This window comes from Ensifer sp. ZNC0028 (genome assembly GCF_000799055.1).
Classification (GTDB): Bacteria; Pseudomonadota; Alphaproteobacteria; order Rhizobiales; family Rhizobiaceae; genus Ensifer.
In genome coordinates, this window is record NZ_JTLA01000066.1 from 1 (window position 1) to 114,894 (window position 114,894).

Below are 114,894 nucleotides of genomic sequence, written 5' to 3' on the forward strand. Positions count from 1 at the left end.
GTTACAGCCGACCATGCTGATCGCGCGCGACGCGCCTGGCGGCGTTTTGGCAAGGGCCGTCATCCGGCCAGCCTCAACTACGGCGACTGCTTTTCCTATGCTCTTGCCACGCTTTCCGGAGAACCACTCCTCTACAAGGGCAACGATTTTTCGCAAACCGACATCGATGCGGCGTGAGGTTTGTCCATGGCAGCTCAAACCGAGCCAGCAAAAGCGCCCGCTGATGTGTCGGCGACTACACAAGGCGCCAAGCTGAGCCAGAGCGGAGGATCCGCCTCGATCGAAGACGTATGGCTGTGTGCCGCAGAAAGCATCCCGGGTTCGGTGCGCCGCATGACGTCGGCTCACGGCGATCTCTACGATATCAACGGCCTGCCGAAATGAGCGAAGCCTCCTCAGCATCCACCCTAAAACGCGCCGAAGAACTCGACGCGCTCGATTCCATTCTGCCCTTCGATCGGCGTGACCAGCTCGCTTCCCTGCTCACCGACGACGACGTCGCGACGCTCAAGCATCTCGCTGGCGAAGGCATGGGCGACAACACGCTGCGCGCACTTGCCTCCGATCTTGGCTATCTCGGGACCTGGTGTCAGCTTGCCACCGGCAGCCCCCTGCCCTGGCCCGCACCCGAAAGCCTGCTGCTGAAATTTGTCGCCCACCACCTTTGGGATCCCCTCAAGCGCGCCGAGGATGCCGATCATGGCATGCCGGCCGATGTCGAGGCCGGCTTGCGGGAAAGCCGCCTGCTGCGCGCGAAAGGCCCCCATGCGCCGGACACGGTGCGGCGACGCCTGACCACCTGGTCGATCCTCACCCGCTGGCGCGGGCTCACCGGTGCCTTCAACGGCCCTTCGCTCAAATCTGCCTTGCGCCTTGCCGTGCGCGCCAGCGCTCGACCGCGACAGCGCAAAAGCAAGAAGGCCGTCACCGCCGACATTCTGGCAGAACTGCTGCAGGCCTGCGCCGGCGAGCGCCTGGTCGACCTGCGCGACCGGGCGCTGCTTCTAGCAGCGTTTGCCTCCGGCGGGCGGCGGCGATCGGAAGTGGCGGCCCTGCGCGTCGAGGATATTGTCGACGAAGACCCTGTTCGTGCCGATCCGAACGACGCGAACTCCCCTCCCCTGCCCTGCCTGTCGATCCGCCTCGGCCGCACCAAGACGACAACCAGCGACGACGATGAAAACGTCGTTCTGATTGGCCGGCCGGTGGTCGCGCTAAAGCACTGGCTCGAGCAGGCGAACGTCAAAGATGGCCCGGTGTTCCGACGCATTGATCAATGGGGAAATATTGACCGACGGGCGCTGACCCCTCAGTCGGTCAACCTGATCCTGAAGACCCGTTGCAAACAGGCCGGATTCGATCCGGCGCTGTTCTCGGCGCATGGCCTTCGGTCCGGCTACCTGACCGAAGCCGCCAACCGCGGTATCCCCCTGCCCGAAGCCATGCAGCAGTCATTGCATAGGTCGGTGACGCAGGCAGCTCGCTACTACAACGACGCAGAACGCAAGCAAGGACGAGCGGCAAGATTAGTGCTTTGAGGCTGCGCCGACGTTCACTTCCCGCACGCAGAAGCCAGAAACCGCATTCGCCATCATCTTTACCTTGCATTTCTGGAATGGAACTCCATAAATGCAAGGATGATTGAGCGCCAAATAGCTTCCACACTCACAGAACTTATCGATACGAACCCCGCCGTCGCACTCATTGGACCGCGCCAGGCTAGGAAAACGACGCTCGCTCTCGCAACCGCTGAGCAGCGGCAATCAATCTATCTTGATCTCGAATCCGATGCCGATCGGAGAAAGTCTTGCCGGCCGCATCGCCTATCTTGAGATGCATCCGATCGACGGGCCTCCTAAATGCCGCCGAATTCGCCCGCGCGCTTGGGGTCGATGGCAAGACCGTTGCGAGCTATCTAGACCTCCTTGTCGACCTCCTATTGGTTCGGCGGCTAGAACCTTGGCACTCCAATGTGGGAAAGCGCCTGGTAAAATCGCCGCGCGTGTATGTTCGCGACAGTGGCATAGCTCACACCCTTCTGGGTCTGACGAACCAAGAACAAGTCCTCGGGCATCCCGTCGCGGGCGCGAGCTGGGAAGGTTTCGTCATTGAAACCCTCTCCGGAGCCGTGCCGTACGGCACCCAGCTGAACTTCTATCGGACGGCAGCGGGCGCCGAGATTGATCTCCTCGTAACACCGCCCGGCGGGCGACCCTGGGCAATCGAAATCAAACGCAGCCTCACTCCAAAACTCGAAAAAGGGTTCTATCTCGCCTGTGAGGCGATAGATCCCGAACGGCGACTGGTGATCTATCCCGGATCTGAAACCTACCCTCTGAGCGAAACAGTCGAAGCAATGCCGCTTCCCATCGCAGGAAAACTCTTACGAGATCTCGCCGGATCCCTTTGAGTCGAGCGGCTTCGATGAGCGCTAACCCTCTGCGAGGGTCGGCCCCTTCGCCGAAACCGCCCACGGCGATACCCGCATTGCTCAGTTGTCGCTACTGCCCTTTTTATCGATACGAATGAGCGATAGATTCAGTCGCGATACCTCATGTTCTCCGCCAAGAGCGAGCTATAGAAGGACGCCTATCACTCATGAAAGCAATCCATAACGGAGCGGTCATCACCGCTTCAACTGTTCTATCCAACCCGTTTGGCCGTTGCCCCATTGGCTCTCATGTGCGTTATCTGCATCGGCCTAATTGAAAACTCCCCGCGTTCCGCGTCAGGTCGCGCAATTGACCGCCGACCGATACGATTTGCCCTTCCCTCTCGAGAATGCACGCAGCAATGATCTCGCGGGCTCCTAGCAGGCGCTCGGACTACCCCCATCATCGATCGGTCGACCAGCGGTGATGATGAAAACGTGATCCTGATTGGCCGACCAGTAGGTGCGTTGAAGTGCTGGCCCCAGGACGCAGCATCGGCGCTGAACCGGCTTCCAACGCGACCGGCCGGTGCTAACGCCCCCGTCGGCCGATTCGATCCTGATGACAGGTTGCAAGCAGGCGGACCCAGATCCGCTATGTTTTCGGCGCATGGCTTAGGTCCCACAAAGGCAAGGTACCCAGGAAGGCGACACTGAACTATTCGCCGCGGCCGTTCCCCTACTTGCAGGTATCAAACGGTCGAGGCCCCCCTTCGCCCCACGCGGCTGGTATCGGTCGCATCCATTCGAGGGCAGTTGCAGCCTTGGCCGAGCACCAGCAGATCGCCTTCGCCTTCAAGATCGAGCGCGGCCGGAAGACGGAATGCTCGGAGCTCTTCAGGCAGATCGAGTGCCGAAAGCGACTTCGCGATCACTCATACCTCGCGGGCCAAAGCCCGCGCGACCTGCGCGATCTGGGGTGCACTCGGGGCTCACTAAACCTGCCACAGGCAACCAACTTAAGGCCGGTCGTCCTAGTATAATCGCGTTGGCGAAAAGACGTGCGAGGACAGCAGAGCGTCTCGGGCAGCACCGTGGTCAAAGCTTCCCCTGGTTCCTGAAACTGCCCTGCTTTATCACCTCAGTGAGGAGCACGTGTTGTGGGAGGTCGCCGACGCTCAGATTGCCGGACGCCCTCGCCACGGCTTCCACCGATTGTTCCCTCTGAGAACTGGCGCGTCGATTAAAATGTGGCGTGTTCCCGTCACATGCCTCGCCAAGCGGCGCTCTGTTGGCTTGTCGCGCCTATCCTGTTGGGAGCTCCCAACAGGATAGGCGGCGGCTATCCAAATTCTTCCAGGACGCGGAGTTCCGCAATGGCCATCGGGAACAAGGGGAGCCGGCGTATCAAGGCGATCTGAACCGGCGCCACAGTGGCTCTTGGGTCTCGCGTAAACTTGCGCGGGCGAGCGGAAGAACTTCTGTTGGGAGCTCCCAACAAAGCAACCCTGATAACGGTCAGCGCGTCCGTCGAGGGAGGTAGACGTCACCGCCAATCTACCGACTCGTCACGTCGGTGCTACCCGGTTCAGATTCTCCAGTCAGACGAGGACTGTCGCGATCCTGCGTTCCCATTGGCCGCCGCCGCACACATGCTTCAGATCGCAACGGTGTCGTCAACTATGCGGGCAGGGGAGGGGATGTGACAACTTGCGACGGTTGTACCAGCGAAGCAATGCCGACATCCAAGACCCTAGTGGCGCACCGGCGCCGAGTAGGGCGGACTGAACCTCGCAGTCAGGAGGGAGCGGCCGATGCTCCCTCCCTATAACTCATGCGCACAATTGCAGCAGCCGATCACTCGAGCGTCACTTGTGATGACAGCCAATCCGTTCAGCAAGCACTTGAGCCCCGAAGCGTATGCTCCCCGCCGAAGTCAGTCATCCAAATTTCACGAGATTGAGTGCGGGGAGCGGACGGCCGGGGAACTGCACCAGCTTTCCACCGATTGCGACCGGACCGAGATCGATCCCCGCGAAGCCCAGCTTGGCGATCAGTGCGTTTATTTGAGCCTTCGACCTCGCGTCGTCCCCCGAATAGAAGAGGACGCGGCTTCCACCCTCAGCACGCGGATCGCCAGAGAGCAGATGCGGAGGGAGATGGTTGAACGCCTTTACGACACGAGCGCCTTGCACCAGGTCAGCGAACACTTCCGTCGACAGTCGGCCATTGAGTTCGGCCGGCTGGAAGAGCGGACGCTCGATCGGGTTGTTGGCGTCGATAACGATGCGGCCTGCCCAATCAGGAAGACCCGCCAACGCCTTTGGCAACTTCGACCAAGGCACGGCGACCAGGACGTGATCAGCCTTGGCCGCTTCTTCGATCGTGCCTGCCGTAATGTGTGGCGTCAGTTCTTGCGCGAAGTCCCGCAATGTGTCGGGACCGCGGCTGTTGGAGATCGTTGCGGCGATACCGTTCCGGGCAAGCGCGCGGGCGAATGCGGAGCCGATCTCGCCGGCTCCAATGATACCAATAGACATGGGGGGTCTCCGGATTGGATTTATGATCAGGCGGTGAAGCCGCCGTCGGCCACGATGTCAGCACCCGTTACGAAGGCAGCCTCGGGGCTTGCGAGATAAGCCACGACGCTGGCGACCTCGTAGTCCTTGCCGTAGCGGCCGATCGCCATGCCGGGGCTGACGATCTTCGAAACAGGGCCCCCATCGGGATTCATGTCAGTGTCGGTCGGGCCGGGGTGTACGGTGTTCACAGTGATGCCCTTGGGACCGAGGTCTCGCGCGAGGCTGCGGTTGAAGCCGGCGACCGCTCCCTTGGTCAGCGTGTAGAGCGAGGCAGTCGGAAAGGCTGCGTAGCGGACCATGGAAGAGCCGATATGGATGATGCGGCCGCCCGATTTCATGCGGCGTGCAGCCTCCTGCGTGCCGACGAACACACCCGTCACGTTGACCGCGATCATGCGCTCGTAGTCTTCGAACTTGATGTCCTCGATCGGACCGCCGAGCGCGATACCTGCATTGTTGACGAGGATGTCGATCGAACCGAACATTTCCTCGGTCTTGGCCACCGCGGCCCGCACGGAGTCGGGATTTCCGGAGTCGGCATGTATGGCGATGGCACGACCGCCTGCGTTTTCGATTTCCTTCACGACATCGGCTGCCTTTTCGGGCGATGCGCTGTAGGTGATGGCGACTGCGGCTCCGTCTGCCGCAAGGCGCTTTGCGACGGCTGCACCGATAGAGCGCGAACCGCCCGTCACGAGAGCGGTCTTGCCGGAGAGTTTCAGAGAGGTGTTGGTCATTGTGGTCACTCCATTGCTTGGTTTCGATGGAGTGAATATCGCCCTCTTATTCCTCTATGATTAGACGGTATTGACTGTTATTACTTTCAAGCAATCGTTGAAGGGTGGCGCATGGAAACACTGGCAAATCTGGAGTCCTTCGTTCGCAGCGCCGAGCTTGGCAGTTTCTCTTCCGCAGCCCGTAGGATGGGTCTGACGCCAGCCGCGGTGAGCAGGAACGTCGCTACCCTCGAATCCAACCTCAAGCTCAGGCTCTTCCACCGCAGCACGCGAAGTCTGACGCTGACGGAGGCTGGCGAGCGCTTCCTCCATTCGGTCCGTGATCACCTGGAGAGCCTTCAAGGTGCGATTGCCGAGGCATCCAATGAACAGGCCGAACCAGCAGGCGTGCTGAGGCTCAGCATGAGTCCGACATTTGGAGTTGAATACGTTCTTCCGACCTTGCCCGAGTTCATGAGCCGATACCCGCTGATCAGGCCGGAGTGGATGTTCGAGAATCGGCAGGTTGACCTGATCGCCGAGGGATACGACGCGGCGATCGGTGGCGGATTCGAGCTGACACCGGGCATCATCGCAAAAACCCTTGCCTCGGCCCACATCATCGCGGTTGCCTCGCCGTCATACATGAAGGACCGCGTTCCGCCTCACGACCCATCCGGCCTGAATGAGCTAGATGGGATCGTCATGCGTTCGATGCGGACGGGGCGAATTCGACAATGGCAGATGAGAAACTTCCCGGGCGACGAACTGCCAGCGGTGTTGAAGGAAAGGATCGTCGTCAACGACCCGGGCGCAATGCGGTCCGCCGCGGTCCTCGGGCTTGGTGTCGCCATGATCGCGAAGCCTGACGCCCTGCCGTACCTGGAGAACGGCGAGCTTGTCCGGCTGAACCCTGCCTGGTACGCCGATGCCGGTCCGATTTCGATTTACTATGCGAACCGGACCTTGCTACCCGCAAAAACCCGCGTGTTTATCGATTTCATCGTCGAAGTCTTCCAACGCGAGAAGTGGCCAGAACGATTTGCCGGTACGTTGGGCTAATGTCAGCCGACCGCGGCACATTCCGGACAATGCCGCCGCGGCTCTTGCGAAAACGAGCAGCCCCCGCGTCATTTTTCGTCGAGGACTGGGGCTGTCCATTGCGGTTGGTCGACCCTTGATCAGCAGCGGCATTCGCTAGCGGCCGGCTCGATTTCATCTTCGTAGGGAACCTCGCTGCTGATCTGCCACATATACCCTCGGGCGCGGGGGCTGGGACTTCGGCTTTTTCGCTGTGGCTGCCCGTGCTCGGAAGGGCAGGGGTTACGCCGATCTGAGCTGCACTGCGCCCCCCGTTCGCAGAAGCGCCATCAGCATCGGCCCCAGGCTAAATTCTCCCTTTGCCGCGCGCCCGGTAAGGTCCCGGAGATATCCTCCCGCAGAGTTGATGTGTCCAGCTCGCTCAAGAATGCAGGCAATAACGACCGCCGCATTCTCAGGCCCCATGATTTCGCAAGCTTCCTGATAGGCCGACGGCGAAACTCCGAGCATAGACCGTACGACTACCGCGGCACTCATCAAATCGCGCCAGCTCTCAACTCGGCCAGCTTGCCCGTAGTCCGCTATCTGCGGGCAAGCTCTCAGAACCATGCCCAGAGGAAACACCGAGACCGCATCCTTACGACTTAGCGGTTCTTCCCGCAACTTCGCCCCCAGCTCGTTTCGTGAGCTAGGTTCAAGTTCAATTTTAGATTCGGTATTTGAATTCTGTATGTGCTGACGGATTTCGTCGCCATTGATAGCGGTTTTTTCCGAAATAATCTGCACTTCCAACAGGTTGACGATCCCTTCGTGCAAAAGGACGAGCTCGTCGAGGCACCCTGTGAAGTCCGACGCTTCTTTCGCCGTCCGTAGCTTCGCCACTATCGCAATGAACTGTGCTTCGATGCTTTCCCAATCACCCGAGGCCCCCTCATCGATCGCGGCAGATATGAGCTTGCGCACATCGCGCCTGGTAATCGTAACCTTCTCCTTGATCACTCTCAGCCGACGGATTTCGTCATTGACCTGTTGAGCCAAGAGAGCGATCTCTTCCGAGCGCGCAAGCAGGGGCGCCAGGCTGAAACCATAGGCAGCTTCGATCGTGCCATCGCGATCTTTGCGGGCGTAGCGCTTGCCGTTAGGGCTGTCGTGGCGATGAATTAGCCCGGCTTGTACCAGGATCGCCAGGTTCTCCCGCAGGGTCGTACCTGCAATTCCGTTCGCGCGTGCTGTCAGCTGCGCGTTGGAGGGAAACACGATGAGGTTGGAAGCTTCGCTCAGATCGTTCGCGGGGTAAAAGGACAGAAGCGCGCTGAGCACTGCCAGTGCCCGGTCGCGCACGCCCAGAAGGGAACGTGCTGCGCAGGCATCCTGATAAACCTTCCACTTGTCGACTGTTTTGCCTTCCTCGATGTCCGCCGCGGCGAATTGATTTTTCACGAGGGCAAGCGTCATCGGACGCCGCCCAAAAGGCGTCGTCACATATCCACTCTGCATTTTTCTTTCACCTTTCGAGAGGCAACAGAAAAACGCTCACCGAAGACAGTGCCAAAAACTCTTGACGGGGATTCCGGGAAGTGCGATTCTCTCAACCGACCAAAGTGGAGAAGGCTCTTCGGAATTCGTTTCGGGGGGCTTTTTCTTTGCCGTGTGAGTGCGATCCACCAAACCATCACACGCTTATTTCATCGGTTCTCTCCCTCGCCGTTAAGCTGTTGGAATTCCTCGAACAGGATGTCCAGCTTGCCCGATACGAACTGTGCGAACGCCGGGACCGATTTCTCATCGAACGTAATCGTCGTCTTTCCCTCGCGCCCTTCAATTTGAGCTCCGCGCTTTCCATGCGGGGTGCGCCAGTCTTCTCTGTCAGGCTTCGAGTTCTTGGTAGGCTTAAGCATTGCACGAAGCAGAGCGTCTAGACGTGCATCGCTCTCAAGCTGGTTCTGCGCGTATTTCGCGAGGAGTTCGTGCGCAGCGGCCAGCCTCTCGGGGGAGGAGAGATGATCAGCCAGCGCCAGCCAACGCGCGCGCCCAGCTTTTGCCGCCGGACCGATCTTTCTCACCAGGTCCTCAGGTATCTGACGTGCGATTGCTATGTAGCGGCTCACATCTGCCTTATCTGCAGCCAGCGCGGCAATAATCGTCGGGCGATCGCATCCGCCATCTTCTAGGTTCTTCGCGAAGAACGCCTTTTCAATGAACGACAGATCCTTGCGGTCGAGGTTTTCGCGGCCCTGGGCGATGTAGAGCTGGCTATCAGAGAGGTTTCGTACGATTGCGCTGACTGGTCGTCCCAGCTTCTCGGCGGCCTTCAATCGACGACGACCGTAGGCAATCTGGAAGCGGCCGGAATCCTGCGGGTTCGGCCGAACAAGGATCGGGACCTGTTGTCCGTGTTCTGCAATGCTCTCGACAAGTGCGTCGAAGGCTGAATCAACGTCGATGGGAATGCGATCCAAGATCTTGGAGCTATCGACCGATCCCGTCTCGATCGAGATGACAGCTTCGCCTTCAGCCAACTGCTGCTGAAGTCTTGTAGCCTGCTTCGCGTTCTCGGCCATCTCGTGCAGCGAGGTTCCCATTGCTGAGATCGCACCTGTTCGCACGCGGTCGGCAGATTTCGATGCGGAAGACGCTGCCGCAACTGGCTTCTTCAGGAAGAGAGAGTCAATCGAGTCTCGCCTGCTCATGTCGCCTCACCTGTGTTGAAGTCACTTGAACCTGTACGATTGTTGAATGCCTCTGGTGTGCCCACGAGCGAAGCGCGCACACGCATTCTCGAAGGCGCCGCAGGGGGCATTGATCCCGCGCTCGTGATTTCGAGAGGATGCATTACGCTCGGCCCCACGCTTGCTTGATCAAGGTCTCCACCTCGGAATTCACTGCGTCGAGCGCTTCCATTGCACGGTCATAGGTGGACCGCGTCAGATTCTCGCGGCCAATTTCATAAAGCGTCTGCTTCGTCAGTCCGGCGTCCGAAACGGCTGCGGATTTGACCATCGGATTTGTGAGCACGTGATCGTCGAACAGGTTTCGCAGAAGCGCCGCCACCTTCGTCTGGGGCGCATCTTGAGGCTCGAAACGCGTCAGGAGGTAGCGGATGAAGTCATACTTCAGTTCGCCGCCTGCATCCCGGACGACACCCAGAAGATCGCGCGTCATCAAGAGGAACTGGCTCATCGACGAAATATCGAGCATCTGCGGATGCACGGTCACGATCATGGAGGTAGCAGCGCACAAGCCGCTCAATGTGAGAAAACCGAGTTGGGGAGGGCAATCGATCACGACGATATCGTAGTTGTCGGCCACCTCGTCGAGTGCCGCCGCCACGCGAGCAAAGAACAGTGTTTCGCCAGTCGATCCAGCGCTCAGCGCCCTTGGCGTCGTGTGCTCAAACTCCATCAATTCAAGGTTGCCCGGCACGAGATCGAGGCCGTCAAAATAGGTCTTGCGGATCACTTCAGACAACTTCCGACGCTCATCGTCATATCGGATCGCGGCATAAAGGGTCTGGTTGGACGCGACATCGAGCTCGGGAAGAACTCCAAGCAGCGCGGACAAACTGGCTTGGGGATCCAAATCTACAGCGAGAACCCGGTAGCCCTGAAGCGCCAGATACTGTGCCAAGTGCGCCGAAGTGGTTGTCTTGCCCGACCCACCCTTAAAGTTCGTTACAGCCAAAACCTGGAGATGTTCGCCGGCGCGGCGATGAGGAACAAAGTCGATGCTTTCCCGTCCGCGCGTCGATTGCGCCAGGAGATGCCTGATCTGATTGATTTCCGGCAATGTATATAGCCGGCGGCCGTTGCTCGTGGTCTGGGGCTGCGGTCCTTCGCCAGCAAGCGTCATCTTCCGAAGGGTAGAATCAGATACCTTCATCAGACGGGCGGCTTCCCCGGACGTGAACTTCCGCAGAATTTTGTTCGCCGTTGGCGGGAACAGCGCCTCGCTCATCGACCGGAGCTGTGAACTTAGAAGATCGGCCTGCTCGCCAATCGTCTCGTCGACACTGGGCAAAGCTTCAAGGTGTTGGTTTCTCGCCACGCTCACGCTGATATCTCTCGTCACGGTTTTTTTGCCGGTTCGGCATATTTATCGTGACGATACGCAAAAGGCATTTCTTGGCAAGGACTTAATGGTTAATCGATGGTTAACGGCGCGGCAATCTTGCGCAGCTGTCAATCCGAATATTCTCGTTAAATCAGCCCTTTAGGAATCCTTTCGGCTCATTTTGTTCACCATAGGTTTTACTGTGAATCCTGCAAGACGTGCGCCCGAGAGCTGGCTTCGAAACCCCAATCTTTAAGCCTGCCCCAAAGACTCACCATGCGACTCAGTCGGGAACGGCCTTGTTGAATCCTACAACTGCCGCCTCAATGCGATTCGTGCTGACTTCTCTCCGATCGAGGTCGATGGGAGGAGTTCATGCAGATCCGCGCGATTTCAACGCCCCGAAACAAAGACGAGGCAAGACTTCTACACGCCCAACATCAACTGCGGGCTCGTGTGTTTTCTGATCGGATGGGTTGGGATGTCCAAGTTTCCGACGGATGCGAACGGGATCGTTTCGACGAACTTCAACCGACCTACATTCTGGGTATCTCCGACGCTGCACGGATGATTGGTTGCGCCAGGCTTCTTCCGGCGCTCGGCCCAACCATGCTGGCCGATGTTTTCCCTTCGCTTCTCCCTCATGGCCGGCTTGCCGCTCACTCCTCCATGATCGAAAGCTCGCGCTTCTGCGTGGACACCGCTCTCGAGGAGAGAGGAGCAGGGGGCTCGGTCCATGAGGCAACGCTCGCAATGTTTGCCGGCATCATCGAGTGGTCCATCGCGAACAATTTCACCGAAATCGTAACCGTGACAGATCTCCGGTTCGAACGGATCCTCTCTCGTGTCGGATGGCGGCTTCGGCGCCTTGGCGAACCAAGAAACATCGGAAATACCGTGGCAGTCACAGGCATTCTGTCGGCGGATGCGGACACATTTATCAAGCTTCGTCCTCCCAGCTACCACTCTCAGATTTCTGGCCCTTTCGGCCAAGCCGCGTGAGGAAGCGCCGATGACACAGCTTCGATCTCATCCCCGCCTCATTCGAAAACTCCAGGAAGCGCTTGGCGACCAAATCTGCAATGCACTCGACGACAGCACCGTCGTCGAGATTATGCTCAATCCGGATGGAAAGCTGTTCATCGAACGGCTCGGGCAAGGCGTCGCACCCGCCGGCGAAATGTCCACGGCTGCCGCTGAGATGGTTATCGGTACGGTCGCTCATGCCCTGCAGTCGGAGGTGGATGCCACCCAGCCCATCATTTCCGGGGAACTCCCGATCGGCGGCCATCGATTTGAGGGCTTGTTGCCGCCGGTCGTCGCCAGGCCTACGTTCTCCATTCGCCGGCGTGCGTCACGCATGATCCCGCTGGGCGAATATGTGCGTACCGGCGTCATGACGGAAGCACAGGCGACCACCATCAGGAGCGCCATAGGTGCGCGCCTGAACATCATCATTTCCGGTGGAACCGGTTCAGGCAAGACGACACTTGCCAATGCCGTGATCAATGAGATCGTCAAAAGTGCTCCTGAAGATCGTCTCTTAATCCTCGAGGACACCGCCGAAATCCAGTGCTCTGCTGACAACGCGGTTCTCCTCCACACCAGCGACTCAATCGACATGGCTCGGTTGCTGAAAAGCACAATGCGCTTGCGACCCGACCGTATCGTCGTCGGCGAGGTTCGCGACGGAGCGGCACTGACACTGCTTAAGGCGTGGAATACCGGACATCCCGGAGGTGTGGCGACAATCCATTCGAACACCGCGACGTCTGCCTTGCGTCGCCTGGAGCAACTGACGGCAGAAGCCAGCCAGCAGCCCATGCAGGAAGTGATCGGAGAAGCGGTCGACCTCATCATCTCCATCGAACGCACGCCACACAGCCGGCGCGTTCGCGATGTGATCCATGTCGAGCAGTTCGCGAACGGCGAATACGAAATCGAATCCGAAGAACTCACTGAGGAACAGGAGGCGCGGCATGTCGCCTGAGAATAGGGTCCTCTTCGGAGTTGTTGCGACGATAATAGTTCTCTCAGCCACCGCACCAGCGTTCGCCAGTTCTGGTGGCGGTCTTCCATGGGAGGGGCCGCTTGAAAGAATTCAGGAGTCCATCACCGGCCCGGTCGCCGGTTACATCGCTCTTGCAGCCGTCGCGATCGCCGGTGGAATGCTGATCTTCGGCGGCGAACTCAACGATTTCGCGCGACGATTGATGTACGTGGTTCTTGTCGCCGGCGTCTTGCTCGGTGCAACACAAATTGTCGCCCTTTTTGGCGCAACCGGCGCGTCCATTGGATTGCCCGAACCACTCGCAAAACCACGGCCTTCGGTTGAAGGGGAGGGCGCGCGTGGCTGAACATCGGTCTGGTCTTCATCGCAATCGCATTCATCGCGCACTCTCGCGGCCGAACCTTCTGATGGGCGCGGACCGGGAACTGGTCCTGATCACCGGCCTGGCTGCGGTCATATTGATCTTCGTCGTGCTCACTCCCTATTCCGTGCTTTTCGGTATCGGCGTTTGGATCGCCATCGTCGGGTTGCTGCGCCAAATGGCGAAATCCGATCCACTGATGCGGCAGGCGTACCTGCGTCATGTCTCCTACAAGCCCTACTACAGGGCGACCACTTCGCCATGGCGCCGGTACTGAGGGTCAACAATGGTCGCTCTAAAACACTTCCGGTCCACCGGCCCGTCCTTCGCTGACCTCGTTCCTTACGCCGGCCTGGTCGATAATGGCATTCTCCTGCTGAAGGACGGAACCCTGATGGCCGGATGGTATTTCGCGGGGCCAGATTCCGAAAGCGCCACTGACCTTGAGCGTAACGAGCTTTCGCGGCAGATCAACGCGATCCTGTCGCGGCTCGGCAGCGGCTGGATGATCCAGGTCGAAGCCATCCGTATTCCGACGGTGGATTACCCATCAGAAGACCGTTGTCATTTCCCTGATCCCATCACACGTGCGATTGACGCAGAACGTAGGGCTCATTTTGCGCGAGAGCAGGGCCACTTCGAGAGCAAGCACGCCGTCATACTCACCTATCGACCCATTGAGCCCAAGAAAGTGGGACTGAGCAATTACATCTATTCGGACGAAGAAAGCCGGACGAAGACCTATGCCGACACGGTCCTTCTCACTTTCAAGAGCGCCATTCGCGAAATCGAACAGTACCTTGCGAACGCGCTTTCGATCCGACGCATGGAGACGCGGCAGATGGTTGATAGGGGAGGGCAGCGCATCGCGCGCTATGACGAGCTGCTGCAGTTCGTTCGTTTTTGCATAACAGGCGAGAACCACCCGATCCGGCTGCCAGACATCCCGATCTATCTGGACTGGATCGCGACGGCTGAGCTTCAGCATGGGTTGACACCGAAGGTCGAAAACCGGTTCCTCGGCGTCGTGGCTATCGACGGGCTGCCAGCAGAGAGCTGGCCAGGAATTCTCAACAGCCTGGATTTGATGCCGCTCAGCTATCGCTGGTCGTCGCGTTTTATCTTCCTTGATGCGGAAGAGGCGCGTCAGAAGCTCGAGTGGACCCGCAGGAAGTGGCAACAGAAAGTTCGCCCCTTCCTCGATCAATTGTTTCAGACGCAAAGCCGCTCCCTGGATCAGGACGCAATGAGCATGGTGGCCGAGACTGAAGACGCGATTGCCCAGGCGTCATCGCAGTTGGTTGCCTATGGGTACTATACGCCGGTAATCATCCTCTTTGACGATGACCGGGAGGCATTGCAGGAAAAGACCGAGGCGATCCGCCGGTTGGTGCAGGCTGAGGGCTTTGGTGCAAGGGTCGAAACACTCAACGCCACGGATGCCTTCCTCGGCAGTCTTCCAGGCAACTGGTTCTGCAATGTCCGGGAACCGCTGATCAACACCTGTAACCTTGCCGATCTGGTCCCGCTCAATTCAGTCTGGTCGGGAAGCGCGATTGCCCCTTGCCCTTTCTTTCCCGCCAATTCTCCCCCCTTGATGCAGGTGGCGAGTGGCTCGACCCCCTTCAGGTTCAATCTGCACGTCGATGACGTTGGCCATACCCTCATCTTCGGTCCGACCGGTTCGGGGAAGTCGACATTACTGGCGCTCATCGCGGCACAGTTTAGGCGGTACGAGTTCGCGCAGATCTTTGCGTTCGACAAAGGCAATTCTCTCCTTCCGCTCACACTTGCTGCCGGCGGCGATCACTACGAGATCGGCGGGGATCAAGAAGAAGAGGGGAGGGCGCTCGCGTTCTGCCCGTTGTTCGAACTCTCTACCGATGGCGACCGCGCCTGGGCAGCTGAGTGGATCGAGATGCTCGTCGCCTTGCAAGGCGTGACGATCACGCCAGACCACCGGAACGCCATCTCCCGACAAGTTGGTTTGATGGCGACCGCCGCCGGCCGATCGCTTTCGGATTTCGTCAGCGGCGTTCAACTTCGCGAGATCAAGGATGCGCTTCACCACTACACGGTCGATGGCGCATTGGGACAATTGCTCGACGCCGAAGAGGACGGTCTAACGCTCCGATCGTTCCAATGCTTCGAAATCGAGCACCTCATGAACCTTGGCGAGCGCCATCTCGTTCCAGTGCTGACCTACCTGTTTCGACGGATCGAGAAGCGGCTCGACGGGTCGCCAAGCCTGATCGTGCTGGACGAGGCCTGGCTGATGCTGGGGCACCCGGTCTTTCGCGATAAGATCCGCGAATGGCTGAAGGTGTTACGCAAAGCGAACTGCGCGGTAGTGCTAGCGACCCAATCCATTTCCGACGCTGAGCGCTCCGGCATTATAGACGTGCTGAAGGAATCTTGCCCGACCAAGATTTGCCTTCCGAACGGCGCCGCGCGCGAGCCCGGCACGCGGGAATTCTACGAGCGGATCGGCTTTAACGAGCGCCAGATCGAGATCGTTTCGACGGCCATTCCCAAGCGCGAATACTACGTCGCCACTCCCGAGGGCCGCCGGCTTTTCGATATGGCATTGGGTCCGGTTGCGCTGAGCTTCGTGGGAGCGTCCGGCAAAGATGACCTCAAGCGCATCCGCGCGCTCAGATCTAGACATGGCCAGGACTGGCCGGTCCGCTGGCTCGAAACACGAGGAGTTCACGATGCCGCATCGCTACTCAAGTTCGCGTAGGTCAATGGCAGGCCTAATTGTGTGCGCTCTCGCATCAACCTCACCACTCTCGGCACGAGCAGGTTCCGCAACGGGTGTCGCCACCGAATGGACCCAACTCGCCAACAATGCCCAACTCGTCGACCTTCTCAAGAGCAATGGTCTGCAGGTTGACAACCAACTCACTCAAATCAGTCAGTTGGCCGAACAGATCCAGAACCAGCTGAAGATCTACGACAACATGCTCCAGAACACGGCGCAGCTGCCAAAGCACATTTGGGGCGAGGTCGAGCGCGACCTGAACAAGCTCCGTAGCATCGTCGACAAGGGGCAGAGTATCGCGTTCTCTATGGGCAACGCAGATGACGTCCTGCAGCAGCGCTTCAAGAGCTACGCGGACTTGAAGACGAACCTGCCGAACGGAGAGAGCTTTTCCTCAAGCTACCAGTCCTGGTCAGATACGAACCGTGACACCATCGCCGGCACTTTAAGAGCAGCAAGCCTCACGGCCGATCAATTCGATACGGAGGAGGGCACCATGAATGAGCTCCGATCGATGTCGCAATCCGCCGACGGGCAGATGAAGGCGCTACAGATCGGACATCAAATCGCCACCCAGCAGGTCAGCCAGATGCAAAAGCTTCGTGGCCTCGTTTCGCAGCAGATGACGCTGATGGGCACCTGGCTCCAGTCTGAGCAGACGAAGATGGATCTGGCACAGGCACGCCGGGAGAGATTTTTCGACGCAGCCGTCAGCGACATCCCAGAAGGTCAGAAGATGGAACCACGCTGGTGAACCGCGCTCTTACAACTGCGTCCCTGGTTGCCGTGGCAATTGCAGCATGTGCAGTGACGACTACCGTCTTCATTTTGCGAAGCTCCTGCGAGCCCGTCGTGTCCGACGAGCAGAGAGCGACGCAAGACAGATTCTTCGGCTCTAGCAACGAACTACCTCCGATCGAAAAGGGCCAGGAGATGAAACCGCGATGGTGATCAATTCACTCTCCCGGACCCTTGTCCTAAGCGCCGCGATTGTCCTTTTCACTGATGCACCGACCTTGGCTCAAACCGGCCAAGTCCTAACGGAGCTCGAAAACCAGGTCGTCGCAGCAGCCAGGGGATGGGAAACAACCATCATAGATGCGGCGCGATCGCTGTTTTGGATCCTTGCAGCGATCGAGATCGCAATCTGTGCAGTCTGGTTGGCTCTTCAGGCGGCTTCGCTTGACGGTTGGTTCGCCGAACTCGTTCGGCGGATCATGTTCGTGGGCTTTTTTGCGTTTGTCCTCGATCAGGGGCCGACCTTCGCCAAAGCCGTCATCGACAGCCTGTTCCAGATTGGCGCGGGCGGTGGATCAGCGTCGCCAGCCGAAGTCTTTGACGCAGGTATACGCATCGCCTCACAGATGTCGCTGCAAGTAAAATTCGGCGTGTTCGAGGACAATGCTCTTGGCGTCGCCGCGGTTCTCGCCATGGGAGTGGTGGTCATCTGCTTCTCGCTCGTCGCCGCGATTTTCGTTTCCGTCATGATTGAGATGTACATTGGGCTGCTGGCGGGCATGATTATGCTCGGCTTCGGCGGTTCGTCTTTCACCAAGGACTTTGCGGTTCGTTATCTCGTCTACGCGTTCGGCGTTGGCATGAAGCTGATGGCGCTCGTAATGATCGCAAAGATTGGGTCTCAGGTCCTTACGGGCTTGGCAGCTGCTCCAACCGGGTCCTCCGACCGGTTTGTTACGATCCTGGCGATCGCTGGCATCTCTGTGGTCGTCTTTATCATAGCAATGTACGTGCCAAACATTATTCAGGGGGTTGTTCAGGGCGCCTCTGTGACCGGCGGCATGGAGACCATACGGCACGGCAGTCAAACGGCGTCGTTCGCGGCCGGCGCAGCTTCACTGGTCGCCGGCTCCGTTGGCGCCGGCGCTGCTGCGGCCAAATCGGCTAGCGCCGCTGGCTCATCGATCGCCGGCTCAGCGCTTAGTGGGGCTTGGTCAACTCTCACCTCGGGGGCGAAGGCAACCGGTTCTGCCGCCAGGGACAAGTCGATCGGATCGCCTGGAGCCTATGCCGGGTCGTTGCTGGGCCTCGCCAATGCAAAGCTGGATGAGGCGCGCGGCCGTGGAAAGACAAACAAGCCCCTACCTGAACGAAACGAACAATCATAATCCGGAGAGATCCACACATGACCGTGAACCGCGTCCCCGAAAACCCGTACCTTGCCGCGCGGCAGGAATGGTCCGAGCGCTATGGGTCCTACGTGCAGGCCGCTGCCGTCTGGCGGATAGTGGGCATTCTTAGCCTCGGCATGGCCATCATCGGCTTCAGCTATGCCATGTATCTGAGCACTCAGGTCAAGCTGGTGCCCTACATCGTCGAGGTCGACAGGCTCGGCACGCCGATCGCTGCAGGCTTCCCCGAGCAGATCGAATATGCCGACGCGCGCGTTGTGCGCGCGATGCTCGGTAATTTCGTGACCAGCTTTAAGAGCATCTCGCCGGACGCGGTCGTTCAAAAGCAGTATATAGATCGCACCTATGCCCTTGTGCGAACCGCAGATCCATCGACCCAGAAGATCAATTCCTGGTTCCGCGGCAACTCCCCATTCGAGAAAGCCAAAACGTCCACCATTGCAATCGAGGTGAACAACATCGTCGCGCTATCGAACCAGACGTACCAGATCGACTGGACTGAGTATGAGCGAGACCGGAAAGGCAAAGAAACGGGTATGCGCCGGTTCCGCGGGATCGCAACAGTCGTACTGATCGCGCCGCAGGACGAGGCGATAATCCGTCTCAATCCGATTGGTCTTTATGTCCAGGATTTCGACTGGACCGCACAACTCTGAGGGCGGGGACATTCAAATGCACAAAACAGTTCTGAGCGCGGCCGCCGGCTGCATGGCTGGGTTCGTGTTCGCAATGACGGCAAACGCCCAGAGCATGAGCAAGAACGAAGCCAAGGCGACGAGCATCTCCGGGAAATGGCGAGGTTCTTCAGGTCTCGTCACCAAGGGACCTGATGGGAAAGTCATATTTCTGTTTGGCGAGATCCAGCCATCAGTGGTCTGCTCTCCTTTGCAGGTCTGCGACATTGAATTGCAGGGCGGCGAGATTGTTCGTGACGTCCTCGTGGGCGATACGGTCCGCTGGAAGATCGAACCTGCAACGTCAGGTGCTGCTGGCGGGCAAGCAATACATCTGATCGTCAAGCCATCTGAACCGGGCCTGGTGACGTCAATGGTCGTCACGACGTCGCGGCGAACCTATCACATCCAACTCAAATCCCATCCAAGCCAATATATGGCGAGGGTGGGCTTCGAGTACCCGGAAGACACTTCGAATAAGCTGGCGGATATCAATTCCCGCCTGGAGACCGCTAGCCTTGCTGGAGGACCACCGGAAGCACTGAGCTTTGCCTATTCGATCAGCGGTAGCGCGCCATGGAAACCGAAGCGGGTCTTTTCCGACGGGGTCAAAACCTACATCCAGTTCCCACGATCTATCGCAGGTGAGGATGCGCCCGTGCTCTTCGTTGTCAGCGGGGGCCAGAACCGCATCGTCAACTACCGCATGAAGAAGGACATGATGGTCGTCGACTACGCAGTCGAAAAGGCGGTGCTCGTTTCTGGCGTTGGTTGGCGCCGGCAGAAAATTACGATCCGAAGAGGAGGCTGACGATGCGACGTTTGCCGATGGCAATTCTTGCTGCAGCGCTGCTTAACGGTTGCCAGACCGCGAATGAAGCACTTACCACGAGCGCAACTCCGGCTGCGGTTGCCGGAGGCGCCGCCAGTGCAATCGCCGGCGATATGGCAGGCCGGTTTGCCGAACAGATCGGGTCCCCGGCAACCACGACGATCCGGTTCGACAACGACGAAACCGAATACGCGACCGCCCTTGAAGCTGCCTTGAGGGGTTGGGGATATACCGTCACTTCGCAGAAAAAGACGACCAAAAGTCAAAGCTCCATCGCGCTTGTCTATTCGAACGACGCGTTTGAGGGCCAGATTCTCGCGCGCCTGACGACGCCATCGATTTCGATTTCCCGCGCCTATTCGCGCACAGCCGGCGGCGCGATGCCCGCAAGCCCGCTGTCCGTCCTGCGCCATAACTGAGGAGAAGAGGTTGGTTCAATCCCTCCAGCTTGGCGCTTCCGTCAACGATCATCAGCAGGAAATGCGTCGTCTCAATCGCCTTCCGATCATCATCGCGATCGTGGTCATCGTCCTCTTCTTTGGCATCGTTGTTCTCGGTCTTTCATGGCGAGGGCTCGCACTCAACCGAGACAACGAACTTGGGCGCGCGTCGGGTTCTCCCGCGACGAGTTTCGGCGATCAGCTCAAGCGCGGTGTTTCGGATGGCATCATCGGAGAGCCCGACAAGCAGGAGGTCTTTAAGACGACGCCTGTAGTCGTTCAAAGTCAAGCTGACAAGGAACCTGCCGTTGATCGTCGTCCGATCGCGCAGGCTTCGCAGCGCGACAGCGAAAATGATTGGAAGGCACGTCTGAATCGAGAGCAAGACGAACAATATCTTCGTGAGGCGCAGCGCCAGCGAATGGCGCGCCTGCAGGCACGGGCAACTGCTTATGACTCTCCCTTGAAGGTGAACATCGCAGATATCGAAGGCAGTTCCAGCAATTCGAAATCCACGGTTGCACCGGCCCGCCACATTGCAAACGGTGCTTCGGACTTCTACGCGGCAGCACTCAACGCGGGCCTAATGGGCCAAAAAGGCGATCAAAATGGACAGACATCAAAGGAAGACTTCTTCAACCAGGACATCAAGGAGCTTGGCTATCTGCCAAACCAGGTCGTCCCGCCGCTATCGGCATACGAGTTGAAGCGCGGCTCTGTTATCCCTGCCACCCTGATCACGGGCCTGAATTCCGATCTACCGGGCCGGATCACCGCGCAGATCAGCCAGAACGTGTATGACAGCGCGACGGGTCATCGGCTGCTCATTCCACAAGGCGCCAAACTCTTCGGCCGCTACGATTCAAAGATTTCCTTCGGCCAGGAGCGTGTACTCGCCGTCTGGACCGACCTGATTTTTCCGAACGGATCGACGCTCCAGATCGGTGGCATGGCGGGCACCGACGCAGAAGGCTATGGGGGCTTCACCGACAAAACCGACCGGCATCTTCTTAGCACTTTTGGATCGGCGGCGCTGATCGCCCTCATTGGAACCGGAATCGATATGTCGATGCCGGAGAGTTCGACGCGTGCGACACAAGATACGGCCTCGGACGCCGCTCGACGAAACTTCGCTGAAACATTCGGGCGCGTAGCTGAGCAGACCATTTCGAAGAACCTCAATGTCCAGCCAACGATCCGTATCCGGCCCGGCTACAAGTTCAACCTCCTCGTCGACCAGGACATCATCTTCCCATCTGCTTATCGGGAATAGTCTATGGCTCGGCGGATCCGGCGGGCATTGAAATCCTGCTCACAAGCTGAAGTCCTTGCGGCGCCCAACCAGAACGGCACTCTCGCGCCCCTCACAGGGCCCAATTTACGGTTAGCGCCCTTGAAAGATCTCCCTCGATACATAGGAATACAGAACACGGCCAAGAAGAATTGCTCGGCACTCAGCCACCAAAGGTTGCCGTCGATAAATCCCGTGCGCACTCAAGTTCGTGAATTTCGATGAGTACGGCTGACCGTTTCTAAAAGGAAAACTTGCCGGATCAAGGACGATAGGAGAGATAATCGTGACTGACCACCTTCGCTCGTTCATCGACAGGCTGGAAGCCGCTTGCGATGAGCAAATGATAAAGAGTGCGGTCCACCGCTTCGCCCGGTCCCATGGCTTCGAGCGGTTCGCTTATCTTCAAACCGACGGCTACCAGGTAAAGACCTTCAATTCCTATCCAGGACCATGGGAACGCGACTACTTGAAGAGCGGATACTCTACCCTCGACCCTGTCGTCATCGAAGCGCGGCGGATGCGCGAGATGTTTGAGTGGACCGCCGACGACTGGCCGACGCGCGGGAGCTCGTCTCTTCGGCAGTTTCGCGACGAGGCAATCGATCATGGCATTCGATCCGGTGTCACCATTCGCGCAGAAGGCAGTTATGGATCCGCGATGATGCTGACATTTTCATCGCCGGAAAAGAAGGCAGACATCTCGGGCGCACTCGATTCCAATCAGGCGCTTCAATTGCTGATGGCCGTCCACTACCAGCTGAGGGCTGTGGCGGCAAAAGTGGTAATGAATCCGAAGCGACTACTGTCGCCGCGAGAACTGCTCTGCCTCGTCTGGTCCACGAAGGGGAAAAAGGGCGAGGAAATTGCGATGATTACCGGGATCAAGCCGCGGACCGTGCAGCATTATCTCGATCAAGCACGTCACAAGCTGGGCGCTGATTCAGTCCCTCAGCTCGTTGCCATTGCCAAAGATCGACGCCTCGTCTGAGCCCTGATCGTCGTCGAAAGGGACATCGGGCACAAAGCCGAGTGCGTCAAGTATGACCGATAGTTCTTCCTGTTGGGCCGCGGAGTTCTTTTGACGTGTGAGATACTCCTCCTGAAGGGTGGGGAGCATGGATCCGGAAGTCGACGGGTCGTCGCTCGCTCGTAACCAATCCACGTAGACGGCCTGATCTGCTGCGAGGAGTGCGCGGTGTTTACGGATCGCTGAAACCGCCAGCGTCTCCAATTCAGTCTTGCTCATCGCATCGTATCGAGGTTTGCGCTGCGTTTCATTCTCAGAGGATCCGGCCTCTTCCATCCCTCAAAATCCCCAACTCTCTTCCAGCGTGTTATCTCGCCCGTCTGCCATGCTCGGCTCCGTGCCAGAGACGATTACTCTTCCAGATCGTAACAACGGGATGATCGTCAGAGGCGTATTATCACACGCCACGTCGAATCGGAACTATAGTTCCTGGAACGATAGTTCCGATTGAGGTTCCGCTTATGCGATGGATCTCAAGGAGGTCATGGCGGTGAACTTGCGTCGAATACGCCATGGCATGAAACTGACGCAGGAAGAACTCGCCCACCGCACCGGCGTGAGCGTCCGGCATATCGGGAAGATCGAACGGGCCACTGTTTCTGCCAGCGTCACCGTACTTGGACAGCTTTCCGAGGGATTGGGCGTTGACCCGTGCGAGCTGCTTGCAAGACCGCGTTGATCGGGGCGAAGCTTGCAACCCGATTGTGGAGGTGGAGGCCTACCGGAACCACTCCTCCCTGAACCGCCTTTCAATCTGAGTTATACGTTCCTTCGCAAAAGAGTATAACTCGCCGGACAGCAGGACGCCGCCATAGGTCTCTATGGCAGCGCCCGGCTCTCGTCAAATGAACAACAGGAAGATAAACGGTAGCGCATCGAGGACAGCTTCCCCGGTGGCCGCAGCCGTGGTGTCAGCCGCAATCTCCGTCACGACCCCTGTCGTCGTCGCAGTACTTTCTGCGACCTCGCCGCCGGTCGATGCTGAAATGCTCGCTTCCAGCCCGGTTGCGTCCCCTTCAGTCGACGAGACAAGGGACGACGAGTTCGACACGGCCGCGTCGTTGACGCCGTTCTGCGACGCCGCTGCGACCGTCGGCAGTTCCTGCTGGCCGCCGGAATTCGCGCCGAGTTCCGTCTCGCCGATCGCCTCGCTCGTCGACTGACTGCTTGCGACTTGCGGCTCACTGCTGGAGCTCGACCCTTCGCCGGTGTCGACATTGCCGTTGCCGTCGCCGTCACCATCGCCGGATCCCTGGCCGGAGCCATCGTTGCCATCTTCATCGTCGCTGCCTTGCGAAGATGAGCTGCTTGAGGAGGACTCGTCACTGCCGTCCTCGCTGTCGCTGTCGTCGCTAACGTGAATATCGGCGTCCTGATTGCCAGCATTTGGCGGGAGCTGTTGCATCGGGATGCCGTCCTGGCCAAGTCCGTCGTCCGGCAGGCCGCCGTCTTGGCCATCGTCATTCAGGCCGCCCTGGTTTCCACCGTCGTTGCCTCCATTGTTCTGCTGGCCGGCGACCCGCGCGCGGTAGTATTTCAGGCAGGCAGAAGCGCCGGCGCTGGCGGCAAAGATGCCGCCGACCGTCGTCGTCGCGCCGACGCCTGCGGCCGAAAGCTTGTTCTTCTGAAGAGCGCCGTCGATGGTCTGGGAGATGCCTGCGGCCGTTCCGAAAGTGCCGCCGCCAAGACCGATGATGCAGGCCGGCAACCCGTGTCCGCTCGGGTCAAAGCCCCAGGTGGGATTGTTCAGCATGAAGGCATAGCGGTTTGCACTGTCGTGCCGGTAGATGCTGGCCGAATAGAGGGTATCCGGTCTCGTAAACCGCGCAAGCGTCGGCTGATAGTATCGCTGGCTGAAATAGTAGAGACCGGTATCGGCGTCATAGGGTTGTCCCATGAACCCGTAGTCCGGTGATCCGGCCGCACGCCCGAGCGGGAGGCCGTAGGCATTGTAGAGGAACCAGTCGGTCGCAGCGCCCATATTGTCGGTTGTCAGTGTGAGGCTGTGGCGGGCATCTGTGTGAAGGTAGTTCTCGCTTTGCGCACTGCCGCTTGCCCTGTGGCTGTAGGCCGGGCCGAGAGCGCCATGCAACACCAGTTCGGACACCGTCGCGCCATCCGTCGTCACCTGCCGGAATTGCGGCGAGAGATAGAGATAGTCGTTGCCCTCAAGGTCTTTGCGCCAGACGCGGTTGCCGGCGTGATCGTAAGCAAATTGGGCAGCCTCGCCGTTGCCGCCGGATGCAAAGCTCTGCAGGCGGTTTCGACCGTCGTAGGCCGCCGAGAAGGATAGGCTCGGCGCCGATGTCGACAGCAGATTTCCCATTTTGTCGTAGCGGGGTGCGAGCATCTGGCCTGCGATGGTGCTCGACGCATCGAGCAGATAGCCGCTGCTTGAAAGGGAGAGGTCGGCGGACGATTTCAGGTTGCCCGCAGCGTCGTACTGATAGGTCTCGCCGTTCGGCATCCGGCTGTCGGCGACCGCTGTCAGGCGGGCGTTTTCGAAACTCGATGTCTTCGTATAGGTCGACCACTTTGCCGACGAGCCGGTGACGCTCAAGGGATAACCGTAAGGGTCCAGCTGGTAGGTTTCGCTAAGCAGGCTCTGGTTTCCGGCCGTAACGTCGAGTTTTGAGGTGCCGAAGTCCGGCGTGTACTCGAGTGTGGTCGTCACGCCGTTTGCATAGTGGATGGTCTGGGGCTGCCCCATCGCGGTAAAGTCGGAAAGGCTTATCTTCGGCACGCCTCCGATCGATTGGCTCACCATGCGATCCAGGCTGTAGGCCAGGCCGACGACGGTACCATCCGGCATGGTGATCGCCGTGGGTCGCCTTTGCGGGTCGAACTGCGCTGAAAGCGAGACGGTCTGTGCGGGATTTCCGACTTGCAGCGTGCTGTTGGCGGTCGAACCGTAGGCATCATAGGAAAACGCGCGCTGGACATCAACCGCCTGGCCGGTGACGGTTGCGGAGGCAAGCCGGCCAAGGCCGTTCGATCCGCCGTCATAGCTCAACTGGACGGCGATGCCGCCGGGATAGGTGATCCCGGTCTTGCGCCCAGCGTCGTCATAGGCATAGGCGATCGTGCCGTTGCCCTGGGTCCTCTTTGCCAGAAAGCCGTTGGCGCCATATTCGAACGTTGAGGCCCCCAGCGCCGGTAGCGCCTTCGCCGAGACGCGGCCGAGGCTGTCATAGGTGTACGTCGCGGCCGTCGAACCTGCATCCGCCGGCGGCTCGACCGCAATGACGCGACCCGAGACGTCGCGTTGATAGCCCGTCTTGACGCTCTCCAAGCCGGGCGAGCGCAGATCCTGGAACGCTTGTGTCACGGCCCTGGCCCTGTTGGCGAAGTAGGAGCGGTCTTCGACAAGGGTTGCGCCATAGGCGGTGTCGCTTGCCATGTTGTGGGTGACCGTCACGCCGTCGCCCGTCATTTCGTAGTTGGTTTTGGACGTGATCGCCTGGATCTCGTCACCGTTCAGCCACGGAAACGTTGTCTCGGTCGTCCGGTCGAGCGGATCATAGGCGGTCGTTTCAAACAGCACGTCGTCGCCCCCAATATAGGGTAGGGCGCTTTTGAGCGTTTTGTTGGTGGCGCTGAAGGTCAAATCTTCCATGACCCGATCGGTTGCACCGCCTTCACTCGATTGCGTCAGCATCTGGTAGCGGCGTTCAAGTCCGTCATAAAGATAGGTCACAGTCTGCTTGGAAGGCGTGCTGCCTTCCTGCGGCCACTGGGTCAAGTTCGTTTGCGTCACAGCCGGCACGCCATTTAACCAGCCATGGGAGAAGGTCGAAAGCGTTGCAAGCTTTGCCGGCGACACGCCTGCAGGTGTCGTCACCGATGCCGTCAGGCAGGCCGGCATCAAGGCGCTGCTATCGGCGCCTTCTGGAGCCGGGCCTTGAATGAGTTGCCGCCTCCCGAAGCTATCGTAGCATGTGGTGAACTGGTTGCCGTTGGCGTCAATCTTCAATGTCTGCTTGCCGAAACGGGCATCGTATCCGTATTGCGACACCAGAACCGTCGCGTTCGTGCCGGTCGGCTGCGATCGCTTTTGAATGTAGGTATTGAAGGTCGGGTCGATGACATAGGTCGTGGTCGCAAGGCCGGGTCTGGCGACGGTAAGCCGATTTCCGAAGGCGTCATAGGTGTAGGCCGTTTCAAGATAGGCCTGTCGCGCCTGGTCCCAGCCACCACGGGCCGAAACGTTCATTGCATCGTCGTAGGTCCATCTGGTCAACGAGATATCCTGATCCGGCTGGAAGGACTGGATATCGGCAAGCGACGGGTTCTTCGTCGTCTTGGCATATTGCTTGAAGCCGAGGCGCCAGCTCGCCGCGTCGTTCTGATAGGCTGCGCTCAAGTAAAGGTTGTCGGACGCATCAAGGTCGTTGCCCGTCCGGTCGACGAGGTTGAGCTTGGCCGACTGCGTGCGGTTTCCGTAGCCGTCGTGTTCGAACGTCTGGCCGAGCGAATGCTTGTACTGGCCGGCCTGATACTTGTCCGATCGCGTCGACGACGGACGCACGAGCGTCGCCTTGTAGCCATTCTCCTTCGACACCTCCGTGGTCGTCGACGTGTAGGTGAAGGTGTCGACTGAGAGCACGTCTCCCTCGGAGCAAAACCCTGTCTGGGCGGTGGCGCAGGAGACGGTGCGCGACTGCGGTCTGCCGATGAGGGGGAAGGTCTGATTGTATGTCACGCTCGTCGTGCGGCCGATCGAAACATTGGTATGGGAGCTGACCGCAAAGCCCAGCCAGCCGCGACCGGTGTTGCTGACCTGGCCGTCCCTGTAAAAATGGGTGATCGGGTAGCTGTAGGGGCTGGTGCCTGCGGCCGGATTGTTGCTGTCTGTGGTGCTTGCAACCACATAGTATCTGCCCGTGAGGTTCGAGCTTGCCCGATATTGCGGCAATGCTTCGTTCTGGATGAGCGGCGGATAGCGTTGATAGGTCGCAAGCGCGCCTGCCCCCGCGCTTTCCGAGTAGACGGTGGGATCCGAGATCGGCTTATAGGCAATCGCAACGACCCCAAGCGAGGAGCGCTCTATGCCCGTCATGAGATCCGGGAAGTCTCCCCCCGTCAGTCCCACCTCGACCGCTTCCTGAGTGAAGGCGACGACGTCGAGAAGTCCGTCGCCATTGATGTCGACGACCTGTCGGTTGGTCTGGTCCGCAGCGCCCCCTTCATTGAGGCCGAGCCCGTTCAGCGAGCCCTGGTTCCAGGACCCCGCGATGAAGCCAGCCCCCGTGGAAAGGGCGATCGATGTTCCGCCGTCGTTGAATCCGACGATGTCGCCCCGGCCGTCGCCATTCACATCGGTCATCATCCGCGGCGTCTTGCTCGACCAGTTGGGCGCGCCGAACGACGACGACCAGATCGCAGGCGGTTCAAAGCCCGCGCCGTTTGAAAGCCCGACCGAAACTTCAGTGCTGAAGCCGATGAGATCCGCAAGCCCGTCGCCGTTGACGTCCGACATCATGCGCGGGTTGTCGGCGTTCCAGGTGCTGTTGTCAGCGAAATTGGCGTAGTTCTGGTTCCAGCCGGCCTGCGTGAAGCTTGTTCCGGTCGAAAGGGCGACGTTGACCGAGCGCGTCTGCTGGTTCATCGCGATGACGTCGCTCTTGCCATCGCCGTTCACATCGGCCATCAGCAGGTCGTCGCCCTGCCATCCCTGCTTGATGCCGATATCGGCGAACCAGGTTTGCGGGCTTGCAAAGCTGCCGTTCCCGTTGGCCAGCGCGACCTGAACACCGTCGTTGAACCCGACAATATCGGCGGAGCCATCGCCGTTCACATCGGAAAGATAGCGCGGCGCGTCCGCACTCCAGCCGGCATTGGGTGCGAAGTAGGGAAACGTGGCTGAAACTTTGACAAAGGCTGAACTGGCCGCATCCGCCAGAGCCATTTCGACGCCGGTATCGGAAAATCCGACGATGTCGGCAAGCCCGTCGCCATTGATATCGGTCAGGTAGCGCGGTTCGTCGCCGGACCAGTCGTATTCCGGCGAGAAGGCATTGAGCCACGTCGTCGGTTGAGCAAAGCCCGCCGGTTTGGCAAGCGCCACCTGTACACCGTTCTTGAACCCGACGATGTCCACGAGCCCGTCGCCATTCACATCTGCGAGCGTCACGGGGTTATTGGTCGGGTCCCAGCCGTTTGCTGGCGTGAAGGCGCCCTGTAGCCAGGTCTGGCTGCCCGCAAAGGCGTTGGCGCCGGTCTGGTAGGTGAAGCGAGATGGGGAAAGGCCTTTTGCGCTTTCGTCCTCGCTGTCAAAGAGCTGGACGGTTGTAAGACGGGAGACGCCGGTCGAGGGTGACGTCTCGTAGCTCAGGCGATAGCTGCCGACAATGTCGCTGCCAAGGTAGGTGCTTACCGCACTCAGGCGCAGCGTCGTCTCAGCTACCGCGCCGCCCATGTAGTTTCCGATCGGATCCGGGCGTGCCTCGTAGCGTAATCTGACGAAGCGGTTGGCCGGCGTCGTGGGCTTTGTGCCCACATTGCCGCCATAGGCGATTTCGATCGGGTAGGCCTGGCTGCCTGGCTGGCCGGTCCCGGTCGGATCAGTGCTATAGGTAAAGACGACCTGGTTGCCGTTCCTGTCGGTCTGCGACGACAACAGCCACTCGCGAACGGTTTCCTGGCCGGCGGCAACGAGAACGCGGCTGTCGGCGCTTCCGCCGAAGACCAGCGTTTCGCCGTTTGGCTGCTGAACCACGAAGGATTGGGGCCCGGTGCCGCTGGCACCCTTTGCCGTGACCTGGTCGAAATTGTCCAGTTCCGCGCGATAGACACTGCCATCGCCCCCGTAGGCCCCGCTCATGACCAGCAGCCGCTTGCCGTTGAACGCAAAGCGGTCCTCGCTGCTATAGGTGAGGTCGCCATCCACGCCGTCGATCGCGATGATCTTGCGCACCCGGCTTATCTTGGAAAAGCCGCTCAGGTTCCAGCCAACACCGACAAGGCCGTTCTGGCTGGTGCTGTTGTAGCCGAAGGAGAGCACTGGCTCGTAGCCCTGGACGCCTGGCGGGATCTGGACCTTGATCGTGTAGATCGCGCCGCCCGAGGACGTCACGCTGAACCGGCCCTTGTCGGATCCTGCCTCGTCGTCGCCTGCCGCAAGTGCCGTGCGTACGGTGATGTTCGACGGGCCCGATAGGACAAGCGTTGCTGCGAGGATCAATCTGCAGAACTTAGCAAAACGCGTCATGACTTTCCCCTTTGGAAAAACAGGCGTCAAGGTTTCAGGGTTTCATTGATGTGGATGCGGGCCTTCGGCCGGCGCCGGCCGACAAGTCCCGCTGTTCCGGGCCGTCCGGGGTCGCCAGGCCTGGCAATGATATTTTCCGCCATCGCCGGTCCGGCAGGGCCGCCTTGTCCTTCCACTCCGCCTTCTCCCCCACGTCCGCCCAGGCTGTCGGCAGATCTGGCTTCGATGAGATGGGCCTGAGCCGGTGGACAGGAAATGAAGACGTTCGAGGAGATCCCGCCGTTTCCGCCGTTTCCACCTCGTCCGCCATCGCCACCGTTTCCTCCGGCGCCCGCATGTCCAACGTGGCTATCGTTAAGGCTCGCTCCGCCGCGCCCGGCATGTCCGCCGCGGCCGCCGTTTCCGCCGTTCCCGCCCCGGCCGCCCAAGCCGCCTTGCCCGGCCTGACAAAAGATCGAGAGGCGATGGCTGGCCTTTGCAAACGAGCGGATCGTGATTTCCGCTGTCTTCAACATACCGCCCGTGCGGCCGCGGCGCCCGTTCTGTCCGTTCGAGCCGTGCCCGCCATCGCCGCCGTGGCATTCGTCGACCGGAACGGGATCGGCTGCGGCAGGCCCGAATACAGAAGCGCGTACGCTGAGCGACCTGCCGTCGCATCCGGGTTGTCCGTCGCTGCCGTTACTGCCGGACGGACCATCGAGCGGGCCGCTAAGGAGACTATCGACGGGATGGGGCGTGGGCAGAATGCCGATATGGTATTCTTGGGGCCCGGTTTCGCCTGCAAGAACGTTGAGGCATTGAACCACCATCGAAAATACATTGCCCCGGACGACGAGCCGTGCGCCCGCGGCAAGTGTCAGGCTTTCGACGTTCAAGACGGTGTAGAGCTCCTCGCGGGTGCCGACATCCCAGTCGCCCGAGGTTGCGCTGAGGTCGAGCACGGTTCCTTCGCAAAGTTCGATGCTTCGGGCCGACACGACCTTCAGCCGCGCCGGGAAATGTTCGCGCATTCGCTCGACGTCGTGGGGGTCAAGTGCCCGTCCGGCAAAGATGTAAGCCTCGCCGCGGTCATGCACGCCCTGCCAAAGGCGCGTCCGACCGCCGAAGTCGCCGAAACTTTGAAGGCGTCTTCGGCGGGCACTTTCGCCGGCGTGCGACATCCACTGTCTCAGGGCGTGGATGTCGGAAACGCGAAGCCAGGCTGTTTCGATCTGTCCGGCTTCCAGTCCCAGGAGATCGTGGCCGGCAGCGGCCGCGATCGCCTGGAACTCCGTCAAGGGCACCCGCTCGGCGCCCGCTGTAGAAAGGTTGCCGGAATACATCGCTTCAGCCCGTGGTCGTGATGGAAATCGTGCCGGGATTGCCGGTGTAGGTGCCGGTCGTGCCGACCGTACCGTTGGCGCCCGGAGAGCCGGCCGTGCCGGCGGTCCCTGCGGATCGATGCTTGCCACTGCCCGAGCCGCCGGCGCCGCCAGTTCCACCGGTTCCACCGTTGCCGGCCGCCCCTCCGGTGCCTGCGGGCGCCACCAGTCCGCCGTTCTGGAGCATCGACGAGGCAATGCCACTCGCAAGCATCACATTGATCGGATGCCCATCAACGCCGTTGCCTCCCGGGCCGCCATTGCCGCCATTGCCGCCCGCACCGCCGTTGCCGCCGTTGGCGCTTTGCGTTCCCTCGCAACCCGATTGGCATCCGTCGCCGCCGATTCCGCCTATACCGCCTGCACCGCCGCTGCCGCCAGCACCGCCTTGGCCGCCTGCGCCCGACTGGGTGAGAAGGTAGATCGGATTTTGAGACATCGCATTGAAGGTAAAGTTTGCCGTGAGGTTCGGCGTGCCGTCCGCCCCGCGCTGACCGTCCGTTCCGGCCGCGCCATTGGAGCCTGCAGTCCCGGCCGTCGGGTCCTTCGCTCCTGTGCAGACGCCCGGTGAAGGCGTTCCCGAACTGCTGCCGTTTTGACCGTTCTGCGCCTGGGGCTGGTTTGTCCCGGCAGTACCGGCGGCTCCCGGCGCGCCGAAGATGCCAATCGTGTAGTTTGCGCCGCTACTGCCGCCGCTTGCGTTGTTGACGACGGCCTGAGCGACGAAGGTGACGCTCGTTGCGTAGGCGTTGATGTAGCCGCCCTGGTTGATCGTCAACGTGCCGACATTGATCGAAACGGGCGTGCTTTCGTTGCCCAGGGTCCATTCTGACGAAATCGTCTTGTCGAGCGCCGACAGCAGCCTCACGGTCGTCGGAAAGACATGTTTAAGGGCAAGCGCGTCGTCATGGGAAAGCGGTCTGTCGGCATGAACGGCCGCCTCTGCCCGCAGATAAAGAGCTTCCATGCTGCCGTTCGCTTCATCCATGAGCTTTGGATGGTCTTTTTCGTATTGCCGCGCCCGCGCCTGGCGCATCTCCGGGCTTGAGCCGTCATGAAGGAGGTCTCGAAGCTCCTCGATGGAGTGGACTTGGCGCGTGGTCTGGATTTCGTCTCCCGCCTTCAGAGCCTCGAGACTGTGTCCGAACTTCAATGCACGTTCATTGAAAGACAGCATGGCTTTCTCCTTTTGAGCCAGGTTGGGGGCCGAACTGGTCGGTGGATGATTAGGCTTTACGTTTTGACGGCAACGGTTCTTGTGCGGCGCCGAGGGCGACAAGCCCCGGTGCAATGTCGCGACACGACCCGCCGCGCGGCAAAGCCGTGGGCTGAACTCGGTAATTGCGGAAGAGCGATGAAACTCTGAGTAGAGTAGTGCCGGATCGTACGCGGCATCTACCCTCAGATTGCAGGGCTTTTGCGTCGCAATTCTGGGATGGTTTATCGAATGCTAATGCAATTCTGAATTGGGACGATGACGCCGTCTTCGTCGAAAACCGTACCGTGTGCTCGGTGCATGCAAGCCCAGAGGCGCGTGATCGACATGTCGTGGAAGCACACTCCTGCTGGCTCACGATCGGATGTGTAATAGGAGACGATCCGACACTTGTGGCAATGCCGCGCTGTGAACCCATGGGCGCCAGAGGCACCAAGTGATATCGAGCTGGTCGGAATCTATTGCGCCGCTATCACACCGTTGTCCGAGGGCGGGCGCACCCACCGATCGGAACGGGAAACTAGAAGAGACCGGCAAGCTTGCGCTGGGCTGCCAAACCGACAACAGCGCCCAATGCCCAGAAGTTGAGAAGAATCCGAGCCGGACAGGGCGGGATGCCCGACAAGAGGACGCCGACAGCGAAGCCGAGGTGCGTCAACGCGCGCCACCCCTTAAGGATGCCGAAGGCAGGGTTCGCGGACACCGAGAAGGTGCCGTCGTTTGGAGGTCTCATGACGGGCAAGAGCAAGAGGAGGCGCCGCAGAGGCAGTTATCCCGCTCCGTACGCGCTGAACTACCGCATCGAGGTCAATTCCCTCCAATACGGGACAAGTCTATGCGAATTCCCGCATGGCCAACGTCCCCATTCGCCTCGGCCAATTTCTCGGGCGATGCCACGCCTATTCTTTCCTCGTCGACGGCAGGGAATTTGCGTTGCTGCGGTAACTCGATCGCAGCCCCAGGATCTTCTGCTTGGAACACGCGAACTCCTTCGAACTCTCCGGTTTTCCATGCGTAGACCGCATCCTCGAATATCTGAGGGAAGACGTCTTGCGTCTTGGGATTGCCGTACCATTTGGCGACAATCCGCAGCACCTTGGCGAACATGGCCGTCCCCTTGCGGAGGTTTTCGCAAGCATCGACCAGTTCAGGCTTCAGCTCGGACGCATCCTTGATGCCGACACCCGCCGGAAACTGTGTCAGGCCGACACGCACCACGGCCTGGCCGACATACCGCCGGACGATCGCCATCGCCTCGTCCGGCGTCGTCGCTTTCGGGATGAGGATCAATCGGCCACCCGATTTGACAGTGACGGCAAGCGGATCGTTCGAGCCCGTGGCGGACACGAACTGCTCGACGATCGCCGGTTTCAGCGAGGGGTCCGCGCATTGTTGGATCAGGGCAGCATCGAGCATGAGGGGCTCCTTGGCATCACGTGTTGAAGGAAAGGACGAGCGGTTTGGCGAACAGGCGCGCCCAGGCTTCAATGCTGGCGCGCTGGATGGCGACGATGGATGTCCCTTTGGTCCACCAACCGTTGCCCACGGCGACGATGACGTCCGGATCGTGGAGCATGGATTGGAGAACGGGCCAGACGATCAGCTGCTCGTAGCAGATCAGGGGCGCTATCCGGCTGTCGGCAACGGTCGCGATGGGGTTTTCGAAGAAGTGCGCCCGCGCGCCGCCGCTTGCCCCAAGCAAGGAGCGCCAAGGCTGCCACATCGAACCTGGCACCGGCATCCGCTCACGGTAGACGATTTGGGCGCCGGCGCCCGAGATGGCGATCAGCACATTGTCGTATCCGCCTGCATCGACGACCGCAGCACCGGCGATGACGGTGGCGTCAGTTCCCTGTAGTGCTCGCACCCAGAGCCGCTTGACGGTTGGTGTCCAGAAGCTGAGCGTGCTCTCGGGAAGAACAATGGTGCGGGCGCCGCCGGATGCCCGATCCGTCACCATGGCAATCAGATCACGGTGGTGCTCTATGCTGGCGTCGCGCCCCAGCGATGCGCCCATTTCGAGGTCGACCCCCTGCCAGGATTCCGGTAGTTTCGGTTCGTCCCAGGTTGCGGCGGACCCGATCCAAAAGCCTGCCAGGATGATCGCGACAGCTGGCCACATGCGGGTTACGAGGCCCATGAGGCCGGCTGTCGTTGCAGCCAATCCCCACCATCCCCATCCCGGAAACAGCACGCCCGCAGCCGTGATCGGATGCGCCCAGCCAGTAATGCCGAATGGCGGAATGGCCATCAGCAATACTGCCGCCAGATAGCGAAACGGTCGTCTACGCTCGTATCTCGTCCAGAGTAGCGCGTGAACGCCGACAAACCCGAGGGATGCGCTGAGCCAGAGCAGCAGGCCCGGCCACAGATCCGAGGAATAGAAGGTCGCAACGCCTTGCGGCAGACCCCGGGACGCTGCCAGGAAGTAGCCGGCCGAGACAAGCGCGGCGGTCAGTCTCGTTGGCGCGAACGCCCAGAGAACCGGAAACATAAACGCGACCGGAAGAAGGAGCGCGTAGCCACTCCACGCAAGCGTTCCGGCGACGATGGATGTGGCAATCAACAGCGTCGTCCAGACCTTGTCATGGCGCATAGGTAAGAACCTTTTGCGCCAGGCCGAGAATGCCGGATGCGGGCAGGGGACCGAAGTAGCGGGAGTCATAGGAGCCGGCGAATGGTGAGTGGAGGAAGAGGCTTCCCGCCGGCACCACGCCGCCAGGGAACGGTTTCATCGGCCGACCCTTGCCGTCCCGCTGTGCCAGCCTGGAAAAAGGAATATCTCGCCCGTCGACCGTCACGTGGGCGCCGATTTCGACACTCTGGCCGGCGATGGCAATGACCGTTTTGATGAGAGGCGCGACGCCGCCCGGACACGTTCCGGAGTGGAGGTAACCCCGCTCTCTCGCCTCTCGCATTGCCGTTGTTTTCGGCGGGCAGATGAACACGAGATCGCCTGTCGCCGGCGATCGATCAAGCGCGACGATGCGCCAGAGGCCGAGCGGTTCGCTTGGTGTCAGGTTGATGAGGTAGCCGCCTATAGCCGCGACAGCTGCACTGCCGCCAACGATCGATGCCGCCATGAGCGAGAACACGAACGCATTCGTTCTTTGAGCGCGTCCCATCCGACGCTTGGACACCGATATCGTCATTTGAGGGAAAGTCCCTGGCTCTTCGTCTGGCGCAGGGTTTCGGCCTGTTTCAACGCCTCGGTCGTGCGCTCATGCGCGGCCAGCTGCTGCGCGGTCCGCATTAAATTCCATGCGGACTGCACCTCCGCCTTCTGCCCGGGCGTCATCCCCGCGGTGACGGTGCTGAAGGTCTGTCCGTTGGCTTCTTTTGCCGCGAGAGGCAGGAAGGTCCGCTCGCCGAAACGCTCCGCTACCGCCTTGGCGAAACCCTCCAGTTCCGCCTTCACCAATTTGTCGGCGAGCGCATATTCGAGGCCGGCCGGCAGGTCGTTCCGGTCGATCGCATCGCGAACGCGTTCCAATGCTTGTTTTGCGTTTGGCGACAGTGCGGGAATATCGATCGAGACCTTCAAGCGGACGGTACGGTCTTCGACCTCGTATTTGCGTTCCGCTTCAGCCCGCTGGCGCAGATAGCGCTCCAAGTTGCGGGCCAGCGCGGGTGCGTTGGTCAGCGCCTTTTCGCGCTCCTGTTTGTCCGCGCGGCCGGCAAGCATTCCGGTCTTGCCCTTCAGCGCACCGAACTGTTCGGGGTTGGATCCGATCGTGGCCAAGGTCGATTTCGCGACATTCTCGTCCTTCAGCATTGCATCGACATTGATTGTCTTGAACGCGCCTTCCGGCTGGGCATAGATAAGATGGAAGCGGGTCGAAACTTCCTCCCACTGTTTTTTCAAACCGGGATCAGCCGCGATCCTGTCCTCGACCGCCTGGTCGACCGATTTGGCGAAGGTTGTGATACCCGAGACCATCGGCTTTGCCCCTTTGGTGCTGTCTTGGGTTGGGGATTGCGCGGTGCCACGGACGAGACCGAGCTTGCCGGCAATGGCGGCAAGGCGCGCACCAAGATTGGCGAGCTTGTCCTGCTGTCTGACTGTCCATTCCAAGCGATCGCGAATAAGCGTGCGCGCGACGCTGACGATGTGCAGACCGCGCGCTTCGGCAAAGCGAAGTACCTGGCGATGGAAGGCGCCCTTCTCGTAATCGAGCGTCGTTTCCTTCGCGTTCCTCCGCGACAGGATCGGAATCAGCCCACCGTTCTTGGCAAAGGATCGGCGGCCGTAATAGACGGCCAGGTCCTCACGATGGCGGGTCATGGCGACATAGGTGAGATGGCGGTCCAGCGAGAGCGAGGCGAGCACCTTGACCTGGTCGACAGTCGCGCCTTGGCTCTTGTGGATGGTCGTGGCATAGCCGTGATCGAGGTTGTTGTAGAAGCGCTGTTCGACCAGCACCTGGCGGGCATTCTCGCCATCGCCGATCAACGCGGTGATGCGTCCCGGTCCCACCTCGATCACCTTGGCCAGCATGCCGTTCTTGACGCCGAGCGATCCCTCGTTTTTCAGGAACACGATCTGGTCGCCGACGGCGAAACTGCGATCGCCATCGGCCGTCTTGAAGATCACCCCTTCAGCGAGAATCCCGCGTTCGATGAGCTTGATACGCGCCATCTGGTTCAGCATGCGGACATCGCGGCGCAGGTGAGCAAGGATGAGTGACGTCTTCGCCGGATCGTAATCGCGGTCCCAGGCGGCGATCAGGTTGCCAACCGCGTCTGCCTTCAGGTCCGAGCCTATCACCTTGCCATTGGCGCGGTAGGCATCCACCGCCTGGCCGACTTTGCCGCGCGCCAGATCGAGCGAGGCATCGCGCATCCATTGCTGGCGCTGGCGATAGATGGTCTCGAGCTCTGCATATCCGATGCGATCGGCAATCGCTCGAAAAGCGGCACCCGCCTCGATCGGTTGGAGCTGCTCGGGATCGCCGACGAGAACGAGCTTGGCGCCGGCTTTTGTCACCGCTTCGACGAACAGCGCCATCTGTGGCGACGACACCATACCGGCTTCGTCCAGCACGAACACCGTCTTGTTATCGAGCTGATCGCGGCCCTGGTTCCAGCGGAGTTCCCACGACGCAAGCGTCCGAGAGATGATGCCCGCTTCCCGCTCCAGGCCCTCGGCCGCCTTCCCGGCAAGTGCTGCACCGACGACCCGATAGCCGGCCGCTTCCCAGGCCTCGCGCGTCGCCTTCATCATCGTGGTCTTGCCGGCGCCGGCGCGGCCAATCACGGCGGCTATCCGCTCGGGTCCCGCCACACGTTCGATCGCCGTCTTCTGCTCACCTGACAGACGCTCATGGCGCTTGAAGGTCACCGCTAGCACCGCTTCCCGCACGCCATGTGACGACCGCTGGGACAGCCAGACCGCTCGATTGGCCATCTCCGCTTCCAGCCGGATCATGTCCCGCGTCGTGTACTTGGCCGGCACCCGGGTGCCGGTCGCAAGGTCGAACCGCTCGCGCTCGAGGCGGAAGGTTTCGGGGTGGAGGATGATCCGAACCATGAGGCTTTGGAACAGAGCGAGATCGTCGATGTAGCGGTGCAGGATCTTGGCGACGTCACGCTCGTCGAAGACGCTCTTTTCGCGCGTGATCAGGTCCAGGACAAGTTTGGGGCACCGCTCGATCCGTCTCGTATTCTCGGCCCTTCGCGCGTCCTGCAATTCGAGGCGCTCGAGTTCGATCGGCTTTGAAGCAATCTCGGATTTTCGCTCGATCGCCTTCGTCCCGACGCCAAGGTGGATAGTCGGTTCGAGATCGATCCCTTGCCTTTCGAAAGACCGCCCGTCGACGCGAATGTCGAGACCGGCAAGCGCCAGATGCCGGTTCTGGCAGGCAAACCATCCGTCACGAAACGCGTTGAAATCATCGATGCTTCCGGCCCAGAGCTCATAGACTATTCTGCCGGCATCGTTGCGGATCGGATTGCCGTTCGGTCCAAAAACCGCGACCTTCTTTGCGCCGAAACCGTCCTCGGTCAGCGGCCGCAGCGTTGTCATCAGATGCACATGCGGATTGCCCGGCGCATCGTGATAGACCCAGTCCGCCACCATACCCCTCGAGGTGACGTGCCGCTCGACGAAGTCACGCACCAGCGCAATGTTTTGCTTTGGCGTCAGTTCGATCGGCAAGGCGATCGTCACATCCTTGGCGAGCTGCGCGTCCGAGCGCTTCTCGAAATCTTCGACTGTGTTCCAGAAGGCTTCTGACGCACCCGAAACCGAGCGGTCGGCAATCATCGTTCGCAGCCACTCAGGCGCGTCGGCGGGGATGACGAACTCTTCGTGCAGCAATCCCTGCTTGCGCGTGTAGTCGATTGTCCGCGCCTCGCGCTCGAACTCCATCTTTGCGCAGTGACGGTAGGCCGCCGACAGGACGGCGCTGCGGCCGGAGCCGCGGGCGACGACGCTGACGGAGAAATGGGGGACGGCCACGGCAGGTTCTTTCCCGATTGCGAACGAAATCAACAAGTTCGTCGGGAGCGGCAGGCCCGCCAGGGCCTCACGCAAGGGCGTCGCGGCAGCGACGTATAATTGCGCCCTTCGGATCCGCTCCTTCGGAACGGCCGGGATCATCCACCAAAGCTTGCGCCTTGGCGATTGTAGGATTCACAGTAGTGCTTTCCGCGCTCATCTCCGGAAAAACTGGGTTCGAAAGGCAAGCTTTCTCACCCAAGGGAGACTACGGACATGAAGAAGCCATCCTCCAAGATCCGCGACGAAATCGCCAAGCTCCAGGAGCAGCTCAAGATCGCCGAGACCCGTGAGGCCGAACGCATCGGCCGGATCGCGCTCAAGGCGGGCCTCGGCGAGATCGAGATCGACGAGGCGGAGCTGCAGGCTGCTTTCGAGGACCTGGCGAAGCGGTTTCGCGGAGGCGAGGGCCGTTCGAGCGGAGGGAAGAGGGGGGCAAGCGCCGGCGAAAGCGGCGCACCGTCCACGCAGAACGCGTCTGGCTCGGCTGCGGGCGGGGTTGGCGAGGCTTGAGCGCATGAGCCGCACCATGACTTCCGACGCCCGCAAGAAGGACACGCGGGAAAAGATCGAGCTTGGCGGACTGATCGTCAAAGCCGGTCTTCGCTTCGAGAAACGCGCGCTTCTGCTCGGCGCGCTGGTCGATCTGTACCAGCGTCTGAAAGTCGACCAAACAGAACGATCACGACTGATGGCGATTGGCGCGGAGGCCTTCGGGAAAACCGATGAATAGGATCCTGCTGTTCGTCGCGCCCGCCGCACTGATGATCCTCTCCGCCGTCAGTATCACGGGGATCGAACACTGGCTGTCTGCCTTCGGGAAGACGGAGGCAGCGCGGCAGACGCTCAGCCGGGCGGGCATCTCTCTGCCTTATATCACGGCAGCGCTCGTCGGCGTCGTCTTCCTGTTTGCAAGTGCCGGCGCGATCAGGATCAAGTCGGCAGGATGGGGTGTAGTCGTCGGCGATGTGGCGACGATCCTGATTGCCGCGCTTCGCGAAACGATCCGGTTGTCGGGACTCGCGCACCAGGTGCCAGTGGGCAAGTCCATTTTCGCCTATGTCGATCCCGCCATGCTGATCGGAGCGGGCTCTGTGGCGATGGCGACCTGCTTTGCGCTACGCGTCGCGCTGGTCGGCAACGCGGCATTCGCCAAGGCCGAGCCCAAACGGATCCGCGGCAAGAGAGCGCTGCACGGCGAGGCGGATTGGATGAAGCTTGCCGATGCGGAAAAGCTGTTCTCCCAAGCCGGCGGGATCGTGATCGGCGAACGATATCGTGTCGATAGGGACAGCATTGCGGAGCGCTCGTTTCGGGCCGACAATCCCGACACATGGGGGAGCGGCGGCAAGTCCCCACTGCTCTGCTTCGACGGCTCGTTCGGTTCGTCACACGGCATCGTCTTCGCCGGTTCCGGCGGCTTTAAGACGACGTCCGTGACGATCCCGACCGCGTTGAAATGGGGCGGCTCGCTGATCGTTCTTGATCCCTCGAACGAGGTGGCGCCGATGGTCTCGGCACATCGCACCGGCGCGGACCGCGACGTGTTCGTGGTCGATCCGAAAAAGCCGGAAACCGGCTTCAATGCGCTTGATTGGATCGGGCAATTCGGCGGCACCAAGGAAGAGGATATTGCCTCCGTCGCCTCTTGGATCATGAGCGACAGCGGTGGCACCCGCGGCGTCCGCGACGACTTCTTCCGAGCCTCGGCCTTGCAATTGCTCACCGCAATGATCGCCGACGTTTGCCTGTCCGGACATACGGAAAAGGAGAACCAGACGCTTCGCCGGGTGCGCACCAATCTTTCTGAACCGGAGCCGCAGTTGCGCCAACGCCTGCAGGAGATCTACGACAATTCGGACTCAGATTTCGTGAAGGAAAATGTCGCGGCCTTCGTCAATATGACCCCGGAGACGTTCTCCGGCGTCTATGCCAATGCGATCAAGGAAACCCACTGGCTATCGTATCCGAACTATGCCGCACTGGTGTCGGGGAATACGTTTTCGACAAGCGACCTTGCAGCGGAAAACACCGACGTCTTCATAAACATCGATCTCAAGACTTTGGAGACGCATGCGGGCCTGGCTCGCGTCATCATCGGTTCCTTCCTGAACTCGATCTACAATCGCGATGGCTCGGTGAAGGGAAGGGCGCTCTTCCTTCTCGATGAGGTGGCGAGGATTGGTTACATGCGCATCCTGGAGACCGCGCGCGACGCCGGCCGCAAGTATGGCATCACGCTTCTTATGATCTATCAGTCGATCGGCCAGATGCGCGAAACCTATGGCGGACGCGACGCCGCCAGCAAGTGGTTCGAGAGCGCGAGCTGGATCAGTTTCGCGGCGATCAACGATCCGGAAACGGCCGATTACATCTCCCGTCGCTGCGGCACGACGACCGTCGAGATCGACCAGGTCAGCCGCAGTTCCCAGGCGAGAGGATCGTCGCGGACGCGATCGAAGCAACTGACCGCGCGGCCGTTGATCCAGCCGCACGAAGTTCTTCGCATGCGAGCGGACGAGCAGATCGTCTTCACGGCGGGCAACGCGCCGCTCAGGTGCGGTCGCGCGATCTGGTTTCGGCGCGACGATATGAAAGCCTGCGTCGGGACGAACAGGTTTCACAGGCTCGCAAACACGTCTAGCCCCTCTCGGATCGAGCCGGCGCGCAGCGCAGCGAGCAAGGCCGATCCGGAACAATGAAGAGTATCGGAGAAATCAGCGTGAGCGACGACCGAAAGGGCGGGATTTCGGGAATTCTCGTCGTGCGAGGGCGGGAGAGAGCGCAGCCGCAGGAGCCTCAACATAGTGGCCCGAAGGGGAGGCGGGACCGACTGCGCCCCGACGCTCGCACACCGCCTAAAGATCGCCTTGCGCGAGGCAAAGAGGAGAGGACCGAGGGTGACGAAATCGAATGTGGTTCCGTTCAGAAAGCCGTGGCAGTCCGACAGCAGGAACGATCGACATCGCTGGCAAGTCGCCCCGGTGGGGACCGTGCCGCCCGCGCAAAACCCTGACCGCGATCCTCTGCGCCATGGTCTTTGCTGCGGGAGGCTGACTTGCCTTCGGAGGCGTTGATAACTTTCTGGGCTTGTGACAGCTGTCAGGACGCCAACAGCGGATTTATCGTCAGCGGCATTTTCATTCTGCAGCGCCGAGCGCCATGTGAACTGCGTCGTCGACGGCGATACGTTCTGGTCCCGGGGCGAGAAAATCCGCATCGCGGATATCGGCACGCCGGAACTCGAGCCACCGCGGTGTGAGGCGGATCAAGGCGAAGCCGTCAAATCACGTCTGCTCGCGCTGCTGAATGGTGGCAAGTTCTCGCTTTCAGCCGGGTTTGGGCGACGAAGACAAATATGGCCGTGAGCTGCGTACCGTCACGCGGGAAAGGCGCTCGGTCGGAGACGCACTCGTTGACGAGGGTCCGTCAGGCGCCGGGACAGCGCAAGACACGGATGGTGCTGCTGAGAGCCACGAGAAGATATCACCAGATGGCCGAAACCGTGTCGCGGGTTCGGGGTGCGTCAGGGAGTGGAGTAGAGCCGTGCGCCGAAGGTGTCTCGCCCAAGCCTGTCTCGATCTTCCGAAATCATCACCGATGTGAATCGATCCAGGCTGACCGATTCATAACTGTCGTTAGACGGGGTTCCAGAGATCAGCGATTCTTCTCTCATGATCTCGCAGCCCTACCATCTCTACGTCGAGCGCTCGGACTCCTCCAGGAACATGGCACGCTATTACGCCATGTCGATCGAACCGAACCTCTTTGGCGATGTGTGCCTGCTCAGGAAATGGGGCCGCATCGGAAGCAAGGGACAGATGATGGTCCATCATTTCGGACGGGAAGAGGAAGCCGTCCAGCTGTTTCTCGATCTGCTCCGACAAAAGCGGAAACGCGGTTATCGGCCGCGCGCATCGATGCCGAGATGAAAATGACCCGTCGTGGCGTGCCGGAGCGTGCCTTATCGACGTCGGCTCCAGTTGGTCTCGAAGGAGACTTCGTCCTCTACGAAGAACGGGATCTTGATCGCGAGCTTCAGGCCAAGCTTTCCCTTGCGGAGGAATGGCTGAGCCAATGCCGAGAGTGCGGACCCGACGGCCGGTGGTGGCGAGGAATTGAGCGAACTGTTGCATGTCGTTTCTCCTTTCGAATTGCGGTCATCGCGGGGATAGTCGTCGGACCGGAAAGGAGGGACGCACCCCCGGAGTCCCCGTTGCGCGAGCGCAATGGGGTGGCGTGTACGGCCGAAACGAATGTGGAGTCACCCTCGAGCTGATACTCGGCGAACTCGTCGTCTCCGATGAGAACGCTCCGCTATAGCGCCACACTGATCATCCGCGCGCCCAATTGCGGGCCTCCAGTCCTTCGATCAGGCGATCGTGGAGACCTCGCGAGAAGTCTGTCTCGCAGCCGAACTGGTTTGCAAGGACGACGAGGCGGAAGCCGGAAAGCTTGGTGTAGAGCATGAGCTTCTCATCCCTTGCCATAATGTGATCTCCTTGGTTGATGACAGAGATCGGCCACCCTGTTGCAAAGAGGGGTCAAGGACCGCGGAACGCGGAACGCAAGCGGGGGAACCGATTTTTTCGGTAACCGCTGTTTTTCCCCCACATTGCCCTCTGTCGCCTGATCTGTGATCGAGTTTCCATGGACGAGCGGCAAGGAGTTTCTCCATGGACACTACATTGGAGGTTCTCACGAAGCGACGGAGCCGAAGAGAGGCTCACCGCCAATGGCCGGACGAGGTGAAGGCACGGTTCGTTTCGGAGAGCTTGCGTCCGGGCGTGACAGTGAACGAGGTGGCCGAGCGCCACGGGCTGAAGACCGACCACCTATCATCCTTGCGAACACTGGCGCGGCAGGGGAAGTTGGTCTTGCCTCAGCCCGAAGACGCGGTCGAATTCGCGGCCATGGTAGACGCTCGCCTTGCTGGGCGGCAGGAGCGGTCAGCGCCGCTGATCGCCGACATGCAGACCTGGCTCGTCCATCACCGTGCCCGTGTCGCGACCAAGTCCCCGCTCGGCGAGGCATTGGCCTACATCGCCAAATACTGGGACGGCCTAAAGCTCTTCCTAACCGATGGCCGCATCGAGATTGACAATAAGACCGTCGAGCGAGCCATCCGGCCGATTGCTCTCAATCGCAAGAATGCACTCTTTGCCGGACATGACGCCGGGGCCGAGAACTGGGCGACCACCGCCTCGCTTATCGAGACCTGCAAGCTCTACGCCGTCGATCCCTTGGCATATCTGATCAGCACGCTCATCGCCATCGTCAACGGCCACAAGCTGAACCGGATCAATGAGCTTCTGCCGTGGAATTATTCCGCTTGAGTGCCGCGTGCACAAAAACCGCAGTGGGCCGTAGCCGACAAATGCTCATTCAGGGCATCATAGCTTGACCAGTTGCTTGCCGAAGTTCTCTCCCTTCAACATCCGAACGAAAGCGTGGGGTACGGTCTCAATCCCTTCCGCAACATCTTCCCGTGTCTGAAGCAGTCCCTGTTTGTACCATGACAGCAGATCGGCAATCGCCATCTCGTATTCTCCCTCGTGGTCGTCGAGCAGGAACCCTTCTATCCGTGCACGGGTAATCAGTGTCCTTCTGAGATGCCGGAGGCCGATATCGGGCTGATCAAACCGGTCGGCCAAGGCAATGGTCCCGACCACCACCACCCTGCCAAAGGTGTTGAGGTTTAACATGGCTGCATCGTGAATTGGGCCGGCAGTGTTGTCGATAAAGACATCGACGCCTTTGGGGCATGCGGTTGCGACATCTGCCACGAGATCAACTGAGCGTCGATGATTGACCCCGGCCCGATATCCAAGCTCCCTGCACCATTCCAGTTTCTCGTCGGAGCCCGCAACAGCGACTGCGTCGAACCCTTTGATCCGCGCGATCTGTCCCGCAATCTGCCCCACAGCTCCTGACGCGGCCGAGATCAACACCGTTTCCCCCAACTTCGGTTTTGCTGTTCTGAGGAGCGCAAAATAGGCGGTGAGACCGGGCATACCGAGATAGCTAAGCGCGGACTGAATCGGAGCGTCGGTACTCATCACTGATTTCGCTGACGCGGCCGGGATTACACTGAACGGCTGCCAACCAAAATGATCGCTCATCACGACGTCGCCTGCCTTGAAGGCTGGGGACTCAGACGCAATTACCTCGCCAATTCCGCCGCCGCACATCAGATCGCCAATCTTGAAACCAGCAGCATAGTTCTTCGCGGGGCTGATCCGGCCGCGCATATAGGGATCGACGGAAAGCCACAAAGTTTTCACCAGCAGCTCACCATCCGCAGCCTCGGGAATTGGACGGTCCTCCAAGCCCCAGTTCTCAACGGAAGGCATTGCGGAAGGGTAGCTTCGAAGTATCCAGCTAGGATTCGTCAACATGTCCATCTCCTCGAATGAAGCGTTCGCCGCATCGATGCATGAATCCGATTTCCGTGTTAATACATGCAAAGTGAAAGATATTGTTTTGAATTTCGGAAGAATGGCGCATGGATATGATCGAAGCCATGAAGGTGGCAATGGCAGTCGCCAGGCACAACAGCTTTTCTTCCGCGAGCCGGGACCTGCGCCTTTCGGCTGCCTCGGTCAGCCGCATCGTGGCAGACTTGGAAACCGACCTCGGCGTACGTCTGTTCAACCGCACCACCAGGCAGATCAATCTGACGGATGCCGGGATGGAGTTCGTGCAAAAGAGCACCGGCCTCCTGGAGGAGCTTGATCTGATGCGGAGCGCGGTACGCGAGCGCCATGAAGCCCCTCGCGGCCAGCTTCACGTCTCCTGCGTAACCGCCTTTGGCAATGAGTGCCTGGCACCAGCGGTTCCTGAATTCGTGCGACGGTTCCCGCAGCTCGATGTCTCAATCGACCTTGGCAATCGGCTGGTCGATCTCATCGGCGAGCACTTCGATGTCGCCATCCGAGTAGGGCCGTTGAACGATTCATCCCTGATCGCGCAGAGGATTTTCACACAGAGGATCGTGTTCGTCGCGACACCCCAGTTTTGCGAGCAACATGGGACACCCAGAACCTTGGACGAGATCAAAGGTTGTCCATCCGTCATACAGGTCAGCGGAGAATGGGGGCGCGTTCATAGGTTTTCGCATCAAGGAAAGGTCATTGACTTCGAAGTGCCGCAGCATCTGACGCTGAATTCAGCGCGAGCGGTGAGAAACGCCTGCCTGGCGGGAGGTGGCTATTCCCTCTTGGGCGATTTCATGGTCGCCCGGGATATAGCGGAGAACCGCCTCGTGCGGCTGCTGCCGGATTATGAACCCATCGAGCAACCGATCTTTGCCTTCTATGCTCAGCGACGTCACACCCCACGTAAAGTCAAAGTGTTCATTGACTACTTGGTGGAGGTCTTCAGTGGCAAAAGTATCAGGTGAGGCGCAGGACATCTTTTCAGGCCCGCTCCGGTCACAGGGATTCTTGTCTAGGTGCCGATGGCACACCGCTTACTTTTTCCGGGAAGCGCAGTGCAACGCAGCGGCGGAATAATTGGGGGAGACCGCGCCGTCCTTGACGCCGGATTTGCTGGCGTAAATAGGACGTCATAGAGAGAAGAGATCCGCGGCCCCGGAGGCGGCGCGACCGCATCCGGCGTGAGCAGGAGGGGTGAGAGGGGTGAAACCCGTGGCAGCCGGGAGGCTGGTCGATCCGGCGGACCGGCTCACATACCCGAAAGAAAGAGCCGCCTCAGAAGGGCGGCTCGGCTTCGACGGCGCCCTCCTGTTCGGCAAGCATGACAGCCAGAACGGCTTCAGCGAGTTCGAGCTCCGTCTCGATCTGGCGGCGCTCAGCGGCATTGTACACGCTCTTCAGCTCCAGCCGCAGTTCCTCGATGTGCTGTTCGATGGTCATCGTCTCATCTCCTTGAGTTCGTGAAAGACGACGACGCGGGGCGGGACGGGATGGCGGGGTCAGGGATCGCGACCGCCAGCGGCGGCGGGTGGGGGAGCCGATTTTGTTGGAGCGGCGGGAACCGGAGCGGAGGCAAAATAGGGGGTTGACCGCCCGTCCTTGAGGCCGCGATGCCGGCACGGCACACTGAGGCGATCTGAGCAGACATTTCCGGTTCCGTATGGCACCAGAAAAGCCGGAAGCGGGTTCGATGCCCGCTTCCGGCTTCTCAATTCGGACGATTGGCCCCGCCTTGCGGCGGGGCCTCGTCTGGGTGTCACTCGCGGTTGGGGCGGGACCAGATCAGCTGGTAGCCGTCCTCGCCTTCGACTTCGGCGAGGGTCGCGTAGATCGGCGCAGGGAAGCTCGGGTCGTCCAGTTTGACTGAGAGGTAGTCGCGGTCCTGCTCGGAGCGCTTCTGCCAGGCCGCGCCCAGCTCCACATTGCCGGCGTAGATGCGGTAGTGCGGGCCTTTGTCGGAGGGGTTTTCGATGCGGGCGATGCGAGCCTTGACGTTGAGGGCGAGGGTGCGGATGGAGCCTGTGAAGCCGGCTTCGGTTGAGGTGAAAGTGCCGATGGTCGCCATGGTGATGTTCCTTGTCCTGTGTCTCGGGCCGCGCCATTGCGGCCTCGATGGCAGTCGCAAAGACCGGGGACGATCGAACCGCACCCGCCGGGGTCCCCATCGCGCCTGCGCAGTGGGGTGGCATAGGGCCGCAATGCAATGGAGGGCGGCGAGCCGCAGATTTGTTAGTCGGAGAGGAGGGTGGCGGAGCCGGCCGGGGTAAGAAATCTGCGGATGCCGTTGCCGGAAAACGATCGAGGCGCAGCCGCTCTCCGGTCAGACATGCCCCATCGAGCCCGCGGATGGAGCGCCGGAATCGGGGGGAAGGATATCGCTTTGGCGATGTTCCCGGTTGAACGATCGCTTCGATACCGGTGCGCCGGCCGGCTCTTCACACTGGTTTCAGCTCAGGCCGTACCAGGTCCCGCGACCCGCTCCATGAAGGGTCAGTTGTCGCTGCTCGGTCAACGCCCGAAGATGATCCTTGACGGTGTTGCGGCTTGCGCCTGTGGTCTTGGCCGCTTCCATCACCGTAACGCGCCCACGCTCACGCGCCAGTTCGAGGATCGAGACCGACAACTCCGGAAGGTCGCCCAGCAGGATGCGTTCACGCTCGATCTTGCGCTCGAGCCGCTGCTTCTGCCGCTGCAGGCTCCGGAGGAAAAACTCGACCCACGGATTCCAGTCCTGTTGATCTGTCCGGATCGTGCCCTGCGTTCGACGAAGCGCGAGGTAATAGGCTTCCTTGTTCTGTTCGACAACGCTTTCGAGAGAGCTGTATGGCACGTAGGTATAGCCCGCCCGAAGGAGCAGCAAAGTGGTCAAGGCTCGCGACAGGCGGTCATTGCCGTCGTGGAAAGGATGGATTTCCAGAAACACCACCACGAAGACAGCGACGATGAGCAGAGGGTGAAATTTTCCATCCGTCTCCTGGACCTTTTGCCAGGACACCAGTTGCGACATCCGGCCCGGAGTATCAAAGGGGGATGCTGTCGCGAAGACGACGCCCAGGCTTCGTCCATCTTCGTCGAAGGCTTCGACGTTGTTGGCAAGGGTTTTCCAGTTTCCCCTGTGTCGCTCATCCTTGGTCGAGTGAGCGAGTAGATCGCGATGGAGTTGGCGGATGTGATTTTCGTCAAGCGGGATCGCTTCGAAGGCAGAGAAGATCGTTTCCATTACCTCGGCATAGCCTGCGACTTCCTGTTCGTCTCGGCTGGTGAACGAGCCGATGCGCAGGTTCGAGAGCAGCCTTTCGACTTCTCGGTCGCTTAGCTTTGCGCCTTCGATACGGGTGGAAGAGCCGATGCTTTCGATCGTCGCGACCCGGCGCAAGCTGGAGAGCCGGTCTGGCGCGATACGACCGAGCGCTCGCCATGCACCTTTGAATTCGTCGATCTCGGCGATCAACGACAGGATCTCGGGCGTGATACGCAATTTCGCGAGATCAAGGGCCGTCATCCATTATCCCATCCGTTTCCATCCAAATGAGATACGACATACCCTACTCCATTTTTCCATCCGTTTTCATCCAATAAGGAAGAATGGCGGAGAAAAGGTCAGAGGGAGAGGCCCCGCCCATCGGGCGGAGCCTGGAGGATCTCAGTCGCGGTTGGGGCGCGACCAGATCAGCTGCAGGCCGTCTTCGCTTTCGACGTCCGCCAGCGTGGCGTAGATCGGAGCGGGGAAGCTCGGATCGTCCAGCTTGACCGAGAGGTAGTCGCGGCCCTGTTCGGAGGTCTTCTGCCAGGCTGCACCCAGTTCGACGTTGCCGGCGTAGATGCGGTAATGCGGGCCCTTGTCGGAGGGGTTTTCGATGCGGGCAATGCGGGCCTTGACATTGAGGGCAAGTGTGCGGATCGAGCCGTTAAAGCCGGTTTCGGTGGAGGTGAAGGTGCCGATGGTTGCCATTGTCCAAGTTCCTTTTGTTGGTTTCGGACCGCGCCCTTCGCGGCCTCGATGGCTGTCGCAAGGATCGGGGACGATCGGACCGCACCCAGGGGGCCGGAACAACGTGGAGGGCGGCCGGGAGAAACTTTGTTGTTTCGCGAGGAAAGAGCGCCTGAGCGCTCAGGGGAAGAAAGTTTTGTACGGCCGTTGCGGGAGGACGATCGAGGCGAAGCCGCTCTCCGATCAGACATGCCTCATCGAGCCCGCGGAGGACGTGCCCTATGCCGAGCGATCAAGAGGAACATGGTGATGGCAGCGTGCCACCGTCTTGCCCAAGCGCAACATTGCTGCGATCGAACCGTTTCTCTGTTGCAATGTCAGGCCCACAATTCGGTGGCGACGGACCGGCCGGCTTGGAAGTTGCCTCCAGCAACCAACCCGGTATCGTGTGCTGGCGATTCGTCGCCTGGAGGAAGTATGCGTCCCAAAGCCGTTTACCGTCGAAATCAAGCAATCCCGGAAGCTCAAACCGACCGACCGCAAAACCTCGATCGGGGGCAGGCTGGACCTCACACCAGATCAGAGCACGCTTACGGAAAGAGAGCCAAGAGAGGTGTCGGCCGTTGGCGGCGACAACGACCGACCCTGATTTTCTAGGCCGCGACTTTGCCCTCGGCTGCACGAGGCTGCAGATCGTGAAGGAAGGTCACTGCCCGCTGCGCATGAGCGGCCGCCTGAAAAATCGCACGCCGGTCTTCGGAAAGCACCTTGAGCCAAGAATCAAGATAGCTCGCGTGGTCGGGCCTCGGCTCCAACTCCGGGGCGATGCCGAGGTCCGCGCAAAGGAAGCAGCTCCCGAGCTCGGCGATTAGTTCCTCACGTGCCCGTTCCGACCGGTCCTTGTGGTAACGGCTGAGATCGCGGTTCAACCGATGCGAAGCGCCGGCCCAGTGGGTGGCCTCATGGCTGAGCGTCGCATAGTAACTTGGCGCATCCCGGAAGCTCTCGAACAGTGGCATCTGGATGTGGTCGCTGGAAGGGGCAAAGAAGGCCTGGTTTCCGCCGTGGCGGATGATCGCGCCAGTGCTGCGGAAAAAGCGATCGGCGTGCTCGAGCCGTTCGACGGGATCGATCATAGGCTCCGGTCTATGATGATACCGCTCCGGCAGGCCGTCGATCTGCTCTACGTTGAAGACCGTGTACGCTTTCAAGAAGGGGATATCCCGGTCGACCTCACCACCATTGCCATCGGCTTCGGTCTTGGTAAACCGGCTGGCGAAAACGACGGTCGACCCGGTTTCGCCCTTGCGGACTGCCGCGCCCAGTTCGAGCCCCTGCTTGAACGTCATCCACATCGGCGACGAAAAGCCGCGCGCCATGCCTTCCGACCATAGCAGCAGAACGTTGACGCCCGAGTAGGGTTGTCCGTTGCTTCTTAGCGGACGCGTGATCCGCTCTCGCATGTTCCGGTCGTGCCAAGGCTTCAGCCATGGTTTGACGCCACGGGCCAGGTCATCGACGATCCGATCGGTAATCCGGCTATAGATGTCTGCACGTTGCGCTTCTTGGCTTTTGCTCATTTTTCCATACCTCCGTTTACGAGACAGCGCCGATCGCGGCCCGTCACGGCGGTCCGAAGGACGGGCTGAGGGGATGGCGCACGCTGGTCAAGCGCCGGAACGTCAGTGGAGGAGGGCAACGCCCTTGCGCCTGAATTCCCGACCCCGGCAGGACCGAAGCCGGACGGGTCCGCGATGGCGGTAAGCTGGCAACCTTCCTTCATTTGCCTTCGACACGCGAAAAGCCGGCTCCGGGGGCCAGCCATCGATCGGAAAGAGAAGAAATGGCGGGGCCGAAGCCCCGCCGTTGCGGTCAGTCGAAGGCGGCCATCTGCGCTGCCGCCGCCTTGCGGTCGATCGACTGACCGGGATTGTCGACCGGGCGGTCGAATGGCTTCCAGACCTCGCCGACGATATGCTCGTAGGCAGCGACGGCGCCTTCCGCGGCCATCCGGAGAGAATGGGCCTGGACGCCCATGTCGGCCGCGAATTCACGTTTGCGCTGGGCGGCGCTGTCATATCCGACCGGACCGTCGAGATCCTCGTCGCGGACGTCATTGGCCGCCTTGGCGGTGGCGTCGCGTGCCTCTGTGACGGCGCGGGAGTAGAACTGGCCGGCGCCATGCGCGGACCCGACATAGGCGCCGACGATGCGCTGGAGGTGGATCTGCATCGCCCGCTCGCCGAGGCCATCGGAAAGGCTGTCGGCCGTCTCGATAATCAGGCGCTCGTGCAGTTCACGGATCCCGTCGCCGTCGATCACCGCCGTGCCGAAGCTTTCAGCTATCAGCATCGCCTGGGCGGCATCCGGGCAAGTCAGCCGGACCATTTCGATGGTGGCGCCCTTTCGAAGCTGCACGACGCGGGCGGGCTGGCGGGACTGGGTTGCGGGCTTGGCCATGAGCTGTTCCTTTCAAGGTTTCCTCCGAAGCGGTTCCGGCCCTTGCCGGTCTGCCCCCTCGGTGCGGTCAAAAGGAGCCGGCGGAAGACGGGCGTTTCAGGGTCCGGGCCCGCCAAGACGAGCAAAGCCGGGATGCGTGCAAGCAGGTCATCTTGACCTCGCGAAGCACGCGGCCCTGCTTTTGAGAGGACGGCGCGGTCCGGCCGCCCCGCGGCGCGATAGCGGCCTTGAAACGGACGGCCGCCGGTTCAGACCGCAGCAAATCCGAAGGGGAGGCGGGCAAGGAACTGGTCCGCAGGGAACTCATTGAACAGGAGGGCCTAGGCGCGCCGCAATCCTCTGACGCCGCCTGATGCGAGCAACCGCTGGAAGAGCGCCACTGCGCGGACCAGGCTCACACGCGACCGCCAGGGAGGCGCTCCCGGCATTTGGGATTGCAGGGGCTGGCCTGGACGCGGAAGCGCCGACCGACGGAACAGGTTTCCGGTGCGTCCGGCTGGTGATCCGAACCCGTCGTTTCCTCAGGGCGTGGCTTCGGCAGACGATAAGCGTGAAGCCAGGACGGACCATGGGAATTGCGCAGGCGACGCAACGTGCCACCGTCGTCATAGGGCGGACCGCCCATCCAGACACGGTTCAGGATGCTCTTCCAACGAGAGCCGTGCTTGACGACATAAGCCTGGATGACCTGTTCCTCCTCTGCGGTCAGAGGCGGCAGCTTTTTAAGTTTGGGCCGCGTTGTTGCCACCTTGCTGGCTGCGGTTGACGTCGCCTCCATTTCGGCAATCAGCCTGTGGAGCTCCGCCACACCGGCATTCAGGCATTCGGCCGCCTCGAGATGATGGAACTGGATCCAGAACGCTGTCCGGTCCCGATGCCCGCCCGTTGCTCGAGTTCGCCTATCGTGCTCATGAGCGTCCCTCTGCCATTGAGCTCCCACTCCCGCCCTCTGCGGGTCGCGGAAGCCGCCGGTGGCGGGCCCGGAGAGCCGCGAAAGCAGCGTCCTGCCGCGAAAGTTTGCGCGTAAGCGCGTCGACCTACGGCTGGCGCTCGGCGGACAGCGCCGCGAGATTGGCGCGATAGCGTTCGAGGAATGTGCCTGAGGCCGGCCCCGTACCAGCCACCGTCTGCCCGCAACATCGGATGGACGGCGGCGTTACGCGCGACCGAGAGTTTGAAGCCGCCATGCCCAGCTGTGGTGTGGGAGACGATTCCGTGGGCATAGACGGTGGCACCCTGAGAGGCGCCCCAGGGCGTATTGCAATTCATGCGGACAGAACGGCGAGCGAGAGCTTGAAGCTCGCGGCAATGTACCGCCTGTTCAAATATGCGGTTTCGGAAGGCCGCTTCGTCTTCAACGGAACCATGATGCGAATAGTGGGGTCGCGACACGGGCCACGCGCTGGCGAGGAATAGCGGTTATCCCGCGCCGGCACCATGGCGAAGACGAGGTCGCCGACGCGCGCAACAGGCATTGCGTCGACACTCTGGGCGAACTCCACCCCTAAAGGCTTAGGGGTGGAGTTCGTGGAGGGTTGCGAGAGCGGACTGTTCATGCCGCCGCCCTCCCTTCGACATGATCGGCGGCAACCTCGTCGGCAGTCACTTCGTCGAGCACCGCGTGGGGATAGCCGTGCCGGGTCAGCCATTCCTCGGCCGCTGGCCGATTAGGCGCTACGTAGACAAGCTCGGCATTTGCGCCGGGGCGATCGAAGACGCGGAACGATCCCGGCGCCGGGCGTTCGATGACCTTGAACGATAGCTCGCTGTCGAGCGAGAAGGTCCGGTGGATGCGAAGGGCAATCACGCCGCCCGCGCCAAAGTCGCCCTCGTGAAGGGTAAAATCCGGTGACAGGCTGACACTGCCGACGCCGCGCTTTCCCTGCTTGCGGATCAGCCGGCCCTTGCTGTTGCGGTATTTCCAAGAAGAGAGTTTCTTGTTGTGGCGCTCCGGCGGCCGCGGCGTACCGTCCGACCAGGCGACGATGGAGCCGATCGAGGCGAGATCATAAATCAAGGACGCAGACATGCGCTTTCTCCTTCATGTTTTGCGGATGATGAAAACGAATGCGCCGCCGGTGATGGCCGGCGGCGCGATTGAGGGAATGAGTGTTAGAGGAGGGGACTACTCCGCAGCGATCCCGTAGGCGGTTTCGTCCTCATCCGAAGCGTGGCTGTCGCGTACGTTTTGCGGTTCTCCGAACTGATCGACGCCCGGATCGGCTGCGTCGGACGCGGAGGCATCGTCCTCGGTGTCCGAGCCACCCGCAGGAACATCATCGCGACCGTCGTCGAGATGGTCGGCATGCTTTATCAGGTCGGCGACGTCCTTCGGGTTCGGCGAGAAGAAGGCCACCGGGTGTACGAACTGGACGTCCTTGAAGTGGTCGACGAGCGCCGCGCGCGTCTCGCGCACACGGGGACGGGGATGGATACTCGCCTCCTTCGCCGCCGCCTCGAGCGCCTGGCGCGACAGGCACACGAGAAAGTCTTCCGTGCCCATGTTCGGCAGGAAGCCATCGGCGCCGATCGCTTCGCCGGCGATGCGCGAGACCACACCGCTGTTCGAGATGTTGCGCCTGCAGGAGAAGACCTCAATCAGTATCGAACGGGCGGCGACTCGAACCGTCTCCATATCGAACGACAGCCTGCCATCTTCGGAGAAGAGGCGGGCGGCGTGACGTTGCATGCGCTTCGTCCCGAACACGTTGTCGTTGCTGCCCGAGTCGACGCGAACGTTTTGCCCGGAGAAGGCGAGCACGAGCAAGGCCATCAGCATGTCGTCGGCGATCGGCGCCCGGCCGAGCGCCTCATGAAGCGCATCGGTGCGGAAATCGCCGATCATGTCCTGGCCCTTCTGCGTGACGTCGGGGCGTGCCTTCGACGCCGAGATTGCCTCGTCGTCGACTCCAGCTGGGCTCTCTGCCGATGTGCCGGCCTGCCCATTCAGCTTCCTGGCTTCCGGCATCCGGTAGTGGACCGCTTGCACCTTGCCCTCGCGATCGAGATACAGGGCGGTGCTGTCGCCCTTGCCGCCCTTGCCGTAAACACGCTCAGCCTTCCTGGGCAGTTCCGGCTGGCCATAGTTGTTGACCTCGACAATCGCGCCCTTCTTCGGCAGGTTGATCGTCATCCACTCCTGCTGGGCGCCGAGGTAGGCTTCGACATTGGTGGTGTAGCGGCTGTCCTCGTCGGCCGGGGCGAAGAGATCTTCCACCCACTCGATGCCGTAGGCCTCCCGCAGATCGTCGCCAAAGCTGGCATCCTTGGCGTACATCCGCTTCTTCGAAAGCGCGCTGGCAACCGACCACCACGACGCCGTGCCGCCCTTCCTGGGCTTGTGCGCCTTCCATACTTCCCTTTGCTCATCGAGCGTGGCGGCGGCGATGGTGCGCAGCTGTTGCTCGGATGGCATGTCACCCTTCGCGATGTGATCCAGCATGGCCGGTAGGACGTTGGCGAGCACCCGGAGTTTGCGGATCTGCCGCACCGGCAGAGTGAGGGCGGCGGCGATGGCCTCCTCGGTCCAGTCGAGCGCGACGAGACGTTCGATCCCCCGCCATTGATCGACCGGGTTCAGCGGCTCACGAGCGATATTCTCGACCATCGAGCGCATGGCGCCGTTGTCGTTGGCGGCCTCCACCACCAGCACCTCGATCTCCTCGAGGCCGGCGGCGACAGCCTGGCGTCGACGGCGATGGCCCGCCTCGATGATGAAGCAATTACCGCCGTCGCGCTCGGGGAAGACAACCGGCGGCTGGATGACGCCGACGGCCTTGATCGTCGCCAGCAGCAGTGCGTCTGACTGCGGCGTCGATTTCGACTGGCGCGTGTTGTCGGGATTGTCCTTGAGCGCACGGGGATCGACCTTCATGAGATACATGGGATGCTCCTTTTCCCGGATCTGGGATACGGCGTCTGCCGATCCTTCCTGTCTTCATTCTTTCCTGAAGACACCTTCCGAACCGTAGAGCGGGCGGCCGGGGGCAACTGCGGTCGAGCATCACTGCCGCGAAGGAAAAGCGGGGCTGATAGCCCTGCGAAGGACGAGTGGCCGGGATGCGGAGACGGCGGTTGAGCGGAAGCGGCGACCGGCAGACCGATCTGCGAGCGGGGTTTCCCTCCCTTTATCTTCCATTTCTTCTTCCTGTTTCACCGCTTACAACTGGAATGCGGGTGATTGCGACGAGGATAGATAACAGTTGATAAGATGCCTACCTTGCCTTCCATTACATTCGATGGAGACAAGCGTGATCAGTGCCGATCTCGGAAAGCAGCTCGAAAGCTACATTCAGCAACTCGTCGACACAGGCCGCTATGGTTCGAAAAGCGAAGTCCTGCGGGAAGGTCTGCGACTGGTCCAGGACCGCGAGACCCGTCTTGCGGCGCTGGATGCGTCCATCACGCGCGGCATTGCCGATGCGGATGCTGGCCGAACGAAGCCGGCGAGCGATGTCTTCGATCGACTCGAGGCCAAATACAGTGCGATGGCTGACAAGGCCGACAAATCGGCATGATCCTTAAGTTTTCCTACGAGGCGGAAAACGATCTCGAGCAGATCGCCGATTACATCGCTCAGGACAATCCCCGGCTCGCCCTGTCATTCGTCCGGGAGCTGCGGAGCAAGTGTGAGAATCTCGTCGATAGTCCGAACGGCTTCGCCCTCGTCCCCCGGCTACGAGCACCATGGTATCCGTCGGCGCGTTCACGGCAACGACCTGATCTTCTACCGCGTCGAGGGCACGAAAGTGGTCATCGTCCATGTCCTGCATGGCGCCACCGACTTGCCATTCTGTTCGCTGATTAGTTTGGGCCGGTCGATCTAAGGCGATTGGGCGCTCTAGTAGCCGAGCTAGGCAGTCATCTGCATCTCAACGTCATCGCGGGCGGTTTGCGCCAGCGCCTCATCGACCTCCCGCAGTTGTCGGCGTTTGTCGGCCAGTTCCCCCGCAAAGGCGAACGCAGCACCCTCGCGCGAATGATAGGAGGCAAGGCGCTTATGTGCGTCTTGCAGCCGTTGGCGATAGCGATCCTGCTCGCCGTCAAAACCATCAAGCGCGTGTTCGAGCCGGGCGACGGCGCCGAGCGGCGTCACCGTCACCGGCAGATCGATCTCTTGGGTCGCACCGGTGCGCTGGAGGAGCGTCGTGTAGTGATAACCGTCACCCTTGCCGAAGCGTTCGCCCTGGAACACGAGATCGAAGCCTCCGATCGAGGCGATGACGATCTCGCCCTCCTGCTGGAGCCGAACAAGGGTGAGGGTTTCCTTCATCAAGGCGCGACCGGCGGCTTTCCGCTCGTCGAAAGGCTCACCGACGACGGTGACGGCAAAGGCGTCAGCCGCAGTCGGAACAAGGCGCTCGATGTCTTTTCCGATTTCCGCAATCCGCCGCTTCGAGATCTCGATATCGCGTTCGGCGTCACGGATCTGCCGGCGCACAGCATATTGATCGTCGTCATGGGCGGCGCGCAACCGTTCGAGACGCGCGATGTCCGCCTCGAGACCCGCCCTCCGCATCAACCGCTCGTCGCCGCTCGCAATCGCCTTGGCCATCGCAAACTGATTGGCCGCCCCGTCGCCGAGATCTTCGAGCCGGCGGATGGAGGTGTCACCGGAAAGTGCTGCCGCAATGAAGCGGGCCTTGCGTTCGTTGTTCTGCCACATCGAGGCATCGAGCGAGCCTTGCGTGGCGTAGGCGAAGATATCGATTTCATCGTGCTGATTGCCCTGGCGCACGATCCGGCCCTCGCGCTGTTCGATCTGTGACGGCAACCATGGGACATCGAGATGATGCAACGCCTTGAGGCGAAGCTGCGCATTCACGCCCGTCCCCATCGTTTCGGAAGAGCCGATCAGGAAGCGGACCTTGCCGGAGCGCACGTCGCCGAACAATCTCTGCTTGGCCTCCGTCTTTTTGTAGTCCTGCATGAAGGCGATTTCCGAAGCGGGAACGCCCAGGCGGACCAGCGCGTCCCTGATCCAGCGGTAAGCCGAAAAACCTCGGCTCTTCTCGACATTAATGGTGCCGAGATCGGAAAAGATCATCTGCGCCGCGCCGGGCAGATCGAATGGTTTGCCGTCCGGACGGAGATAGATGCTCTGTGAGGTCTCCTGCCAGATGCGGTAGGCATTCTGGACGAGCAGGTTGAGCTTGTTGTCCGGTTCGTTGTCATTGTCCGCATCGATCAGGCGGAGATCGATTGCCGCATGGCGCCCGTCGGTGATCACGGAAAGCAGGATATCGTCGCCGGGCTTTGCCGGTCCCTCGCGCATCTCGATCGCCTTGATGCGGGCGTCGAGGATCGTCTGGTAGTTCCTGAAGGCCTGGGTCGGCTTGGCCGTCAGGATCTGCCGCCGGCCTGTCGAAATATTGGGCACCTTGACGTATTCGCGGAGATCGTCCGGCATCACCACGTCGGCGAAGGACCGAAACATCGCGATCAGTTCCGGCACGTTGACGAAGCTCGCGAACCGGCTGACCGGCTTGTATTTGCCGGAAGGCTGGATCTCCAGTTCCGTCGTGGTGTCGCCGAAAGTCGAGGCCCAGGCATCGAATTCGTGCAGCCCGCGCTCGCGCAACGCGCCGGCCCCGAGCAGCCGCTGCACCGAGAACATCTCGCCGAGCGTGTTGGTGATCGGCGTACCGGAGGCGAGCACGAGCGCGCGCCCCGGATTCCTGGTTTCGATGAAACTCGATTTGACGTAGAGATCCCAGGCGCGCTGCGAGCCGTTGGGATCGATACCCTTGAGTGTCGACATGTTGGTCGCAAACGAGAGCTTGCGGAATTCCTGCGCCTCGTCGACCACGATCTGGTCGACGCCGATTTCGGAAATTGTCAGCAGATCGTCCTTGCGGGTCGACAGCGCCTCGAGCCGTTCCTTGAGGCCTTCCTTGAGCCGCTCCAGCCTTTTCCTTGAGACTCGATCCTCGCCGTCGACCTTGGTGAGCAGGTCCTCGTAGAGTTCGAGCTCATCCTGGATCATCTGCTGTTCGAACATTGACGGGACCGCGATGAACCGGAACGCCGAATGGGTGATGATGATCGCATCCCAGGTCGCCGTTGCCGCCCGCGACAGGAAGCGGGCGCGCTTGTCCTTCGTGAAATTCGTCTCGTCGGCGACGAGGATGCGGGCATTTGGGTAGAGCGCCAGAAACTCCCGAGCGGCCTGGGCCAGGCAATGCCCGGGGACGACCAGCATCGCCTTTGCAATCAGTCCAAGCCGACGTTGCTCCATGATGGCGGCAGCCATCGTCATCGTCTTGCCGGCGCCGACGGCGTGGGCGAGATAGGTCGAGCCGGCCGAGATGATCCGCCAGATACCGCGTTTCTGGTGCCCATAAAGAACAAAGGTGCCGGAAGCGCCCGGGAGTTTCAGATGAGAGCCGTCGAACTTTCGAGGCGCGATATTGTTGAAGCGGTCGTTGTAGGCCCGCGCCAGCCGGTCGCTCCGATCGGGGTCCGTCCAGACCCAGTTCTGAAACGCTTGCTTGATCTTCTGCAGCTTGTCGCGCACGGCCTCGGTGTCGACGACGTTCAGGACCCGTCGCTCGCCATCGGCGTCCTTGAAGACGTCGAAAATCTGCGGCACTCGGCTGTTCAGCGCATCGGCGAGCAGCTCGCCGGCGTGACGGCGATCGGTGCCCCACTCGGATGTGCCGGCGGCCGTCCAACCGAGCCGCCGCGCCTCGACGGTCCACGAGCCGAGTTCCGGCATGTGGTGGATTTTGATCTCAGCGTCCATCGTCTCGTGCACGAAGTCGACGATATCGGTTGCGGGGATCCAGGGTGCGCCCAGCCGAGCGGTGATGTCGGACGGGCGGAGATCGGCGGGCTGCACCGCCCGGAGCGCCCCGACATTGCGCTTGTAGGCGGCATCGAGCGCGGCGGCCGCTTCTGCGACGCCGAGCTTCGTGCGCACAGCGCCGGAGAGATAGGCGTCCGAGGTTTGCCAGGAGCCGTCGGCCGGATCACGAAAGATCGTGTCCCCGAGCGCATCGAGAACCGCATCCGTGTCGCAATGCAGAAGCTCGGCGATATGATCGAGGTCGACGCGTCCGCGCTCGTTCAACACGACGGCCAAGGCATCGGCCGCGGAGGTGATGATCGGCGGGGGAGGTGGTGCGATGACGCGTTCGGAAAAGATCGGACCGGGCCTGGCGGTGTCGGTTTCGAGGTCATAGTCCTCAATGGAGGCGACCAGCCAGCAATCGGGATCGTCGCGGAATGGCTGCAGGTTCGGCTGGCGATGGGTTTCGCGCACCTCTCCGGTTTCGGGGTCCTCGGTCGCTGAGACGGTCGTATGGTTGATCGGCCCGAAGTCGCGGACGAATTTCGACCAGGCGATGCGTAGCCGCACTTGGCAGTCCCGCCATGGACGATCCAGCTCCTGAGCCTTCAGGACGTCGCGCATGGTATCACGGATCGGGATCAGCTTGCGGATGAGGCGGACATGCTTTTCCGAAATTCCCTCGCCGCTTCGGGCCTTGCGAACCTGCACCGTGACCTGTTCACCGTCGACGACCTGCATGAGACCATGCCGGACATCGATGAAATAGCTGCCCTCGCGCACCTTTGCATTGTCGGGACGAAGATCGACGATCTCGCCGAGCTCGTCCTCCAGATCGATGTCGATGGGGGTCGGTTCGCCGTCATAAAGGCCTTCCGGGAGAAGACCGATGGCTGCCATCAGCGCCGCCTCGAGCTCCTCGCCGGCGCGTGGCCGGCACGTATAGGTCTCACCGAAAGGACCGGGGGTCACGGTATGGTCACCGAGCACGAAGTCGGGATGCCGCGCGAACCATCGGTTCACGCGGATCGGGCCCTCGTCGTCGACAGCCGGCCGAACCTCGTCCAGGTCGAGCCACGAAAGGTCGCCTTCCGGTTCGCCTGCTTTGCGCTTGCGGAAGAAGAGGATGTCGACCATGACGTCCGTGCCGGCGTCACGCCGAAAACTGCCTTCGGGCAGACGGATTGCCGCGATCAGGTCAGCACACTTGGCAATATGCTCACGTGCAGTGCGATCCGCCTTGTCCATCGTGCCGGCGCTGGTGACGAAGGCGGCCAGGGCGCCCGGCTTTAGGAGATCGATCGACCGGGCGATGAAGTAATCGTGCAGCCGGAGACCGAGCGAACGATATTGCCGGTCGGAGCGAACCGTCCGATCGGAGAAAGGCGGGTTGCCGATTGCGAGATCGTAGATCGCGTTGAGTTCGGTGTGCGCAAAATCACCGTTGATGATGCGTGCCTTGGGCTGCAGCAATCGCGCGATGCGGGCCGTGACGGGATCGAGCTCGATCCCGGTGACGTAGCTCGCATCGCGATACTGTTTCGGCATCAGCGCCGGAAACAAGCCCGTTCCGATGCCCGGATCCAGCACGCGGCCGCCGCGCCAGCCGAGGCGTTGCAGGCCCCTCCAGATTGCCCGGATGACAAATTCGGGGGTGAAGTGGGCATATTGCGTGCAACGGGCGAGCGATGCGTAATCGCCATCGCTGACGGCCGATTGCAGCGAACTGCCGAGATCGTCCCAGCCTGTGCGAAAGTCGGCTTCCCCCGGCCGTCGGAACATGCCGTTCGCCAGTTCGCCGGCGCCGAAGCCGGTGAACCGGATCAGTCTCGCTTGCGCTTCTGGAGTTGCAGGCAAGTCCAGCTTCTCGAGTTCATTGGCCGTGAGGATCGCCGCGACATTGATCCGCGCCCGCTCTTTCCAGGTCGCGGCGAGCGCGCGATCCCCCCCGTCGAGGTAGAAATTGGCACGCTGACCCTGCTTTCGCGGGAACGAGCGCCTGGCCGCCGGCAGGGCCTGCGCGGGCGCAGGAGAGGACGGGGTTGGGTCGGGCTCGTCGTCATTGGCGGCAAAGCCGCCGAACGCGGTAACGCCAAGACCAAGTCCCGACGACAATGCGCTGCTGCCTGATATATCAAGGGTGAAGGGTTCGTTGCTCATCGAAAACTCCTTGTGAGCGAGCGTCATCGAACCGCCGCAAGGGGCAGTCGAGGGAACGCGAAGGGGTGGAAAAGGTCGCCGTCTGCGTGCGCGGCGCGGCTATCGTCGGCCGAGCGCTAGTCGCGCCTGATCAAAATCCGTTGCATCGTGTCTCCCGCGAAAGCGATACGGAGATGTGTGGCATTGGGGCTTGCCGCCATCATCGCCTCCAGCTGGCCGGCATCGAGGAAATCGACACCGTCGTCGCCATCGAACGTCCGGCGCTTGACCTCGAACCAGTCGTCGTGGGTGGCCGGATTGCATTCCTTGGCATGGACGACGAGGGGCTTCTGGCCGCCGGCAAGCTTGCCGTTGGAGAGAAGATGGACCCCATGATCTCCGACCAGCCAAAGGCCCGGCTACCCGTCCTTTGCCGGCCCATAATAGGGGTAGCGAAAGGCGCCATTGGCTTCGGCATCGACGCGGCCGCGCGCGATCACCTCGCGCACGGATGCGAGCGGAAAGGTGAGCATGGCCCTATCTCCTCAAGCCGCGATCGGCGAATGGAGGTGGCGCAGTTGTACAGGCAGCTTGGCTGCGATCTCGTCGTCGTTGAGGTCTTCCAGGAGCTTCAGCAACGTGCCGCCTTTCCCGCCGTAGAGCATCACCGTGCGCTTGCCGCGCAAGGCCTCTGGCCAGCGCTCGCCGGCATAGCCGCGATACTCGTCCGCTGTGCTGCTCCAGATATGGTCGAGGCGTTCCTCGCGCGTTATGGCGCGGACCGGGCGGCTCTCACGTTCGATGATCGCAACGCGCATCGTCCCGACGGACGCTTGATCGGAAAGCTCGCAATAGCCGTGGAAATGGCGGATCGCCTCGTCGATCCGGAGCGCGAAGAAGACACTGGTGACCGAGCCGGTGAGGAACTCGCGCATCGCGAACATCGAGCCGCGGATCCAGAGCGGGGGCAGGATTTCGAACATATAGTCGTGCTCGGCCTCGCCGATCTCGAACCATTCGCCGGCGTAGAGCGGCGTGGCATCGCCGTCCCAGCGGTTGGGCCGTTGATGATGACGGTCGAACATGCGGAACATCTGCGCTCGGCTTGCGACGCCCTGAAAGACTTTTCGGATTGTGGGAGAGGGGTTCATCTGCGGCTCCTTTGAAGGTTTCGGACCGAAGAGCAGCACGGTCCTCTCGACCTTGCCTTCCTCTTAAGTCCTTCATGACCCCTCGGCTGCTGCCGGCATCGCGGTCGTCTGGGTCAAGGGCCGGCTTAAGCCGGGCGCAGCCTCCCTTGACGCGGGCGGCGCGCATGCGGCATGCCTCCTCCTTCTTTCCTCTCCCTCTTTTCCTTTTCCCTGATCTTCAGAACCTCGTTCCAATCGTCCGCGGGCGGGCGAAGCCGGGTCCAGTCACAGCCCACATCGTCAGCAAGCGTCCGCAACCGGTCGGCAAACATATCGCCCTGCGGATTGCCGTCCGTCGCCGCAACCACCTGGACACCAGGCCCCGCGGCCAACGCCCGCAACGCTGTCTCCGTGGTCGGCGACCATCCGCCGCCGGTGCTGAGATAGACGGTGCCGTCGCGCAATCCCTCGATCGCCGCAAGACTCATGGCGTCGATCGCAGCTTCCGTGACAGCCAGGCGGGACGCGCGATCCGAGCCGAACCGGAAAAGAACCTTCATTCCTCCAGAGGCAAAGCCCCGGTATTGCGGACCGCGCGCCTCCCAACCGGTCAATACCCCTGCATGGTCTCTATGCGCCGCCCACATGCTACCTTGCGGACCTTCCCGCAGAAGGTCCGCTTTGATCGCCGTTTTGAGCAAGAAGGCAGGTAGGCAACGCTCAGCATTGAGGTAGCGCCATGTCGCCGAACCGGGCCAGGGACGGCGGCGAGCCTGCCAACGATCGAGAAGCGAGAGGTAACCTCTCTCGCCATCCTTTGCCGACTGCCACTTCGGCTGCGTGATCTGAAACCCGACGAGATCCGCGACCCGCGCGGCGCCTCCGACAAAGCCGACATGATCGAGATGTTCGACGAGCCGAAACACATCGCCTTTCGCTTCGGATAGAGGATCGAACCATCCACGCCCCTCATGGGTGACGATGATGATCTCGCTACCACGGCGGAACTTGACCGCCCGCCGCGTGCTCTCCTTCGCGTCTATCGCAAACCCGGCATGCTCAAGCACTGCGGCACAGCTGACCTGCTCGCGCAGCGCTTCTATCTCTCTTCTCTTCATTTTGCCTCCGATCGCGCGGCGATCGGCCTCCATGATCCTTGCCTACCCGTCCATTCACAGACATCCTTCAGCGGGCCCCGAAGAGCAAAGACCGCAAGGGCGCGAGCGCGCAATTGTCGGATCATGCAAGCTGGAATTGCCCGCGGCAAAGCATCCCTTGCGGCCTGCCGCTCGCAAGGGGCACCAGAAGGGGGCCGGCTCAATGAGCCGGCCATGGATGAAATTCATGGATGACCTCGAGATCGTCGCTTGCGTCGATCTCGTCAGAGGGCAGAACGCCATATTGACCGTCGACTTCGAAGACGGTGACCGGGACCATCAGGTCGCGTGAGAGCTGGAAGGCGTGGGACTGTGCGAGGACAAGATCGTGCGACATCTCAAGAGGCTCCATCTGGGAGCGGGCCAATTCCCGCTCGATGGCTCCAATGAAGGCCCGGGGACGGGCGCGATCACCGCGAAGGCGAAAGCCGAAGCGGCCGCAGCTTTAGCTAGCGGACCCTTCACGGGTTGATCGTGGAAGATCCGGAGCTGGGCCAGGACGCCATCACCGACAAGCGGGATTGGAACGCTCCCAATTGAAGACCCGGCTCAGCACGACCGTCGTTCTCTCGCACCGTTGCCGCGACAGTCACCAACCAAATGAGGCCAAAGCTCGATCAGCGGGTCACGCTCGATATCGTTTAATCTCCTTCGCCCCTGGTTGTTTTGAGGCGACAGATCCGGTTATGCTCTTAAGCCCCCGCCGCCAGCCGACAAATCCCCATTGCCACCTCGAACGACTGTTCAAACGCCGGTGCCGGCAGGAACTCGTAGCGCGAATGGAAGTTATAGGCGCCGGTGAAGAAGTTCGGCGTCGGAATGCCACGCGCCGAGAGCACGGCGCCATCGGTGCCGCCGCGCATCGGGATCAGCTTCTTGTCGATCCCAAGTTCGTCCATCGCCGTGAAGAGCAAGGAAACCGCCCGATCGTCCTTAGCCAAACTGGTGGCGATGTTTCGATAGGTCTCGGTGATCTGGTAGCGGACGTTACCGCTGGGGTAACTTAACCGGATCCGCTCCGCGATCTCGGCGATGCGCCGCTTGCGCTGATGGAACCCATCGGTGTCGAAGTCTCGGATCAGGCAGGTAAGTGTCGCCTCGCTGTCATTGGCGACGAGATCCTTGAACCAGAAGAATCCTTCCCGATCTCCGGTGTGTTCCGGCGCGTCGTTGCGGTCGAACTGGGCCATGAACTCGATCGCCATCGTCAGCGGGTTGACGAGATTGCCCTTGGCCGACATCGGATGGGCACTGACACCGGTAAAGACGATCTCGGCGGAGGCGGCGTTGAACGTCTCAAGCACCACTTCGCCCAGCTCACAGCAGTCGATCGTGTAGGAAAAATCGCAAGGAAACCGGGAGAGATCGAGCGCCTTGGCGCCACGCAAGCCGATCTCCTCGTCCGGCACGAAAGCGACGAAGACATCGCCATGCGCTTCGTTGCCAAGCCGGCCGAGCATAGTCATGATCACGGCAATCGCCGCCTTGTTGTCGGCGCCGAGCACACTGGTGCCATCACTGACGATGATGTCTTCGCCCTGCCAGCGGGCCATCTCCGGATGCTCGGCGACCTGCAGCCAGATGTCTTCCTCGGCATTGAGGCAAAGGTCCTTACCGTTAAAGCGCAGGATCTGCGGCCGGATGAACGGCGACAGCCCGACGTCGACGGTGTCGAGATGGGCGATAAAGCCGATCGCCGGCGCGTCGGGGCAACTGCCGCGTTTGAGACCGGTGACGATGGCATTTCCATCGACGACAACGTCCGCCAAGCCCAGCGCCCGCATCTCGTCGGCGAGCAGGGCGGCCAATGCCGCTTGACCCGGCGACGACGGCAGCGATTGCACGCGGCCATTGCTTTGGCTCTCGATCGCGGCATAGCGGAAGAAGCGGTCGATCAGTTCCTGGCGAACGTGCATGATGGTCCTCATGTGGGTGATGCGGGCCAAGACGGCTTCGGCCCGGTGATCTAGGCGGATAGGGATGCGACCGGCTAGACTCGGACGATGCCCACACCATCCAAGATCTGGATATCGGTGCCGAGCCCAGCCGATTGCTCCGCAAGCCGCGCCAGGATCCGCTCAGCACCGGCCCAGGTCGCAAGATGCGGCGCCAGACGCCGCTCCAGCACGGCGTCCTGCAGCCCTTGTTCGCCGCCGATGACGACCGGATGCAGTCTGATCTCGACGAGATGGTTGTCGGCGTCGAACGTCGGCGACGCCACGACGCTTTCCCAGACCTCCGGCGCCGTCCACGTCGACTTCTCGGAGCGCACATGGAAGATGAAGTTGCCGAGGCTGTAGAAGATCGGCCGGCCGCGATAGATCTCGATCGGCTGCAGCACCGGCGCACCGTGGCTGACGAACAGTGACGCGCCGGCATCGATGCAGGCGCGGGCGACACCACTCACCCAGTCCGGCACCTGGTACCAGTCGGACGCCCAATGATGATGGTGCAGATAGGCGACCACCAGCGAGCCATCCTTCGCCGCAGCCCTGATGGCGGCGAGATTCCTCTCAAGATCCGCCTGATCGATGTTGACACTGCGGCCGCAGCGCTCCGACCGCCGGAACACGGCACGGGCAATGGCGATCTCTGTCTCCGGGTCGAGGGTCGGGCGGTCATCCGGCTGGCTGTCATTGGCAAGATCGATCGCGGTGTAGCCGACCTGATCGCGGATGGCGGCCAGGTGTTCGAAGGCCGGACCGTCGACCTCGATCCTCTGGGTAATGCCGAGCCGATTGACGCCCGGGCGTGCCGGCCGGCCTTCCTTGCCATCGGCGGCATACATGAAGTCGGGACCGGGACCGCCGTCCATTGCAACGATGGCAATCGGCCGCCCGGATACCGTTGCACGGCTCGCTTGAGAGACTTCGCCCTGATCTCGACCGAGACCCGCATGCAGGAAGCCGCGCTTCTCGACCTCTTCCAGCGTCGAGAGCACGCCCGACGGACCAAGGTCGAAGGCATGATTGTTCGACAGCGACAGCGCGTCGAAGCCGATGCCCTGAAGGCAGTCGAGCACGACCGGATCGCTACAGCCGAAGAACGAGCCTTTCAGCGGCCAGCCACCGTGACGCCCAAGAATCGTGCCTTCGAAGTTGGTGAAGGCGAGATCGGCTTCACGCAGCAGTGACTGTACCTTGGCGAAGGCCGGGGCGCTGTTGCCGCGGATGTCGTATTTGATCAGCGATTGGCCGGTGAGAGCCAAGGTGAACCTGTCTTTCATGGAATTACCTTCTGTGGCGATGCCCGCCAGGCTTTGGGAGATTGTGGCGGGTGCAGCGATCGCGCGGATCCGTCCTGGAAGGAGCGCGCCCCTCAGCATGTGAAGCGCTCGGGGCGGGCGGCAATCAGGCTGCGGGTATAGGCATTGTCGGAGCGCGAGAAGATGAAGTCCGAGGACCCAAAATCTTCGACCCGCCCGTTCTTGAAGATGTAGACGGCGCTGCACATCGCCTGGACGATCGCCAGGTCATGGGAGATGAACACCATGGTCATGTCTTCTCCAGCGATGGTTTCCTTCAACAGCGTGACGATCTCGGCCTGCACCGAGACGTCGAGGGCCGATGTCGGTTCATCCGCAACGATGATCTGAGGCTTGGCAAGCAGCGCGCGAGCGATGCAGACCCGCTGCTTCTGGCCACCGGAGAGCTGATGCGGATGGCGCGACGACAGGCTCCGGGCGAGACCGAGCCGATCCATCATCATAGCCCTCGTCTCGGCAACCGGTTTGTCTCTTGATCCACCCGCCGTACTGAAGCGAATGCTTTCCTCAAGCGTCTCGCCAATGGTCATGCGCGGATTGAGCGAGACAGACGGGTCCTGGAAGATCATCTGCACCCGGCCGAGAAGACCGCTGCGCCGGCCGCTTGAGGCCGCCTCATAGCTTTGCTCGCCGATCACGATCCGGCCGTGATGGGCGCTGTCGAGACCGGCAAGGATGCGGCCGAAGGTGGTCTTGCCGCTGCCGCTCTCGCCGACAATGCCGGTGATCGTGCCGCGCGGCAGGCGGATGCCGACATCGCTGAGACCGAAGCTCGGGCGCTTGCGCCCAAGTCCCAAGCCGAAGCCGAAGCCCAATCCCTGCGGGGAAAACTCTTTCGAGATGCCTTCGGCCAGGAGTAGCGGGCGATCGACGCGATCGGCCGTTTCAGAGTTGACGGCATCACCCCTGTCGCCAGCGTCTGCAGTCGTGTCCTCAACCCTCGCTGCCTTTGCCGGGATGCGCAGCCGTGGCACGGCGGCAAGCAGCTTCTTCGTATAATCATGGCGTGGCTGATCGAGGATGATGTCTGTCGCATCCGTCTCGACCACCTGGCCCTTCTTCATGACCAGCACCCGGTCGGTGATCTCGGCGATCACCCCCATGTCGTGGGTGACGAGAATGACCGAGACACCGGTCTGATCGACGAGTGTTCTCAGCAATTGCAGCACCTGCTTCTGCACCGTGGCATCGAGTGCCGAGGTCGGCTCGTCGGCGATGATGATGTCGGGAGCGCCGGCAAGGGCGATCGCGATGACGATGCGCTGCCGCTGGCCACCGGAGAACTGGTGCGGGTAGTTGCCATAGCGCCGCTCCGGCTCGGGAATGCCGACCCGCGCCAGCAGATCTATCGCCCGGGCGCGCGCCGCACGTTTCGACAGAGCCCCATCGACCGCACGGCAGGTTTCCGCAACTTGCGCGCCGACGCTCATCAGCGGATCGAGCGAAGCGGTGTGATCCTGGAAGATCGCCGAGATCCGTTTTCCCCGCAGCGCCTCGCGCTCACTGGCGGTCATGGCGCCAAACGCCCGACCGTCGAAGCTGATCGTTCCCGACGTCTGCTGGAACTCCGGCGCAAGCAGTCCGAGGATGGCATTGCCGACCGTCGACTTGCCGGCCCCGGACTCACCGATGATCCCAAGGATCTCGCCGCGTCCAAGATCGAAGCTGACGTCGCTGAGGATCGTCGTCGGGCCGGCCGTGGAGGCATGGCGAAGGCTAAGGTTCTCGACCCGCAACAAGGGGAGTGCTGGCGGCGAAGAAGGCACTGAGGAGGATAGAGGCAACGTCGGTTGCAGGATGGTGTTTACGTGTTCCACTGTCATCGCGTCTGGTTCCTTGGATCGAGACTGCGGCGAACGTCCTCGCCGACGAGATTGATGGAAGCGATCAGGCCGAAGAGGGCGAGACCCGGAAACAGGCTGATCCAGTATTGGCCGGTCATCAGGTACTGGAAGCCGTTGGCAACGGCGGAGCCGAGCGAGGGCTTGTCGATCGGAACGCCAAGGCCGAGGAAGGACAGCGTCGCCTCCAGCGCCACCGCATGGCCGACCTCGATCGGGATGAGCGTGATGGCCGGTGCGATGCTGTTGGGCAGCAGATGACGGAAGATGATCCGGGAGGTCGGCAGCCGCATCAGCCGGGCCGCATCCATGTAGGGCTTCTTGACCTCGCTTAAGGCGACGCCACGGGCGATCCGCGCATAGGTCGCCCATTGCACGATGACCAGTGCCAGAATGATCCGGTCGATGCCCGGTCCAAGCGTGACGATGGCAATCAGCGCAATCAGGATGGTCGGCAGGCTGAGCTGCAGGTCGACGAGGCGCATGATGACGACATCGACCCATTTGCCGAAGTAGGCAGCACTCACCCCGGCGGTCAGCCCGATCAGGGCGGCAAGTGCGGAACTGACGATCGACACCACCAGGCTGATGCGCAGGCCATAGAGAATGGTGCTGACGATATCGCGGCCGAGGCCGTCAGTTCCAAGCAGATAGAGATAGCCGCCGCTTCCCATCGTTCCCGGTGGAGACGACGCCTCCCAGCCGAAGATCTGCAAGGGATCATAAGGGTTCTGCGGTGCGATCAAGGGTGCGGCAATGGCAACGAGCACGTAGCTCACGAGCAGGATTTTGGACAGGGTGAGCACCGGTCCGCGCCGGGGCTTCTTCAATGCGCTCAGGATTTGGGCTTTCATGACGGTCCCTCTCAAGAAGACAGGCGCACGCGCGGATCGAGCACGGCGTAGAAGAGATCGACGAGGGCGTTGAGCCCGACGAAGGCGACGGCGATGAAGGTGAGTGTCGCCATCACCACCGGCCGATCGAGCAACTGGATGGAGTCGATCAGAAGCTTGCCGACGCCCGGCCATGAGAAGATCGATTCCACCACCACGGCAAAGGCAAGCATGCCGCCGAACTGCAGGCCGATGATCGTCACGATCGGCACGCTGATGTTCGGTAGCGTGTGGCGCATCAGGATCCGTCGCGACGACAGGCCCTTGGCGCGGCAAAACCGGGTAAAATCCTGGCTCTCGACCTCGATCGTGCCGGAGCGCGACAGCCGCGCGATCAACGCGATGTTCGGAATGGCCAAGGCGAGCGCCGGCAGCACCAGGTGCCACAATCCGTTGGCGGTCAGCCAGCTCCAGTCTTCACCGAGGACACGCTCGGTTTCCCCGCGGCCACCGGAGGGAAACCAACCGGTGAGGATGGCGCCGACGAGGATCAGCATCATCGCCAGCCAGAATGAGGGAATACTCAGCGCCGACACGCTGCCGTTCAGCAGCGCCCGGTCGAACAGCGAGCCCACGCGCCGGCCGGCAAGAAGACCGAGCCCGGTTCCAAGCGGGGCTGCGATCAGCATGGCGATCGTGGCAAGTTCCAGGGTTGCCGGCAATTTGCTCATCACCAGCGTGAAGGCCGGCTGATGATAGATGTAGGAGGTGCCGAAGTTGCCACTGACGACATTGCCGATGAAGACGAGGTACTGGCGCCAGATCGGCTGGTCGAGACCGAGCGCGATGGTGGCCGCCTGAATGTCCTCAGGCGTGGCGGTTTCGATGTTGACGACGTTGAAGACCGGATTGCCGACGCTGTGAATGCCGATAAAGCCGATCAACGACATGGCGATGAGAAGCAGGAAGGCCTGTGACAGCCTTCCGAACACAACTGAGATCATGCCCATCAGCGCTTACTCCGTCGCAGCCTGCGTCTGCATCGCCGTCGTCCAGCCGCGCGGATGCATGACGTAAGAGCCGATGCGCGGGCCGTAACCAACGATGTGGTGGAAGTGGTAGAGCGGGATGATCGGCTGATCGGCCATCACCAGCTCTGTTGCCGAAGCCAATGCGGCATTGCGCTCCGGTCCGACGGCAATTCTCTCCGCCCTGGCCAGCATCTCGTCGAAGGCGACGTTCTGATACTTGCCGAAGTTCAACGCACCGGTTCCGCGCTCCTTGTTCGGTGAAGCAAGCAGTGCGCGAAGGATGATGTCGACGGCCTCACCGGAGGTGCCGCCATACCAGACGGCGTAGTCGCCGGCGGCCCGTTTGGTGTTGAACACCGAGAACGGCGCTGTCGAGGGCTGGGCGTTGATCCCGATGCGGGCCCAGCTCTGGGCAATCGCCTGCAGGCTCTCGGCGTCGCCGGGATAGCGCCCGGCCGGTCCGGCAAGCACCAGATTGAACCCATCAGGATATCCGGCCTTAGCCAGCAACGCCTTGGCCTGCGCATAATCCGGAGCCTCAGGCAACAGCTTGGCCGACGTGCCCGGCAGACCGATCGGAAACACTTGTGAGGCGGCGGCGCCATAACCGGCGAGGATCTTGCCTGCAAGAATGCCGCGGTCGGTGGCAAGCGCCAGCGCGCGGCGCACCTGCGGGTTCTTGAACGGGTTGGCGATCGGTTCTCCCGATTTGTCGGTCACACCGGGAAGGGTGTCGCGGGCCACATCGAACTGGACGAAGTTGATGCGGGCGGCACCGATACTGGCAATCCAGGCGCCGCGCTGCTTCAGACCGTCGACATCGCGGGCCGGAATGGCATCGGCGACATCGACCTCACCGGTGCTGAGCGCAGCCACACGAGCCGCCGGGTTCTCGATTACGCGGAACCCGACCGTCAGCCAGGTCGGCTTGCCGCCCCAATAGCCGTCGTTGCGGGTCAACCTCAGGCTTTCGCCGGAGCTCCAGCTGTCAAACCGGTAGGGTCCGGTGCCATTGGGCGCGGCACCGGAATTGAGCGCTTCGGTGGTCTCAAAACCCTTCGCCGGCTTGTTCATCATGAAGATCGACGAGAAGGTGAGCGGCAGGGTCGGGGCGGTACCGCTGGTTTCGATGACCACCGTCAGCGGATCGGGCGCAGAGACCGCCTTGATGCCGCTGACAGAGGAACGAAAGCCGCCGCTCGGGGGCTTCAGGAAATCCCGGATCCGCTCGATCGAGTAGACGACGTCCTGTGCGTCAAAAACCGAGCCGTCATGAAACCGGACGCCGTCGCGCAGCTTGAACTCCCATTGCGTCGAGGAAAGCGCCCGCCAGGAGATGGCAAGCCCGGGTTTAAGCTCGAGGCCCTCGTCCTGATACACAAGCCGCTCATAAATATGGGAAAGCAGCGAGGTGTTCTCGTTGAGATTGGCGTAGTGCGGGTCGAGCGTCATCAGCTTGTAGGAGGTGGCGATGCGCAGTTCGCCGGCTTCCTGCGCCCCGGCGGGCACAGACAACGACGCGCCGAGCGCGACGGACACGAGAAACGCCGACATCAAGCGCGGGCGAAAAGGTCTTCCCAGTTTCATGTGTTAGTTCCTTGTTGTTTTTGACAGAGTCAGAGGCTCGCGCCGAAGGGGCTTCGGCGCGGGGAAAATCAGCGGATTGTGTGAGCCCAAACGGGCGTGTTCAGCCGTCTTGCAACGCCGGCCGATGTTCGCGTTCTGGCGATCGAGCGGGCCGAGCGTCGACCGCATCGATCCGGAGAAGATCAGCGATCACCCCGCGGACCTGAGGCCATGGCTCGTCCACGCAGGTTGGCGAAGGCTGGCAGCGGTTTAGGATTGCGTCGAGTTTGGCAATTACGCCGGCGACAGACGACGCCGGGATCGGCCATAAGGCCTGGGCCGCCCGTTCCTCCGCCAGCGCTGCGCGGTCCTCTTCTTCAAGCGCGTCGTTGTAGGCGCGCGATTGGCTGTGCTCCGATAAGGGAACAGCTTGCGAAAACAGGGCGGTTTCGAGTTGTTGCTGATGGAGGGTCGATTCGCTCAGACGGTCCCAAGTGGCACGCCAATGCTGCCAGGCCGAGATCGCGGAGTCATTGACGTTATCGCTAAACCCCAGCTTTTGATGGGCCTCAACCTTTGGATATGTGGGTAAATACGCTGGCACAAGAGAATGAAAGTCTCCTCGCGTGACCGTAGACAAAGTTCTGCTATTGTCGGAATCAGCCATGATCCGAGCTCCTGACAGCTTAGGTTGTGGTCAGATCGAGCAGGTGTTCCCGCACCTGTTCGATCGACAGTTGCAATTTTTCCTACAAAATGTCGGAAGTCAATCAGAAAGTTTGCCTTGAGGAACGATCTCCTTACGATGGAACAGTGCCGTGGGGCGCGGGCGATGTTGGGCTGGAGTCAAGCAGAACTCGCCAAGGTTGCCAACGTGTCTCGCCAAACAATAGCTGATTTTGAACGGGGCGCTCATGTGCCCATAGCAAACAATCTCGCTAGCATCGTCTCAGCTTTTGAACGAGCCGGCATCGAGTTCATCCCCGAAAACGGCGGCGGCGTGGGTATTCGTTTCAAAAGATCGAGCCCGTGAATTCCCCCGTAGAACCAGCGCATCTCCGATGATCCCGCACCTGAAACGACCGGAGACGCAAAATTGACCGCGCTAACCGGAGCGCAAATACGGGCTGCCCGTGCGCTGCTGCGATGGAGCGCAAAAGAGCTTGCAAGAGAGGCTGCCGTAGGTGTCGCGACGGTGAGCAGGGCAGAAGTTGAGGATGGAACTACATCTCTTACGAGTGCCAACTTAAATGCGATTCGACAGGCGTTGGAAAATGCCGGCATTGATTTCATCGCTGAGAATGGCGGAGGTGTGGGAGTGCGATTTAGACAGTCGCTAAACCCGGGCGCCACGTGACGAACGTAGGCTGATCACTTCTGGTGCACAGCTGCGTGAAGCCACTATGATTTTTTTCAACCTCTGTCATCAATGGTCTGGTCTGTGAAGTCGAACGCTCAGACGCCTGGTCTCTTCTTGCTTAGGCAAGAGGGGGCCTTTTTATTATCGCCTCCATTATAGCTGCTGCGACGCTGCGCAGCATCCATTGCATCAACATGCAGAGGTGTGCTTCGTACGCTGCCCCCGAGCTTCGCAAGGTTGCTGAAACTCACCCTGCCAGATGCCAAGCTTTCGTTTCCGCGCGCGCTCCTGAACAAAGGCGTAGGCGCCGTCACTGTAGCGCGTCCAATCGACCGCAAATCCGTTCGCAACCAGCCACTCATTGACCTCTACGCCGTCGGCGCGGAAGCAGACGCCGACAAGGCGTTGGTACCTATCGCGGTCAACAATCTCGCAGCGGACGGGCCTCGAGGCAGCGAGAAAACGGTCGAGCGCAAGAGCGGCCACCCTCCCGCACCGGTAATCGCCCCCATCGTCATCCTGGCATTTCTGCCAACTCTCCGGCGCATCGACGCCGTGCAACCGTATGCGGGCGCCTGAGATTTCGATTGTGTCCCCGTCGATGACCGAGGCGCGGCCAATAACTGGCTCCTGGGCAACAGCCGCATCACAGCAGGAAAGCACTGCTGCGAGACCTGCGATCCACTTCATCACAGCAGCAGCGCCTCGGGTGCAGCAATCTGCTTCGGCTGATCCGCCACGTCGACAATCTTAAGCATACCGTCAGCCAACGGACGCTGCAGCGTGCGGGCATCCTCCCAAGGCGCTTTAAGCCAGGTTTCTACCTCGTCTTTAGACGACAGGATCACAGGCATGGCTTTTGGGTGGATAGCTTTGACGAGGCTGTTAGGCTCCGTCGTGAGAAAGGCAAAAAGGTCTAGGGTGACCAAGCCATCCTTGATCTTGCGAACGCTTGTCCAGTCCTTGAGCCAAATACCCGCGAAAAACATCAACGGCTCATCCGCGCTGCTGGCGAACCACGCGTTTGGCGTACGCCCGCCCTCCACTTTGCTTGCCGGATCCGGTTCAGCGAAGCGGGTGAGGGGAACGACGCACCGGTTCTGGACGGCAAGCCAGCGCTTCCAATGCTTGCTCGATGTATTGCGAACGTTGGTGGTGCCACCATCCGGCTCCATTTTCAGGAGCTCGTCAAAGTCGACGTCCTTTCCCTTTGCCCTCAGCTTGTCAGCACGCTTCTTGGCCGCCTCAAACAGCGCTTGGCTCGATGAGGGCATTCCCCAGCGCACCAGCGCGAGCTCGCGGCCATCCTCGTTGTTGCGAACGATCGGGGCATATTGGTCGGGATAGACGTCGATCGACGGCTGCAGGTTGCCGACCAGATCGTGGGTAATGGCAACAAAATCCCGGATCGCCTGCTGATTGGTCGTCAGATTATAGAGGTTGCACACGCGTCTTCTCCCTCAAAGGACGTCGTCTTTCCACACCGGCTTGCGGACAACCTTCACCCGGACAAGCTTGCGGATGCGGAGCTTCCCAATGTCATGGCCCCAGGGCAACTCGAAAATCGCCCTTAGATAGTCTTTGTTACCGCATTTCTCACAACGGAAGTTTGGCGCGATCTCATCTATCGCCACGTCTCCGCATAGCTTCAACAGGTCTCGACATCGATAGCGGTGTGCAATCCGACAGTACATGCAGTCGATCTTGACAATTTGGCCCGTTTCCTCGGCCTTCGATAAGGTATGCATGCGCTGCTGTCGGGTCAGTCCGTTCTGTTCCGGCACTGCATTAGCTCATTGTTGCGTTTGAGGGCCCAGTCCCGCGGCTCCTCCCGACCTGACGAACGTGCATTCGTACCTGGTTGTCAGTGCGGACAGCAGCGCGGACGTAATCACCTGCTTGGCATCGTCCCTCTTGGTTGCATCAACGCCCACGAGATGCTTCGCAATTGCCTCGGGCACGTTCCAAAGTTCTTCGGCCAACAGGTCTATTATTTCGCTTTCCGGCACCGTGACCCCATGTCGCTCGATCCGATGGTTCTTGCGGATGGCCTTGACGATCGCCGTCGCGATCCGATGCGCACTCGGTCTCTCGCGCTTGCGAGATTGCCCTGTGCCCGCCAGTGCGCGCTTTGCCGGCGCCGGTGTCGTCGTGAGATGGATATAGATGGCTTGATCGAGTTGATCGTGATTGGGCACAGGTCATCTCCCAGAGAAGAAAAATATCGATTTGTTTTGTGCCGCATTGAAAGAACGAGCGTCTCGGCTCGCGACGGGCGGTTTTCAGGCCTGTTTCGATGGTAACCAAGCCGGCGGCCGGTGTTCAAAGCAAAACCAGGCGGAAGGGCCTTTGCCGTTAGCGAAACCGAGGCCGCCCCACTTTTTGCAACCGGGATGCTCGCAGAGATGCACCCTCGGCCCCTCGAGCTTTTTCTTCGTGGCGGACGGATCATCGCTCAAGATTGATCATCCTTCGGTCGCTCTAAGCTGGGGCGCCATCCCCGAGCAAAGCCCACACTCATCGAGCCTTCTGCCAAGGCCACCTGTCGGCGAAGGTGCTTGCAGTCGTTCAGCAGAGTGCGGATGGTGGCATCCTTGTCGCCGTCGTGCCACGCTACGGCTGCGGCAGCCTCGTCCACTACCTCGATGTTTTCTTCAGTCTCAATTTTTCGCTGAGGGGCGGACATAGCTTCTCCTCTTCGGCAAGCAACCGAAGTTGTTCATTCGTCAGTTTTCAGGTTGGCGGCCGCATCGCCGTGGAATGTTCCTATTATGTTCCGGCGCACGGGGAGAGTCAACGCCCCACAGCCAAGGGTGCAGCGAATGCACCGAGGACCGTTTCGAATTGTGGATGGGTGCGCCGACGTTTTGGCCGGCTGCCACTGCACGGCTCAAAAATTAATGAGTGTATCTAGTGACTTAACTACATCGGTCGATACGATCCACTCCCATTGGGTGAATATGCGCCCTGCGGCTTTATCTATAGCCTATCAGAGCGGCGCCCTCAGTTAGACGACCTTGATGGCGCTTACGAGCCTACCTCGAGCCTCTACCGGATCGGTAGAGGCTCGCTTTTTTCAGGCGCTCAGTGGCGAGTTTTTCGGAGGGCAGTTCAATGTAGCGGCCGATCGACCAAAGGAATGGCTGGTCGGAAGGTCCGTCGTCGGGGTCATCGCTGTCTGTATCAAGGATACCGTCGCGATCTATTTCCTCGGTCTCGCCGTCTTCATCCTGGGGTGCTTCAAATTCCGGCACCGGCTCGCGCGGTTCGTGTAAGTCGCCCTTTCCGAGCGGGCAATCGTCGGGGAAATCGGTTGGCTCGCGTCCGTGTGCTGTCAGAATATTTGCGAAGCTATCGCTACTACCGCCTATGCTAGGCATCACCTTTCCCCATGCTTGTGGTGTTGCCTGTCGCCGAAAGTCCGTTGCTGCGAGGACAGCCGACGCGCACGAGGACCCGGTCCGCGCCGGCAATATCCTCAGCAATGCGGCGGACAAAATCGTCACCGCTACAGTGGCCGACCTGCCCCTCTATGACGATGGATCTTCCGAGCACTCTGAAGCAGAGATTTTGCGTATCGAAGGGTGCTTCGGACGCGAGGGCGAATTTGATCGAAGCGATCAGCCCTGAAACGTCAGCACCTCCGCCGCCCCGGCAATCGAATTCCGGTCGTATAAAAACCATGGGAAACTCCTTCTCGGAGTGTCAACTCACCGATACAGACCTTGTTCCTTGATTGCTTTCTAATTTATCGATGACAAAATAAGTGACCCCGAAACGCGACTAAGGGGCCATGAGAGTAGGTTGCAGCGCGGCACTGAACTGGACGGCAACGACCCGTCGACCGATCTTGATTGGCTCGGGATTGACAGCGTTGGATACATCCGCCGAATCCGGAAAGAGACTGGCGGCCCGACAGCTGGCACTGCTCCGGCTCGACCCCGCGAACCTTTCAAGGCCGTGCCGGCGGCGCGGAACGAGGGTTAGACACCGCGTGCGAGATGACTGAGATGATCGGGGCGTGGGGATTGGTGCATTCGGAAGGTGAAGACTGAGTAGCTCAGTGGAGAGGGGAGGTCTTGACATTCCGAATGATGGCGCCGGCCGCTTCCTCGAACATCTTCTCCTTGGCATCCAGCATGAACGACCGGTTACGCGCCAGTTCAATCAGCGCGTCGGCGACCTCGCGCTCGGTCCAGCCGGCGGCCTCGCCGTACTCGGCCACCGATTGGAAAACATCTCCATTGCCATCTGGCAGTCCAGATCTCGATCGGGTACAAGCCCGTCCGTTTCGGCGATACGTATCTTGGGCGCTTTGCCATGACGGACCTCCTTGGATCCGCAATAGAGCGCATTAAGCCATCCTCAAGCTTTCGCTAAAACGCTTGCGACTTTCTCGCGGTTCCGTGCGTTAATGCGGGACAGCGAAGAAAGCACTGTAAGCTCCGCCGGCCGATCCGATCCCTCCGGCGCATCGAGCCTTGCGTCGCGACCCTCGTCGACAAGCCGCCGAGGGGCCGGAATGGGCGTTCAAGGTGAAATGGGACGGTTACCGTCTTGCGGTCCACGTTGAGCCAGGCGAGGTGAGGGTAGTCACCCGCGGCGGTTATGCCGGCTAGGGCATGCGACCATCATCAGATGGCGAAGCGGTTGTTCTCAACGAACAGGGCCGATCCGACTTTGGACTTTTACAGCGCGCCGTCGGCAAGAAGCCTAGCCTGCACGACGCCGGCGAGAGCATTTCCTATGTCTTCGACCTGCTCTATCTTGACGGTCAAGACCTGCGGTCGGTGCCGGACAAGCCCAAATTTCATTGATCGCCGCGCGGCGCCTGGCGTTTGATCCTGGTGAGCATGGCCTCGACATCATCAAAGTTCCCGTCCGCCATGGCCCTGATATCGGTCAGATCGAGGATCGCGGCGGCGATTTCGACCTCCGACCAACCCTGATGCCCAGCATTCTCCATCAGCGCCGATAGCACAGGGCCGATCGCCCGTTTGCACCGGTCATGACGGCTTTGATCTCCAGTGATTCCGGTCGTTTGATCCTCCCACTCCTCGCTCTCCCAGTCGTCGATTTGGTGCCAATCCCTGTAGATGGGCTGAGCGAAGACGAGGAGACGCCAGCGCTCTACGTCACCAGGACTATGGTTTTCGTGCTCGTTGAAGCCAGGCAAAACATCTTCGTCTCGCACAACGATTTCGTGACCACAGGCAACGCAGCGGTAAATGCCGCCGTTCATGCCGACGGCGTCTCCGGCTTTGAATTCCTGGTCAAAGATGGGCGCCCTTGTGTGATAGAGGCCCTTGCGATCCTTGTACTGCGCCATCTCAACGGCTTTCTTGGTACGGAGGAACCTTTGAAGCGCTAAGGGACGCAGTCCCATCTACGACTTTCCGCGGGGCCCCCGACGGGTAACGGGAGAAGATTGCCTGAACTTGGCGAGCGAGCGCCTGAGTTTCGTGATGTTTTTAGTCACGTGCTCGATGATGAGCAAATGCTTTTGTCTGCCCAGCACGATGGCACTGCCGCACCTTTCACAGGGGAGGTGCTCGTCGTCCCTCACTCGGTCGACCGGTGTCCCGTTTTCGTAGCCGCACTCGGGGCACTCGACGTCGATCTCATCGCTAAACATAACGCTCCCTCGATTGAGAGCGGATACCAGCACGACTGAAATCGGGGAGCAATGGTTAGGCGCTTACTCAAATGGGGCTACGATTTCGCCGTAGCGATTTTTCGCCCGGTCGAACGCTCGTTCTATGGCCTTGGATACCCTGAGCCGCCCTCGACGACGAGCATGCGCAATGCCCGAATGATGCTTGCGGCATCGATCAGCGTATCTCTGATCTCCTCGAGCGATAAATCTCTCACGCGCGCAGATGCTATCCCCAAATCGATCACGACATCCGTTGCTCGTCTGTCGCCTGCAAGGCCGGCCTGCGCTCGCAGGCCGCGGATCGTGTCGATCGATCGATCGAAGAGCCGGCTTACTTCGTATGGTTCTAGTTTCTCCACCTCGTTGGCAGCTCTAACAAGTTCGGCAATAAATCCAGTCGTTTTAGACATTGCGATCCGAAAAACAAAACCGCATCAGGTCACGAGCCATGTTTTGCAGGCCCTGCGGCGGCTAAGAAAGAAGCCCCGCCATTGAGGCGGGGCGAGTGACGCACCCAAATGGCTCGATGGGCGCGGGGAAATCTCCAAGAAAAACTACTGGGGGGAAGGGGTAGGGGGGAAGGTCTGTTTCTGCGTTTCCGGTACGGTTTTGCCCAAAAGTTTTCCGGGACCGTACGGAGGCGCCAGGCGTCGGACCATGATCAATTCATCGTGTCTGCTGTCGTGACCGAGGAACCCGTCTGGAATGCGACCGACCGCAATGAAGCCATGACGCGCGTAAAAGTCTATCGCGGCTGTGTTTTCCGCATTCACGGCGAGCTCAAGCTGGAGGATTCCTCGGGCGAGCGCGTGCTCGGTCACAGCATGCAATAGATCGCCGGCAACGCCTGCCCGGCGTTCGCCCTTGCGGACATAGACGCTGACGAGCTTGGCGCGATGCACCATTTTCCTGGCACGTTCCAACCGGAGGCCCATCATGCCGACGGGTTGACCACCAAGAAAGGCAGCAAACACCGGCTGGTTCAGATGTTGGCGCCACTGACGGTCGGTGAGATGAACCCAATCAGCAAACACACTCGCATAGGCAAACGGCTCATGGGAAAGCGCCTCCAGGCGAATGCGCCGAAACACGTCCACGTCCTTGCCCGACAGACGTGTGATCACTGCGACGACAGTCGCCATATCGACCTCCCGAGGGTGCATCTTTATCGCGCCGCCTGGCGATACCCGCGCATCACAACCCCGACCACTGCCACTCGCTGGATCCGGCGCTGATAAGCCCCGCCGCCATTTGGTGTGAGAGATCGGTCCAGGCTTGATCTCGGGTGAAGCTGTCCAGATCCCCGGACGATTGTACAAGGGGCATCTCGGCGTAACGGGGAAGGGGTGTCGTGGCGCCTCTCAAAAGCTCGATCTCAACGAATGGATCCCCAGTATCGGGTTTCAACACACGGTGGCCCCAAATTCCGGGTCGATCGCCTCGCTGCAACTCGCGCAAAGTTTCCATCTCGTTCGACCGCTTAAATCCAACTGCTGCAAGGTAACGCATAAGGGGATAGTAGATGACCTGGCGACAGCCGCCGAGAACCCGCACTCCCGGCAAGATGGAGGCCACCAGGAAGACCAGATAAAGGTTCGGCATCAACTTACGCTGCCGAAGCGCCGCTGCGATCGTTTCCGGCCGGAACTCGATGTCGAAGTTCGACGCGTTCTTGGCTTTGAGCATGCTGTGGTCGAGGCGCAGCGGAACGATCCTGCCTCTTTCCATTCCCCAGAAGAAGTCCGTCGTTCGACGGAGCCACCCCTTCCAGGGGCCCGTGTCGATCCGGTCCATTGCAGTCAGCATGCTCTCGGCGACCTTTTCGTTTCCGACAAGCCCAACCGACATCCACGATCCGGCATCCTCAAGGTGGTCCGCAATCAGATCAGCGATATCAAAATCATCAAGCTGAAGCAGCTTGATAGAGGAGGGGAGTTTTCGGCGCCAAAGCAACTGATTGGCTGCTCGGATCGCGTCTGCCGCGGAAGCAAATTCATCGGTCGGAAGTTCGCCGAGGAGATGCGCCGCAGAGCTGTTCGGGGCCGATTCTCCTCGGGCGTTCGTCAGAGCGAACCGATAGGAACCGGTAGAGCCGCAGACGCAGAACGAATCCATTCGGCTCCGAGGCAGTCCGAAGAGGTTGAGCGGCTCACCTTCCAACCAGAGCCAGCCGGGACCTTTCTTTGCTCTTTCAGCAAAACTGACGGTCGAGGCGTGGTACGTGATGTGCCACTGACGCCGATGATTGTTGAGCCCAATGAGGCTGAACATATGGGTGTAGAAAGAATCCGGTTCGGTCAACAACAGGCAATGCGGGCCTGTCTGAAGTACCGGCGCCGTCATCAATTGCCGGCGCGCGCCTCGACCGTCCTCGGCACTATAGCCGGATCTCAGCGCCGCCCGCTCGATGCATCTGCCAAGGAGCTCGCCGGCGTGCCGGCGCACGGAGCTTTCAGCCTGGATTTCGCCAACACCGTAAGCGTGCGCCGCGTAGTCCTTCAGCGGACGCTCCCAGTAGGGGACGAGATGCGGCATCAGCTCTGACAATGCGCGCCGCACGTCGGCTGCGGCGCAATGCTTGCCGTCTGCAAAGGGAGGGATCATTTCAGGAGGCCAGGCGCTTTGGCGCAAACGGCACCATGGTGTTGGCACAGCGCCAGGCGAGATCAGGAGCCAAGGGCTCGACGTCAGTATCGACGATTGCGAAAGGCAGCCGCTCGTAACAGTAGCCCGGAGGGATTGCCGGTTTCGCCATCAACGAGACAAGCTCCAACAGGGCGGCCCGCGAATTGGACGATACGATGGTGTAGAAATTCCCGCTGTTCCAGGTCAGCACCGAGTAGCGAAAAAACGTCCTGAGAGCAGCGATGGTCGTCGCCATATCGACCTGAAGGCCGGTCATCGTGTTGAGGACCTGGTCCTTCTTGCTGGAGATGTCGCCAGGCGAAAAGAAGCGGGATTTGAAGACTTCGTCCTTTTGGCGCTCTCGCTGTTCGTAGATTTCGAGATCCTCATGCGCGAGCTTCTGCACCTGGACGAGGATACCGCCGGGACGGATGCGGGGAACAACGAACTCCAGCTGCTTGACGCGGTCGCGATCGTACATCTGAAACGTGGTATCCTCCAAGAGAAGGTCAAATCCGTCCCGAAATGAAAGGAGATCCGGATCCGTCGCGTATCTCTCGCCGGTGAGCTCGAAGAATGGCCCATGGAAAAACGATGCGTGGTCGCTTCCCCGGTTTGCCTCGAAAGCCATCCTGTTGGCGGCCGTTGGGCTGCAACAAAGCGCTTTGATACGACCATTGCCAAGGGCGGCAAGCGTGCGTGCAAGGCAGCCAGTTCCGGTGCCAAGCGTGTAGATTGTCGCCGGCGAAAGACCCCGCGCCCAGGTTCGCAGGGCAAAGGCGAGGATCGCAGACCCCAGACGGCCTTCCTCCTCCAGTCTGTAGGGAATGCTGGCGAAGTAGTGGTGATCGAAACGCCCCCAGAGGCGTCGATGGGTATCGGAAAAGACCGCCGCCTCCAGATCGAAGTCGAGCAGGCTCATATCAAGTTTCGGTTCAGCAAGGTCTGGAGCTCCGGTCTCACCGCTGGCGGTTTTTTCGAAGAATTCCGCAAACGATGTAAGCCGGGGAGCCCTGCGCCAGTGTTCAATCGTTGGGCCATCCACCTTTGCCATCTCCCGAGATAGCGGCGGGCGCAGTTTTTTGCTTGTGATCGCGCTGCCGCCGCTGGTGAATTTCTGGTCGTTGATGGTGAAGCCAGCCGTGGCACCAGCCAATCTATCGAAATCGGTAGGCTATTCTTTGGGGGAGGGACGAATCGAAGCCCGAGCGGGGCGGGACGGGTCAGACGCTGATCAACTCCCGATAGCTTGCCCTTGCAACAGCGTGATAGCTCGTGACAGCGCCGAGTTTCAGCCTGGCCGAACGAAGATACAGCCTGACGGCATTTTCCGAGATCCCCAGATCCGCTGCGATCTGTTTTGAAATCCGCCCTCTTGCAAGCAACTGCAGGCACTGTGTCTCCCGCCTCGACAGTTTGCGGGTGCGGTTTGGCTTTCGAAAGCCGATGGCGTGAAACACCGTCTCGTGCAGATGGTGGGACAAGATCTGTAGCTCATGAAGGCTTGAAGCGCGTAGCGACGACCATTCCCCTCTGGGAAGCTTCGAGGTCACGGAAAAAAGGCAGCGCTCTCCGTTCGGTGCTCGGATGGGGATCGTCAAACCTCGGGCGCCAACCCCGTGCGCGCGCGCTTCGCTAAAGAAGCGGCGGGCCCCGGCCGCGTGCCGATCAAGGGAAGACCAATCTACCGGAAGAAAGCCCCATCGCATCACGTCGATGACCGGATCTATGTTGAAGTATCGCTGATCGACGTAGGTTGCGGTCCAGCTTTCCGGATAGGTGGTGCAGTAATAGGGGAACAAGCTCGAGCCGTCCCCGCTGCAGACCACAAGGAAAGTCATGTGTGAGACACCGTAGCGTATGCAAAGTTCGTCCAGGACGGGGCAAAGATCTTCGCGGTGCTTGACAGCCCGCACTGCTTTTAGGGCGAGCGATAGTCTGCGATCCTCGACGGTAGGAAGTGCGGTCCGGTTTTCTGCCATTCGTCCTGCGCTACAGATGAGAGGCCTTAATCCTAAACGACCTTCTTCGGGCGCACAGTTGCAGAAATCATCAAAGCAAAAATCGGCGACTACGGGCGGGTTACTTCGTCCTTCCAGAGCGGACGATCCTCTCCCAAGCGTCTTCAGCGACTAGCCTGACGGAGGACCTGGGCGAAGCGAGAGGCGCAGAGACTTAACATGTTGTTTTAATTATATATTTATGTCGAAAATCAGATAACATAGGTTATGGAACTTCAGGGGAGCTTTAAGCATTCCACCCAAAAATCAACAACCTTCAACGTCGTCATTTCATATGGCCAAGGATGTTACGCACCTCGACCGCATATGAGTTGAAGCGCGCGACATCGGCTTACCTAGCTGCTCGATTGCCGCATCGCCCCGCCTGATCGGGATCGACAGAGATCGCCCAATCTGACCGTCGAACAACTGCATTGACGCTTCGTTGCGGTTCGCCAACGTCCTAGGTGACGCCGTGGTGTGATCGAACTCACGGTGCGAGGCATTCCTCGCAAATGCCGCAGCCGTCGGCGTCCATGTGCGAGGCGAGCCGCTTCTTTTGGCAACAGAGGCACGTCACCGTATTTCGGACGTCTCGTTCCTCACGCTTCGGAGGAAGAATTTCCATCTCGTAATCGGAACGTGAACGCGTTGCCAGTCGGTCCATCTCGAGGCTCCATGTCGAGGATCGCACCAGAGATAGGAAGCTTTAATGTCAGCGCAAGATACGATTGCGACGGCAAAGGGGGACGGTGACTGGGTCAACCCGCCCAATCTTCCTGTTTGCTTAAAACCGCTGGAGCATCTCTCTAAGCAACGCATTTTCCCGTCGAAGCCGTCGCGCCAGAAGCCCCTTCAGTCTGCGGTTTTCTTCTTCGAGCCCGGCAAGCTCGTCGACCGTGACTTGCGTTGGCGAAACCGTGGCCTCCCCTTGGGCGCGACGCAAGACACGCGGTCGGCGCGGACGCTTTGGAAGCTGTGGCGCGGCCAGAGTTGCCGACGCAATCTCGACCAACGGGATAAAAATTTCTTCGACGCACTGCGGCAGGACAGCTGTTTCCTCCGCCACGGCAGCAACGCTGCCGCTTTGTGAGCCTTGAGCCATCGTTCTTTCTACATCCGCGCTCGGCTCACCACTTTGCCGGGGAGCGGCGTTGCCCGTTTCACCGTCGGCGTCAAACAGATGCGGCTCTGAAACTTCGGCCTCGCGCACCAGCGCCTTCAGATCGGTGTCGCCCCAGATCGAGGTTGGCCGAACGGCCGACCGCCTGCGACTGGACTTCACTTCGACGATAAAATTCCGTTGCTGTGGCTTCATAGATATCCAAGGGTCAAGAGCGGCAAGTCGCGGCATCGCGCATCAGAATCGCTCGAGCAGCTTCCTGAGCTGAGCGTTCTGCAAAGACAGTTTTTCCGCGAGGTCCTGCCTTAGTTGCTTGATGTCGCCGTCCAGTGCGGTAGCTTCATCGAAAAATGCCGACTGCGGCACGTGGACGTCGGAGTTTGCTGCTCCATACTCGACCTTGGCGGCTACCGCAACTTCAGCGGCATTCGATTTCTTTGCTCGTATCTGCCGTCTCGACGGTTTTCTTTTGGGCCGATCGATCCGCTCGCTGGTATCGGCCGACTTTGGCGAGGCAGACGCCGTATTATCACCGGCAGGCACATTAGCAGCACTATTCGCCGCTTCAGCGCCCGGATCGCTTGCGACCTCAATTGGCGCCACCCCCAACGCAGTTGCTGGCTCGTCAGGTACTGAGGGGTCTATAGCAAAACCAGGGTTGGCAGGTGGCGCGTGCGGGTACTCCGTCTCGGGTTTCGTTGCTTCCTCTGCCGCTCCGGCAGCTCTGCCTCGCGACGCCAGATCAAGCAAGAACTTCCATGGTGATTTCATGACGCCTCGTCACCCTGGGCATACGACGCCCATCCCAGATAAATGTGAGGACGATGGCCGATCGCGCAACCGATCGGCCTTTCACGACGTGCTTCAAGCAATTCCGAGCCGCTTGCGCAGATCGGCATTCTCCGCCCGCAGCTTCTCACTGAGCGCCTTGCGCAGCCGCGCATTCTCTTCCTCGAGCTGAAGAAGATCCGCGATCTCGCCCAGCACCGAGAGTGGCTCCTTCGCCGACGATTTCGACGCAGTGCCTTTTTCGGTGTTCTTCGCCATACCCTTTTTCTTAGTGACCTCCGGCACTGCCACGGCCCGTGCCTCCTTGGGCTTGCGGCCCCGCTTGGCGGCCGGCGCGACGCTTGGCTCTGAAGTAGACACGTCCGCTACTTTCTTCGCCCGCGGTCCGCGTTTCTTCGGCGCCGTCACCTGTGCCGGAGCTGTTGCTTCCGTGACGACGGCGGCGTCATCAGGTTTGTTTTCGTCTGACATGCGTTTTTTCCCTCTCATAATCTGTTCGACTCTTCCAACGAGCAAGGCCCAGTGTCAATGAGCACGCTGGCAACACCGTCGAGACTTCGTTAATACCGACGCCACGTCGCGTGACGCTGGCGTGTGAAAAAGGTCAAGGTCACGACCGCTCGGCCAAGACAGGACGCGAATGACAACCCGTAAAGACATCGCCGATCGTGTCATCGCCAAATGGCGCGATCAGAATTTTCCGATCGATGACCATCCTGAATTCCATGCTCTCGTGCAATTCTGGATCAACGGCGACATATCCGTCGACGATATGAGGCGCCGTTATCTAATGCTGCTCCAGGAGCGCGATAGCTTGAAAACGTGCGAGTGAACGCCCGCAATTTGGAATGATAACGTACTGGCGGGCGCTCGGCATAGCTTTGCCGGCATGCCCCCTCATGCGAACCCGAGGGCATGACGCCGCCTTGGGAACAGAGAGCCCCTTCAGACGTTATCTTTTGTTTTCAACCCGCAAGAAAGGGAAGCTACCGGGAGGAACACCGGTAAGCTCTATCGGGTGGTACCCGTGAACCTGTTAGGCCAGATCGCCTCCGACCTGAACTTGATGCTTCGCCGCCCCGCGCGAATGCAGTACGCGGCCCTATGCTACCGTCTTAACAATACGAGCGCTCCGGAGTTCCTCTTGATTACGAGCCGGGACACGGGTCGCTGGGTCATTCCAAAGGGATGGCCGATGAAGAGAAAGAGCGCCCATGAGGTCGCAGCCCGCGAAGCTTTTGAAGAGGCCGGCGTGAAAGGCAGGTGCCAGATCGCCCCCCTCGGCCACTATTTTTACAGGAAGCGAATGGACGGCGGTTTCAACATTTCTTGCAGGGTTCAGATCCACGCTCTGGAAGTCGTCCAATGCTGCGCAAACTTTCCTGAGAAGGGCCAGCGACGATTGGCATGGTTCGACTACAGGGAAGCGGCGCGGCGCGTGGTCGAGCCCTCTCTGCGCGACCAGATGCTTCGCTTTGGCCAGGCCTGCGCTTCTCGGCTTTTGATCAGCCGGAAGTAACCGAAGTCCGAGGTCCCTGGGAGGGACATTGCACTCCCTGACACGGAGAAAACAGGAGCGAACGGGTTTCGCGCTCAGGAGATGCGCTTAACAACCGGACGGCAAAATTCTGCCGCAAGACGCACGCTTCGGCAATTTCTTGCCGGAAGCCGTCAAGATGTGGGGAACCTTTCCCTGAAGAGCCGCCGTGTTTGAGTTGGCCCAGTTCTTGCTGACACTTTCAATCGGATGCAGACGGGAGACACTGCGTCACGAACAAACGGGAGGAATTTGCATGAAAAATGCCATGAAACGGGCCGCGATCGCGGCGCTGACAACCATTTCCATTGCCACGACCGCTGCTTCAGCGCGGGCCGACGAATTCGTCAACGTTCTGACCGGCGGAACTTCCGGCGTCTACTATCCGCTCGGGGTCGCGCTATCGAAGATCTATGGCGAGAAAATCGAGGGTGTCCGCACACAGGTCCAAGCGACCAAGGCCTCTGTCGAAAACCTGAACCTCTTGCAGCAGGGCCGCGGCGAGATCGCCTTTGCACTTGGGGATTCCGTCAAGCTCGCCTGGGAAGGCAATGCCGAGGCGGGCTTCAAGGCGCCCCTCGACAAGTTGCGCGGCATCGCCGCGATCTATCCGAACTATATCCAGATCATGGCGTCGAAGGAATCCGGAATTGCGACGCTTGCCGACTTCAAGGGCAAGAGCCTTTCTGTCGGCGCTCCGAAATCGGGGACCGAGCTCAACGCGCGCGCGATCCTCGGGGCAGCCGGCATGAGCTATGAGGACCTCGGAAAAACGGAATACCTGCCGTTTGCCGAGTCCGTCGAGCTGATGAAGAACCGTCAGCTGGATGCCACGCTCCAGTCGGCAGGCCTTGGTGTTTCGTCGTTCAAGGATCTTGCGACTTCGCTCGACGTGCAGATGGTTTCAGTTCCTGAAGATATCGCCGCCAAGCTCGGCGCGCCCTATATCGCCGCAACCGTTCCGGCCGGTACCTACCAGGGTCAGGACAAGGACGTCCCCACGGTTGCCGTCGTCAACTTTCTCGTCACACACTCGCAGGTGTCCGACGAGACCGCCTATCAGATGACCAAACAGCTTTTCGAGAACCTGCCGGCCATGGCGGCCGCCCATAAGGCTGCCGAGAAGATCAAGCTTGAGGATGCGGTGAAGGGCATGCCGATCCCCCTGCATCCGGGTGCGGAGCGTTTCTACAAGGAAAAGGGGCTGCTCTAACAGCCTTAACATCGTCCGTGCGGTGTTGGAGGATGCCGCACGGACGTGTGCTTTCCCAGCGGATATATCGGGAGGAAACATGCACGATACCATGACACCGGCCAGCGGCCCGGCCGTCGATCTCACGAAGCACGATGCGCTCGCGGGTGGATTTCCAAGGACAAGCGAAGGGCGGTTGCTCTTTGCGATCGCCTTCCTGTTTTCCATCTTTCAGATCGCCACGGCCGCCCATCTGATCGATCCACCGAGCCAGCTCGTGCGCGCTATCCACGTCGGCTTCGTCACGGTGTTGATATTCCCGCTGCTCGCCGCCATGACCGGCAAGGGTAAAGTAGCACGCATAATGGCCTGGGGTTTGTCGGCGCTGGGAATGAGTGTCGCGTTTTACCAGTGCTATGAGTATGCGGATCTTCTGGTGCGGGCTGGCGACCCGCTGCCGATCGATATCTTTTTCGGCGTGCTCGGCATTGCTGTCGTCTTTGCCGCCGCGTGGGCACTGATGGGCCCGGCGCTGCCCGTCATCTCCGGCATATTCCTGGCCTATTGCCTGTTCGGCGAGTACCTGCCCTCCCCGCTCGATCACCGGGGCTACGGTTTTTCTCAGGTCATCGACCACATGGCCTACGGCACCGAGGGCATCTACGGGATCCCGACCCTGGTCTCTTCAAGCTACATCTTTCTGTTCATCCTCTTCGGCGCCTTCCTGGAAAAGGCGGGCATGATCCAGCTCTTCAACGACGTCTCTCTCAGCCTGGTTGGTGCACGGCGCGGCGGGCCGGCGAAGGTATCGATCATTTCTTCCGGACTGATGGGCACGATTTCAGGCTCTGGCGTGGCCAATGTCGTCACGACCGGGCAGTTCACCATCCCTTTGATGAAACGGTTCGGCTATCGGCCGGCCTTTGCCGGCGGTGTCGAGGCGACCGCCTCGATGGGCGGCCAGATCATGCCGCCGGTGATGGGGGCCGTGGCCTTCATCATGGCAGAAACGCTTGGTGTGGAGTATCACGAGATCGTCAAGGCGGCGCTCATCCCGGCGATCCTTTATTTCGCTTCCGCCTTCTGGATGGTGCATCTGGAGGCCGGAAAACAGGGGCTGCTTGGACTTCCGAAAACCGAACTTCCTTCGGCGCGTGCGGCAATCGCCAAGGGCTGGTACCTGATCCTGCCGCTTGCAGCGCTCGTCTGGCTGCTTTTCTCTGGCTATACGCCGCTGTTTGCCGGCACGGTTGGCCTCGGCTTCACGTTGCTGCTCATCCTTGGCAGTTCACTCGCGCTCGGGATCAGTTCAACGATCATCCGCGTCATTTTCTGGGTAGGCCTCGGCCTTGTCGCAGCCGCATTCTTCCAATTTGGCATCAAGATCATCATGGTCGCACTGACCGCGCTCGTCCTTGCCAACGCCTTTCGCCAGGGCGGTAGAGAAACGCTTCTAATCTGCCGCGACGCGCTTGCCGAGGGTGCCAAGACGGCGCTGCCAGTGGCGATCGCCTGCGCACTCGTCGGCATCATCATCGGCACGATGACTTTGACGGGTGCCGCAAACACCTTTGGCCAGTTCATCGTCTCAGTCGGCGGCAAAAGCCTCTTTCTGTCCCTGCTGCTGACGATGGTCACCTGCCTTGTCCTTGGCATGGGCATTCCCACGATCCCCAACTACATCATCACCTCGTCGATTGCCGGCCCCGCACTTTTGGAACTCGGCGTGCCGCTGATCGTCAGCCACATGTTCGTGTTCTACTTCGGCATCCTTGCCGACCTCACACCGCCGGTCGCACTCGCCTGCTTCGCGGCTGCGCCGATCGCACGCGAAAGTGGCCTTAAGATTTCGATCGAGGCGATCAAGGTTGCCGCCGCCGGGTTTGTCATCCCGTTCATGGCGGTCTATTCGCCCGCGCTGATGCTTCAGGACGGCGGCCCGCTCGCGGCGAGCCTCGGCTACCCGGCAGCGGTCGCATACATCGTCTTTAAGACGGCTCTTGCCATCGGCCTTTGGGGCGCTGCGGTCATCGGATTTGCAGCGGTTCGGCTTTCCGCGTTCGAACGGGCGCTCGCGACCGCTGCGTCTTTCAGTATGCTTGCAGCCCTGCCGGCGACCGACGAAGCAGGCTTCGCACTCGCAGCCGTCTTCGCGATTCTTGTCTGGCGAAAGGCCAGGTCTGCGAAAGTGGAACCGGCGGCAAGGACGCCGAAAACGACATGAGCGCCCTGCTTTGCATCACCGGCGGCAAGGCGATCACGGTTGCAGCCGGTCTCTTTACCCTTGGCTGGACTCATTCCGTAGAAAGGACGGGCTGGCAGGAGAGTTGGGCAATCACCGCGGATGGGTTGGTTCTACAGGAGGCCCGTGTCAAGGGATCGGGGGCCGGGATGGAGCCCGGCGAAGGCGCCCGGTTGGAAGATGGCTGGTGGGTCTGGCAGCCGCACCTGCCGCCTTTGCCCGAGCTCGTGTTGGCCGCTTCAGGCGCCACTCTTTCCGGTTGGACGCTCTGCGATATCGGTAGCTGTATCGAACTTGGCCGGCGGGGCGGCGAGCCGATCGTGCTTCGTCCCTGCAGCCAATGAGGAGTGCCCGGCAAAACGTTCGTGCTGAGGAGGGAACCGATATCCTCAGTGTGCCGTGTGAGGATCGAGCGCAATTCTCCGGTTCTCGCGACGCGGAAGTGACGTTAGACTCCGTGGTCCAAAGACACTGGAAACGGATCGACCCGAGGATGACGCGCACTATCGGCCGCATGACGATCGCAATGCTCGTTTTGACGTGTATCGCGCCATTCGTTGCCTACTACGTCGCAAACGGCGTCGCGCTCGGCACGCTGGAAAGCCAGCTTCAGCGCAGCCTGGTTCTGACCAACCGGACGATTACGACGGAAATCGAACGTTTTCGTTATCTGCCGGTGGTGGTGGGCGAAGATGCACGCATCCGCGCGCTGGCAAAAGGTGAACGCACCGCGCCGGTGCTTGCAGCTGCCAACGACTATCTCGAAACGATCGTGCAGCAGGCCGGACCTGCCGAGCTCTACATCCTCGACGCAAATGGCATAACCCTGGCTGCGAGCAATCACGCGACGCCGGAAAGCTTTGTTGGGCATGACTACAGTTTCCGTCCCTACTTCAGCAACGCAATGCGCCAGGGTGAAGGGCGATTCTATGCCATTGGCGTGACGACGAAGAAACCGGGATATTTTCTCGCCTCGCGCATCGACCTCGCCGGCCGGCCGCCAATTGTTGTCGTCGTCAAGGCGGACCTCTCTCCGCTTGAACGCGCCTGGGAAGCCGCCGGCGTTCAAACCGCGATTGCGGACCGTTTCGGCATCGTCTTTCTCTCCGGCAATCCTCTGTGGAAGTATCGGCCATTGGTACCGCTCGGGCAGCCGGCCACCTCAAGACTGGCCGAGGAGCGCACTTACGAGGGTGCCGACCTTGCAGCGACAAGCCCCATCCTTCCCGCTGACATCGGCTTGCCGGAAGGCGGACCGGAAGAGCCGTCCGTTCGCATAGCTGATGAACGCGGACAATTGCTTGCCCGCTTCTCAGCGGTTGAACAGGGCGGCTGGCGGGTGCTGGCAGCAACGAGCATGGAAGATACGGCAAAGCTCGCCGGATTTTGGGCACTCGCAACGCTGATTGGCGGACTTCTTGCAACAGGGGCCCTCTATTTTCTGCATCAGCGCACCCAGATCATCCGCGAGCGGCTGCGCCAGGGCGAAACGCTCGAGCGCATGGTCGCCGCGCGCACTCAGGACCTTGCCAGCGAGATTGAAATGCGCCGAAAGACCGAAAGGGAACTGCGACGCATGCAGGAAGAAATCATCCACTCGGAAAAAATGGCCGCACTCGGCCGTATGTCTACCGCAATCGTGCATGAGGTGAGCCAACCGCTCGCCGCGCTCGACGCCACGCTCGCGACGACAGCGGTGCTTGCCACCAAGGACGAGCTGGATGCAGTCGGGACAAGGATCGTTGATGCACGCTCACTCGTAAAACGCATGCAGCGCACCGTCAAACATCTGAAGACCTTTGCCCGTAAGGACGCTTCCGAGCTCGAGGAGGTCGCGATCGATACGGTCATTCATAACGCAGTGGAACTCGCCTCGCCGCGTGCGAAAGGTCTGGGCCTGACGCCTCGGGTCGAAGCGGAGGCCCCTTCCCCCGTCGTAACGGCTGTCGCGCTCAAACTGGAGCAGGCAATGTTGAACCTGCTGCTCAACGCGCTCGACGCGGTAGAAGGTCATGCCGATCCTTCGATCGTCATCCGGCGAACTCAGGGCGATGGACGCGTAGAGGTACACATCGTTGACAACGGCACGGGCATCGCTCCCGAACATCGCGAACGCGTCCTCGAACCATTCTTCACCACCAAGCTGACCGGAGAAGGACTAGGCTTGGGGCTGTCCATCGCGACGACGATCGTCAGGGAATGCGGCGGAGAGATCCGTTTCCATGAGGCGCCCGGCGGTGGAACCTGTGCGACAATCTCCGTACCTCTGCGTACCCCTCTTCCCCGCGATCTGGAGGCCGCGCAATGAGCCGCGGGCGCGTGTTCCTGGTTGACGACGATCGCGATCTCCTCAAGGCCGCAACGGACTGGCTTACCATCAGTGGCTTCTCTGTCGACGCTTTTCATCGGGCGGAGGAAGCTTTTCAGTTCTTCCTTCAACAGGTGCCGGATGTGGTGGTGACAGATGTTCGCATGCCAGGCGTCGACGGTATGACGCTGCTGAATTCGATCGTCTGCCAGAGGAGTGACGTGCCGGTCGTGCTTATCACGGCGCACGGGGACGTAAACCTTGCAGTGCAGGCTATGAAGCAGGGGGCGGAGGACTTCCTCGAGAAGCCCTACGATGCCGAGCGCCTGCTCACGGTTCTCGACAAGGCCATCGAGAAGCGACGGCTGAAGGACGAAATCGGACGGTTGCAGGGGTTGGTTGGCGAGCGGCAGGAGATTGGAGGCATCGTCGGCGACAGCGCGGCGATCCGCGACTTGCGCTCGCGCGTCGCGACACTTGCTGATGTCGACATCGATGTCCTGGTCGTTGGAGAAACGGGTACGGGCAAAGAACTCGTCGCGCGTGCTCTGCACCAGCAAAGCCGCCGGTCCTCCGGCCCATTCGTCGCGATCAACTGCGCCGCGTTGCCCGATAGCATCTTCGAAAGCGAGGTCTTCGGCCATGCGAGGGGTGCCTTTACCGGCGCAATCGCGGAGCGTGAGGGCAAGTTCGAACATGCGGGCGGCGGAACCCTCTTTCTCGACGAAATCGAGTCGATGCCATCGGGACTGCAGGCAAAGATCCTGCGGGTGTTGCAGGAGCGGTCGATCGAGCGGCTCGGCGAGAACCGGTTGCGCCCGGTCGATGTGCGTATCGTGGCTGCGGCAAAAACCGATCTGTCGGCCGACATTGAGGCCGGCCGTTTCCGTGAGGATCTTTTCTATCGACTGGCAACGGTGGATATCCGCATTCCACCTCTGCGTGAGCGTCGGGAAGATATCGGCCTGCTCTTTGTCCATTTTGCAAACCTGGCGGCGCGCAGATATGGCCGCCCCGAACGGGCCGTCACGCCTGATGCGGCACGACAACTTCAGCGCAGGGTATGGCGCGGCAACGTTCGCGAGCTAAAGGCCCTTGCGGAGCGATTTGCCCTTGGCCTGGATGAACCAGTGCCGCCTGTCGAAGCAAATACGCAAGAAGTCTCCGGTCTGTCGCTGCCGGAGCGGCTGGCCGCCTATGAGGCTCGTCTGATTTCGGAAGCGCTTGAGTTTAACGGCGGCAACACATTGCGTGCAGCCGCAAGCCTTGGCATTCCCGTCCGCACGCTCAGCGAAAAAATGAACAGACGGGGTCTGGAGGGAGCGCGCAGGAGGCGTCTCGACCAAGGACAGGTGCCGCAATAGAAGAGCCTTCCTGAACCGTTTCCATTCGCTTCGATCTCACAGCCAGTGGCGGCCACAGGCCAGGCCAATCATCTCAAACCATTCTAGCTCCTTTGGGCTTCCTTTTTAAAGTAGACGATGAAGTCGATCATATCGCGAACGGTTACGATCCTGTCCAGTGAGGCATCGGTGATGTAGACGTCGAACTCCTCCTCAATCGCCGTGGCCAGTTCGGAATCAAGGAGTCTGCCTGGAGATCGTCTACGAAAGAGGTGTCATCCCGGACAGCTTCCCTTCGAATTTCCAATAGTTCGGCGACAATCTCTTTCACGCGGCGGCTGATATCGGATCTGGCGGCCTGCATGACTTCTCCGCGGCAGTGGTGCCTATTGCATAAGTAATACGAAAAGCCAGTTTGCGGGGCCGGTCAAGCTTCATGGCGCGGTGGCGACCAGCTTCGGGCGCGATGTTCATGACCATCGCGATGGGGCGACCTCGGCCGCCCAAAACGACGACAGCCCGTCTGAAGTCATTTCAGACGGGCTGTCTTTGGTTGCTCAAGCGTCCAAGCCGCAAGCTAAAGGATGCATTAGCTGCTGGTCTGGACATCCGCAACCGAAGGCAACTCCTTCAGATCCACCAGCGCACCGGCGCAAGTGTCAGCGGCATCGGGTACCGGCGTGGCTAGGCCGTCAACCATTGCCCACCCGCCGTTCTTGATGAAATCGTCCCGCTCCCAGCTGGACTTCGATTTCAGTTCTTTCAGATTGTCGGCCGCGTTGACGGCGGAGATGAAGTTATGAACGCAGATATCGGAGATTAGCTCTGCACGAGCCACCCTTACCGCCTGCTCCCTGAGCATCTCGGCTCGTCCGGCGGTAGTCCAGCCGCCCCACGTAAAGCCGACGATCATTGTCAGTATTGAAGCACCGACTATGGACCAGAACCACATTGTCTTCGAGGGTTGATACGCCGACCAACCGTCACTCTTCGTTTCGGACATCGGAATCTCCTCCATTCAATTTTTATATCATATCATGATATAATCTTGATGCAAGGAAGTCCGCGCGGCTCTATGGGCTGCCAGCATCCGCAAGCTTGATCACATCGTCGGGGAAAGAACTTCATCTTGGCTGATCCAGCAGAGCATCTGCACGCCTGATACCCAATCAGAGTTAGCCGTGCACGACCGCAACGCCGCCGCCGATCCGACACGACAACCATGGCCCGGGAACGCTAATGCTGAGCTGAACCGATAGGTCGAGGACATCTCGTCCGCCGCTCTTCGGCCCTGAGCGGCGGGATACTAAAAGTGCCGGTCAGCGACCATGACAAGCGTTGCGCAAGCCGTCCGGCGCACCGCTTCCCTGCCGCCGCTACCTCATGTATCCGGATATGCCAGCCGGCAACTCTTGCCTAGCTTTTCATAGCCTCTGTTGCACTCCCAATCATTACCGGAATAGTCGAGGTGAGCATTGCCAGGCACTTCAATTTTCGTACAGGAGGAGTTGAACCGATAATATCCCCGCTCGCATTTCCATTCTTCACCTGACGATGTCAGGTATGCGTGTGAGGGAACTTGTATTGCGCGACACGCGTCACCTTCTTGTGTGTAGCCGCGCCTGCATTTCCATCCGGGCCCATAGCCTGCAAAATCGGGGTACGCGTTCTCCGGCACCCTCACCTTTTCGCAAGCGCCACTACTCTCCCTGTAACCTCGATTGCACGCCCAGCCCGGCCCATGGCTACTGTATGTAGCGTGTGCATTTTGGGGGACGATGATCGGGTCGCATTGGGAGCCACTCTTTAGGTACCCCACCTCGCACTCCCATCCATCCGAAGCGAACTCGTCAAGGTACGCATGGGCGGGAACGCTCACCGCAACGCATTGATTGAGCTCCTGGCGAAAGCCCCTCTTGCATTTCCAGCCGTTTCCCCAGTCACGCAAAAAAGCGTTCTTAGGGATTTCTATCGCATCACAGGCGCGATCAATGCGCCGGTATCCATGATCGCATTCCCATCCATCGCCGTGCTGGACTGGGTGAGAATTGCGTGGCGCGTCCGGTTTTTGGGCGAACGCACCTCCGGTGCTAAGCCCCAGGGCGCAAACAAGCAGAATGAAGCGTGGGGCTTTTGAGAGATCGGCATTTCGTTCCAAGAGAACTCCTCCGTGCGTTTTTCAGCCAGGACATTCCCACCCGGCACAAAAGTATCGGTTGTGGCGCAGCCCCGTGATTGCAGGCGATAAACTCGCCTAAGGAGGGGAAAGAATAACAACCGTTCAAGACCACCGCTGATCCGGACAATTTGACGATTTTTTTATGGCTTTTTTGTGATTGCAAATATTTAACCTAACTTCTGTAGCGCTCAGGAGCGACATTTTCGCTATGCTTGAGCAACATAATTCAATTATTCTTATTGCGCCGACATCCGTCACTTCACATCAAAAACAAATGCTAAATTGATCTACCAAAAGACGCAAATATTAATCAACTAAGTGTGATGAGGTTTGCGGGATCGGTAAAACTTCAAGTCGCCCGCACCTCAGCTTGAGACAAGGACTTATGTGAAGTGGAAATATCCAGGCTGTCGTTGGAGTTGTCACGCTCTCATACCGCGAAGCTGCGCCACATTGATCGAGTGACATTCTCTCGCGGCGAGCCACCTCTCCGGATCGGAAGACACGTGCAATCTATTCAGGCGATTTTGGCGACCGCCGAAACAGCTGATCCCAGATATCATACCCCGCAGGGAGAATTCCGAGCAGCAGCGCAGCCGCGAGATCGATGCGTGGCACGAATGTCAGGATGACCGAGCAGAAGGCGACAAGGGCCAGGAACGCGACGAGTGCAAAGGTCCGGCGTCTGTTCATCGGTCTTTCCTAATCGATTCCTGGGCCGAGAAACGCATCATCTCGGCCCTCCATAGAGTAGATCCGGCAGCATGTAGACGATGCTCGGGAACAGATAGATGACGACCATGCAGAATACGACGATTAACATATAGGGCATCATGCCGCGGAAGATGTCGGTCAGCTTAACATGCGCGGGCGAAACTCCCTTCAGGTAATATGCCGACATCGCCATCGGTGGCGACAGGAACGCCGTCTGCAAGTTTACTGCTACGAGGACGCCAAAAAACAATGGGTCAATCCCGAAATGCGGCAACAGCGGAATGAAGATCGGGATGAAGATCACGATGATTTCAGTCCATTCCAGGGGCCAGCCGAGAATGAAGATGATGATCTGGGCCAAGATCAGGAACATCAGCGGCGACATATCCAGGCTGGTCACGAAATCACTGATGAATTGTTGACCGCCGAGATAGGCGAATACCGACGCAAAGGTCGCTGAACCGACGAACAGCCAGCAGACCATCGCGGTCGTTCGCGCCGTCAGATAGACCGACTCCTTCAATCGCTGCCAGGTGAGAGCCCGATAGGCGGCCGCAAGCGCAAGCCCACCCAACGCACCGATTGCGGCGGCTTCCGACGGGGTCGCCAGGCCGAAGAGAATGGCACCGAGCACCGCAAAAATAAGAAAGGTGAGCGGCGCAAAGGATGTAAGCATCATCCAGGCGAGCTGGACCGGCGTATGCTGCCCAACGTCCTCCTTCGTTGGCCGCGGCGCCAGGTGCGGCTGCAGGATTGCGCGGCCGACCACATAGACAAGATAAAAACCTGCCAAAATGATGCCGGGCAGGAGCGCCGCCGCGTACATGCGCACGACCGAGATTCCGGAGGTGGCCGCATAGACGATCAGCAAAATGGAAGGCGGGATCAGGATGCCGAGCGTGCCACCTGCACAGATCACGCCTGTCGCATACCGCACATCGTATCGTGCTTTCAGCATCGCCGGCAGGGCGAGCAGCCCCATCAACGTCACCACGGCCCCGACGATGCCGGTAGCGGTGGCAAAGAGCGTACAGGTGGCCAGGGCAGCGACCGCCATCGAGCCTGGCACCCGGTGCGTGACGCGGTAGAGGGTCGAGAACAGCCGGTCGACGATGTTGGCCCGCTCAACGATATATCCCATGAACAGGAACAGCGGAATGGCCGTCAGCACATCGTTCTGGATCACCGAATACGTCTGGTTGACGAACAGATCGAAAATCCGGTTGTTGAAGAAGCCACCAACCCAGGTCTCCGCCAGCGTGAAGGTGTCGGCGCCGGATTCGAGCGCGCGATCGTAGGCGCGCCACATGCGGGCCGCATCGTAGTAGGCATAGTATCCGAAGCCGACACCCAGTGCCATCAAGGTGAAAGCCACCGGGAAACCGAGGAAGATGGCAAGGATCAGGATGAGAAGCATCCCGACGGCGATGTGTGCATCCGTCATTGGGGGTCCCGATCCCGTGGCTCGCGTCCAGAGTCAAGTTTCCGCGACGAAAGAAAGCCCTCTTCGTCGGACTTGAGCACGTCCAGGCTTTTCGTCTCCAGCAGCACCTTTTCCAGTTCTTCGACATCCTCGGCCGCTTTCGGCCACTCTCCCGTCCGCATGCAGAGAATGCAGCGGAAGACCTGCGCCACGCCTTGCAGGAACAAAAGAATACCGGCGGCGACGATCACGGACTTGAATTGGAAGATCGGCACACCGGCCGGGCTGTTGGAACTGACCTCCAGGTAGCGCCAGCTGCGCTCGGCGTACTTCCAGCCCGAGAAGACAAGTGCGGTTATACCCGGAAAGAAGAAGATGAAATACAGCACCAGTTCCAACCTGGCCTGCGTGCGCGGTTTCCAGAGCCGGTAGATGAAGTCGCCGCGCACATGGCCATCACGCGATAGGGTATAGGCTCCCGCCATCATAAACAGCGTTCCATAGAGCATGTAGCTCAGATCGAAGGCCCACGGGGTCGGAGCACGGAAGAGATAGCGTGCGACAACCTCATAGCCGACGCCGAAGGCCATGATGAGGATTCCCCATGCGAATACCTTGCCGAACCACGCCGACAAGTCGTCGGCGAATGCGATGTAACGCAGCATAGAGGCCCCCATCCCGTTCATCAGAAGGAGGCCCGGAACTCCGGGCCCTTACGACTTATTTTCCGAGGTTCAGTTTTCCGGGAAAATAATGCTCGTAGGCGAGTGCTAGATCGGCCGAATTCATCAACTCGTAATATACGACCCTCTCAACCCACTGCCGCTGACTGTCGAGCACCTTCTTCATGAACGCATCCGCTTCAAGCGTGGGGATGATCTCATCCCAGGCCTTCAGCTGCGCATCCAGGATTTCCTTGGGCGTGCGATGCACGGTTACGCCATGTTCAGTCTGGAGTTTTTGTAGGTCGCTTGAGTAGTTGTCCATCGCGGATGCGGTATTCGCGGTGCTTGCGGCTTCCACGCCATACTCGAGGATCGCCTGCAAATCGTCGGGAAGGTCGTCAAATACATCCTTGTTGAAGAGGAACTCGAAGGATTCGCTCGCCTGATGATAGGACGACAGGATGTAGTTCTTGGCGACATCCTGCGAACCAAACCGTAGATCCGACGACGGGTTGTTGAATTCGAAAGCGTCGATGACGCCCCGCTCCATCGCCGGCACGATCTCGCCGCCCGGAAGTTGAGCAACGCTCATGCCGATGTTCTGCATGAGATCGGCGGCAAGCCCGACCGTACGATATTTGAGACCGTTGACGTCGTTCACGGTCGCGACCGGATTCTTGAACCAGCCGAACGGCTGCGCAGGCATCGGAAAGCCATAGAAACCATAGAGGTTCAGACCCATGATGTCCTGGGTGAGTTCCCGGTAGAGGTCCTTGCCTCCGCCTTGATGGAACCATCCGAGCATGGTGGTTGCGCTGCCGCCGAATACCGGCCCTGTACCGAAAAGAGAGGCTGCCTTGTGCTTGCCGTACCAATAGACCGGAACGGTGTGGGCTGCGTCGATCACGCCGTCATTGACGCCGTCGAGCACCTGAAACGCGCCGACAACCGTGCCGGCGGGCATAAGTTCGAATTTCAGGCGTCCGCCGGACATTCGCTCGACCCGTTCGACGTACTGGCGAGCAAAATCCATCCAGATATCCGACGCGGGCCAGGATGATTGCATTTTGATGACGGTTGGGGCCTGGGCCAGCACGGGCGGCGCAGCAAGAGCGCCAATCGCAGTTGCTCCGACAAGCGTCGATGCTCCCAGCAACTCTCGACGCGATACGTTCCCTTTGTTCATTGTTCTTCCTCCCTGGATTGTTGTCGAATTCTCCCTGCATTCAGTGATAGTTTGCTGCTTTGACGAAGATGGCACCCGGCCAACTCGCGATCAGTCTCAATAACTGATTGTTCTCATTTGCCAATTATGCACACTTTCTGCATTTCTAACAGACGCTCAACTGTTGTTGACAATAGTTGAACGTCTGCTCGCACCAATTTGCGCGGGACATACTGCCTGCAGGCTGCTTCCGCGTTGCCGAGCTATAAAAAAGCCTCCTCCGTTTTTGCCGGTCACTCTGCCCTGGGAGTCCGTGCTCGATTCCGAGTGCCTCCCTCCACGGATCCGCTGTTGCGCAGGCGATCCCTCCAGCCGGAGCCCGGTTCTCCTGAAGGCGTTTCAGCGGTTGAATTTGGGCACGGGCAGTCCAGACCTCATGTCATAAATTTGTCATGTATATCCATTATTCTGGATACATGGATGATCATCAGACGATCGCGGCGCTCGCCGCCCTTGCCCAACCGACGCGCCTACGCACGTTCCGCCTGCTGGTCGAGCGCGAACCCGAAGGTGTGCCGGCGGGTGAACTGGCCAGGCTCGTCGATGTGCCGCAAAACACCATGTCGGCGCACCTGGCAACGCTGTCGCAGGCGGGGTTGGTCCGGGGCGAGCGGCAAAGCCGTTCGATCATCTACCATGTCGACCTCAATCGGTTCCGCGCCGTCATTTTCTACCTGCTGCAGGACTGCTGCGGCGGCAACGCCACGCTCTGCGCACCATTGATTTCCGACCTGACCCCCTGCTGCGCTCCCGGGGAGGAGACACAGGCCTGTTGAGCAAAACTGGAGAACGCGCATGAGCGACAAAGTCTACAATGTCCTTTTTCTGTGCACGGGCAACTCCGCCCGCTCGATCATTGCCGAAGCCATCCTCAACCGGCTCGGCACGGGCAAGTTCAAGGCCTATTCAGCAGGCTCGCAGCCGAAGGGGAAAGTGCATCCGTTTGCTCTGCAGCTTCTCAAGGGGCTGAACTACGACACGTCCTTTGCCCGATCGAAGGCCTGGGACGAGTTCGCCGCATCCGGTGCACTGCCAATGGACTTCGTCTTCACTGTCTGTGATAACGCCGCCGCCGAGGCGTGTCCGGTCTGGCCGGGCCAGCCGATGACGGCGCACTGGGGCGTGCCCGATCCGGCGGCGGCCGAAGGCAGCGAGGCTGAACGACATTTCGCCTTCGCCGAGGCCTACCGCATGCTCAACAATCGCATCTCGATCTTCGTCAGCCTGCCGATGCCCAGTCTCGACAAGCTCGCCTTGCAGAAAAGGCTCGACGAGATCGGCCGCAACGTCCCGAAGGCCGGCTGAAACAATGACGTTCGATCTCAAACGCCGCCTTGCCGCCGAGGTCCTCGGCACGGCCATCCTGGTCGCTACCGTCGTCGGCTCAGGGATCATGGCCGACCATCTTTCTGACGACGTCGCGGTCTCGCTGCTCGGCAACACCATACCGACGGGCGCAATCCTCGTCGTGCTGATCAGCATCCTCGGCCCAATTTCCGGCGCGCACTTCAATCCTGCTGTCACCATGGTGTTTGCGGCCCGGCGCCAGATCGAGCCATCCGCTGCAGCGTTCTTTGTTGCCGCGCAGGTCGCCGGCGGTGTCGTCGGGACGGTGATCGCCCATGCGATGTTCGACCTGCCCCTGTTCCAGGTATCGGAAACCATTCGCACAGGTACGGGTCAGTGGATTGCCGAAGCGGTCGCCACGTTCGGGCTTGTTCTGACGATCCTGACGGGACTGCGTTTCCGCAGTGACGCCATACCGTGGCTCGTCGGTCTCTACATCACCGCAGCCTATTGGTTCACGGCGTCCACCTCGTTCGCAAATCCCGCCGTCGCCATCGCCCGCGCCTTCTCCAACACATTTGCGGGCATCCGTCCGACGGATGTGCCGGCCTTTATCGTCGCCGAGGTCCTCGGCGCGCTGGTCGCCATGGCCATCGTTGGCTGGATGCTCACCGACCGAAACATCCCAACGTCGGCAATAATTGCCGAAGGAGCCGAATGACCATGGACGTCACCATCTACCACAACCCCGCCTGCGGGACCTCGCGCAACACGCTGGCGCTCATTCGCCACGCCGGCATCGAGCCGACCGTCGTCGAGTACCTGAAGACCCCGCCGAGCCGGGAGCAGCTTGCCGAGATGACCCGCGACGCCGGACTTACGGTTCGCGAGGCAATCCGCGAAAAGGGAACGCCCTATTCGGATCTCGGCCTCGATGATCTGACGCTCACCGACGACCAGCTCCTGACGGCGATGCTCGAACACCCCATCCTCATCAACCGGCCGTTCGTCGTCACGCCGATGGGCACGCGACTAGCCCGGCCATCGGAGGCGGTGCTCGACATCCTGCCGGCGGAAGCGTTCAAGAGCGCGTTCACCAAGGAAGACGGCGAGACGGTTCTCGATGAGGAGGGGCGCCGCATTGTCTGATCTTCCCGCCGCCGATCTGCGCCTCCTTAGAAAGCCCGATATCGACTCGCTTCGGTCGCCGTTCTCGAGCCATCCGCCGCGCGTACTGATCCTCTACGGGTCGGTGCGCCAAGTGTCCTATTCCCGGCTTTTGGCCGAGGAGGCCGGGCGCCTGCTGGAACACTTCGGCGCCGAGGTGCGCTTCTTCGATCCTTCCGGACTGCCGCTGCCGGACGATGCGCCTATCAGCCACTCGAAGGTCCAGGAGCTCAGGGAACTCTCGACCTGGTCCGAAGGCCAGGTCTGGGTGAGCCCGGAGCGCCACGGCGCGATCACCGGGATCATGAAGGCGCAAATCGACTGGATCCCGCTCTCGATCGGGTCGATCCGTCCGACCCAGGGCAAGACCCTCGCCGTCATGCAGGTGTCGGGCGGTTCCCAGTCCTTCAATGCCGTGAACACGCTCCGGCTGCTTGGCCGATGGATGCGCATGATCACCATCCCCAACCAGTCGTCGGTTGCCAAGGCCTACCAGGAGTTCGACGCCGACGGCCGCATGAAGCCGTCCTCCTACTACGACCGCGTGGTCGACGTCTGCGAGGAACTGGTGAAGTTCACGCTTCTGACGCGCGACGCGTCGGCCTATCTCGTCGACCGATACAGCGAACGCAAGGAAGACGCGGAGAAACTTGAGCAGCGGGTCAGGCTCAAGTCGATCTGACCACATATCTGCCGTAAGCACCGATAATTGACGATGAGAGCGAGGAAATGCAGAAGCGAAAGATCAATTGGACCAAACCCTGGTGGAAGCCGATCCTGATTGGCGCTTGTGTCGTGATCGGGCTGGTGCAGGTGATCGGCAGCATTGTTGTCTATTTCACGTATCGATAAGTTTGACCGACGCGGCCATCGCCACAACCGTAGCCGTGCCACCCGAATTGGTGTGTTCTGCGATCGAAGTCGGCCCCGTCAGTCTATTGTCTCCTGAAGGTATACGCCCCAAAGAGAAGACTTTTGGATGTAGCCGGCGACCCCGCCCCTCTGCGTAAAGACGCGACACCATGCGCGTGAACAGGTCAAGACTTGAACCCGTACCCGCGGCTCTAGTTTCGCGGTCACCGACGCACCCTTGCGCGGTCGCTCTCGAAGAGGCTCCATGCTTTGGAGCCATGGTCCGACCATTGCCGTGCGCGTGCTAGAGAGGAGTGATCGATGCATCCAGCCGGTGATGCCATCACAATCCCTAACCTGGCGCCAGTGTCCATATTCTTCGATGATTTCCAACGGCAAACCCGGTGCCTGGTACAGCCACTCAATCGCATATTCGAAGGCTGGACCTATGCGCATACGTGCGCGATCCGCTTTCAGCGACACAAATCTTGGAACCGGGAGACCGCTCTCTCGCCCCTTTCTCGTCCAGTTGGAAGCCGCGTCAGAGGGTTTGGCATTGGAAATACTAAGCGTTGGGGCGCTGACAAGCAGGATCAGGAAACTCAGTGACAGCAACTTGCTAACGGCCATTTTCACATATTCTCAAAATACAACCTTACATATATCATACTGTGATATTTATTGATGATTCGAGAATATGTCCAACGGCGGACCGCTAGGTGAACACGCGGCTCGCCTGGTTTACCAGAATGGACGTCGGCCGCTCTTGCTTGACAGCGAAACGTTCGGTCATTCGCAGGGGGCTCTAATGATTCAGCGTATCTTGATAGTAGAGGATGATCCATTGATCGCGATGGAACTCGAATCCATCGCAAATCAGCTTGGCTATTGTGTAGCGGGGATAGCGCGGAGCTTCGAGAGCGCCAGAATTTTCGCACCGCGGGCCGAGATCGCGCTGGTGGATGTCAATCTTGCCGACGGCGCCACAGGACCCCGAGTGGCGCAATATCTAAGCGAGGAGTTCGCGGTTTCAGTCGTTATGGTCACTGGAAATCCAGAAGCACTGGGCGATGCCTTTTCATGGTCCATCGGGGTAGTCTCAAAACCGGCGAAGCCAGCAACGATAGAAGCCCTGCTCGGCTTCGTGATTGCATTGAGGAACAATACGCCGATCGCCCCTCCCCCTGAATTAAGACTGTTTTCGCGCTCCGCGAGGGACTGTTGAAACCCGAGATGTCTTTTCGGACAGGACATTGTCCATGTCGGCCGTTTGGCGAGATTGTAATCTTGAAACCGGCCTCAGGAACCAAAGGGTTAAACAGCAGATATCAAGCGGGCACTGCGGCTGCATCGGAAATGCGGCCCGTCGGCAAAAGCGACGGGCCAGTATCCGGAAATCTCTAAATTTTCATGCCTAAAAATATGATGTTGTCGGAATAATTTTTTGTGCACGGCCATATAATAGCCACAAAACTGCTAATTAGCCCAGCCGAACCCTTAGTTTTCACGGGATTGTGAAGGCTGAGGCGCCCACGGTCAGAGGGCTCCATGAAATCTGCGGGTTCATTTGGTTGGCCTGGCCATCTCCGCGAGCCGACGAGAGCCCACTGAAACTCTTGGTTTAAGGATCAACCAAAATACGATCTGTGACTACCTCAGGCGGCTGCAGAACGATCATCGCTTCGGTCTTGGTGTTGGCGTTGCGAAGTCCCTTCAACACGCGGTCGGATCTGAACAGCCGGCAAAACCCGGCAAGCGCAGGTAAAAACTCGTCCTGTCGATCAAGGGGCCATAGAACCGCGAGCAAAATGTCGACGGGACGTTCATCCGGCGCATCGAATTCAACACCTTGCCGCAAGGTCATCAGCAGCTTTGCAGGATCGCGCAGCTTCGGAATGAGGGCGTGCGGCAAGGCAAAACCTCCGCCAAAGCCAGTGGACCCCAGCGCCTCTCGCTCCAGGAGCGGCTCGAATATGGCGCGCATTTCGACGCCGGTTCGTTCCGAAATGTTCGACGCGATCGCTTGAAAGACGGAACGCTTGTCGTGACATGGCTCCTTGACGATCAACTCTCGTTCCCAGTGAAACTCATGGCTATGCATACATACCCCCCAATCCGACCACCACGGAGCACTTTCTTTGCCACTGCTCGTCTGGGCCACTGTCTGAAACTCGGTGCGAACAGCTCCTTTACGCAAGATTGCATCTCGATGAGACCAGTGTTGGCGACAATCGACCGGGAGACAAGATCGCAGGAGCGAGCAGACGATCACTTCCCTTCACGATTGCTGCACACTTGTCGCGCCTTTCAGATCGCGTGTGTGGTCGAATCTGTCGATTTCTCCGTTGCACGCCGGGCTCTGATCGCCGCCGCGATAAACACCCGCGAAAGGCCGTGGTATAGCGGATCGCGCGACAGCAACCGCGAGGTCAGGTAGCCAAGCATCGAAACCGCCATGATCGGAACGACCGCCTGGTGTGCGCCGGTCATCTCAAGAATGATGACGAACGCCGTCATTGGGGCTTGCACCACGCCGGCGAAGTAGCCGGCCATTCCTAGTATTGCCGCAAGCGTAATGCTTGAACCCAAAGCGGATCCAATCGTGCTCCCAAGCCCTGCACCAACAGCAAGCGACGGGGCAAATATGCCTCCAGGAATCGCCGACATCATGGACAGAAAGCTCGCGGCGAGCTTTTGCGCAAAGAACATCGGTGGAACCGCATTGCCTTCAACCGCGTGCCGTGCTTGCTCGTACCCCGTACCGAAGGTCATCCCGCCTGAGGATATGCCGATCGCCGCAACCGCGAGGCCGCAAATACCGGCCAACAGGACCATGCGCTTTAGCGGCGCCGGGTGGGCCCACCGACGCACGCGTTGGCCAGCGTACAGCGCGCAGCCGCTGAAACCGGCGCCTAGTGCCCCTCCGCCAATGCCGCAAAGAAGAACGAGCCCCCAGTCGCGCAATTGCGTAGGGGCAGCAGTCGCGATTCCGAAGTAACTGTAGCTGCCGGAAAGGCCTAAGGCTGCTAGGCCCGACAGGATCACGGCTGTTAGCACCACTCCATTGGCACGAGATTCATAAGTCCGGCTCATCTCTTCGATAGCGAACACAATGCCCGCAAGAGGCGTGTTGAAGGCGGCCGCGATACCCGCTGCGGAGCCGGCCAGGATAAGACCGCGTGCTTGCTGCATATCCCCAAGACGCGCAACGGTAAGCATGATAGAGGCCCCGACCTGCACTGTCGGTCCCTCGCGCCCGATGGACGCCCCTGAAAAGAGCCCAAGCACTGTCAGTGCGATTTTGCCAAAGGCGATTTTCAGGGAAAGAAGGCGCGGACGGTCCCCTTCTGGCAGGTGCCGCGCGGCAATAGCCTGGGGGATCCCGCTGCCTTGTGAGTTGGGAAAGAGCTTGATCGCCAGGTAGGCCGACAGCATGAAGCCGGCGGGCGTTAACGCGATCGGTAGAAGAAACCCCCACCGCCCAGTTGATGACACGCTCACGAATGCGCCTTGGGCGAGATCAGCGAGTTCGGCAAAACCAACGCTGACCACGCCGATTGCCAAGGCACCCAGCCAAAAAACCAACCTGGTTCGCCAAAGACGCCTGGATCCAAGAAGGACACGGGAACGACGCATGATCTTCGATTTTCGGCCGGAGACGGGCATGTCGTTCCTTTCTGCGCATCAGGCGGATGCAGGACATCGCGAACGCCCATCCCTCCGCATGAGGTCATCTCGTCCCAGCATTTTCGCAACCCAATCGTGCCGCCAACCATTGGCGGATCGCTGCGACTAAAGCGACAACCTTCCCAAGCCTTGTGCCAATGAAGGCACGCCAATGCAAGGAAGAAGTCTGTTTCTCCGTGGAACGGTTGTGCGGACGCATCCGCATGATCGCTCGGGCAACTAATCGGCGATCAAATACGATCCTGAGCTCACGCTTCGGTGCCACCGGTCGTGTGCGCCAGATCGCGCAACCGTGCGAGCGATTCGACCAGCAAAGGTTCGTTCTCCAACATGGCGCCCAGGTGCTTCCTGGCGAGTCCTTCCAGCACCTGCTCGCCTCTGGGCGTCAGGCAAACGAGAACACTGCGCCTGTCGTCGACCGAGGGGGTTCGAACAGCAAGCCCCGCAATTTCAAGACGATCGACAAGTTGTACAGCGCCGTTGTGCTGTATCAGCAACTCGTCAGCGATTTCGCGAACCCGGATCCCGCGCTGCCTTGAGACCTTGATAACCAGCAGAGCTTGATACTGTTGCGTTGTTACCCCGACGGCCGCGAGCGCCGTCTCGCTGAAGGAGAGAAAGCGGCGCATCGCCAATCTGATGCCGGCAAGTCCTTCGAATACGCCCGGGTCGAGCGTTTCATCATCACTGTTACCGGTTTTCGCAGCTGATCGGACACGAGTAGCGGAAGGCATCCAATAGATCCTTTATTTATATCATGCTATGATATATAGATTGTAGAACTCCAGGGAGGAGGAGATTCGCGATGCGAGGGCATCGGTCAATAAGCTGCCCCGCTCGCGAATCGTATTGCTTAATCATGTCACGGCGAGGGCGTACAATTGGACGACCTGGACACGTTCATCGAAGGCTCCATTGAACTTCCACGAGACGTCAGATTCTATGGCGCGATTACAGGAAATTGGATAGTGCCGTCGGGCCATAGGCTCGAGCTTTTCGGCACGGTCGGGCGCAATCTGGTCGTCGAGAAAGGCGCAACTGCAGTTGTCTATGGCATCGTACACGGCAGCCTGATCAACAACGGTGGCACGGTGCTCGTCGAGGGAGGCTCTGTGCCGCGAGTTGAGAACCGGCATAATGTGGAGGCGCCGGGTAGTGACGTCTCGCGGACGAGTTGGAAGGTCAGGTCGTGACAGGCAACAAAGGCCGTCGGCTCTGCACACCTTCCCCCGACAATCTCGTCGTAAAGATAGAGTATATCGCAGACCAGTTCGGTCTCACGGCGGACGAATTCGATCGCTATCGGCATCTCGGCCTGATTTCCACATGCGTCGAACTCGGGCTGAACGAGGAGGCCGGTTTGAACCACGTCAAATGCCACCTGGGAAACCGCGTCTGGGAAGCCGTCGTCGATCATGAAGGGACAATCATCTATGAGGCCACCCGGTATCTGCGCGGAAAGCTTGCCAGTCGCGACAAAATCACCTGACAGAACCAAATAGGCTGCCCGCCATTTCCTTGGCAGGCGTGCAAAAAGGCAGCGGCGCTCTTGAGATCGCCACCGACGCATCCGCCGGCCGAGCCTACACGAGATCAGCTGCTGGTTTGCGCGTCCTCTTTCAAGGGCAATTCCTTCAGATCCATCAGCGCATCGGCGCATGCATCCACGGCCTTTGGAACCGGTTCTGACAAACCGGCCACTGTCGCCCATCCTCCGTTGGCAATAAAGTCGTCTTGCTCCCAGACGGACTTAGATTTGAGTTCCTTCAAATTCTCGTCAGCATTGGCCGCGGAAACGAATTTGTGAACACAGATTTCGGATATGAGTTCTGCGCGGGCCTTTCTGACCGCCTGCTCCGCCAACACCTCTGACCCTCCCGGGGTGGTCCACCCTCCCACTGTGAAGCCAACGACCATGGTAAGTAACGAGGAACTTACGGTCGACCAGATCCACAGCTTTTTCGAAGGGTGATAGGTAGACCAGCCACCATCTTTCGCTTCGGGCATCACATTCTCCTCCATCACTATTTACATCATACCATGATATAAATATCGGGCAAAGAATGGGTCGCGTTGGCGGCGCCGGTGAAGTTCTATCGGCCTTGCGCTTCTGCGAACTTTGCGCTTCAACTCTTCCAGAAGAACGGGGACATGACGACCAGCACTGTCATCACTTCGAGCCGTCCCATGATCATCAAAACGGACAAAACGGCCAACGCCGGGTCCGACAGCGTTGAAAAATTCCCCGCCGGTCCGATCACGGGGCCAACCCCTGGGCCTACATTGGACAGCGCAGTGATGACTGCTGAGGCCGAAGTCATCAAATCGTAGCCGAGCGCTGCCATCGCCAGAGAGCCCGCGGCCCAAAGGGCCAGGAAAACCGCAAAAAACAGAAAAACCGCGCGTTGCAGCTCGGCATCAACTGCCGCGCCTCCATAGCGGACGGTCGTGACACTGTTTGGATAAAGGATCTGCGTGATCAAAGGCCTGACTGCACCGGCAATGATAACAAAGCGGTACGCCTTAATGCCGCCGGCGGTGGAACCGGAGCATCCACCAGCGAAGGTCGCAAAGAACGCCAACACCACAGCGAAACTCCCCCACGTCGTATAGTCCTGGCTGGCGTACCCCGACGTCGAAAGGATGGAAGCAAGATTGAAGAAGGAATGGGACAGTGCAGTTCCGAAGGCCACTCCGTTCGCAACGCGATGGTAAGCCGCAAGCGCAACGGCTGTGACCACAAGATAAGCGATGAAGACAAATATCTGCGGGTCTTTCAACGCAGACGTGCTGCGCTTCACGGCAAAAAGGATGAGCACCGAGAACGGCAGGCTGCACAGGGTCATGAAGAAGGTGGAGGCCCACAGCAATCCAAGGCTATCGTAATAACCAAACGAGGCATCGTGTGTCGAAAACCCGCCGGTGGCGACCGTCGTCATGGCGTGGTTAAGCGCATCGAACTGCGTCATGCCGAACAGATGATAGGCAACAGCGCACGTCAACGTGATCACAACGTAGATGACGACAAACGCCCTCATGAAAGTGGCGATCCGCGCGAACACCTTTTCGTTGGTGTCAGAAGATTCCATGCGAAGGAACGATATTCCGCCAACGCGCAGAAACGGCATGACGAACAGGCCGAGCGCGACTATGCCGATGCCGCCGAACCACTGGAGCATGGAGCGCCAAAGAAGGAGACCTGACGCCTTATGGTCCAAACCGACGATAACCGTCGAGCCGGTCGTCGTGACAGCCGACACAGATTCGAAAATGGCCTGCGTGATGTTCAACTCGCTCGATGCGAGCCAGATCGGCACGGCCCCGACTATCGAAAACACCAGCCAGAGCAGGTTTACGAGAAGAAAGCCCATCTTCCGGCTGAGCTGAGGCGGCGCATCCCGGGTGGCGAAGGCGGCTGCGGCAAAGAAGCCGCCGCAGAAAAAACTGGAGCGCGCAAAGACAACCCAATCATCGTCGCCACTATAGAAGTCCGCAAAAGCCGGCACCAACATTGCGCAGGATAAATAAAACCCGAATATGGAAGCAATATGGATCGCTGATCTATAGTTTTGCGGCGACATGGCTACCCTTCGACATACGGCAATGCATCTCAATTCCATTCGGAACGCTTTTTGCGCGGCCGCGTCTTCGTTGTCAGGTTAAGGAGCCCAACCCAGCCGGTCAACGATATGCGCAGCACAATCGACCCCGTTCTCATCGCGTATTTGCGAACCCAATTGCCTGGCCCTTGCTCGAACAGCCGGGTCATCCATTGCGCGTAGCGCGGCTGCGATGCTGTCGACAGAAAGGCGTGCAAGCTTCAGTGGGGGCGGACCGACGCCCAGTGATTGAATGCGGTTCGCCCAAAAGGGTTGATCCCCAAAAACCGGGCAGATCAAGGTGGGTTTGCCCGCCCGCAGGGCCTCCGCCGTTGTACCTGCGCCGCCGTGATGGAAGGTCGCATCAACCCGTTCGAATAAATGATGATGCGGCGCGTCCGAAATTGTGAACACGCGAGATGACGACGGACCTGGAGCAAGAGCACCTCCGGCTGTGGAAAGCAGCACACGCTTGTCCAGGCGCGCGACAGCTTTGACAACCATGCCTGTAAGCCTGGCCGGGTCAACGCCGGGCATGCTTCCAAACCCGACATAAACAGGAGGTGCGCCGCCGGCAAGAAACGCCTCGAGTTCAGTCGGAGCTTTCCAGCCGGGCTCTTCCAGCCACCAAGGTCCGGTCACGTGTACGTTGCGGCCCCAGTCTCGCGGAAATGGCACCAGATGGCGACTGTAGGCATAAAGAACGGACGCGGGCTTATGCGAGCGAAGCGGTTTTTCGCGCAGACCCAAGGTCTTTCTGCGCCATCTTGCGATCGACTTGGGGAACAAGTGCGTGGACAGCCATCTCGTGATTTCATGGCTCAGCCGGTTGAATGGCCCAAGCGATCGAACCGGAAACATCGGAGATGGAAACTCCGAGGTGGGGGTGAGGATCGGAAGAGGCGACGCCAATATCGATCGGCATCCGATACGCTCTGCCATGTGAGGCGAAGCAATCGACTTCGGATGAAAAATGATCAAATCGGGCCAGAAGTCATGAGCGGCTTGCCATTCGTCCTTCAGAAGATCGTCGACGAAGCCGCGCACGTGTTTCAGCAACATGAAACTCGCCATTATACCGCCACCGACGGCTCGACGGCCCGCCGTGGTATCGAGAAGATCGAGCATGTCGTTGGGAAGCGGCTGATATTGCACCCGATGCCGGAAGGCCAAGTAAGCGTAGCGCCTTGGACCGACAAGTTGGACTTCATGCCCTCCCGACAACAGCCGCTTTGCCAGGGCCAGATAGGGTTGGACGTCGCCGCGCGTTCCATAGACGTGAATGCTGATGCGCACGTTCCCCCCTAGTCCGCTGGCAGGTCTACTTTAGGATGCAGACTTGCGTTCTCTCTCCTGGTGTCGGGCCGGATCTCAATCTTTCTGTCTACGACGGCAAGAACTTTTTCGTAGAACTCCTCGCCGGTTGCGGCTTTCGGAGGAACCGGGTCATGCATGACGCTGACGACCGTCACGCCAGCGCAGTTGTCCCTGATCGCCTGGTGGAACACGATCTTCCCGGCAGCATCGAGGGCACTTGTCGCCTCGTCGAGAAAGATCAGCCCTGGACGCTGAAGGAGAATTCGTGCCAGCACCAGCTTTTGCTTTTCTCCGCCGGAAAGCAGGCGGTTCCAGGGTCGGTTATCTCTTCCATGTCCCGCTAAGTCGTCAACAAGGACGGACAGGCCCGCTTTGACAAGTGCCATGGTGGCTTCGCGGTCCGAATAGGTGTCCACATCATCCGGTAGAGCGACAAGTGCCTTCAAGGAGACCGGCGGAAGGTGGACCTCCTGTGACGCGTAGAATGCGCGAACGTTTCGAGGCAGCATGATCGTCCCAGAACCATACGGCCAGAGCCGGTTCAAGGCTTTGAGCAGCGACGACTTTCCGCTCCCTGGCTCTCCAACAAGGAGGCTCCATTCGCCGGACCTGAAATGGAGGTCTCGCGTTTTCAGGAAGGGGCGGTCTTCTCCCGCGTGCATAAGCATGAGGTTTTCTACGGTCAAGCCCAAGCGCGCGTCCTGCACCCCATAGTGCAGGTCGGACCGTCCAGAGCGGGCGTGGAAATTTCCTGGTTCCCGTGCATCCTCAATCGCGCAAGCCAGGTCGGTTATGCGACGCGCATTGGCGCGAAGCCTCGATATATCCGGCATGACGTGGATAAACCAGGAGCAATCATTGATGATCGCGTTGGCAAGCTCGGCTCCCGTCACATACGCGCGAAGGCCGATCTTGCTTTCCGCGTAGGGAAGCAGCCCCGGGGCATAAGCGACGATGCGCGAGCCAAAAAAATTGTAGACGAGTTCGAACCCCATATAGACCGTTGTCAGTATGTTCAAGCTGGCCCAGGTACGGTCGACGTCACGATAGCGTTCGCGATGGAGGCTCCGCTGCGTTCGTTCACCGTTAGCAGCGGCAACGTCAAAACTGTGATGAAGCAGCGTCGTTAGTTCGCGCCGGTAACTCCCTTCGGCCCATTGCATCATGACGTCCAGTTTTTGCTGTATCGCGCCCAATTTTGTGGCCGCCCAGGTGCTGATTGGGACGTAAACGATAACTGCCGCCACAGTCAGGCACCCGCTTGCGTAGCTGCCGAGAAACTCCAGCCCGCTAACTTCGGTCGATGTCTCAATGATCTTGCCGCCGACAAAGACAACCGAAAGGATGACGCTCGCGATGCCCATCGCGAGGCCGATGGCGCCGCCCGTCATACCCTTGATCGATTCCTGGACGCGCTGATCGATGTTGTCTGGCACCGCTCCTTGCGTCGGAACGGCCTCGGGCACGCCGTGCTGGATGTGGAAGTGTGTGTGATTGCTGTCCAACAGGGCGTCATTGAAGCGTTGGTCGAGCCAGGCACGCCACTTTCTATGAAGGCTGGTCGAGAAAAAATGCCTGACTGCGGTAAAACCCACTTCCTTGACCGTAGCGATCATGGCCAGCGCGGCAGCACTTTCGAGGAGAGATTGTAGCGTTGTCGGGTTTTGCGGGTGGTGCAGAAAAGCAATTGCACCGACAAGTTCACCTGAGGCCGTGGCGAACCAGACGCTTGCCTTGGCCGACAACGCCGTCAGCACAAAGATAACTGCCGCCAACGCCCAAGCTTCTCGCCATCGATCGGAAAGCCAATAGGCAAGCATGAGACCCCAGAAGCTGCGCATCCTTGAAACGGACGTGGATTGCGATTGCTTCTTCGAACGCGGCTTTGCCAACAATAGGCTTCTCCTCCCGAGCTTACGCTCCTTCAGACTATCGAGGCGTTTTAGTTTAATTCGCCTGGAGCCGCGAAGACAACGTCTTTCCGGTCACTCCCGCACACGAAATGCTCCTAAATGCTGGCAGATTCCGATAACCGGCTTGGCGCGTCACGTGAAGGCATCCGCTTCCCCAGGCGCGCTCCTAGACTCAGCCCGCCCCAGCAGCGAACGCGACACTGTCTCGGCAATGCGTCTCATTGCCTTCCCTCACCGGGTCTACGCCCCCGTGGATCGCGGACTGTCACCAACGCCAATCGTTACCGCAAATCTCCAGTCGTCTTCGACCACGACCTGCGGATGTAGCGTGGGACGGGCCCAAGGTGGGACGTTATTCCCGCCGAAAGATGAGCAAAGCGTTCATAAGCATCGACAGCAAGCTCGGGCTCGGCTCGGCAACGGCACGAACACATTCGGCAACGGTTCCCGAGCGCACGGTTTCTCCGGAATGGCAGCTACAGACAAGCTGGTGCATTTCAAGATCGCTCAAGC

General features: G+C 60.1%; 112 protein-coding genes and 6 pseudogenes (1 of these 118 only partly in view). 49 read left to right on the top strand and 69 right to left on the bottom strand.

Going from position 1 to position 114,894, the window contains the following annotated elements:
• The 4 genes from L981_RS35540 to L981_RS15150 form a co-directional block, all read left to right on the top strand.
• Positions 1-177 (top strand): type II toxin-antitoxin system VapC family toxin (locus L981_RS35540; RefSeq protein ID WP_043617597.1); only part of this gene is annotated, 177 nt, incomplete at its 5' end.
• Between the two features lie 9 nt (positions 178-186).
• Positions 187-384: a hypothetical protein gene (locus tag L981_RS34530; RefSeq protein WP_156134100.1), complete on the top strand. Its 198-nt coding sequence runs from the start codon at positions 187-189 to the stop codon at positions 382-384.
• Positions 381-1,538 (top strand): site-specific integrase, encoded by a 1,158-nt coding sequence (locus L981_RS15145; RefSeq protein WP_043617599.1) that lies wholly within the window; start codon positions 381-383, stop codon positions 1,536-1,538. The genes L981_RS34530 and L981_RS15145 overlap by 4 nt, the downstream gene beginning before the upstream one ends.
• A 269-nt stretch (positions 1,539-1,807) precedes the next feature.
• Positions 1,808-2,410 carry a DUF4143 domain-containing protein gene (locus L981_RS15150; protein ID WP_245281635.1) on the top strand — a complete coding sequence of 201 codons (603 nt, stop codon included), beginning with the start codon at positions 1,808-1,810 and terminating at the stop codon, positions 2,408-2,410.
• A gap of 713 nt (positions 2,411-3,123) precedes the next feature.
• Here the strand turns inward: L981_RS15150 and L981_RS15155 are convergent.
• The 3 genes from L981_RS15155 to L981_RS15165 form a co-directional block, all read right to left on the bottom strand.
• Complete coding sequence (locus tag L981_RS15155; RefSeq protein ID WP_043617601.1) at positions 3,124-3,306, bottom strand: hypothetical protein; 183 nt, start codon at positions 3,304-3,306, stop codon at positions 3,124-3,126.
• Positions 3,307-4,311: 1,005 nt separating this feature from the next.
• Positions 4,312-4,911, bottom strand: a complete 600-nt coding sequence (locus tag L981_RS15160; protein ID WP_043617603.1) for an NADPH-dependent F420 reductase — start codon at positions 4,909-4,911, stop codon at positions 4,312-4,314.
• Between the two features lie 26 nt (positions 4,912-4,937).
• Positions 4,938-5,690 carry a 3-oxoacyl-ACP reductase family protein gene (locus L981_RS15165; protein ID WP_043617605.1) on the bottom strand — a complete coding sequence of 251 codons (753 nt, stop codon included), beginning with the start codon at positions 5,688-5,690 and terminating at the stop codon, positions 4,938-4,940.
• A 111-nt stretch (positions 5,691-5,801) separates the two neighbouring features.
• Between L981_RS15165 and L981_RS15170 the strand changes: the two genes are divergently transcribed.
• Entirely contained in the window at positions 5,802-6,731 is a 930-nt protein-coding gene (locus L981_RS15170) for a LysR family transcriptional regulator (protein WP_043617606.1), read from the top strand.
• 261 nt (positions 6,732-6,992) lie between these two features.
• On the opposite strand, the gene repC is transcribed toward L981_RS15170, so the two are convergent.
• The 3 genes from repC to repA all read right to left on the bottom strand — a co-directional run bounded on the left by repC (position 6,993) and on the right by repA (position 10,760).
• The gene (gene repC, locus L981_RS15175; RefSeq protein ID WP_043617609.1) at positions 6,993-8,207 is read right to left on the bottom strand and encodes a plasmid replication protein RepC; all 1,215 of its coding nucleotides are present in this window, start codon (positions 8,205-8,207) and stop codon (positions 6,993-6,995) included.
• 188 nt (positions 8,208-8,395) lie between these two features.
• Entirely contained in the window at positions 8,396-9,400 is a 1,005-nt protein-coding gene (gene repB, locus L981_RS15180) for a plasmid partitioning protein RepB (RefSeq protein ID WP_043617610.1), read from the bottom strand.
• Between the two features lie 142 nt (positions 9,401-9,542).
• A complete protein-coding gene (repA, locus tag L981_RS15185) occupies positions 9,543-10,760 on the bottom strand; it encodes a plasmid partitioning protein RepA (RefSeq protein WP_043617841.1) in 1,218 nt (405 codons plus the stop codon).
• Between the two features lie 375 nt (positions 10,761-11,135).
• On the opposite strand from repA, the gene traI reads away from it, so the two are divergent.
• The 13 genes from traI to L981_RS15245 all read left to right on the top strand — a co-directional run bounded on the left by traI (position 11,136) and on the right by L981_RS15245 (position 22,274).
• The gene (gene traI, locus L981_RS15190) at positions 11,136-11,762 is read left to right on the top strand and encodes an acyl-homoserine-lactone synthase TraI (RefSeq protein ID WP_043617612.1); all 627 of its coding nucleotides are present in this window, start codon (positions 11,136-11,138) and stop codon (positions 11,760-11,762) included.
• 10 nt (positions 11,763-11,772) lie between these two features.
• Complete coding sequence (gene trbB / locus L981_RS15195; RefSeq protein ID WP_043617614.1) at positions 11,773-12,750, top strand: P-type conjugative transfer ATPase TrbB; 978 nt, start codon at positions 11,773-11,775, stop codon at positions 12,748-12,750.
• On the top strand, positions 12,740-13,117 hold the full coding sequence (locus tag L981_RS15200; protein WP_043617616.1) for a TrbC/VirB2 family protein: 378 nt from the start codon (positions 12,740-12,742) through the stop codon (positions 13,115-13,117). Before trbB ends, L981_RS15200 begins: the two co-directional genes overlap by 11 nt.
• Positions 13,110-13,409 carry a conjugal transfer protein TrbD gene (locus L981_RS15205; protein ID WP_043617618.1) on the top strand — a complete coding sequence of 100 codons (300 nt, stop codon included), beginning with the start codon at positions 13,110-13,112 and terminating at the stop codon, positions 13,407-13,409. The genes L981_RS15200 and L981_RS15205 overlap by 8 nt, the downstream gene beginning before the upstream one ends.
• A gap of 9 nt (positions 13,410-13,418) precedes the next feature.
• Positions 13,419-15,875: a conjugal transfer protein TrbE gene (locus L981_RS15210; protein WP_043617621.1), complete on the top strand. Its 2,457-nt coding sequence runs from the start codon at positions 13,419-13,421 to the stop codon at positions 15,873-15,875.
• Positions 15,847-16,650, top strand: coding sequence for a P-type conjugative transfer protein TrbJ (trbJ, locus tag L981_RS15215; RefSeq protein ID WP_043617623.1), 804 nt, complete (start codon positions 15,847-15,849; stop codon positions 16,648-16,650). Before L981_RS15210 ends, trbJ begins: the two co-directional genes overlap by 29 nt.
• Positions 16,651-16,703: 53 nt before the next feature.
• The gene (gene trbK / locus L981_RS33785; protein WP_245281636.1) at positions 16,704-16,847 is read left to right on the top strand and encodes an entry exclusion protein TrbK; all 144 of its coding nucleotides are present in this window, start codon (positions 16,704-16,706) and stop codon (positions 16,845-16,847) included.
• Positions 16,841-18,022, top strand: coding sequence for a P-type conjugative transfer protein TrbL (trbL, locus tag L981_RS15220; protein ID WP_043617626.1), 1,182 nt, complete (start codon positions 16,841-16,843; stop codon positions 18,020-18,022). The genes trbK and trbL overlap by 7 nt, the downstream gene beginning before the upstream one ends.
• Before the next feature lie 17 nt (positions 18,023-18,039).
• The gene (locus L981_RS15225; protein WP_043617629.1) at positions 18,040-18,702 is read left to right on the top strand and encodes a conjugal transfer protein TrbF; all 663 of its coding nucleotides are present in this window, start codon (positions 18,040-18,042) and stop codon (positions 18,700-18,702) included.
• A gap of 16 nt (positions 18,703-18,718) precedes the next feature.
• Positions 18,719-19,531 carry a P-type conjugative transfer protein TrbG gene (gene trbG / locus L981_RS15230; protein ID WP_043617632.1) on the top strand — a complete coding sequence of 271 codons (813 nt, stop codon included), beginning with the start codon at positions 18,719-18,721 and terminating at the stop codon, positions 19,529-19,531.
• A 2-nt stretch (positions 19,532-19,533) separates the two neighbouring features.
• Positions 19,534-19,971 carry a conjugal transfer protein TrbH gene (gene trbH / locus L981_RS15235; RefSeq protein WP_043617635.1) on the top strand — a complete coding sequence of 146 codons (438 nt, stop codon included), beginning with the start codon at positions 19,534-19,536 and terminating at the stop codon, positions 19,969-19,971.
• A 10-nt stretch (positions 19,972-19,981) separates the two neighbouring features.
• The gene (gene trbI / locus L981_RS15240; protein ID WP_043617638.1) at positions 19,982-21,265 is read left to right on the top strand and encodes an IncP-type conjugal transfer protein TrbI; all 1,284 of its coding nucleotides are present in this window, start codon (positions 19,982-19,984) and stop codon (positions 21,263-21,265) included.
• A gap of 304 nt (positions 21,266-21,569) precedes the next feature.
• Positions 21,570-22,274, top strand: a complete 705-nt coding sequence (locus L981_RS15245) for an autoinducer binding domain-containing protein (protein WP_043617642.1) — start codon at positions 21,570-21,572, stop codon at positions 22,272-22,274.
• Here the strand turns inward: L981_RS15245 and L981_RS33790 are convergent.
• Positions 22,227-22,589, bottom strand: coding sequence for a transcriptional repressor TraM (locus L981_RS33790; protein ID WP_082006033.1), 363 nt, complete (start codon positions 22,587-22,589; stop codon positions 22,227-22,229). The two genes, L981_RS15245 and L981_RS33790, sit on opposite strands and share 48 nt — an antisense overlap.
• A gap of 190 nt (positions 22,590-22,779) precedes the next feature.
• Here L981_RS33790 and L981_RS15250 point away from each other — a divergent pair, with 190 nt between their 5' ends.
• Positions 22,780-22,992 (top strand): helix-turn-helix domain-containing protein, encoded by a 213-nt coding sequence (locus L981_RS15250; protein WP_043617645.1) that lies wholly within the window; start codon positions 22,780-22,782, stop codon positions 22,990-22,992.
• 162 nt (positions 22,993-23,154) lie between these two features.
• Here the strand turns inward: L981_RS15250 and L981_RS15255 are convergent, their stop codons facing one another.
• Entirely contained in the window at positions 23,155-29,523 is a 6,369-nt protein-coding gene (locus L981_RS15255; RefSeq protein ID WP_082006034.1) for an FG-GAP-like repeat-containing protein, read from the bottom strand.
• Positions 29,524-29,687: 164 nt separating this feature from the next.
• Between L981_RS15255 and L981_RS35395 the strand changes: the two genes are divergently transcribed.
• Positions 29,688-30,866, top strand: coding sequence for a hypothetical protein (locus L981_RS35395; RefSeq protein ID WP_156134101.1), 1,179 nt, complete (start codon positions 29,688-29,690; stop codon positions 30,864-30,866).
• Here L981_RS35395 and L981_RS35900 read toward each other — a convergent pair.
• The 5 genes from L981_RS35900 to traA form a co-directional block, all read right to left on the bottom strand.
• Positions 30,850-32,061 (bottom strand): hypothetical protein, encoded by a 1,212-nt coding sequence (locus L981_RS35900; protein WP_052201811.1) that lies wholly within the window; start codon positions 32,059-32,061, stop codon positions 30,850-30,852. The genes L981_RS35395 and L981_RS35900 overlap by 17 nt on opposite strands.
• A gap of 846 nt (positions 32,062-32,907) precedes the next feature.
• Complete coding sequence (locus L981_RS15275) at positions 32,908-33,516, bottom strand: TraH family protein (protein WP_043617652.1); 609 nt, start codon at positions 33,514-33,516, stop codon at positions 32,908-32,910.
• A 16-nt stretch (positions 33,517-33,532) separates the two neighbouring features.
• Complete coding sequence (locus tag L981_RS15280) at positions 33,533-34,696, bottom strand: conjugal transfer protein TraB (RefSeq protein WP_043617655.1); 1,164 nt, start codon at positions 34,694-34,696, stop codon at positions 33,533-33,535.
• The gene (gene traF, locus L981_RS15285) at positions 34,686-35,183 is read right to left on the bottom strand and encodes a conjugative transfer signal peptidase TraF (protein WP_245281637.1); all 498 of its coding nucleotides are present in this window, start codon (positions 35,181-35,183) and stop codon (positions 34,686-34,688) included. The genes L981_RS15280 and traF overlap by 11 nt, the downstream gene beginning before the upstream one ends.
• 65 nt (positions 35,184-35,248) lie before the next feature.
• Entirely contained in the window at positions 35,249-38,560 is a 3,312-nt protein-coding gene (gene traA, locus L981_RS15290; protein WP_043617846.1) for a Ti-type conjugative transfer relaxase TraA, read from the bottom strand.
• A gap of 255 nt (positions 38,561-38,815) precedes the next feature.
• Between traA and traC the strand changes: the two genes are divergently transcribed.
• From traC to L981_RS15310, 5 genes are all read left to right on the top strand, one after another.
• The gene (traC, locus tag L981_RS15295) at positions 38,816-39,112 is read left to right on the top strand and encodes a conjugal transfer protein TraC (RefSeq protein ID WP_043617661.1); all 297 of its coding nucleotides are present in this window, start codon (positions 38,816-38,818) and stop codon (positions 39,110-39,112) included.
• A gap of 4 nt (positions 39,113-39,116) precedes the next feature.
• Entirely contained in the window at positions 39,117-39,332 is a 216-nt protein-coding gene (gene traD / locus L981_RS15300) for a type IV conjugative transfer system coupling protein TraD (RefSeq protein WP_043617665.1), read from the top strand.
• The gene (traG, locus tag L981_RS15305) at positions 39,325-41,301 is read left to right on the top strand and encodes a Ti-type conjugative transfer system protein TraG (protein ID WP_043617669.1); all 1,977 of its coding nucleotides are present in this window, start codon (positions 39,325-39,327) and stop codon (positions 41,299-41,301) included. The genes traD and traG overlap by 8 nt, the downstream gene beginning before the upstream one ends.
• A gap of 462 nt (positions 41,302-41,763) precedes the next feature.
• Positions 41,764-41,967: a hypothetical protein gene (locus L981_RS36020; RefSeq protein ID WP_371258877.1), complete on the top strand. Its 204-nt coding sequence runs from the start codon at positions 41,764-41,766 to the stop codon at positions 41,965-41,967.
• A 306-nt stretch (positions 41,968-42,273) separates the two neighbouring features.
• Positions 42,274-42,531, top strand: a complete 258-nt coding sequence (locus L981_RS15310; protein ID WP_043617672.1) for a WGR domain-containing protein — start codon at positions 42,274-42,276, stop codon at positions 42,529-42,531.
• A gap of 402 nt (positions 42,532-42,933) precedes the next feature.
• Here L981_RS15310 and L981_RS35070 read toward each other — a convergent pair whose 3' ends face one another.
• The gene (locus L981_RS35070) at positions 42,934-43,089 is read right to left on the bottom strand and encodes a hypothetical protein (protein WP_197067143.1); all 156 of its coding nucleotides are present in this window, start codon (positions 43,087-43,089) and stop codon (positions 42,934-42,936) included.
• A gap of 186 nt (positions 43,090-43,275) precedes the next feature.
• On the opposite strand from L981_RS35070, the pseudogene L981_RS35550 reads away from it, so the two are divergent.
• Positions 43,276-43,479 (top strand): annotated as a pseudogene (locus L981_RS35550) (transposase); the annotation flags it as partial.
• Between the two features lie 39 nt (positions 43,480-43,518).
• Positions 43,519-43,935: pseudogene (locus L981_RS35555) on the top strand (transposase); the annotation flags it as partial.
• A 57-nt stretch (positions 43,936-43,992) separates the two neighbouring features.
• Here the strand turns inward: L981_RS35555 and L981_RS15325 are convergent.
• A complete protein-coding gene (locus L981_RS15325; protein ID WP_052201812.1) occupies positions 43,993-44,997 on the bottom strand; it encodes an NADP-dependent oxidoreductase in 1,005 nt (334 codons plus the stop codon).
• Between the two features lie 107 nt (positions 44,998-45,104).
• Between L981_RS15325 and L981_RS15330 the strand changes: the two genes are divergently transcribed.
• A complete protein-coding gene (locus L981_RS15330) occupies positions 45,105-46,001 on the top strand; it encodes a LysR family transcriptional regulator (RefSeq protein ID WP_043617677.1) in 897 nt (298 codons plus the stop codon).
• A gap of 310 nt (positions 46,002-46,311) precedes the next feature.
• On the opposite strand, the gene L981_RS35075 is transcribed toward L981_RS15330, so the two are convergent.
• The 12 genes and pseudogenes from L981_RS35075 to L981_RS15375 form a co-directional block, all read right to left on the bottom strand.
• Positions 46,312-46,476 carry a hypothetical protein gene (locus tag L981_RS35075; RefSeq protein WP_197067145.1) on the bottom strand — a complete coding sequence of 55 codons (165 nt, stop codon included), beginning with the start codon at positions 46,474-46,476 and terminating at the stop codon, positions 46,312-46,314.
• A gap of 316 nt (positions 46,477-46,792) precedes the next feature.
• Positions 46,793-47,101, bottom strand: coding sequence for a DUF736 domain-containing protein (locus tag L981_RS15335; protein WP_043617680.1), 309 nt, complete (start codon positions 47,099-47,101; stop codon positions 46,793-46,795).
• A gap of 381 nt (positions 47,102-47,482) precedes the next feature.
• Positions 47,483-48,487, bottom strand: a complete 1,005-nt coding sequence (locus L981_RS15340; protein WP_245281638.1) for a Fic family protein — start codon at positions 48,485-48,487, stop codon at positions 47,483-47,485.
• A gap of 192 nt (positions 48,488-48,679) precedes the next feature.
• Positions 48,680-48,988, bottom strand: coding sequence for a DUF736 domain-containing protein (locus tag L981_RS15345; RefSeq protein WP_043617688.1), 309 nt, complete (start codon positions 48,986-48,988; stop codon positions 48,680-48,682).
• 632 nt (positions 48,989-49,620) lie between these two features.
• Complete coding sequence (locus L981_RS15350; RefSeq protein ID WP_043617691.1) at positions 49,621-50,547, bottom strand: ArdC family protein; 927 nt, start codon at positions 50,545-50,547, stop codon at positions 49,621-49,623.
• Between the two features lie 292 nt (positions 50,548-50,839).
• Positions 50,840-51,427, bottom strand: coding sequence for a hypothetical protein (locus L981_RS15355; RefSeq protein WP_043617694.1), 588 nt, complete (start codon positions 51,425-51,427; stop codon positions 50,840-50,842).
• A 394-nt stretch (positions 51,428-51,821) separates the two neighbouring features.
• Positions 51,822-52,235, bottom strand: a complete 414-nt coding sequence (locus L981_RS35560; protein ID WP_245281639.1) for an SANT/Myb-like DNA-binding domain-containing protein — start codon at positions 52,233-52,235, stop codon at positions 51,822-51,824.
• A gap of 100 nt (positions 52,236-52,335) precedes the next feature.
• Positions 52,336-52,545, bottom strand: a pseudogene (locus L981_RS35565) (hypothetical protein); the annotation flags it as partial.
• 55 nt (positions 52,546-52,600) lie between these two features.
• Positions 52,601-52,696, bottom strand: a pseudogene (locus tag L981_RS36025) (hypothetical protein); the annotation flags it as partial.
• Positions 52,693-52,983, bottom strand: a complete 291-nt coding sequence (locus L981_RS15365) for a hypothetical protein (protein ID WP_371258878.1) — start codon at positions 52,981-52,983, stop codon at positions 52,693-52,695. The pseudogene L981_RS36025 and the gene L981_RS15365, both read right to left, overlap by 4 nt.
• Positions 52,980-53,456: a hypothetical protein gene (locus L981_RS15370; RefSeq protein ID WP_043617697.1), complete on the bottom strand. Its 477-nt coding sequence runs from the start codon at positions 53,454-53,456 to the stop codon at positions 52,980-52,982. The genes L981_RS15365 and L981_RS15370 overlap by 4 nt, the downstream gene beginning before the upstream one ends.
• A gap of 96 nt (positions 53,457-53,552) precedes the next feature.
• Complete coding sequence (locus L981_RS15375; RefSeq protein WP_043617700.1) at positions 53,553-55,310, bottom strand: ParB/RepB/Spo0J family partition protein; 1,758 nt, start codon at positions 55,308-55,310, stop codon at positions 53,553-53,555.
• Between the two features lie 367 nt (positions 55,311-55,677).
• On the opposite strand from L981_RS15375, the gene L981_RS15380 reads away from it, so the two are divergent.
• Positions 55,678-55,944 carry a type II toxin-antitoxin system ParD family antitoxin gene (locus L981_RS15380; protein WP_043617856.1) on the top strand — a complete coding sequence of 89 codons (267 nt, stop codon included), beginning with the start codon at positions 55,678-55,680 and terminating at the stop codon, positions 55,942-55,944.
• Positions 55,941-56,253 (top strand): annotated as a pseudogene (locus L981_RS33820) (type II toxin-antitoxin system RelE/ParE family toxin). Before L981_RS15380 ends, L981_RS33820 begins: the two are co-directional and overlap by 4 nt.
• A gap of 26 nt (positions 56,254-56,279) precedes the next feature.
• On the opposite strand, the gene L981_RS15385 reads toward L981_RS33820, so the two are convergent.
• From L981_RS15385 to L981_RS15440, 12 genes and pseudogenes are all read right to left on the bottom strand, one after another.
• Complete coding sequence (locus L981_RS15385; protein WP_043617859.1) at positions 56,280-61,376, bottom strand: DEAD/DEAH box helicase family protein; 5,097 nt, start codon at positions 61,374-61,376, stop codon at positions 56,280-56,282.
• A 116-nt stretch (positions 61,377-61,492) separates the two neighbouring features.
• Positions 61,493-61,888: pseudogene (locus L981_RS15390) on the bottom strand (DUF3085 domain-containing protein).
• A 12-nt stretch (positions 61,889-61,900) separates the two neighbouring features.
• Entirely contained in the window at positions 61,901-62,506 is a 606-nt protein-coding gene (locus tag L981_RS35080; protein WP_043617862.1) for a DUF1419 domain-containing protein, read from the bottom strand.
• Between the two features lie 125 nt (positions 62,507-62,631).
• On the bottom strand, positions 62,632-63,636 hold the full coding sequence (locus L981_RS15400) for a DUF3991 and toprim domain-containing protein (protein WP_245281640.1): 1,005 nt from the start codon (positions 63,634-63,636) through the stop codon (positions 62,632-62,634).
• A gap of 166 nt (positions 63,637-63,802) precedes the next feature.
• On the bottom strand, positions 63,803-63,979 hold the full coding sequence (locus L981_RS35085; RefSeq protein WP_043617703.1) for a hypothetical protein: 177 nt from the start codon (positions 63,977-63,979) through the stop codon (positions 63,803-63,805).
• Positions 63,980-64,334: 355 nt separating this feature from the next.
• Positions 64,335-65,558 (bottom strand): peptidase T, encoded by a 1,224-nt coding sequence (gene pepT, locus L981_RS15410; RefSeq protein WP_043617705.1) that lies wholly within the window; start codon positions 65,556-65,558, stop codon positions 64,335-64,337.
• Positions 65,559-65,632: 74 nt separating this feature from the next.
• A complete protein-coding gene (locus L981_RS15415) occupies positions 65,633-66,868 on the bottom strand; it encodes a CapA family protein (RefSeq protein ID WP_043617708.1) in 1,236 nt (411 codons plus the stop codon).
• Between the two features lie 92 nt (positions 66,869-66,960).
• Positions 66,961-68,730, bottom strand: a complete 1,770-nt coding sequence (locus tag L981_RS15420; RefSeq protein WP_082006038.1) for an ABC transporter ATP-binding protein — start codon at positions 68,728-68,730, stop codon at positions 66,961-66,963.
• A complete protein-coding gene (locus L981_RS15425) occupies positions 68,727-69,602 on the bottom strand; it encodes an ABC transporter permease (protein ID WP_043617713.1) in 876 nt (291 codons plus the stop codon). Before L981_RS15425 ends, L981_RS15420 begins: the two co-directional genes overlap by 4 nt.
• An 11-nt stretch (positions 69,603-69,613) precedes the next feature.
• Entirely contained in the window at positions 69,614-70,591 is a 978-nt protein-coding gene (locus L981_RS15430; protein WP_082006039.1) for an ABC transporter permease, read from the bottom strand.
• 6 nt (positions 70,592-70,597) lie between these two features.
• Positions 70,598-72,199: an ABC transporter substrate-binding protein gene (locus L981_RS15435; RefSeq protein ID WP_043617716.1), complete on the bottom strand. Its 1,602-nt coding sequence runs from the start codon at positions 72,197-72,199 to the stop codon at positions 70,598-70,600.
• A gap of 100 nt (positions 72,200-72,299) precedes the next feature.
• On the bottom strand, positions 72,300-72,845 hold the full coding sequence (locus L981_RS15440; protein ID WP_043617719.1) for a hypothetical protein: 546 nt from the start codon (positions 72,843-72,845) through the stop codon (positions 72,300-72,302).
• A gap of 117 nt (positions 72,846-72,962) precedes the next feature.
• On the opposite strand from L981_RS15440, the gene L981_RS33830 reads away from it, so the two are divergent.
• Complete coding sequence (locus L981_RS33830) at positions 72,963-73,211, top strand: helix-turn-helix transcriptional regulator (protein WP_245281641.1); 249 nt, start codon at positions 72,963-72,965, stop codon at positions 73,209-73,211.
• Positions 73,212-73,727: 516 nt separating this feature from the next.
• On the opposite strand, the gene L981_RS15455 is transcribed toward L981_RS33830, so the two are convergent.
• The 7 genes from L981_RS15455 to L981_RS34540 form a co-directional block, all read right to left on the bottom strand.
• On the bottom strand, positions 73,728-74,228 hold the full coding sequence (locus L981_RS15455; RefSeq protein ID WP_043617723.1) for a thermonuclease family protein: 501 nt from the start codon (positions 74,226-74,228) through the stop codon (positions 73,728-73,730).
• Positions 74,228-74,986 carry an SOS response-associated peptidase gene (locus L981_RS15460; protein WP_043617724.1) on the bottom strand — a complete coding sequence of 253 codons (759 nt, stop codon included), beginning with the start codon at positions 74,984-74,986 and terminating at the stop codon, positions 74,228-74,230. The genes L981_RS15455 and L981_RS15460 overlap by 1 nt, the downstream gene beginning before the upstream one ends.
• A 345-nt stretch (positions 74,987-75,331) precedes the next feature.
• Entirely contained in the window at positions 75,332-75,736 is a 405-nt protein-coding gene (locus tag L981_RS15470) for a hypothetical protein (protein WP_043617726.1), read from the bottom strand.
• A gap of 257 nt (positions 75,737-75,993) precedes the next feature.
• A complete protein-coding gene (locus tag L981_RS15475) occupies positions 75,994-76,224 on the bottom strand; it encodes a hypothetical protein (RefSeq protein ID WP_043617728.1) in 231 nt (76 codons plus the stop codon).
• 349 nt (positions 76,225-76,573) lie between these two features.
• Entirely contained in the window at positions 76,574-76,918 is a 345-nt protein-coding gene (locus tag L981_RS34535; RefSeq protein WP_156134102.1) for a hypothetical protein, read from the bottom strand.
• The gene (locus L981_RS15485; protein WP_245281642.1) at positions 76,911-77,222 is read right to left on the bottom strand and encodes a hypothetical protein; all 312 of its coding nucleotides are present in this window, start codon (positions 77,220-77,222) and stop codon (positions 76,911-76,913) included. Before L981_RS15485 ends, L981_RS34535 begins: the two co-directional genes overlap by 8 nt.
• Before the next feature lie 376 nt (positions 77,223-77,598).
• Positions 77,599-77,763, bottom strand: coding sequence for a hypothetical protein (locus L981_RS34540; protein ID WP_156134103.1), 165 nt, complete (start codon positions 77,761-77,763; stop codon positions 77,599-77,601).
• 397 nt (positions 77,764-78,160) lie between these two features.
• Here L981_RS34540 and L981_RS36030 point away from each other — a divergent pair, with 397 nt between their 5' ends.
• Positions 78,161-78,355 (top strand): hypothetical protein, encoded by a 195-nt coding sequence (locus L981_RS36030; protein WP_052201814.1) that lies wholly within the window; start codon positions 78,161-78,163, stop codon positions 78,353-78,355.
• On the opposite strand, the gene L981_RS33315 is transcribed toward L981_RS36030, so the two are convergent.
• The 9 genes from L981_RS33315 to L981_RS15545 all read right to left on the bottom strand — a co-directional run bounded on the left by L981_RS33315 (position 78,349) and on the right by L981_RS15545 (position 86,202).
• The gene (locus tag L981_RS33315) at positions 78,349-78,867 is read right to left on the bottom strand and encodes a hypothetical protein (protein ID WP_156134104.1); all 519 of its coding nucleotides are present in this window, start codon (positions 78,865-78,867) and stop codon (positions 78,349-78,351) included. The genes L981_RS36030 and L981_RS33315 overlap by 7 nt on opposite strands.
• 428 nt (positions 78,868-79,295) lie before the next feature.
• Positions 79,296-79,604: a hypothetical protein gene (locus tag L981_RS15510; RefSeq protein ID WP_043617737.1), complete on the bottom strand. Its 309-nt coding sequence runs from the start codon at positions 79,602-79,604 to the stop codon at positions 79,296-79,298.
• 144 nt (positions 79,605-79,748) lie between these two features.
• Positions 79,749-80,336, bottom strand: coding sequence for a GNAT family N-acetyltransferase (locus tag L981_RS15515; RefSeq protein WP_082006040.1), 588 nt, complete (start codon positions 80,334-80,336; stop codon positions 79,749-79,751).
• A 52-nt stretch (positions 80,337-80,388) separates the two neighbouring features.
• Positions 80,389-81,537: a hypothetical protein gene (locus L981_RS15520; protein ID WP_052201824.1), complete on the bottom strand. Its 1,149-nt coding sequence runs from the start codon at positions 81,535-81,537 to the stop codon at positions 80,389-80,391.
• Between the two features lie 262 nt (positions 81,538-81,799).
• The gene (locus L981_RS15525) at positions 81,800-82,873 is read right to left on the bottom strand and encodes a class I SAM-dependent methyltransferase (RefSeq protein WP_043617881.1); all 1,074 of its coding nucleotides are present in this window, start codon (positions 82,871-82,873) and stop codon (positions 81,800-81,802) included.
• Between the two features lie 169 nt (positions 82,874-83,042).
• Complete coding sequence (locus tag L981_RS15530; RefSeq protein WP_245281645.1) at positions 83,043-83,735, bottom strand: LuxR family transcriptional regulator; 693 nt, start codon at positions 83,733-83,735, stop codon at positions 83,043-83,045.
• A gap of 871 nt (positions 83,736-84,606) precedes the next feature.
• On the bottom strand, positions 84,607-85,137 hold the full coding sequence (locus tag L981_RS15535) for a hypothetical protein (protein ID WP_156134106.1): 531 nt from the start codon (positions 85,135-85,137) through the stop codon (positions 84,607-84,609).
• 42 nt (positions 85,138-85,179) lie between these two features.
• A complete protein-coding gene (locus L981_RS34545) occupies positions 85,180-85,713 on the bottom strand; it encodes a hypothetical protein (protein WP_156134107.1) in 534 nt (177 codons plus the stop codon).
• Between the two features lie 93 nt (positions 85,714-85,806).
• Positions 85,807-86,202, bottom strand: coding sequence for a hypothetical protein (locus tag L981_RS15545; RefSeq protein ID WP_043617750.1), 396 nt, complete (start codon positions 86,200-86,202; stop codon positions 85,807-85,809).
• Between the two features lie 169 nt (positions 86,203-86,371).
• Between L981_RS15545 and L981_RS15550 the strand changes: the two genes are divergently transcribed.
• From L981_RS15550 to L981_RS15580, 7 genes are all read left to right on the top strand, one after another.
• On the top strand, positions 86,372-86,563 hold the full coding sequence (locus L981_RS15550; RefSeq protein WP_052201817.1) for a hypothetical protein: 192 nt from the start codon (positions 86,372-86,374) through the stop codon (positions 86,561-86,563).
• A gap of 195 nt (positions 86,564-86,758) precedes the next feature.
• Entirely contained in the window at positions 86,759-87,250 is a 492-nt protein-coding gene (locus tag L981_RS15555; protein ID WP_043617752.1) for an NUDIX hydrolase, read from the top strand.
• A gap of 286 nt (positions 87,251-87,536) precedes the next feature.
• Positions 87,537-88,481 carry a TAXI family TRAP transporter solute-binding subunit gene (locus tag L981_RS15560; protein ID WP_043617889.1) on the top strand — a complete coding sequence of 315 codons (945 nt, stop codon included), beginning with the start codon at positions 87,537-87,539 and terminating at the stop codon, positions 88,479-88,481.
• A gap of 79 nt (positions 88,482-88,560) precedes the next feature.
• The gene (locus L981_RS15565; protein WP_043617754.1) at positions 88,561-90,684 is read left to right on the top strand and encodes a TRAP transporter permease; all 2,124 of its coding nucleotides are present in this window, start codon (positions 88,561-88,563) and stop codon (positions 90,682-90,684) included.
• Positions 90,681-91,046 carry a DUF1850 domain-containing protein gene (locus L981_RS15570; protein WP_043617757.1) on the top strand — a complete coding sequence of 122 codons (366 nt, stop codon included), beginning with the start codon at positions 90,681-90,683 and terminating at the stop codon, positions 91,044-91,046. Before L981_RS15565 ends, L981_RS15570 begins: the two co-directional genes overlap by 4 nt.
• A 149-nt stretch (positions 91,047-91,195) precedes the next feature.
• The gene (locus L981_RS15575) at positions 91,196-93,010 is read left to right on the top strand and encodes an ATP-binding protein (RefSeq protein WP_052201818.1); all 1,815 of its coding nucleotides are present in this window, start codon (positions 91,196-91,198) and stop codon (positions 93,008-93,010) included.
• Complete coding sequence (locus tag L981_RS15580; protein WP_052201819.1) at positions 93,007-94,374, top strand: sigma-54 dependent transcriptional regulator; 1,368 nt, start codon at positions 93,007-93,009, stop codon at positions 94,372-94,374. The genes L981_RS15575 and L981_RS15580 overlap by 4 nt, the downstream gene beginning before the upstream one ends.
• Before the next feature lie 568 nt (positions 94,375-94,942).
• Here L981_RS15580 and L981_RS15585 read toward each other — a convergent pair.
• Positions 94,943-95,356 carry a hypothetical protein gene (locus tag L981_RS15585; protein WP_043617896.1) on the bottom strand — a complete coding sequence of 138 codons (414 nt, stop codon included), beginning with the start codon at positions 95,354-95,356 and terminating at the stop codon, positions 94,943-94,945.
• Between the two features lie 858 nt (positions 95,357-96,214).
• Here L981_RS15585 and L981_RS15590 point away from each other — a divergent pair.
• Positions 96,215-96,490: a hypothetical protein gene (locus tag L981_RS15590; protein ID WP_043617760.1), complete on the top strand. Its 276-nt coding sequence runs from the start codon at positions 96,215-96,217 to the stop codon at positions 96,488-96,490.
• 555 nt (positions 96,491-97,045) lie between these two features.
• On the opposite strand, the gene L981_RS15595 is transcribed toward L981_RS15590, so the two are convergent.
• The 4 genes from L981_RS15595 to L981_RS15610 are packed head-to-tail and all read right to left on the bottom strand — an operon-like array spanning position 97,046 to position 100,520.
• Positions 97,046-97,225, bottom strand: a complete 180-nt coding sequence (locus L981_RS15595) for a hypothetical protein (RefSeq protein ID WP_043617761.1) — start codon at positions 97,223-97,225, stop codon at positions 97,046-97,048.
• 37 nt (positions 97,226-97,262) lie between these two features.
• Positions 97,263-98,690, bottom strand: coding sequence for a TRAP transporter large permease subunit (locus L981_RS15600; protein WP_043617764.1), 1,428 nt, complete (start codon positions 98,688-98,690; stop codon positions 97,263-97,265).
• Positions 98,687-99,334, bottom strand: coding sequence for a TRAP transporter small permease subunit (locus L981_RS15605; protein WP_043617767.1), 648 nt, complete (start codon positions 99,332-99,334; stop codon positions 98,687-98,689). The genes L981_RS15600 and L981_RS15605 overlap by 4 nt, the downstream gene beginning before the upstream one ends.
• Positions 99,335-99,389: 55 nt before the next feature.
• Positions 99,390-100,520, bottom strand: a complete 1,131-nt coding sequence (locus L981_RS15610) for a TRAP transporter substrate-binding protein (RefSeq protein WP_043617773.1) — start codon at positions 100,518-100,520, stop codon at positions 99,390-99,392.
• A 455-nt stretch (positions 100,521-100,975) separates the two neighbouring features.
• Between L981_RS15610 and L981_RS15615 the strand changes: the two genes are divergently transcribed.
• The 6 genes from L981_RS15615 to L981_RS35810 are packed head-to-tail and all read left to right on the top strand — an operon-like array spanning position 100,976 to position 103,865.
• Positions 100,976-101,335, top strand: coding sequence for a helix-turn-helix transcriptional regulator (locus tag L981_RS15615; RefSeq protein ID WP_043617898.1), 360 nt, complete (start codon positions 100,976-100,978; stop codon positions 101,333-101,335).
• 19 nt (positions 101,336-101,354) lie between these two features.
• Positions 101,355-101,864, top strand: coding sequence for an arsenate reductase ArsC (locus tag L981_RS15620; RefSeq protein ID WP_043617780.1), 510 nt, complete (start codon positions 101,355-101,357; stop codon positions 101,862-101,864).
• A 4-nt stretch (positions 101,865-101,868) separates the two neighbouring features.
• Positions 101,869-102,567, top strand: a complete 699-nt coding sequence (locus L981_RS15625; RefSeq protein ID WP_043617784.1) for an MIP/aquaporin family protein — start codon at positions 101,869-101,871, stop codon at positions 102,565-102,567.
• A gap of 2 nt (positions 102,568-102,569) precedes the next feature.
• Positions 102,570-102,995, top strand: a complete 426-nt coding sequence (arsC, locus tag L981_RS15630; RefSeq protein WP_043617790.1) for an arsenate reductase (glutaredoxin) — start codon at positions 102,570-102,572, stop codon at positions 102,993-102,995.
• Complete coding sequence (gene arsH / locus L981_RS15635; RefSeq protein ID WP_043617794.1) at positions 102,970-103,695, top strand: arsenical resistance protein ArsH; 726 nt, start codon at positions 102,970-102,972, stop codon at positions 103,693-103,695. The genes arsC and arsH overlap by 26 nt, the downstream gene beginning before the upstream one ends.
• Before the next feature lie 47 nt (positions 103,696-103,742).
• Positions 103,743-103,865 carry a hypothetical protein gene (locus L981_RS35810; protein WP_256364284.1) on the top strand — a complete coding sequence of 41 codons (123 nt, stop codon included), beginning with the start codon at positions 103,743-103,745 and terminating at the stop codon, positions 103,863-103,865.
• A gap of 78 nt (positions 103,866-103,943) precedes the next feature.
• On the opposite strand, the gene L981_RS15640 is transcribed toward L981_RS35810, so the two are convergent.
• Positions 103,944-104,495, bottom strand: coding sequence for an SH3 domain-containing protein (locus L981_RS15640; RefSeq protein ID WP_043617795.1), 552 nt, complete (start codon positions 104,493-104,495; stop codon positions 103,944-103,946).
• 178 nt (positions 104,496-104,673) lie between these two features.
• On the opposite strand from L981_RS15640, the gene L981_RS15645 reads away from it, so the two are divergent.
• Positions 104,674-105,090 (top strand): response regulator, encoded by a 417-nt coding sequence (locus L981_RS15645; RefSeq protein ID WP_043617900.1) that lies wholly within the window; start codon positions 104,674-104,676, stop codon positions 105,088-105,090.
• Between the two features lie 396 nt (positions 105,091-105,486).
• Here L981_RS15645 and L981_RS33845 read toward each other — a convergent pair whose 3' ends face one another.
• The 3 genes from L981_RS33845 to L981_RS15660 all read right to left on the bottom strand — a co-directional run bounded on the left by L981_RS33845 (position 105,487) and on the right by L981_RS15660 (position 108,286).
• Positions 105,487-105,933: a PTS sugar transporter subunit IIA gene (locus tag L981_RS33845; RefSeq protein ID WP_245281643.1), complete on the bottom strand. Its 447-nt coding sequence runs from the start codon at positions 105,931-105,933 to the stop codon at positions 105,487-105,489.
• A gap of 239 nt (positions 105,934-106,172) precedes the next feature.
• On the bottom strand, positions 106,173-107,531 hold the full coding sequence (locus tag L981_RS15655) for a chloride channel protein (protein WP_043617796.1): 1,359 nt from the start codon (positions 107,529-107,531) through the stop codon (positions 106,173-106,175).
• A 269-nt stretch (positions 107,532-107,800) separates the two neighbouring features.
• The gene (locus L981_RS15660; RefSeq protein ID WP_043617802.1) at positions 107,801-108,286 is read right to left on the bottom strand and encodes a MarR family winged helix-turn-helix transcriptional regulator; all 486 of its coding nucleotides are present in this window, start codon (positions 108,284-108,286) and stop codon (positions 107,801-107,803) included.
• 147 nt (positions 108,287-108,433) lie between these two features.
• Here L981_RS15660 and L981_RS33850 point away from each other — a divergent pair, with 147 nt between their 5' ends.
• Together L981_RS33850 and L981_RS15670 are read left to right on the top strand one after the other, a co-directional pair.
• Positions 108,434-108,745 (top strand): hypothetical protein, encoded by a 312-nt coding sequence (locus tag L981_RS33850; RefSeq protein ID WP_082006043.1) that lies wholly within the window; start codon positions 108,434-108,436, stop codon positions 108,743-108,745.
• The gene (locus tag L981_RS15670) at positions 108,742-109,041 is read left to right on the top strand and encodes a DUF6522 family protein (protein ID WP_082006044.1); all 300 of its coding nucleotides are present in this window, start codon (positions 108,742-108,744) and stop codon (positions 109,039-109,041) included. The genes L981_RS33850 and L981_RS15670 overlap by 4 nt, the downstream gene beginning before the upstream one ends.
• A gap of 104 nt (positions 109,042-109,145) precedes the next feature.
• Here L981_RS15670 and L981_RS15675 read toward each other — a convergent pair whose 3' ends face one another.
• The 5 genes from L981_RS15675 to L981_RS15695 form a co-directional block, all read right to left on the bottom strand.
• Complete coding sequence (locus tag L981_RS15675) at positions 109,146-109,559, bottom strand: hypothetical protein (RefSeq protein ID WP_043617809.1); 414 nt, start codon at positions 109,557-109,559, stop codon at positions 109,146-109,148.
• A gap of 119 nt (positions 109,560-109,678) precedes the next feature.
• The gene (locus tag L981_RS15680) at positions 109,679-111,133 is read right to left on the bottom strand and encodes a TrkH family potassium uptake protein (protein WP_043617811.1); all 1,455 of its coding nucleotides are present in this window, start codon (positions 111,131-111,133) and stop codon (positions 109,679-109,681) included.
• 78 nt (positions 111,134-111,211) lie between these two features.
• Positions 111,212-112,447 carry a glycosyltransferase gene (locus L981_RS33855; RefSeq protein WP_082006045.1) on the bottom strand — a complete coding sequence of 412 codons (1,236 nt, stop codon included), beginning with the start codon at positions 112,445-112,447 and terminating at the stop codon, positions 111,212-111,214.
• 8 nt (positions 112,448-112,455) lie between these two features.
• A complete protein-coding gene (locus L981_RS15690; RefSeq protein ID WP_245281644.1) occupies positions 112,456-114,360 on the bottom strand; it encodes an ABC transporter ATP-binding protein/permease in 1,905 nt (634 codons plus the stop codon).
• A gap of 373 nt (positions 114,361-114,733) precedes the next feature.
• Positions 114,734-114,894, bottom strand: partial view of a hypothetical protein gene (locus tag L981_RS15695; RefSeq protein ID WP_043617817.1) — the end only. Its footprint extends 286 nt past the window's final position; the window shows 161 of its 447 coding nt (coding positions 287-447); the start codon falls outside the window, past its right edge; it ends in the stop codon at positions 114,734-114,736.

Bases quoted from the DNA above. Each gene is read 5' to 3' on its own strand.
- L981_RS34530 (WP_156134100.1), top strand. From the start codon at position 187: ATGGCAGCTCAAACCGAGCCAGCAAAAGCGCCCGCTGATGTGTCGGCG.
- L981_RS15145 (WP_043617599.1), top strand. From the start codon at position 381: ATGAGCGAAGCCTCCTCAGCATCCACCCTAAAACGCGCCGAAGAACTC.
- L981_RS15160 (WP_043617603.1), bottom strand. From the start codon at position 4,911: ATGTCTATTGGTATCATTGGAGCCGGCGAGATCGGCTCCGCATTCGCC.
- L981_RS15165 (WP_043617605.1), bottom strand. From the start codon at position 5,690: ATGACCAACACCTCTCTGAAACTCTCCGGCAAGACCGCTCTCGTGACG.
- L981_RS15170 (WP_043617606.1), top strand. From the start codon at position 5,802: ATGGAAACACTGGCAAATCTGGAGTCCTTCGTTCGCAGCGCCGAGCTT.
- repC (WP_043617609.1), bottom strand. From the start codon at position 8,207: ATGCAGAGTGGATATGTGACGACGCCTTTTGGGCGGCGTCCGATGACG.
- repB (WP_043617610.1), bottom strand. From the start codon at position 9,400: ATGAGCAGGCGAGACTCGATTGACTCTCTCTTCCTGAAGAAGCCAGTT.
- traI (WP_043617612.1), top strand. From the start codon at position 11,136: ATGCAGATCCGCGCGATTTCAACGCCCCGAAACAAAGACGAGGCAAGA.
- trbB (WP_043617614.1), top strand. From the start codon at position 11,773: ATGACACAGCTTCGATCTCATCCCCGCCTCATTCGAAAACTCCAGGAA.
- L981_RS15200 (WP_043617616.1), top strand. From the start codon at position 12,740: ATGTCGCCTGAGAATAGGGTCCTCTTCGGAGTTGTTGCGACGATAATA.
- L981_RS15210 (WP_043617621.1), top strand. From the start codon at position 13,419: ATGGTCGCTCTAAAACACTTCCGGTCCACCGGCCCGTCCTTCGCTGAC.
- trbJ (WP_043617623.1), top strand. From the start codon at position 15,847: ATGCCGCATCGCTACTCAAGTTCGCGTAGGTCAATGGCAGGCCTAATT.
- trbL (WP_043617626.1), top strand. From the start codon at position 16,841: ATGGTGATCAATTCACTCTCCCGGACCCTTGTCCTAAGCGCCGCGATT.
- L981_RS15225 (WP_043617629.1), top strand. From the start codon at position 18,040: ATGACCGTGAACCGCGTCCCCGAAAACCCGTACCTTGCCGCGCGGCAG.
- trbG (WP_043617632.1), top strand. From the start codon at position 18,719: ATGCACAAAACAGTTCTGAGCGCGGCCGCCGGCTGCATGGCTGGGTTC.
- trbH (WP_043617635.1), top strand. From the start codon at position 19,534: ATGCGACGTTTGCCGATGGCAATTCTTGCTGCAGCGCTGCTTAACGGT.
- L981_RS33790 (WP_082006033.1), bottom strand. From the start codon at position 22,589: ATGGAAGAGGCCGGATCCTCTGAGAATGAAACGCAGCGCAAACCTCGA.
- L981_RS15250 (WP_043617645.1), top strand. From the start codon at position 22,780: ATGGATCTCAAGGAGGTCATGGCGGTGAACTTGCGTCGAATACGCCAT.
- L981_RS15255 (WP_082006034.1), bottom strand. From the start codon at position 29,523: ATGACGCGTTTTGCTAAGTTCTGCAGATTGATCCTCGCAGCAACGCTT.
- L981_RS35900 (WP_052201811.1), bottom strand. From the start codon at position 32,061: ATGCTGTCTTTCAATGAACGTGCATTGAAGTTCGGACACAGTCTCGAG.
- L981_RS15275 (WP_043617652.1), bottom strand. From the start codon at position 33,516: ATGCTCGATGCTGCCCTGATCCAACAATGCGCGGACCCCTCGCTGAAA.
- L981_RS15280 (WP_043617655.1), bottom strand. From the start codon at position 34,696: ATGCGCCATGACAAGGTCTGGACGACGCTGTTGATTGCCACATCCATC.
- traF (WP_245281637.1), bottom strand. From the start codon at position 35,183: ATGGCGGCATCGATCGTTGGCGGCAGTGCAGCTGTCGCGGCTATAGGC.
- traC (WP_043617661.1), top strand. From the start codon at position 38,816: ATGAAGAAGCCATCCTCCAAGATCCGCGACGAAATCGCCAAGCTCCAG.
- traD (WP_043617665.1), top strand. From the start codon at position 39,117: ATGAGCCGCACCATGACTTCCGACGCCCGCAAGAAGGACACGCGGGAA.
- traG (WP_043617669.1), top strand. From the start codon at position 39,325: ATGAATAGGATCCTGCTGTTCGTCGCGCCCGCCGCACTGATGATCCTC.
- L981_RS15310 (WP_043617672.1), top strand. From the start codon at position 42,274: ATGATCTCGCAGCCCTACCATCTCTACGTCGAGCGCTCGGACTCCTCC.
- L981_RS35070 (WP_197067143.1), bottom strand. From the start codon at position 43,089: ATGGCAAGGGATGAGAAGCTCATGCTCTACACCAAGCTTTCCGGCTTC.
- L981_RS15325 (WP_052201812.1), bottom strand. From the start codon at position 44,997: ATGTTGACGAATCCTAGCTGGATACTTCGAAGCTACCCTTCCGCAATG.
- L981_RS15330 (WP_043617677.1), top strand. From the start codon at position 45,105: ATGGATATGATCGAAGCCATGAAGGTGGCAATGGCAGTCGCCAGGCAC.
- L981_RS35075 (WP_197067145.1), bottom strand. From the start codon at position 46,476: ATGACCATCGAACAGCACATCGAGGAACTGCGGCTGGAGCTGAAGAGC.
- L981_RS15335 (WP_043617680.1), bottom strand. From the start codon at position 47,101: ATGGCGACCATCGGCACTTTCACCTCAACCGAAGCCGGCTTCACAGGC.
- L981_RS15345 (WP_043617688.1), bottom strand. From the start codon at position 48,988: ATGGCAACCATCGGCACCTTCACCTCCACCGAAACCGGCTTTAACGGC.
- L981_RS15350 (WP_043617691.1), bottom strand. From the start codon at position 50,547: ATGAGCAAAAGCCAAGAAGCGCAACGTGCAGACATCTATAGCCGGATT.
- L981_RS15355 (WP_043617694.1), bottom strand. From the start codon at position 51,427: ATGGCCAAGCCCGCAACCCAGTCCCGCCAGCCCGCCCGCGTCGTGCAG.
- L981_RS15365 (WP_371258878.1), bottom strand. From the start codon at position 52,983: ATGAACAGTCCGCTCTCGCAACCCTCCACGAACTCCACCCCTAAGCCT.
- L981_RS15370 (WP_043617697.1), bottom strand. From the start codon at position 53,456: ATGTCTGCGTCCTTGATTTATGATCTCGCCTCGATCGGCTCCATCGTC.
- L981_RS15375 (WP_043617700.1), bottom strand. From the start codon at position 55,310: ATGTATCTCATGAAGGTCGATCCCCGTGCGCTCAAGGACAATCCCGAC.
- L981_RS15385 (WP_043617859.1), bottom strand. From the start codon at position 61,376: ATGAGCAACGAACCCTTCACCCTTGATATATCAGGCAGCAGCGCATTG.
- L981_RS35080 (WP_043617862.1), bottom strand. From the start codon at position 62,506: ATGAACCCCTCTCCCACAATCCGAAAAGTCTTTCAGGGCGTCGCAAGC.
- L981_RS15400 (WP_245281640.1), bottom strand. From the start codon at position 63,636: ATGGAGGCCGATCGCCGCGCGATCGGAGGCAAAATGAAGAGAAGAGAG.
- L981_RS35085 (WP_043617703.1), bottom strand. From the start codon at position 63,979: ATGTCGCACGATCTTGTCCTCGCACAGTCCCACGCCTTCCAGCTCTCA.
- pepT (WP_043617705.1), bottom strand. From the start codon at position 65,558: ATGCACGTTCGCCAGGAACTGATCGACCGCTTCTTCCGCTATGCCGCG.
- L981_RS15415 (WP_043617708.1), bottom strand. From the start codon at position 66,868: ATGAAAGACAGGTTCACCTTGGCTCTCACCGGCCAATCGCTGATCAAA.
- L981_RS15420 (WP_082006038.1), bottom strand. From the start codon at position 68,730: ATGACAGTGGAACACGTAAACACCATCCTGCAACCGACGTTGCCTCTA.
- L981_RS15425 (WP_043617713.1), bottom strand. From the start codon at position 69,602: ATGAAAGCCCAAATCCTGAGCGCATTGAAGAAGCCCCGGCGCGGACCG.
- L981_RS15430 (WP_082006039.1), bottom strand. From the start codon at position 70,591: ATGGGCATGATCTCAGTTGTGTTCGGAAGGCTGTCACAGGCCTTCCTG.
- L981_RS15435 (WP_043617716.1), bottom strand. From the start codon at position 72,199: ATGAAACTGGGAAGACCTTTTCGCCCGCGCTTGATGTCGGCGTTTCTC.
- L981_RS15440 (WP_043617719.1), bottom strand. From the start codon at position 72,845: ATGGCTGATTCCGACAATAGCAGAACTTTGTCTACGGTCACGCGAGGA.
- L981_RS15455 (WP_043617723.1), bottom strand. From the start codon at position 74,228: ATGAAGTGGATCGCAGGTCTCGCAGCAGTGCTTTCCTGCTGTGATGCG.
- L981_RS15475 (WP_043617728.1), bottom strand. From the start codon at position 76,224: ATGTCCGCCCCTCAGCGAAAAATTGAGACTGAAGAAAACATCGAGGTA.
- L981_RS34535 (WP_156134102.1), bottom strand. From the start codon at position 76,918: ATGCCTAGCATAGGCGGTAGTAGCGATAGCTTCGCAAATATTCTGACA.
- L981_RS15485 (WP_245281642.1), bottom strand. From the start codon at position 77,222: ATGGTTTTTATACGACCGGAATTCGATTGCCGGGGCGGCGGAGGTGCT.
- L981_RS36030 (WP_052201814.1), top strand. From the start codon at position 78,161: ATGCGACCATCATCAGATGGCGAAGCGGTTGTTCTCAACGAACAGGGC.
- L981_RS33315 (WP_156134104.1), bottom strand. From the start codon at position 78,867: ATGGCGCAGTACAAGGATCGCAAGGGCCTCTATCACACAAGGGCGCCC.
- L981_RS15510 (WP_043617737.1), bottom strand. From the start codon at position 79,604: ATGTCTAAAACGACTGGATTTATTGCCGAACTTGTTAGAGCTGCCAAC.
- L981_RS15515 (WP_082006040.1), bottom strand. From the start codon at position 80,336: ATGGCGACTGTCGTCGCAGTGATCACACGTCTGTCGGGCAAGGACGTG.
- L981_RS15520 (WP_052201824.1), bottom strand. From the start codon at position 81,537: ATGACGGCGCCGGTACTTCAGACAGGCCCGCATTGCCTGTTGTTGACC.
- L981_RS15525 (WP_043617881.1), bottom strand. From the start codon at position 82,873: ATGGCAAAGGTGGATGGCCCAACGATTGAACACTGGCGCAGGGCTCCC.
- L981_RS15535 (WP_156134106.1), bottom strand. From the start codon at position 85,137: ATGAAGCCACAGCAACGGAATTTTATCGTCGAAGTGAAGTCCAGTCGC.
- L981_RS34545 (WP_156134107.1), bottom strand. From the start codon at position 85,713: ATGAAATCACCATGGAAGTTCTTGCTTGATCTGGCGTCGCGAGGCAGA.
- L981_RS15545 (WP_043617750.1), bottom strand. From the start codon at position 86,202: ATGTCAGACGAAAACAAACCTGATGACGCCGCCGTCGTCACGGAAGCA.
- L981_RS15550 (WP_052201817.1), top strand. From the start codon at position 86,372: ATGACAACCCGTAAAGACATCGCCGATCGTGTCATCGCCAAATGGCGC.
- L981_RS15560 (WP_043617889.1), top strand. From the start codon at position 87,537: ATGAAACGGGCCGCGATCGCGGCGCTGACAACCATTTCCATTGCCACG.
- L981_RS15565 (WP_043617754.1), top strand. From the start codon at position 88,561: ATGCACGATACCATGACACCGGCCAGCGGCCCGGCCGTCGATCTCACG.
- L981_RS15570 (WP_043617757.1), top strand. From the start codon at position 90,681: ATGAGCGCCCTGCTTTGCATCACCGGCGGCAAGGCGATCACGGTTGCA.
- L981_RS15575 (WP_052201818.1), top strand. From the start codon at position 91,196: ATGACGCGCACTATCGGCCGCATGACGATCGCAATGCTCGTTTTGACG.
- L981_RS15580 (WP_052201819.1), top strand. From the start codon at position 93,007: ATGAGCCGCGGGCGCGTGTTCCTGGTTGACGACGATCGCGATCTCCTC.
- L981_RS15585 (WP_043617896.1), bottom strand. From the start codon at position 95,356: ATGTCCGAAACGAAGAGTGACGGTTGGTCGGCGTATCAACCCTCGAAG.
- L981_RS15590 (WP_043617760.1), top strand. From the start codon at position 96,215: ATGGGCGGGAACGCTCACCGCAACGCATTGATTGAGCTCCTGGCGAAA.
- L981_RS15595 (WP_043617761.1), bottom strand. From the start codon at position 97,225: ATGAACAGACGCCGGACCTTTGCACTCGTCGCGTTCCTGGCCCTTGTC.
- L981_RS15600 (WP_043617764.1), bottom strand. From the start codon at position 98,690: ATGACGGATGCACACATCGCCGTCGGGATGCTTCTCATCCTGATCCTT.
- L981_RS15605 (WP_043617767.1), bottom strand. From the start codon at position 99,334: ATGCTGCGTTACATCGCATTCGCCGACGACTTGTCGGCGTGGTTCGGC.
- L981_RS15610 (WP_043617773.1), bottom strand. From the start codon at position 100,520: ATGAACAAAGGGAACGTATCGCGTCGAGAGTTGCTGGGAGCATCGACG.
- L981_RS15615 (WP_043617898.1), top strand. From the start codon at position 100,976: ATGGATGATCATCAGACGATCGCGGCGCTCGCCGCCCTTGCCCAACCG.
- L981_RS15620 (WP_043617780.1), top strand. From the start codon at position 101,355: ATGAGCGACAAAGTCTACAATGTCCTTTTTCTGTGCACGGGCAACTCC.
- L981_RS15625 (WP_043617784.1), top strand. From the start codon at position 101,869: ATGACGTTCGATCTCAAACGCCGCCTTGCCGCCGAGGTCCTCGGCACG.
- arsC (WP_043617790.1), top strand. From the start codon at position 102,570: ATGGACGTCACCATCTACCACAACCCCGCCTGCGGGACCTCGCGCAAC.
- arsH (WP_043617794.1), top strand. From the start codon at position 102,970: ATGAGGAGGGGCGCCGCATTGTCTGATCTTCCCGCCGCCGATCTGCGC.
- L981_RS35810 (WP_256364284.1), top strand. From the start codon at position 103,743: ATGCAGAAGCGAAAGATCAATTGGACCAAACCCTGGTGGAAGCCGATC.
- L981_RS15640 (WP_043617795.1), bottom strand. From the start codon at position 104,495: ATGGCCGTTAGCAAGTTGCTGTCACTGAGTTTCCTGATCCTGCTTGTC.
- L981_RS15645 (WP_043617900.1), top strand. From the start codon at position 104,674: ATGATTCAGCGTATCTTGATAGTAGAGGATGATCCATTGATCGCGATG.
- L981_RS15655 (WP_043617796.1), bottom strand. From the start codon at position 107,531: ATGCCCGTCTCCGGCCGAAAATCGAAGATCATGCGTCGTTCCCGTGTC.
- L981_RS15660 (WP_043617802.1), bottom strand. From the start codon at position 108,286: ATGCCTTCCGCTACTCGTGTCCGATCAGCTGCGAAAACCGGTAACAGT.
- L981_RS15675 (WP_043617809.1), bottom strand. From the start codon at position 109,559: ATGCCCGAAGCGAAAGATGGTGGCTGGTCTACCTATCACCCTTCGAAA.
- L981_RS15680 (WP_043617811.1), bottom strand. From the start codon at position 111,133: ATGTCGCCGCAAAACTATAGATCAGCGATCCATATTGCTTCCATATTC.